The organism is Marinobacter goseongensis (genome assembly GCF_023156235.1).
GTDB classification, from domain to species: domain Bacteria; phylum Pseudomonadota; class Gammaproteobacteria; order Pseudomonadales; family Oleiphilaceae; genus Marinobacter; species Marinobacter goseongensis.
Window position 1 is genome coordinate 170,972 of sequence record NZ_JAKZAI010000002.1, and the last position, 113,118, is coordinate 284,089.

Annotated in this window: 100 protein-coding genes, 1 tRNA gene and 1 pseudogene (1 of these 102 running past the window's edge); 49 read left to right on the top strand and 53 right to left on the bottom strand. The window is 57.9% G+C overall.

The window, feature by feature from the left end; translation table 11 throughout:
• The 4 genes in view from gmtZ to MLC70_RS01430 are tightly spaced (each overlapping or abutting the next) and all read left to right on the top strand, a layout consistent with a single transcriptional unit that may run on beyond the window.
• A protein-coding gene (gene gmtZ, locus MLC70_RS01415) for a gamma-mobile-trio integrase GmtZ (protein WP_248181179.1) crosses the window boundary here: on the top strand, positions 1–2,038 show its 3' portion. The gene continues 1,262 nt to the left of window position 1, outside the view; 2,038 of the gene's 3,300 nt are visible here — the last part of the coding sequence; its start codon lies beyond the left edge, outside the window; its stop codon occupies positions 2,036–2,038.
• Positions 2,031–2,666 (top strand): gamma-mobile-trio protein GmtX, encoded by a 636-nt coding sequence (gene gmtX, locus MLC70_RS01420; protein ID WP_092032534.1) that lies wholly within the window; start codon positions 2,031–2,033, stop codon positions 2,664–2,666. Before gmtZ ends, gmtX begins: the two co-directional genes overlap by 8 nt.
• Complete coding sequence (locus tag MLC70_RS01425) at positions 2,659–3,099, top strand: VPA1267 family protein (protein ID WP_092032536.1); 441 nt, start codon at positions 2,659–2,661, stop codon at positions 3,097–3,099. Before gmtX ends, MLC70_RS01425 begins: the two co-directional genes overlap by 8 nt.
• Positions 3,092–5,269, top strand: a complete 2,178-nt coding sequence (locus MLC70_RS01430) for an AAA family ATPase (protein WP_092032539.1) — start codon at positions 3,092–3,094, stop codon at positions 5,267–5,269. Before MLC70_RS01425 ends, MLC70_RS01430 begins: the two co-directional genes overlap by 8 nt.
• Before the next feature lie 503 nt (positions 5,270–5,772).
• On the opposite strand, the gene MLC70_RS01435 is transcribed toward MLC70_RS01430, so the two are convergent.
• The 3 genes from MLC70_RS01435 to MLC70_RS01445 are packed head-to-tail and all read right to left on the bottom strand — an operon-like array spanning position 5,773 to position 7,662.
• On the bottom strand, positions 5,773–6,480 hold the full coding sequence (locus MLC70_RS01435; protein WP_248181180.1) for a hypothetical protein: 708 nt from the start codon (positions 6,478–6,480) through the stop codon (positions 5,773–5,775).
• 15 nt (positions 6,481–6,495) lie between these two features.
• The gene (locus MLC70_RS01440; protein ID WP_011786636.1) at positions 6,496–7,230 is read right to left on the bottom strand and encodes a HupE/UreJ family protein; all 735 of its coding nucleotides are present in this window, start codon (positions 7,228–7,230) and stop codon (positions 6,496–6,498) included.
• Between the two features lie 48 nt (positions 7,231–7,278).
• Complete coding sequence (locus MLC70_RS01445; RefSeq protein WP_041656491.1) at positions 7,279–7,662, bottom strand: hypothetical protein; 384 nt, start codon at positions 7,660–7,662, stop codon at positions 7,279–7,281.
• Between the two features lie 80 nt (positions 7,663–7,742).
• Here MLC70_RS01445 and MLC70_RS01450 point away from each other — a divergent pair, with 80 nt between their 5' ends.
• Positions 7,743–8,021, top strand: coding sequence for a metal-sensing transcriptional repressor (locus tag MLC70_RS01450; protein ID WP_011786634.1), 279 nt, complete (start codon positions 7,743–7,745; stop codon positions 8,019–8,021).
• A gap of 31 nt (positions 8,022–8,052) precedes the next feature.
• Here MLC70_RS01450 and dmeF read toward each other — a convergent pair whose 3' ends face one another.
• A complete protein-coding gene (gene dmeF, locus MLC70_RS01455) occupies positions 8,053–8,982 on the bottom strand; it encodes a CDF family Co(II)/Ni(II) efflux transporter DmeF (RefSeq protein WP_011786633.1) in 930 nt (309 codons plus the stop codon).
• Between the two features lie 171 nt (positions 8,983–9,153).
• Here dmeF and MLC70_RS01460 point away from each other — a divergent pair, with 171 nt between their 5' ends.
• From MLC70_RS01460 to MLC70_RS01480, 6 genes and pseudogenes are all read left to right on the top strand, one after another.
• The gene (locus tag MLC70_RS01460; RefSeq protein ID WP_248181181.1) at positions 9,154–10,083 is read left to right on the top strand and encodes a chromate resistance protein ChrB domain-containing protein; all 930 of its coding nucleotides are present in this window, start codon (positions 9,154–9,156) and stop codon (positions 10,081–10,083) included.
• A 2-nt stretch (positions 10,084–10,085) separates the two neighbouring features.
• The gene (chrA, locus tag MLC70_RS01465) at positions 10,086–11,537 is read left to right on the top strand and encodes a chromate efflux transporter (RefSeq protein WP_011786631.1); all 1,452 of its coding nucleotides are present in this window, start codon (positions 10,086–10,088) and stop codon (positions 11,535–11,537) included.
• Between the two features lie 406 nt (positions 11,538–11,943).
• Positions 11,944–12,165, top strand: coding sequence for an antitoxin Xre/MbcA/ParS toxin-binding domain-containing protein (locus tag MLC70_RS18725; protein ID WP_427902081.1), 222 nt, complete (start codon positions 11,944–11,946; stop codon positions 12,163–12,165).
• A 283-nt stretch (positions 12,166–12,448) separates the two neighbouring features.
• Positions 12,449–13,234: pseudogene (locus tag MLC70_RS01470) on the top strand (radical SAM protein); the annotation flags it as partial.
• A 15-nt stretch (positions 13,235–13,249) separates the two neighbouring features.
• A complete protein-coding gene (locus MLC70_RS01475; RefSeq protein ID WP_248181182.1) occupies positions 13,250–13,822 on the top strand; it encodes a DUF1285 domain-containing protein in 573 nt (190 codons plus the stop codon).
• Between the two features lie 202 nt (positions 13,823–14,024).
• A complete protein-coding gene (locus MLC70_RS01480; RefSeq protein WP_248181183.1) occupies positions 14,025–14,486 on the top strand; it encodes an FKBP-type peptidyl-prolyl cis-trans isomerase in 462 nt (153 codons plus the stop codon).
• Positions 14,487–14,625: 139 nt separating this feature from the next.
• On the opposite strand, the gene MLC70_RS01485 is transcribed toward MLC70_RS01480, so the two are convergent.
• Entirely contained in the window at positions 14,626–16,278 is a 1,653-nt protein-coding gene (locus MLC70_RS01485; RefSeq protein ID WP_248181184.1) for an electron transfer flavoprotein-ubiquinone oxidoreductase, read from the bottom strand.
• Positions 16,279–16,696: 418 nt separating this feature from the next.
• Between MLC70_RS01485 and MLC70_RS01490 the strand changes: the two genes are divergently transcribed.
• Together MLC70_RS01490 and MLC70_RS01495 are read left to right on the top strand one after the other, a co-directional pair.
• Entirely contained in the window at positions 16,697–17,446 is a 750-nt protein-coding gene (locus MLC70_RS01490; protein ID WP_248181185.1) for an electron transfer flavoprotein subunit beta/FixA family protein, read from the top strand.
• Positions 17,447–18,388, top strand: a complete 942-nt coding sequence (locus tag MLC70_RS01495) for an electron transfer flavoprotein subunit alpha/FixB family protein (protein WP_248181186.1) — start codon at positions 17,447–17,449, stop codon at positions 18,386–18,388.
• A gap of 26 nt (positions 18,389–18,414) precedes the next feature.
• On the opposite strand, the gene MLC70_RS01500 is transcribed toward MLC70_RS01495, so the two are convergent.
• The gene (locus MLC70_RS01500) at positions 18,415–18,876 is read right to left on the bottom strand and encodes a hypothetical protein (RefSeq protein ID WP_248181187.1); all 462 of its coding nucleotides are present in this window, start codon (positions 18,874–18,876) and stop codon (positions 18,415–18,417) included.
• 12 nt (positions 18,877–18,888) lie between these two features.
• The gene (locus MLC70_RS01505) at positions 18,889–19,218 is read right to left on the bottom strand and encodes a hypothetical protein (protein ID WP_248181188.1); all 330 of its coding nucleotides are present in this window, start codon (positions 19,216–19,218) and stop codon (positions 18,889–18,891) included.
• Between the two features lie 212 nt (positions 19,219–19,430).
• Between MLC70_RS01505 and MLC70_RS01510 the strand changes: the two genes are divergently transcribed.
• A complete protein-coding gene (locus MLC70_RS01510; protein WP_248181189.1) occupies positions 19,431–19,835 on the top strand; it encodes a hypothetical protein in 405 nt (134 codons plus the stop codon).
• 3 nt (positions 19,836–19,838) lie between these two features.
• Positions 19,839–21,080: a saccharopine dehydrogenase family protein gene (locus tag MLC70_RS01515; protein ID WP_248181190.1), complete on the top strand. Its 1,242-nt coding sequence runs from the start codon at positions 19,839–19,841 to the stop codon at positions 21,078–21,080.
• Here the strand turns inward: MLC70_RS01515 and cydC are convergent.
• The 4 genes from cydC to MLC70_RS01535 are packed head-to-tail and all read right to left on the bottom strand — an operon-like array spanning position 21,077 to position 26,815.
• Positions 21,077–22,693 carry a thiol reductant ABC exporter subunit CydC gene (gene cydC, locus MLC70_RS01520; RefSeq protein WP_248181191.1) on the bottom strand — a complete coding sequence of 539 codons (1,617 nt, stop codon included), beginning with the start codon at positions 22,691–22,693 and terminating at the stop codon, positions 21,077–21,079. The two genes, MLC70_RS01515 and cydC, sit on opposite strands and share 4 nt — an antisense overlap.
• The gene (gene cydD / locus MLC70_RS01525) at positions 22,686–24,365 is read right to left on the bottom strand and encodes a thiol reductant ABC exporter subunit CydD (protein WP_248181192.1); all 1,680 of its coding nucleotides are present in this window, start codon (positions 24,363–24,365) and stop codon (positions 22,686–22,688) included. Before cydD ends, cydC begins: the two co-directional genes overlap by 8 nt.
• The gene (cydB, locus tag MLC70_RS01530) at positions 24,366–25,367 is read right to left on the bottom strand and encodes a cytochrome d ubiquinol oxidase subunit II (protein ID WP_248181193.1); all 1,002 of its coding nucleotides are present in this window, start codon (positions 25,365–25,367) and stop codon (positions 24,366–24,368) included.
• A 2-nt stretch (positions 25,368–25,369) separates the two neighbouring features.
• A complete protein-coding gene (locus tag MLC70_RS01535) occupies positions 25,370–26,815 on the bottom strand; it encodes a cytochrome ubiquinol oxidase subunit I (protein WP_248181194.1) in 1,446 nt (481 codons plus the stop codon).
• Between the two features lie 186 nt (positions 26,816–27,001).
• Here MLC70_RS01535 and MLC70_RS01540 point away from each other — a divergent pair, with 186 nt between their 5' ends.
• Both MLC70_RS01540 and MLC70_RS01545 read left to right on the top strand, forming a co-directional pair.
• Positions 27,002–27,625: a class I SAM-dependent methyltransferase gene (locus MLC70_RS01540; protein WP_248181195.1), complete on the top strand. Its 624-nt coding sequence runs from the start codon at positions 27,002–27,004 to the stop codon at positions 27,623–27,625.
• Positions 27,626–27,698: 73 nt separating this feature from the next.
• A tRNA-Leu gene (locus MLC70_RS01545) sits at positions 27,699–27,785 on the top strand.
• A 9-nt stretch (positions 27,786–27,794) separates the two neighbouring features.
• Here the strand turns inward: MLC70_RS01545 and MLC70_RS01550 are convergent.
• Both MLC70_RS01550 and MLC70_RS01555 read right to left on the bottom strand, forming a co-directional pair.
• Entirely contained in the window at positions 27,795–28,598 is an 804-nt protein-coding gene (locus tag MLC70_RS01550) for an enoyl-CoA hydratase-related protein (RefSeq protein ID WP_248181196.1), read from the bottom strand.
• A 135-nt stretch (positions 28,599–28,733) separates the two neighbouring features.
• Positions 28,734–31,346 (bottom strand): DUF6351 family protein, encoded by a 2,613-nt coding sequence (locus MLC70_RS01555; protein ID WP_248181197.1) that lies wholly within the window; start codon positions 31,344–31,346, stop codon positions 28,734–28,736.
• A gap of 212 nt (positions 31,347–31,558) precedes the next feature.
• Here MLC70_RS01555 and MLC70_RS01560 point away from each other — a divergent pair, with 212 nt between their 5' ends.
• Entirely contained in the window at positions 31,559–32,344 is a 786-nt protein-coding gene (locus tag MLC70_RS01560) for an enoyl-CoA hydratase (RefSeq protein ID WP_248181198.1), read from the top strand.
• Here MLC70_RS01560 and MLC70_RS01565 read toward each other — a convergent pair.
• The 3 genes from MLC70_RS01565 to MLC70_RS01575 are packed head-to-tail and all read right to left on the bottom strand — an operon-like array spanning position 32,341 to position 34,530.
• Complete coding sequence (locus MLC70_RS01565; RefSeq protein ID WP_248181199.1) at positions 32,341–32,799, bottom strand: DUF192 domain-containing protein; 459 nt, start codon at positions 32,797–32,799, stop codon at positions 32,341–32,343. The genes MLC70_RS01560 and MLC70_RS01565 overlap by 4 nt on opposite strands.
• Positions 32,800–32,822: 23 nt before the next feature.
• Complete coding sequence (locus tag MLC70_RS01570; protein ID WP_248181200.1) at positions 32,823–33,584, bottom strand: ABC transporter permease; 762 nt, start codon at positions 33,582–33,584, stop codon at positions 32,823–32,825.
• Positions 33,585–33,609: 25 nt separating this feature from the next.
• A complete protein-coding gene (locus MLC70_RS01575; RefSeq protein ID WP_248181201.1) occupies positions 33,610–34,530 on the bottom strand; it encodes an ABC transporter ATP-binding protein in 921 nt (306 codons plus the stop codon).
• A gap of 122 nt (positions 34,531–34,652) precedes the next feature.
• Here MLC70_RS01575 and MLC70_RS01580 point away from each other — a divergent pair, with 122 nt between their 5' ends.
• Positions 34,653–35,129: a hypothetical protein gene (locus tag MLC70_RS01580; protein ID WP_248181202.1), complete on the top strand. Its 477-nt coding sequence runs from the start codon at positions 34,653–34,655 to the stop codon at positions 35,127–35,129.
• Between the two features lie 61 nt (positions 35,130–35,190).
• Positions 35,191–35,496, top strand: a complete 306-nt coding sequence (locus MLC70_RS01585; RefSeq protein WP_248181203.1) for a hypothetical protein — start codon at positions 35,191–35,193, stop codon at positions 35,494–35,496.
• Here MLC70_RS01585 and MLC70_RS01590 read toward each other — a convergent pair.
• From MLC70_RS01590 to MLC70_RS01605, 4 genes are all read right to left on the bottom strand, one after another.
• Positions 35,489–36,064: a hypothetical protein gene (locus tag MLC70_RS01590; protein ID WP_248181204.1), complete on the bottom strand. Its 576-nt coding sequence runs from the start codon at positions 36,062–36,064 to the stop codon at positions 35,489–35,491. The two genes, MLC70_RS01585 and MLC70_RS01590, sit on opposite strands and share 8 nt — an antisense overlap.
• Before the next feature lie 148 nt (positions 36,065–36,212).
• Positions 36,213–37,679 carry a PhnE/PtxC family ABC transporter permease gene (locus MLC70_RS01595; protein ID WP_248181205.1) on the bottom strand — a complete coding sequence of 489 codons (1,467 nt, stop codon included), beginning with the start codon at positions 37,677–37,679 and terminating at the stop codon, positions 36,213–36,215.
• Positions 37,680–37,697: 18 nt separating this feature from the next.
• On the bottom strand, positions 37,698–38,348 hold the full coding sequence (locus MLC70_RS01600; protein WP_248181206.1) for an ATP-binding cassette domain-containing protein: 651 nt from the start codon (positions 38,346–38,348) through the stop codon (positions 37,698–37,700).
• Positions 38,348–39,214 carry a putative selenate ABC transporter substrate-binding protein gene (locus MLC70_RS01605; RefSeq protein WP_427902080.1) on the bottom strand — a complete coding sequence of 289 codons (867 nt, stop codon included), beginning with the start codon at positions 39,212–39,214 and terminating at the stop codon, positions 38,348–38,350. The genes MLC70_RS01600 and MLC70_RS01605 overlap by 1 nt, the downstream gene beginning before the upstream one ends.
• A gap of 168 nt (positions 39,215–39,382) precedes the next feature.
• Here MLC70_RS01605 and senB point away from each other — a divergent pair, with 168 nt between their 5' ends.
• Positions 39,383–40,387 (top strand): selenoneine biosynthesis selenosugar synthase SenB, encoded by a 1,005-nt coding sequence (senB, locus tag MLC70_RS01610; RefSeq protein WP_248181208.1) that lies wholly within the window; start codon positions 39,383–39,385, stop codon positions 40,385–40,387.
• On the opposite strand, the gene selD is transcribed toward senB, so the two are convergent.
• From selD to MLC70_RS01635, 5 genes are all read right to left on the bottom strand, one after another.
• Entirely contained in the window at positions 40,371–42,647 is a 2,277-nt protein-coding gene (selD, locus tag MLC70_RS01615) for a selenide, water dikinase SelD (RefSeq protein ID WP_248181209.1), read from the bottom strand. The two genes, senB and selD, sit on opposite strands and share 17 nt — an antisense overlap.
• Positions 42,647–43,306 carry a helix-hairpin-helix domain-containing protein gene (locus MLC70_RS01620; RefSeq protein ID WP_248181210.1) on the bottom strand — a complete coding sequence of 220 codons (660 nt, stop codon included), beginning with the start codon at positions 43,304–43,306 and terminating at the stop codon, positions 42,647–42,649. Before MLC70_RS01620 ends, selD begins: the two co-directional genes overlap by 1 nt.
• Before the next feature lie 45 nt (positions 43,307–43,351).
• Complete coding sequence (locus MLC70_RS01625) at positions 43,352–43,750, bottom strand: hypothetical protein (protein ID WP_248181212.1); 399 nt, start codon at positions 43,748–43,750, stop codon at positions 43,352–43,354.
• A gap of 191 nt (positions 43,751–43,941) precedes the next feature.
• A complete protein-coding gene (locus MLC70_RS01630; RefSeq protein WP_248181214.1) occupies positions 43,942–45,462 on the bottom strand; it encodes a bifunctional GNAT family N-acetyltransferase/carbon-nitrogen hydrolase family protein in 1,521 nt (506 codons plus the stop codon).
• A 173-nt stretch (positions 45,463–45,635) separates the two neighbouring features.
• Positions 45,636–46,589, bottom strand: coding sequence for a hypothetical protein (locus MLC70_RS01635; protein ID WP_248181216.1), 954 nt, complete (start codon positions 46,587–46,589; stop codon positions 45,636–45,638).
• A 192-nt stretch (positions 46,590–46,781) separates the two neighbouring features.
• Here MLC70_RS01635 and MLC70_RS01640 point away from each other — a divergent pair, with 192 nt between their 5' ends.
• Entirely contained in the window at positions 46,782–47,333 is a 552-nt protein-coding gene (locus MLC70_RS01640; RefSeq protein WP_248181217.1) for a PaaI family thioesterase, read from the top strand.
• Here the strand turns inward: MLC70_RS01640 and recQ are convergent.
• The gene (gene recQ, locus MLC70_RS01645) at positions 47,320–49,215 is read right to left on the bottom strand and encodes a DNA helicase RecQ (RefSeq protein WP_248181219.1); all 1,896 of its coding nucleotides are present in this window, start codon (positions 49,213–49,215) and stop codon (positions 47,320–47,322) included. The genes MLC70_RS01640 and recQ overlap by 14 nt on opposite strands.
• Positions 49,216–49,357: 142 nt before the next feature.
• Here recQ and MLC70_RS01650 point away from each other — a divergent pair, with 142 nt between their 5' ends.
• Positions 49,358–50,560: a 1-acyl-sn-glycerol-3-phosphate acyltransferase gene (locus MLC70_RS01650; protein ID WP_248181220.1), complete on the top strand. Its 1,203-nt coding sequence runs from the start codon at positions 49,358–49,360 to the stop codon at positions 50,558–50,560.
• 3 nt (positions 50,561–50,563) lie between these two features.
• A complete protein-coding gene (locus tag MLC70_RS01655) occupies positions 50,564–51,229 on the top strand; it encodes an alpha/beta hydrolase (RefSeq protein ID WP_282448233.1) in 666 nt (221 codons plus the stop codon).
• A gap of 17 nt (positions 51,230–51,246) precedes the next feature.
• Here MLC70_RS01655 and glgP (MLC70_RS01660) read toward each other — a convergent pair whose 3' ends face one another.
• The 3 genes from glgP (MLC70_RS01660) to glgB are packed head-to-tail and all read right to left on the bottom strand — an operon-like array spanning position 51,247 to position 57,196.
• Positions 51,247–53,817 (bottom strand): alpha-glucan family phosphorylase, encoded by a 2,571-nt coding sequence (gene glgP / locus MLC70_RS01660; RefSeq protein WP_248181223.1) that lies wholly within the window; start codon positions 53,815–53,817, stop codon positions 51,247–51,249.
• A 29-nt stretch (positions 53,818–53,846) separates the two neighbouring features.
• A complete protein-coding gene (glgA, locus tag MLC70_RS01665) occupies positions 53,847–55,313 on the bottom strand; it encodes a glycogen synthase GlgA (RefSeq protein ID WP_248181225.1) in 1,467 nt (488 codons plus the stop codon).
• The gene (glgB, locus tag MLC70_RS01670; protein ID WP_248181227.1) at positions 55,310–57,196 is read right to left on the bottom strand and encodes a 1,4-alpha-glucan branching protein GlgB; all 1,887 of its coding nucleotides are present in this window, start codon (positions 57,194–57,196) and stop codon (positions 55,310–55,312) included. The genes glgA and glgB overlap by 4 nt, the downstream gene beginning before the upstream one ends.
• 209 nt (positions 57,197–57,405) lie before the next feature.
• Between glgB and glgC the strand changes: the two genes are divergently transcribed.
• The 6 genes from glgC to glgP (MLC70_RS01700) all read left to right on the top strand — a co-directional run bounded on the left by glgC (position 57,406) and on the right by glgP (MLC70_RS01700) (position 65,723).
• Positions 57,406–58,671 (top strand): glucose-1-phosphate adenylyltransferase, encoded by a 1,266-nt coding sequence (gene glgC / locus MLC70_RS01675; protein ID WP_248181228.1) that lies wholly within the window; start codon positions 57,406–57,408, stop codon positions 58,669–58,671.
• Complete coding sequence (locus tag MLC70_RS01680) at positions 58,661–60,388, top strand: glycoside hydrolase family 57 protein (RefSeq protein WP_248181229.1); 1,728 nt, start codon at positions 58,661–58,663, stop codon at positions 60,386–60,388. Before glgC ends, MLC70_RS01680 begins: the two co-directional genes overlap by 11 nt.
• Entirely contained in the window at positions 60,385–61,878 is a 1,494-nt protein-coding gene (gene malQ / locus MLC70_RS01685; protein WP_282448234.1) for a 4-alpha-glucanotransferase, read from the top strand. Before MLC70_RS01680 ends, malQ begins: the two co-directional genes overlap by 4 nt.
• A gap of 131 nt (positions 61,879–62,009) precedes the next feature.
• The gene (locus MLC70_RS01690; RefSeq protein ID WP_248181231.1) at positions 62,010–62,375 is read left to right on the top strand and encodes a PilZ domain-containing protein; all 366 of its coding nucleotides are present in this window, start codon (positions 62,010–62,012) and stop codon (positions 62,373–62,375) included.
• A 32-nt stretch (positions 62,376–62,407) separates the two neighbouring features.
• Positions 62,408–63,178 carry an SDR family NAD(P)-dependent oxidoreductase gene (locus MLC70_RS01695; RefSeq protein ID WP_248181232.1) on the top strand — a complete coding sequence of 257 codons (771 nt, stop codon included), beginning with the start codon at positions 62,408–62,410 and terminating at the stop codon, positions 63,176–63,178.
• A gap of 22 nt (positions 63,179–63,200) precedes the next feature.
• Complete coding sequence (gene glgP / locus MLC70_RS01700; protein ID WP_248181233.1) at positions 63,201–65,723, top strand: alpha-glucan family phosphorylase; 2,523 nt, start codon at positions 63,201–63,203, stop codon at positions 65,721–65,723.
• A 5-nt stretch (positions 65,724–65,728) separates the two neighbouring features.
• Here the strand turns inward: glgP (MLC70_RS01700) and MLC70_RS01705 are convergent, their stop codons facing one another.
• Positions 65,729–67,144, bottom strand: coding sequence for a TrkH family potassium uptake protein (locus MLC70_RS01705; protein ID WP_248181302.1), 1,416 nt, complete (start codon positions 67,142–67,144; stop codon positions 65,729–65,731).
• A 254-nt stretch (positions 67,145–67,398) separates the two neighbouring features.
• Here MLC70_RS01705 and MLC70_RS01710 point away from each other — a divergent pair, with 254 nt between their 5' ends.
• The 4 genes from MLC70_RS01710 (at position 67,399) to MLC70_RS01725 (ending at position 69,851) form a co-directional block, all read left to right on the top strand.
• Complete coding sequence (locus tag MLC70_RS01710) at positions 67,399–67,947, top strand: porin family protein (protein ID WP_248181235.1); 549 nt, start codon at positions 67,399–67,401, stop codon at positions 67,945–67,947.
• 66 nt (positions 67,948–68,013) lie between these two features.
• A complete protein-coding gene (locus MLC70_RS01715) occupies positions 68,014–68,586 on the top strand; it encodes an acyl carrier protein phosphodiesterase (protein WP_248181236.1) in 573 nt (190 codons plus the stop codon).
• On the top strand, positions 68,586–69,191 hold the full coding sequence (locus MLC70_RS01720; RefSeq protein WP_248181238.1) for an ATP-dependent zinc protease family protein: 606 nt from the start codon (positions 68,586–68,588) through the stop codon (positions 69,189–69,191). The genes MLC70_RS01715 and MLC70_RS01720 overlap by 1 nt, the downstream gene beginning before the upstream one ends.
• Before the next feature lie 120 nt (positions 69,192–69,311).
• Positions 69,312–69,851: a hypothetical protein gene (locus tag MLC70_RS01725; protein WP_248181239.1), complete on the top strand. Its 540-nt coding sequence runs from the start codon at positions 69,312–69,314 to the stop codon at positions 69,849–69,851.
• Between the two features lie 169 nt (positions 69,852–70,020).
• Here the strand turns inward: MLC70_RS01725 and MLC70_RS01730 are convergent, their stop codons facing one another.
• Both MLC70_RS01730 and MLC70_RS01735 read right to left on the bottom strand, forming a co-directional pair.
• Positions 70,021–71,727, bottom strand: coding sequence for a protein adenylyltransferase SelO (locus tag MLC70_RS01730; protein WP_282448235.1), 1,707 nt, complete (start codon positions 71,725–71,727; stop codon positions 70,021–70,023).
• Positions 71,705–72,115, bottom strand: a complete 411-nt coding sequence (locus MLC70_RS01735) for an ACT domain-containing protein (protein WP_248181240.1) — start codon at positions 72,113–72,115, stop codon at positions 71,705–71,707. The genes MLC70_RS01730 and MLC70_RS01735 overlap by 23 nt, the downstream gene beginning before the upstream one ends.
• A gap of 476 nt (positions 72,116–72,591) precedes the next feature.
• Here MLC70_RS01735 and MLC70_RS01740 point away from each other — a divergent pair, with 476 nt between their 5' ends.
• Entirely contained in the window at positions 72,592–73,794 is a 1,203-nt protein-coding gene (locus MLC70_RS01740; protein WP_248181241.1) for an alginate export family protein, read from the top strand.
• A 13-nt stretch (positions 73,795–73,807) separates the two neighbouring features.
• Here the strand turns inward: MLC70_RS01740 and MLC70_RS01745 are convergent, their stop codons facing one another.
• Together MLC70_RS01745 and MLC70_RS01750 are read right to left on the bottom strand one after the other, a co-directional pair.
• Positions 73,808–75,274, bottom strand: coding sequence for a malate:quinone oxidoreductase (locus MLC70_RS01745; RefSeq protein WP_248181242.1), 1,467 nt, complete (start codon positions 75,272–75,274; stop codon positions 73,808–73,810).
• Between the two features lie 124 nt (positions 75,275–75,398).
• Positions 75,399–77,324: a methyl-accepting chemotaxis protein gene (locus MLC70_RS01750; protein ID WP_248181243.1), complete on the bottom strand. Its 1,926-nt coding sequence runs from the start codon at positions 77,322–77,324 to the stop codon at positions 75,399–75,401.
• A 156-nt stretch (positions 77,325–77,480) separates the two neighbouring features.
• On the opposite strand from MLC70_RS01750, the gene MLC70_RS01755 reads away from it, so the two are divergent.
• Positions 77,481–78,977, top strand: a complete 1,497-nt coding sequence (locus MLC70_RS01755) for an FAD-binding domain-containing protein (RefSeq protein WP_248181244.1) — start codon at positions 77,481–77,483, stop codon at positions 78,975–78,977.
• A 60-nt stretch (positions 78,978–79,037) separates the two neighbouring features.
• Here the strand turns inward: MLC70_RS01755 and MLC70_RS01760 are convergent, their stop codons facing one another.
• Positions 79,038–79,406 (bottom strand): hypothetical protein, encoded by a 369-nt coding sequence (locus MLC70_RS01760; protein ID WP_248181246.1) that lies wholly within the window; start codon positions 79,404–79,406, stop codon positions 79,038–79,040.
• A 204-nt stretch (positions 79,407–79,610) separates the two neighbouring features.
• Here MLC70_RS01760 and MLC70_RS01765 point away from each other — a divergent pair, with 204 nt between their 5' ends.
• Positions 79,611–80,429 (top strand): peptidoglycan-binding domain-containing protein, encoded by an 819-nt coding sequence (locus MLC70_RS01765; RefSeq protein WP_248181247.1) that lies wholly within the window; start codon positions 79,611–79,613, stop codon positions 80,427–80,429.
• A gap of 323 nt (positions 80,430–80,752) precedes the next feature.
• On the opposite strand, the gene MLC70_RS01770 is transcribed toward MLC70_RS01765, so the two are convergent.
• Positions 80,753–81,007: an HP1242/YdcH family protein gene (locus MLC70_RS01770; protein ID WP_248181248.1), complete on the bottom strand. Its 255-nt coding sequence runs from the start codon at positions 81,005–81,007 to the stop codon at positions 80,753–80,755.
• A 170-nt stretch (positions 81,008–81,177) separates the two neighbouring features.
• Between MLC70_RS01770 and MLC70_RS01775 the strand changes: the two genes are divergently transcribed.
• The 4 genes from MLC70_RS01775 to MLC70_RS01790 all read left to right on the top strand — a co-directional run bounded on the left by MLC70_RS01775 (position 81,178) and on the right by MLC70_RS01790 (position 85,591).
• Complete coding sequence (locus MLC70_RS01775; protein ID WP_248181304.1) at positions 81,178–82,146, top strand: beta-ketoacyl-ACP synthase III; 969 nt, start codon at positions 81,178–81,180, stop codon at positions 82,144–82,146.
• 106 nt (positions 82,147–82,252) lie between these two features.
• Entirely contained in the window at positions 82,253–83,740 is a 1,488-nt protein-coding gene (locus tag MLC70_RS01780) for a flavin-containing monooxygenase (RefSeq protein ID WP_248181249.1), read from the top strand.
• A gap of 100 nt (positions 83,741–83,840) precedes the next feature.
• The gene (locus MLC70_RS01785) at positions 83,841–84,515 is read left to right on the top strand and encodes a FadR/GntR family transcriptional regulator (protein WP_248181250.1); all 675 of its coding nucleotides are present in this window, start codon (positions 83,841–83,843) and stop codon (positions 84,513–84,515) included.
• Between the two features lie 2 nt (positions 84,516–84,517).
• Positions 84,518–85,591 carry a bile acid:sodium symporter family protein gene (locus MLC70_RS01790; RefSeq protein WP_248181252.1) on the top strand — a complete coding sequence of 358 codons (1,074 nt, stop codon included), beginning with the start codon at positions 84,518–84,520 and terminating at the stop codon, positions 85,589–85,591.
• Here the strand turns inward: MLC70_RS01790 and MLC70_RS01795 are convergent.
• On the bottom strand, positions 85,493–86,143 hold the full coding sequence (locus tag MLC70_RS01795; RefSeq protein ID WP_248181253.1) for a J domain-containing protein: 651 nt from the start codon (positions 86,141–86,143) through the stop codon (positions 85,493–85,495). The genes MLC70_RS01790 and MLC70_RS01795 overlap by 99 nt on opposite strands.
• Positions 86,144–86,275: 132 nt before the next feature.
• Here MLC70_RS01795 and MLC70_RS01800 point away from each other — a divergent pair, with 132 nt between their 5' ends.
• The 3 genes from MLC70_RS01800 to MLC70_RS01810 all read left to right on the top strand — a co-directional run bounded on the left by MLC70_RS01800 (position 86,276) and on the right by MLC70_RS01810 (position 91,401).
• Positions 86,276–88,459, top strand: coding sequence for a TonB-dependent receptor plug domain-containing protein (locus tag MLC70_RS01800; protein ID WP_248181255.1), 2,184 nt, complete (start codon positions 86,276–86,278; stop codon positions 88,457–88,459).
• A 79-nt stretch (positions 88,460–88,538) separates the two neighbouring features.
• On the top strand, positions 88,539–89,471 hold the full coding sequence (locus MLC70_RS01805; RefSeq protein ID WP_248181257.1) for an ABC transporter substrate-binding protein: 933 nt from the start codon (positions 88,539–88,541) through the stop codon (positions 89,469–89,471).
• Positions 89,464–91,401, top strand: coding sequence for an ATP-binding protein (locus MLC70_RS01810; protein ID WP_248181258.1), 1,938 nt, complete (start codon positions 89,464–89,466; stop codon positions 91,399–91,401). Before MLC70_RS01805 ends, MLC70_RS01810 begins: the two co-directional genes overlap by 8 nt.
• 18 nt (positions 91,402–91,419) lie before the next feature.
• On the opposite strand, the gene gorA is transcribed toward MLC70_RS01810, so the two are convergent.
• The 11 genes from gorA to gspE form a co-directional block, all read right to left on the bottom strand.
• Positions 91,420–92,781 carry a glutathione-disulfide reductase gene (gene gorA / locus MLC70_RS01815; RefSeq protein ID WP_248181259.1) on the bottom strand — a complete coding sequence of 454 codons (1,362 nt, stop codon included), beginning with the start codon at positions 92,779–92,781 and terminating at the stop codon, positions 91,420–91,422.
• Between the two features lie 30 nt (positions 92,782–92,811).
• Positions 92,812–93,477, bottom strand: coding sequence for a GNAT family N-acetyltransferase (locus tag MLC70_RS01820; RefSeq protein ID WP_248181260.1), 666 nt, complete (start codon positions 93,475–93,477; stop codon positions 92,812–92,814).
• Positions 93,478–93,532: 55 nt separating this feature from the next.
• Complete coding sequence (gene gspM / locus MLC70_RS01825; protein WP_248181262.1) at positions 93,533–94,060, bottom strand: type II secretion system protein GspM; 528 nt, start codon at positions 94,058–94,060, stop codon at positions 93,533–93,535.
• A 4-nt stretch (positions 94,061–94,064) separates the two neighbouring features.
• Positions 94,065–95,369 (bottom strand): type II secretion system protein GspL, encoded by a 1,305-nt coding sequence (gspL, locus tag MLC70_RS01830; RefSeq protein WP_248181264.1) that lies wholly within the window; start codon positions 95,367–95,369, stop codon positions 94,065–94,067.
• 2 nt (positions 95,370–95,371) lie between these two features.
• On the bottom strand, positions 95,372–96,376 hold the full coding sequence (gene gspK, locus MLC70_RS01835; protein ID WP_248181266.1) for a type II secretion system minor pseudopilin GspK: 1,005 nt from the start codon (positions 96,374–96,376) through the stop codon (positions 95,372–95,374).
• A complete protein-coding gene (gene gspJ / locus MLC70_RS01840) occupies positions 96,373–97,101 on the bottom strand; it encodes a type II secretion system minor pseudopilin GspJ (RefSeq protein ID WP_248181268.1) in 729 nt (242 codons plus the stop codon). Before gspJ ends, gspK begins: the two co-directional genes overlap by 4 nt.
• Positions 97,101–97,475, bottom strand: a complete 375-nt coding sequence (gspI, locus tag MLC70_RS01845; protein ID WP_248181269.1) for a type II secretion system minor pseudopilin GspI — start codon at positions 97,473–97,475, stop codon at positions 97,101–97,103. Before gspI ends, gspJ begins: the two co-directional genes overlap by 1 nt.
• Entirely contained in the window at positions 97,472–98,002 is a 531-nt protein-coding gene (gene gspH, locus MLC70_RS01850; RefSeq protein WP_248181270.1) for a type II secretion system minor pseudopilin GspH, read from the bottom strand. Before gspH ends, gspI begins: the two co-directional genes overlap by 4 nt.
• Before the next feature lie 6 nt (positions 98,003–98,008).
• The gene (gene gspG, locus MLC70_RS01855) at positions 98,009–98,473 is read right to left on the bottom strand and encodes a type II secretion system major pseudopilin GspG (RefSeq protein ID WP_248181271.1); all 465 of its coding nucleotides are present in this window, start codon (positions 98,471–98,473) and stop codon (positions 98,009–98,011) included.
• A 65-nt stretch (positions 98,474–98,538) separates the two neighbouring features.
• Positions 98,539–99,753, bottom strand: coding sequence for a type II secretion system inner membrane protein GspF (gene gspF, locus MLC70_RS01860; RefSeq protein ID WP_248181273.1), 1,215 nt, complete (start codon positions 99,751–99,753; stop codon positions 98,539–98,541).
• Positions 99,754–99,757: 4 nt separating this feature from the next.
• Positions 99,758–101,266 carry a type II secretion system ATPase GspE gene (gene gspE, locus MLC70_RS01865; protein ID WP_248181275.1) on the bottom strand — a complete coding sequence of 503 codons (1,509 nt, stop codon included), beginning with the start codon at positions 101,264–101,266 and terminating at the stop codon, positions 99,758–99,760.
• A 193-nt stretch (positions 101,267–101,459) separates the two neighbouring features.
• Between gspE and MLC70_RS01870 the strand changes: the two genes are divergently transcribed.
• The 4 genes from MLC70_RS01870 to MLC70_RS01885 all read left to right on the top strand — a co-directional run bounded on the left by MLC70_RS01870 (position 101,460) and on the right by MLC70_RS01885 (position 104,023).
• On the top strand, positions 101,460–102,119 hold the full coding sequence (locus MLC70_RS01870) for a type II secretion system protein N (RefSeq protein ID WP_248181277.1): 660 nt from the start codon (positions 101,460–101,462) through the stop codon (positions 102,117–102,119).
• A gap of 8 nt (positions 102,120–102,127) precedes the next feature.
• A complete protein-coding gene (locus MLC70_RS01875; RefSeq protein ID WP_248181279.1) occupies positions 102,128–102,784 on the top strand; it encodes a transglutaminase-like cysteine peptidase in 657 nt (218 codons plus the stop codon).
• 82 nt (positions 102,785–102,866) lie between these two features.
• The gene (locus MLC70_RS01880; RefSeq protein WP_248181280.1) at positions 102,867–103,232 is read left to right on the top strand and encodes an MbcA/ParS/Xre antitoxin family protein; all 366 of its coding nucleotides are present in this window, start codon (positions 102,867–102,869) and stop codon (positions 103,230–103,232) included.
• Positions 103,229–104,023, top strand: coding sequence for an RES family NAD+ phosphorylase (locus tag MLC70_RS01885; RefSeq protein ID WP_248181284.1), 795 nt, complete (start codon positions 103,229–103,231; stop codon positions 104,021–104,023). The genes MLC70_RS01880 and MLC70_RS01885 overlap by 4 nt, the downstream gene beginning before the upstream one ends.
• Before the next feature lie 24 nt (positions 104,024–104,047).
• Here the strand turns inward: MLC70_RS01885 and fdhF are convergent, their stop codons facing one another.
• The 4 genes from fdhF to istA form a co-directional block, all read right to left on the bottom strand.
• Positions 104,048–106,915, bottom strand: a complete 2,868-nt coding sequence (gene fdhF / locus MLC70_RS01890) for a formate dehydrogenase subunit alpha (protein WP_248181285.1) — start codon at positions 106,913–106,915, stop codon at positions 104,048–104,050.
• An 8-nt stretch (positions 106,916–106,923) separates the two neighbouring features.
• Entirely contained in the window at positions 106,924–108,639 is a 1,716-nt protein-coding gene (locus tag MLC70_RS01895; protein ID WP_248181287.1) for an NADH-ubiquinone oxidoreductase-F iron-sulfur binding region domain-containing protein, read from the bottom strand.
• A gap of 628 nt (positions 108,640–109,267) precedes the next feature.
• Positions 109,268–110,023, bottom strand: coding sequence for an IS21-like element ISSpu5 family helper ATPase IstB (istB, locus tag MLC70_RS01900; RefSeq protein ID WP_008170042.1), 756 nt, complete (start codon positions 110,021–110,023; stop codon positions 109,268–109,270).
• Positions 110,024–110,034: 11 nt separating this feature from the next.
• The gene (gene istA / locus MLC70_RS01905; RefSeq protein WP_011784409.1) at positions 110,035–111,576 is read right to left on the bottom strand and encodes an IS21-like element ISSpu5 family transposase; all 1,542 of its coding nucleotides are present in this window, start codon (positions 111,574–111,576) and stop codon (positions 110,035–110,037) included.
• Positions 111,577–111,844: 268 nt separating this feature from the next.
• Between istA and MLC70_RS01910 the strand changes: the two genes are divergently transcribed.
• Complete coding sequence (locus MLC70_RS01910; RefSeq protein WP_248181289.1) at positions 111,845–112,192, top strand: helix-turn-helix domain-containing protein; 348 nt, start codon at positions 111,845–111,847, stop codon at positions 112,190–112,192.
• A 286-nt stretch (positions 112,193–112,478) separates the two neighbouring features.
• Here the strand turns inward: MLC70_RS01910 and MLC70_RS01915 are convergent, their stop codons facing one another.
• Positions 112,479–112,946, bottom strand: coding sequence for a hypothetical protein (locus MLC70_RS01915; RefSeq protein WP_041343552.1), 468 nt, complete (start codon positions 112,944–112,946; stop codon positions 112,479–112,481).
• Positions 112,947–113,118: the final 172 nt, after the last annotated feature.

A 113,118-nucleotide genomic window follows, 5' to 3' on the forward strand; every position in this document is an offset into this window, starting at 1 on the left:
GGATCAGTTTCCCAGCTACCGACGGAGCGAGTCCAACAAACCGCCGCTGCCCTTGGACGCAATTCTGCGAGCCAAAGGGCATCTGATTCCGCCTGACGCAACATCGTTCCGAGACCTCTACTCGCTGCACCCGTTTTTAGAAGATTGTTGGTTTGAGGTTGATCCAGAACTGATCGATGAGAATGACCCAAACTGCATTTATCGAACCGTGACCAAGGACAGAAAAAAGCAGGATGGTGAGCGGTATTTTGAGGAAGCTTACGAACTTTGGTCGCCGGTCAAAATTGTGGCGAATTACGTGCTGTTATCCATGCCCCTTCGAGGCCAACAGATATGTTGGCTGGACAGCGGTGAGGGAGATGAGTTTATTCCAGTTTTGCGTGAGGGGAAGGTTTGCTGGGTCAAAAATATCAGCCACCTTGCCACTCCGAAGCGCAATCAGGGCTTCCTGAGAAGGGGTGAGGAAGGCGAGCTGAGCTCTTACATCACAACGAATAAAACCGGAAAAAAACTCGGTGGCTACAACATTCCCTTCATGCCAGATGGCTTAGCTTACTGGATCATTCAACTGCGGGACTGGCAATCAAAATACAACCCCATCGATGAGCTGACGCCTTGGACCAAGATCAAACTTCGGCACCCGACCAACAAGGACATTCTCAAGAGACGGGGTAAACAAGCGTTTCTTTTCCGCGACCCTGCCTCATTGGCTTGCGAAGAAAAAGTGTCGCCGATGTTCACAACAACCACCTTCGCGCGCACCTTGCCGGCCCTGCTTTTCCATAGCCAGAGCCCCGGTGAGGATCTGGCTGAGCGAATTCAAAAAAAGAACAGCGTGGACTACAAAAGCCAGTTCACCCCCCACGCCTTACGGGTCAGTCTGATTACGGCTTATATTGTCGATGGGCGAATGTCCATCGCCGTGATCTCGAAGTTGGTTGGCCATGCGTCACTCGTAATGACGATTTACTACACGAAAGTTGGCCATAGCATGATGCGAAAGGAATTGGCTGCTGCCGAGAAACGGGCGCTCGAACAAAGTCTGGACCGCTACCAGGACCTCATCATTCAGAAGAAGATCGATGAGGCTAGATCAGAACTCATCGCCACAGATCGAACCACTCTGGATCAGTGTTTGAATTCAAACTGGCCAGCCGCCGCCTTTCAATTGATGAGTATCGGAATTTGTCCCGTGGGCGGGGCCAAGTGTGACCAAGGTGGTGAGCCGTTGGTCGAGCGGAAACAAGAGGCCTTTTACGCGCCGGTTCCCAGCGGCTATCTGGGAACAAGAAATTGCCCACGATGCCGGTTCTTCATCACGGGCCCAGCTTTCCTTGGTGGCTTATCGGCCATCGTCAACGAAATTATTCTCGAAATTAACGTCATCCGTAAGGAATACCACGAGCTTGAGGAACAAAGGCAAGCGTTCGATGATGAACGCTACGATGCTGAGAGTGCAGGCAAGATGTTTGGGAACGAAAGAAAACTCAAAAAAGTCACTGCTGCTTATGAAGAAAAAGCCAGAAAACTCGACATGCTGGCGTGCGATCTTCAGCACTTATATCGGCTCATCACTCAATCTACGGAACTCTTAAACAAAACTGAGACGGATAAACAGCAATTGATTGTCAGTGAAAACTACGTGGAAATGGATATGCATCTGGACGAGCAGCAAAGCGATTTCAGGCTATTGGCTGAAGTGTGTGCGAACGCCGAAATCTACGAAAGCGCAAGTGCGTCCAGGGCACAGCCTTTGCTCACTCAGATGTTAGATAAACTTGCTGACACCAATGGGATCGCTCCGGCGATGTTCAGGCTAACCGATGACCAACAGCTACGCGCTGCCAACCAGGTTGTTCAATTGCTCATGAAGCAAACAGGGAATGACTGGCACCTTGCTGACAGCTTGGTGAACGGTCAAATCTCGCTAGAAGACCTTGCTGAACCGTTGAAATTCGGCGACATACGCAAAGAGATCGAATCGGTCATGAACGGGTCTCTGAAATTCCCGCTAGGAATCGAGATCTGCGATGAGTGATCCAAACGAAGTCTACGAGGCGGTTCTGAGCCAACTAAAAAGCGCTCGCTCGAGAAAATCTCTGGAAGCGCTGCATGAAGTCTGTCAGGAGCATCATAGTTCGGGTGCCGTTGATTTTAGAATCGCAACGATTGCCAAGCTTGGCGCGAATCGTGGGGTTCCAAGTACTCAAACGATTCGGAATAAAACAGGCGAACCGTATCGAGCTGTGATTGATGCATGGCGGGTCCTTGGCGATGAGAAGAAAAAAGAGGTCAAGGGTCGAATTACTCCGTCTGGAAAGTACGACTGGGTGAATGAGCTCGGAAACGCAACTCATCGTTACCTTGTCCTCGACCTGATTGCCCAGGTACGCCACCTGAAAGCCGAAAACAAAGGGTTTGCGTCGATTAAAAAGCTGGAAATTGATTGCCGTTCCGGTTCGGAAGCTGCGGTTGAATCGCAACTTCCAAATTTCCTGAGTCATGAGTTGGACGCACTGAAGGAAGCAATTTCTGATGAGTTCCTGATGCGGCAGGGTTGGGTTCGAGGGGAACGTGGAAGTATCAAGGACCAAAACGGCAAGGTGATCTTCCGTAATGGCTTCGTTGACGTCATTGAAAAAGTGCTGAGTTTAAAGCATGTCTAATGGACAAGAGAAAGCTCGCCAGAACCTCGTTGGCTTCCAACGCTGGGCGGCCACGCAAACGGACGAGGATTTTGAGCAAATCGTTCACCGGGGCCAGTTAAACCGTGGCGAGGTAGCGAAAGCCATTGGCATCGGCAAAAGCGCTCTGCGTCAGAATCCAGCCATCAAGGAGGCCCTGGAAACGTTAGAGCAAGGTCTACGTGAGCGGGGTGTGCTGCCACCACTCACTCAGGAGGCTTCGGTTCAGAGGTCTCAACCCAAACGCTATGATCCCACGGTCAACCAGAAAGCTTTGGAGTCCCGGCGTCTCTCGGCACTGGAGCAGGAAAACATCGAGCTGAAAGCTCGTGTGGCAACCCTCGAAGCCAAGCTCAAGCGTTATGGCGAGCTATCGGAGGTCCTAACCGAGTTCGGGGTAGCGCCCGATGCATGAAGACTATTTCCGTGTTACCAGCTGCCAACACAGTGGCTCAAAGTATACGATCTTCACAGGCGTACCTCTCAAAGCCGACAGTTACATAATCAATTCGGGCAAGTACATTGTCAGCATCCGATGCGAAAACCAGTCTCTACCGATCCAGCCGTCGGTGGGGCAGCAGTGGCGGGTTCGCGGCCAGCGGGCCCTTGAGGCCGTCCAGGCGGGCGGTTATGAGCTTCAGCAGCATCTGTATAACGATCCGGCTGAGATGGAATGCACGCTGCCGGAAACGGGTGAAGCGCTCATTCGCTTCATCGCTACCGAGAAAGACTTCACTGGAATTGGTGAGTCGAAAGCTCGCGCCCTCTGGGAAGCCTTCGGGAGCGACCTGCACCCGTTGCTCCAATCGGACACGGAAGAGCACAGAGAGCGTCTGAGAGACGTTCTGAGCGACGCCTCAATTGAAGCCCTGCATAACGGCTACGCCAAGTATCGGAATCTCGCACACGCGAACTTGCTCGCTTCACTGGGCATTCCGCTGCGTATTCAGCAGCGTATTCTCAAATATCACGATGAGCGCACTGTCGATATCCTAAAAGCCAATCCCTGGGCTCTGCTGGGCTTTGGGATGCCGTTCGCCGACATCGATGCGATGTCCGAGCAATTGGGCTTTGAGAAATCAGCTCCGGTGAGGCTCGCAGCTGCCCTGGAAAGCGCAATCCGCAGGCAGGTCGAAAAAGGTCACACCTACGCAACGCATCAAGTTTTAAGGCCCGAGATCATAAAGCTTCTGGGCGATAAAGACCTGGTTGCCGAGGTCTTTGCCAATGGCTATCTCAATGGCCAGTTCATTCTCAGGCCGCAGACCGGCACCTATCACCCGACTGCACAGATAATAATGGAATCGGTGGTCGCCAAGCGGCTCAAAACACTGGCAACCATCACGGACGAAGATGAATCCGTTTTCAAAGCACTGACCGAAGCCGCCCGGGAGTTGCCTTACGATCTTACTGAGCATCAACTGGAGGCGGTTGAATCCAGTCTCACCAACGGTGTGTCCTGCATTACGGGCGGTGCCGGTACTGGAAAAACCACGGTGCTTCGGACCGTATTAAAGGCTTACGCCGCACTGGGCTATGAAATACACGCCGTGGCGTTGTCTGGGCGGGCTGCCATGCGACTGCACGAAAGCATCGGTTTTTTCACCATGACGATTGCTCGCATGTTGCGGGAGGAGCCGATCTCACCCTCTCTGGTTCAGCCCAAGCACCTCTTGGTTATCGACGAAAGCAGCATGATCGACCTGCCGACCATGTACCGGATCGTCACGCACCTTGATCCGTCGGTACGTATTATTCTGACGGGCGACCCAAACCAACTGCCGCCCATAGGCTGTGGCAAAGTCCTCTCAGACATAATCGAATCTGGCGCAATTGCCAATGTTGAGCTGAATATCGTGAAGCGTCAGGAAGGCTCAACGGGTATCCCTGAATACTCTGCCACCATCAACCGAGGCGATGTTCCTCCATCGTTATCATTTGGTGCAATCACGTTCCACGAGACGCCTCCGGAGCGTGTAGTCGATAAGTGCAAGACCCTGTATGCCGAATCCGCTCACAATACCCAGATTATCGGTGCAACGAAGGCCCTGGTTGGCGAGTTAAACCTGGAATGTCAACGGCTAATCAATCCAGGCGGCCAGAGGCTGGAGTTCAAGCTGCATGGGGATGATTTCTTTATTGATCTGAGGGTAGGCGACCCGATCCTATTCACTAGGAACAACTATACTGTCGGCATCCAGAACGGATCTCTTGGTGTCCTATCCTCAGCAGACCGCGCTTTTCAAGGCGACCAGGAGACATTTGGTGTCGTAACTCTGGATACCGGAGAGGAGATAGACATCACCGAGGATGTGTTCGACTGCATGGAACTTGGCTATGCGATCACGCTCCACAAGGCTCAGGGTAGCCAGTTCCCAAGAATTATCGTGGTAGTACAGAAGGGCCGCATTTCCGACCGAGCATGGCTTTACACCGCGATTACCCGCGCCGAGGCAGAAATCCATATTGTTGGGCAAGTTAGCGATTTCGAGGTAATAACAAAAGCGGAAAGCCATGCGAATCGGCGAGCGAGTTTTTTGAGAGAACTACTGACAGAGAGGAAAAGGGATTCGGGGGTTGTCTGACAGAGCACTACCCCCTCATCGCCGGTCGCGGCCAATGGGGCCTCAGGCTGTGCCGCATTTCCAGCTTAGCGGATCATCCCTGGTCCTTAAATACCTCTGGTGAATCGCCGCTTGCGGCGAGAAGGCAGAGCCCTGTTCCTGTTCATCAAATTGTGTTCATGAAAGCACTTGAAGCGATCCAAAACGTTTGTTTCTAAACAAAAGCGGACATTTGCAGCTCTCAGCTTCGAATCGGCTTTCGATTCACTTTTGAAGGCTGGTATCGCTTAATCGGATGCACTAACGATAAAGTGGAATAACTATTCCGACCCGGCGATCACCGATGATATGGAAAATTATGAATAACGCGGTATTTCAGTAGCCTAATTAATTGCTGTATGCATGACATTCATGAGCTGATTCATAACCTCTGGTTTTGCTCCATTTCATGAACCTTCGCTTCTTCTCGCAGCCGGCCATTGTCTGACCGGCTCCAAAAAAAATTGCAATTTATGCCTGCGTGATCAAAGCATTTTCTTCAGTTGTCCGTAGTCTCCACCGGTACGAAGGACGAGAGTAATGTCATTGTCATTCCGGTTTCTGAAGAACCAGCCATGGTTGCCGGTAAAAGCGGCTTCCAGTTGGCCTTCGTCTTCCGGTACGCCCCGGCCTTTCTCGTATGAAATTGACTGGCCGCCTCCATCGCCATGGGTATCAAAGTTGATTGGGCCACCCTCGGATACCCAAGAGAAGCGAGCCACAGCACCTTCTTCCATGGTGAGCTTAAACTCAGTACCTTCGCCAGGCGTAAGAACCACTCGCACTTCGTCCTGCCATTGTGTTTCTGCAGGTGCTGGTTCTGATGCTTGTTGTTCTTGCACGGCCGCAGGTTCTGGTTCTGGTTCTGGTTCTGGCTCTGGGGCAGCTTCCTGAGCGGGTTCTTCGGCTTCAGGCTGTACTGCTTCGGTTTCCTGCTGATCGCTTGAGGATTGCACGGCAACCATCTGTGCCTCCTCGTCAGCGGCAGCTTCATCAGCCAGTTGTTCCTTGATTTCGCCCATTTCGGTCAACCCCAGCAATCTGCCGGCACCGGTCGGGTCCAGGGCGTACTCGGCGGGCATGACCACGGTCACCAGCAGAATCAGCGCCACAATAGCTGCGATGATGGTTGATCGAATAAGTTTGGCAGTGCTGGGCAGTTCTTCACGGTTGGGTATATCGGTGTTGTACATAGCAAATCTCCAGAATCAGGCGACAAAGTAACCCGTAAGCTGATAGCCAAAGAGCAGGAAACCTGCACTCATCATGGCAACGTTGGCTGTATAGGCGTGGCGGAAAAAGCCGTCGGTTTTACGCCAGAAGCTGATGGCAATCAGGATCATGGCCAGGGCGATCAACTGTCCGATTTCCACGCCCACGTTGAAGGCGAGGAGGTTCGGAATCAGGCCGTCCGGCGAGATGTCGTATTCGATGATCTTGGTGGACAGGCCGAAACCATGGAAGAACCCGAAAATCAACGTGGCGGCCTTGGTGTTGGGCTGGAAGCCAAACCACCGCTGGTAGGCACCGATGTTGTCCAGTGCCTTATAGACGATGGACAGGCCGATAATCGCATCAATGATGTAGCTGTTGATGCCCACATTGAAGTACACCCCCAGCAGCATTGTGGTGGAATGCCCCAGGGCAAACAGGCTCACGTAGATCGCGATGTGCTTCATTTGGTAAAGGAAGAAAATGACACCCAGCAGGAACAGCAGGTGGTCATAGCCGGTGACCATGTGTTTGGCCCCCAGATAGATGAACGCAATAAGGTTTATCCCGGTAATTTCCTGGATGTAGCCCCTGTCGCCCTGAGCGACTGCGTGGGCAAGCACATCGGTACTCATACCCAGAAAGCCCAGGGTCAGAAATGTCCAGAACAGACGACTGCCTGTGCCCGTTGAGGGCACACCACGGCAACCGCCAAGCAAGCTTGACAACATAAAGACTCCAATTGAATTTGTTTTCTCGGGCCACGTAAGCGGCAAGAATCAAGCGGGAATAGAGGCTTTTGGAGGGCGTTCAAGCCGATAGCGCAAACTGCGGGGAGAACCTCCGGCAAAGGGCACGGGCTGCCGGAGAACGGTCAGGCTTTGGGAAACAAACGGAACCCTGAGCTGGTCCACGGTCTCGTGAGTATGATTGCCAGCATCATGATGCACTGAGGATGTCTCTGGCTCTTCGTCAAAATCGTGGGTGTGTCCATGCGCACCATAACTGCCTGGGTGGCCGTCAGGCTGCGATTCCCAATCGCCTGCCAAGTTGGCCACACCGTGAGAGAATGACTCGCCAATCACCGACAGCGACAGGCCCGCCAATGCGAACAGCATGACGAGCGTCGGAAGCAGTTTTCTTTGATGGAGGGCCGAAATCATCAGTCTCAATGGTCGAGTCGGTGGTTGGATTTCAACGAAGCAAGAGGATACCATCCCCCCACGGGGGATAGGAATTAAACATGATAAATGATCACACGCATCAATCGCATCCGAATATCATCAAACGCCTGAAGCGGGCCAACGGCCATCTTGAAAGCGTGATTGGCATGATGGATCAGGGGAAGCCCTGCCTGGAGCTGGCACAGCAGCTTCACGCTGTGGAAAAGGCCATCCAGCAGGCCAAGCGCGTCTTGGTACAGGACCACATTGAACACTGCCTGGACGATGCCATCGGACCGCTGGAGCCGGAGCAGCAGCGGCGCGTCGACGAGTTCAAAGCAATCGCCCGTTATCTTTGATCTCGTTACTCTCTAATTTGCGTTCTCTCCGTTAATCACAGCGAAGAGGTTCCACCGTCACGTGGACCAGGGACTGGCAGTGTGCCTGAATGCGCTCCTTATAAACTGCGGGCGACTCGGGCTGATGCGAGACGACTGAGACAATAGCGGCATGAATGTTTGGGCCTATTGCCCACACATGCAGATCACTGACTTTGGCATCGTCGTCTTCGACGGCCTCTTTAACAGCGTCCTCCATGTCCTGATGTTGCTCGTCGAGAAGGATTTTTGAGGTGTCTCTTAAAAGTTGCCAGGACCAACGGGTTACCAGAATCGCACCGATAATCCCCATCATCGGGTCCATCCAGTTCCACCCGGCATATTTACCCGCCAGAAGGGCAACAATGGCAAGGACTGACGTCAACGCATCTGCAAGCACATGCAGGTAAGCGGCCCGTCGGTTGTGGTCATGGTGATGATGGTGGTGACCGTGATTATGCCCGTGACTGTGACCATGGTCATGACCTGCATCCCCCAGTATCCACGCTGACACCCCGTTGACCACCAGGCCTATGATGGCCACAAATATGGCCCCATCGAAAGAAATGGGGACGGGCTGGATAAAACGCCCAACACTCTCGATGACCATGTAGAGCGCAAAGACAGCCAGCAGAATGGCTCCGGTAAAGCCGCCCAGCGCATTGACCTTCCCCGTCCCGAAAGAGAATCGGGCGTTGCCTGCGTTTTTCCTGGCGTATGCATAGGCGAAGGCGGCAATACCCAGGGCCACCGCGTGCGACCCCATGTGCAGCCCATCGGCCAGCAAGGCCATCGAGCCATAAACGATCCCGGCCAGGATTTCCCAGACCATCATCGCCAGCGTTAGGCCCACCACGATGAGCGTTCGGATTTCTCCGGGGCGCTTCCGATCCTGGCCAAAGACATGCTTATGTTGCCAATGATCGAGTCGTTCGTGGTGCATCACAGTGTTCCTAGCGTGGCTGATGATTTGGTAAGTCTGGGGTCAAAACCAGCTTTTAACCTATCCCCCGTGGGGGGATATATGAGAATGCTACTGTAGTCAGATGGCCATCACAACCGTTCAGCCATAAAAGTGTTGTGATTGCTACAAACACGTAGTAGATTCTACAGAATGTCATGGCTTCTACTGATTCTGTCACTTCCTACAGAAAATGCGACGGTGCGTATGCGGGCCTGGCGCTCTATTAAGGCATGGGGCGCGGCTTCACTTCGCGACGGCGTCTATTTACTGCCAGCTCACCCCGATCACGTCGAGAAGTTGGAGGCTGTGGCCCATGACGTGCGTGAAGCCGGCGGTGTCGCCCATGTTGTACCCACTGACGGCCCGGATGCTCATGAATTCCCCGCTTTATTCGATCGTGCGGACGACTATGAGGCCTTGCACTCGGACATCGCAGAACTACGGGCAACGCTGCTGCCAGAATCGGCCATGGAGGTTATTAGGGAGACCCGGAAACTGCGTAAGCGCTTCACGCGCGTGTCACAGATTGATTTTTTTCCAGGTGCTGCCCGTGAACGGGTCGATCGGGCGTTGCAGGAACTGGAAACCGACGCAAATCGCGTGCTGTCGCCTGATGAGCCGCTACCTGTTTCAGGCACGGTCGCTCTCCTCAACCGTGCCGACTACCTGGGAAGGGTATGGGCAACTCGTCGCCGACCGTGGGTGGACCGCCTGGCCAGCGCCTGGTTGATTAAGCGATTCATCGATCCGGAAGCGAATTTTCTATGGTTAAGCTCTCCAGCTGATTGCCCTGATCACGCGCTGGGTTTTGATTTCGATGGAGCGGCCTTCACCCATGTAGCTGACAAGGTCACCTTTGAAACGTTGCTGGCGAGCTTTGGCCTGCGCCAGGTGGCACTGCAGCGGATCGCGGAACTGGTGCATTACCTCGATGTTGGCGGCCATCAGCCACCGGCGGCCACTGGAGTTGAATGCGTATTGATGGGCTTTCGCGAGTCTCATCATAACGATGATCAGCTGTTACTGGCTGCCAATCAGGTGTTCGACAGTTTGTACACAAACTATACGAAGAGGAAGTAAGCATGCCGGAGTCGTCCCACTCCACCGATACAGCCCACAGAACCCAACAAGACACCGTGCCATCGGGTGGCGATCGCAACGAGTTTGGTCATGAGATTACGTTTGGGGAAGCGGTGCGCGTCTGGCTAAGGATTGCAATGCTGAGTTTCGGCGGTCCTGCCGGCCAAATCGCCGTCATGCATCGTATTCTGGTGGATGAAAAGCGATGGGTCAGCGAAAGCCGGTTTCTGCACGCCCTGAACTACTGCATGGTACTGCCCGGGCCGGAAGCCCAACAACTGGCTACTTATATCGGCTGGCTGCTGCATGGCGTCAAGGGTGGGCTCGTGGCCGGCGGACTGTTTGTGTTGCCGGGTTTTTTGAGCATCCTGGTGTTGAGCGTGCTTTATGCGGGCTTTCAGGATGCAACCCTGGTGCAGGCGCTTTTCTTCGGGATTAAAGCGGCGGTGTTGGCGATCGTGATTCAGGCCGTCATCCGGATCGGTAAGCGCGCGCTCAAGAATGCCTATATGTACATCTTGGCGGCCCTTGCTTTCATTGCCATCTTTTTGTTCGCTGTCCCGTTCCCGGTAGTGATCCTGACTGCTGCCGTTATTGGCCTGCTGGGGCGGTACATGGACCCGGAACGATTCGTGGTCATCAAGGGACATGACACGCCCGAGGATGGTGAACGGGCGATCGACACCATGATGGATGGCGGTGCCGCACATCATACCAAGGCAACGCGCAAGCGGGCGCTCAAGGTACTCGCGGTCTGGCTACCGCTGTGGTTCACACCGCTAGTTGTATTGGCTGTATCGCTGGGCTTTGACGATGTCTTCACCCAGATAGGGCTTTTCTTCAGCAAGCTGGCCGTCGTCACCTTCGGTGGTGCTTATTCAGTATTGGCTTATATGGCACAGGAGGCCGTACAGAACTATGGCTGGCTTGCGCCAGGGGAAATGCTGGATGGTTTGGGCATGGCAGAGACCACGCCCGGCCCCTTGATTCAGGTAGTACAGTTCGTGGGCTTCATGGGCGCTTTCCGCGACGCAGGCCCCCTCGATCCTTTTACAGCGGGCATTCTTGCATCGATTCTGGCTACCTGGGTGACCTTTGTTCCCTGTTTTCTGTGGATATTCCTGGGCGCACCCTATGTAGAAAGGCTGCGCGGGAACCAGGCGGTGAGTGCTGCGTTATCGGCGGTCACCGCCGCCGTTGTGGGCGTGATGCTGAACCTGGCTATCTGGTTCGCGGTGCATGTCGCTTTCGCCGAAGTAGATACGGTTCGGACCTTTGGCATGCAGTTAATGGTGCCGACATGGGGCAGTATTCAGATCGCCAGTGTGGTGCTTGCACTGGCCGCCTTTATTGCCATGTTACGCTTCAAGGTGGGCATGTTGCCGGTGATCTTAGTCAGTTCGCTACTGGGCATCGCTTATTACCTGTTGTTCGGAGGCACGCCGAGCCTGTGAGCAGCGTGTCAGGCCTCTTTTTAGGAATGTCCACAGTAACGGGGTAGAACCCATTAAGCGCAGGCGCGACGAAGCCCATTTCATTGCGCCTTCGGTTCCATTCCATGGGCGCGCATACTGCAAGCGCTATTCGTCTTACTCGAATGTCCGCTTTGCGACCCAAGCGCAGCCAATTTATGTTGATGTGGAGACTCTTAGCTTACTAGTCTCTCGCTAGTGCCCACAGGCCGCGATATGAGCAACGTAAGACGCCTTCCTTTTGTGGATTGTTCGGTGGAGAATGGACTTTTGATGCCAAGTCGGAGGGATCTGGATGACGGAAAGAAAATCCTACAACTTGGGTGATCTCGTGTCCCAGTGTGACCCAGACGCCCCGATTCCAGACACGCTTCGAGAGTGGGAACGGATGGTGCCGATTGGATTGGAACTGGTCATCACGCGGCACTCAGTCGACGTTGTTCATCAGTCGATACGAATCTTGGAATCTCGGGAACAAGCACTGGAGTGGATCCAGCGCCCGATTCCAGGGCTTGAAGATGAAAGACCTTGCGACCTGCTGGGTACCCCTGACGGTTGTTGCCGGATAGCGTCGGTGCTTCAAAAAATTGAGCATGGTGATTTCAGTTGAGCCTACCCTAGGATTAATGTCTACTCAAAACACGAATATGCGAAATGATAGAGCTCTGTGCAGGAAATCTTGTCAAATATCCCGTCGTAATGTTCGATTTGCGACCACTGGGTGAGCATAAGATCCTTTTTTATCGCCTCTTGCGGCGAGCGGGCTTTGTCCTCAATCTTGGTAGGTAGTCCCAACGAGAGTTTTAGTATTCATGTTTAGTACAGGTACTAATATAGAAAATGAGCATTCACGCACTCACTCACTCGATTGGGATAGTTTTTATAGTTATAGCTGTGAAATGTATACGCAGGAGCAGAAAAAATTTCGGGCCAGGAAGCCTGAGGATGTGCTGGCCGACATCGAGAAAGCCGCACGCACTTTGGGCGGCGTGCGCCGGGTGTTTCTTGCTGACGGTGACGCCATGGTGCTGCCGACCCGACGGTTACTGGAAATTCTCGGCCAGTTAAGAGCGGCGTTCCCGGATCTTCAGCGCGTATCGAGTTATTGCCTGCCGCGGAATCTTGCCCGCAAAACCGTCGGGGAACTTGCCGAGTTGCGTGCTGCTGGCCTGCAGATTTTGTATGTGGGCATGGAATCTGGCGATGACGAGGTTTTGCGCCGCGTCAACAAGGGCGAAACCGCCGAGTCCACCCGCTCTGCGTTGCTCAAAATGCGAGAGGCAGGCATCACCAGTTCGGTGATGGTGCTCAATGGCCTGGGCGGCGAAGCCCTTTCAGAGCAGCACGCGATCAACACCGCGCATTTGTGCAATGAAACCCGTCCGGATTACCTGTCTACGCTGGTGGTCAGCTTTCCGCAGGGAGAGGAGCGTTTCCGGGCCGGCTTCGGTGAAGACTTTGTTCCTCTCAGCCAGGATGGGCTGTTCCGAGAGATTCGTCTGTTTCTTGAGCATCTCGAGCTGGAACGCACCGTCTTCCGCAGTGACCATGCGTCCAATTATCTGGTGCTCAAGGGCACCCTTGGGCGTGACAAGCAGCGTATGCTGGACGACGTGAATATTGCCATCGCCAATCCCGGAGCCGCGGCGCTGCGCCCGGAATGGATGAGAGGCCTGTAAAGAGGACAGTGCAGCATGGAACAGAAACCTGATCACATTGCCAGTCAGATCGAGCAGTCCAAAGACGCAGGCAAGGGCCTGCCACCGCTGGAGAAATGGCACCCGGAGCTGTCCGGCGACATCGACATCCGGATCGCCCGCGACGGTCAGTGGTTGTACAAGGGTGAACCCCTGGCGCGGGAAGCCATCGTGCGGCTGTTCTCAACGATTCTGCGTCGTGAACAGGATGGCGAGTATTATCTGGTTACACCGGTGGAGAAATGGCGAATTGGGGTGGAAGATGCCCCCTTGCTAGCGCACACACTGGAAGCGGAGGGAGAGGGTGAGTCCCAGACTCTGACCCTCACCACCAATGTGGGTGAAACCCTGACCATAGGCGAGCAGCATCCCCTGGTTGTGGGCACCTATCCGGCCGGTGATGAGCCACGGCCTGTGATCACGGTGCGCCATGGCCTGGAGGCGCGGCTGGCTACAAGCGCGTTCTACGATCTCGCGAATCGGGTCGTGGAGCGCAAACTTCCCGGAGATTCTGCGGTTCTCGGCGTCTGGAGCGGTGGAAACTTCTATGAAATCGGGCAGGGTGGTTGAAAAGCCGCGCTGCGCCCCAAATAACTCACGGTAGAAAACGCAGTCCGACACTTGTTAAACTGTGCTTTCGATCTTGTTAACGAGCCTGGCTCTCTAACGAGGCCCGGTGGTCGTCAGTCCCTCTGTGCAGTCTGGCTGTTCACGATTACTTGCGATTGCCCAAATTCAATTAAACAGTCATTGCGACACGCAAGGAGATCACATGGCCCAACCTCGTGTTGTCACCATCCATTACACACTCACTAATGACCAGGGTGAGCAGCTTGACTCGTCCCGTGTAGAAGGTCGTGAGCCGCTGTCTTATCTGGAAGGTGCGCAAAACATTATCGGCGGACTGGAGAGTGCGCTGAACGAAAAGAACGCCGGCGATCAGGCAAAAGTTACTGTCGCGCCGGGTGAAGGCTACGGTGAAGTCAATGAAGAGCTGATCCAGCCCGTTCCCCGTTCTGCATTCGAAGGCGTTGATTCCATCGAGCCGGGCATGCAGTTCCAGGCGCAAACACCGGGCGGCCCGCAGGTTGTTCGTGTGGTTGAAGTTGGCGACGAGACCGTCACCATCGATGCCAACCATCCGCTGGCTGGCCAGACTCTGCACTTCGACGTGGAAGTGGTAGAGGCTCGCGATGCAACTGACGAAGAGCAAGAGCACGGCCACGTGCACTAAGCTTTTCTGAAGCGGTACAAAAAACGGCCCCTCGCGGGCCGTTTTTTTATGAGCGAAAGAATTGCCGGATCAGGCGCAGCGGTGATCCGACCCAAAAAAAACGGCCCGCAAGGGGCCGTTTTTTTACCGGTACCCGAACTTACATGTTCGGGTAGTTGGGGCCACCGCCACCTTCCGGAGTTACCCAGGTAATGTTCTGTGCAGGGTCCTTGATGTCACAGGTCTTGCAGTGAACACAGTTCTGGGCGTTGATCTGGAAGCGGTTACCGCTGCCGTCGTCCTTTTCGACCACTTCGTACACCCCAGCCGGACAGTACCGCTGCGCGGGCTCGTTGTACTTGGGCAAATTGTCCCTGATCGGCAAATCCGGATCGGTCAGCTTCAGGTGAACCGGCTGGTCTTCCTCGTGGTTGGTGTTGGAAATGAACACCGACGAGAGGCGGTCAAAGGTCAGCTTGTTATCCGGCTTCGGGTAGCTGATCTGCTTTGCTTCCGCTGCCGGCTTCAGCGTGGCGTAATCCGGCGTGGTGTCACGGAAGGTGAAGGGCAGGCTGCCGCGCAGGATATTCTGCTCAAAAAAGGCAATGGCGCCGCCGACCACATTGCCGAACTTGTGCATAGCCGGGCCAAAGTTACGCTCGTTGTACAGCTCCTTATACAGCCAGCTGTCCTTGAAGCGGTCACCGAAGCTGGTGATTTCCTCTCCGGTCTTGCCTTCCTTCAGAGCTTCGAACACCGCTTCCGCGCCCAACAGGCCGGACTTCATGGCCGTGTGGGAGCCCTTGATCTTGGAGCTGTTCAGAGTACCGGCATCGCAGCCCAGCAACAGACCGCCCGGGAAGCTCATCTTCGGCAGTGCGTTAAAGCCGCCCTTGGAGATCGCGCGTGCGCCGTAGGACACGCGCTTGCCGCCTTCCAGGTATTTTTTGACCTCAGGGTGCAGTTTAAGGCGCTGGAATTCCTCAAACGGGCTCAGGTTCGGGTTGCTGTAGGAGAGGTCGGTGATCAGACCTACATATACCTGACCGTTCTCCAGGTGATACAGGAAGGAGCCGCCGGTGGAACCGCTTTCACTCAGTGGCCAGCCGGTGGTGTGCACCACCAGGCCCGGCTCATGTTTGGCTGGATCAATGTCCCACAGCTCCTTGATGCCGATCCCGTAGTGCTGGGGGTCTTTGCCTTCATCCAGCTTGAAATCGCTGATCAGGCGCTTGCCGAGGTGGCCGCGGCAGCCTTCGGTAAACAGGGTGTACTTGGCGCGAAGCTCCATGCCCGGCATGTAGCCGTCTTTTTCGCTGCCATCACGGGCCACGCCCATGTCGCCGGTGATGATCCCTTTAACCTGGCCATCCTCAACAATGGTCTCGGATGCGGCAAAGCCCGGGTAGACTTCCACGCCCATGCCTTCCGCCTGCTCGGCGAGCCAGCGGCACAGATTGCCAAGGCTGATGATGTAATTGCCATGGTTGTGCATGTTTTTGGGCACAAAGGCATTGGGAATTTTGGTGGCGTTTTCCTGGTTTTTCAGCAGGAAGATATCGTCACGGGTAACCGGCGTGTTGAGTGGGGCGCCTTTCTCTTTCCAGTCAGGAAAGAGCTCATTGAGCGCGGTAGGCTCGAATACGGTGCCCGCAAGAATGTGCGCGCCGATCTCAGAACCCTTCTCAACCACGCATACGGTGAGTTCCTCGCCAGCTTCCTGTGCCATCTGCATGACACGGCAAGCTGCCGACAGGCCCGCCGGGCCGCCGCCGACGATCAGAACATCAAATTCCATCGATTCGCGTTCCACGTTGGTCTCCTCAAACATCTTTAATGGATATTGTGTGCCCGCAGGCGAAGTATTCTGGGTCGCCATCATACCGGTAAAAGTGCTTATAGACGACTGTTGCAAGCGGAATCACGCCACTTGCCTAAAGAAAAGGATACCGTAATTGAAGAATCAAACAAACGTTTGTTTGAAATTCGGGCTGTCATTTGGCATTGTATGACAGCACTGAAACAATGTGTGTTCTGAGTCGAATTCTAGTATCGTCTCACGGCCATTCCCAGTCAATATCGGGAAGTTGGCTGAAAGGTCTGTCCTGGCGCGTCGTTTGAGGCTATTGATTCTGCTGACCGTTGCCTCCATCATTAGTGCGCACTGAATTTCAGCAGGCTCCGCGCGAGGACTGCAAGTCATAAACCCATCGTAGAAGAACGAGGAATCTATGAAGGTTCTGGTCGCTGTAAAACGAGTAATCGACTACAACGTAAAGGTGCGCGTCAAGCCGGATAACACCGGTGTTGATCTCGCCAACGTCAAGATGGCAATGAACCCGTTCTGCGAAATCGCTGTTGAAGAAGCGGTTCGTCTGAAAGAAAAGGGCGTTGCCAGCGAAATCGTGGTGGTATCCATTGGCCCGAAGGCCGCCCAGGAGCAAATCCGTACTGCTCTGGCTCTGGGTGCTGACCGTGGTATCCACATCGAAACAGACGAAGAGGTTCAGTCTCTCGAAGCGGCCAAGCTGCTGAAGTCTGTGGTTGAGAAAGAAGAGCCCAAGCTCGTCATTCTCGGCAAACAGTCCATTGATTCCGACAACAACCAGACTGGCCAGATGCTGGCCGCGCTGACCGGTATGGGGCAGGGCACGTTCGCATCCGAAGTTGTTGTTGATGGCGAAAAGGTCAATGTTACCCGTGAAGTGGACGGCGGCCTGATGACCGTTGCCCTCAACCTCCCGGCCGTTGTTACCACAGACCTTCGTCTGAACGAGCCACGCTACGCCTCTCTGCCGAACATCATGAAGGCGAAGAAGAAGCCGCTTGAATCTGTCAGCCCGGCTGATCTGGGTGTTGAACTGGCATCGCGTCTGACCACCCTGAAAGTAGAAGCTCCGGCTTCCCGTCAGGCTGGTGTTAAGGTAGCTGACGTAGCTGAGCTGGTCGATAAACTGAAGAACGAAGCGAAGGTGATCTAAATGAGCATCCTTGTAATTGCTGAACATGACAACAGCAGCCTGAAGCAGGCTACCCTGAACGTTGTAGCGGCTGCCAAGGCCATCGGCGGCGACATCGACGTACTGGTTGCCGGCGAGAACTGTGGTGCGGTTGCTGAAGCTGCGGCGAAAGCTGAAGGTGTGAGCAAGGTTCTGGTTGCCGACAACGCCGTTTACGGTCATTTCCTGGGTGAAAACCTGGGTGAGCTGGTCGCCGAGCTGGGCAAAGGCTACAGCCACATCCTGGCAGCCGCCGGTACCACGGGTAAGGACTTCATGCCCCGCGTTGCGGCCCTGCTGGACGTGGCCCAGGTTTCTGACATCATGCGTGTGGAATCCGAAGACACCTTCGTGCGTCCGATCTACGCAGGTAATGCGATCGCCACTGTGAAAGCGAACGACGCCATCAAGGTTATTACGGTTCGCCCGACAGGCTTTGATCCGGTTGCTGCTGAAGGCGGTTCTGCTTCTGTAGAGCAGATTGACGTAGTAAAAGACGCCGGCCTGTCCAGCTTTGTTGGTGAGCAGAAGGCCGTGTCTGATCGTCCTGACCTGGCCAGCGCCGGTATCGTTATCTCCGGTGGCCGTGGTATGCAGAACGGTGAAAACTTCAAGATGCTGGAGCAGGTGGCTGATTTGCTGGGTGCCGCTGTTGGTGCATCCCGTGCAGCGGTTGACGCCGGCTTCGTGCCGAACGACATGCAGGTGGGACAGACGGGTAAAATCGTTGCGCCTCAGCTGTACGTGGCGGTTGGTATCTCCGGTGCCATCCAGCACTTGGCGGGCATGTCTGACTCCAAAGTGATCGTTGCGATCAACAAGGACGAAGAAGCACCGATCTTCCAGGTTTCAGATTACGGCCTGGTAGCCGACCTGTTCGAGGCGGTTCCGCAGTTCGAAGAAGAGTTGAAGAAGGTTATCTAACTTTCGGAAACCCTTGAAAAAGGCACCTACGGGTGCCTTTTTTTGTGGCTCTTTGACACAATGCGTTTCTCGGCTTTGCTGATGATCAGCGTGTCCGCAAGGATATGCAGCGCGCGGTTGGTTGTGCGTACCCCGCGATAGATCTGCCGGCTGGTCTGGTCGTGGGTTTCTCGGGCCTTCAGGGCACTTTTGCGGAATTCATCGTCGCGGGAAAAGTGATCGATCAGGCCGAATGTCGTGGCGGAAATCGCTTTGTGTACCCGCTCCACCGCGGACGCGCCACTGGTGACCGTCTCTTCCAGCAGTTTCGCCCGGTTCCTGACTTCCAGCAGGTCCATGCGGCTTTTCTGGATGGCGCTGTTTGCGGCCATACGATGGGCATTCACCACTCGTACACCGCGACGGCTGTCCAGCAGCTGCCAATAGGTGAAGGCCATTCCGCCTGCCGAGGCGGCGAGCAGGGTGGCAGAGGTCATCAGAAGAATCATGGGCGGCCTCGTTTAGCGGTATTCAATGTGCATTTGCACGTCAATGTCCCGGTCATCCAGTTCCTGCTCAAGCTCTTTCATCACCTCCTGGTATACCATTTTCCGGACCATCACCGGCAGGTGATCGGCCAGAACCCGGGCGGAGCGGGACTCGCGCTTGGCAAGAGCAATCGGATCGGTCACCTTGAGCGTAAGAACGAGCTCCGGTTCCCGGTCGGGGTCGGTAATGTCATCCGTTTCCATCATCTGGGCGATGAGTTTTCGTTGCTCCAGAACCTGCCAGGCAAGGAAGGCGCTGAATGCAGCCAGTATCAGGCTCACTAGAAAGAGTAATGTCGCCAAGGTTAACCTCCGGGAAGCATGTTTCTTTTGCTACTCTGGCAGCAGTGTGCCGGAACCTGTGTGACAAACGATTGGCCGTGTCGACGGTATTGTCCAGGTATGCAGGAAATCAGATCGGGTCCTCAAAACGCTGAGCCACGGTTGCGGTTTCCAGTGGGTGCAAGCATTATCAACAAGTTAAAAGATAGTACAAACACAACAGAGGATAATACATGGTTTGGTTAAAAGCGTTTGTCAGCGGTTTTCTAGCGACACTGATCTTTCACCAGGGCCTCTTTGGTCTATTCTATCTTGCTGGCGTGGTACCCGCGGCGCCGTTCAATATGGCCCCTGTTCCGCCTCTTGGGGTTCCGGCGGTTCTGTCACTGGCGTTTTTCGGCGGACTCTGGGGAATCTTACTGTGGGCCATTCTTGGCCGGCTCAGGGGTGTGAGCTACTGGCTGGGGCACGTGATTGTTGGCGCGGTCGGCCCGACTGCGGTTGCGATGCTGGTGGTTTTTCCAGCCAAGGATCTTGATGTCTCCGCCCAGACCTGGGTTGGCGGGCTGATCCTTAACGGGTTCTGGGGCCTGGGTGTTGCGCTTTTCATGCTGTTTCTCCAACGGAAGAAGGGATGATCAATGACTGAATCCAAGGAAACCGCCTACGATGTCGTGGTGTTCGGCGCCACAAGCTTCGTTGGCCAGATTCTCACCCGTTATCTGGTTGAGACCTACGGGGTCGGGAAATCGGTCAAGTGGGCCATTGCCGGCCGCTCCGAGAGCAAACTGAGCACACTCAAATCCGAACTGGGTGACGGCGGCAAAAACCTGCCCGTGATCCTGGCCGATGCGTCGGATCTTTCTGCGTTGCAGACCATGTGTGAGCAGACTCGTGTGATTATTTCCACTGTCGGCCCTTACGCGCTGTATGGCGAGCCATTGGTCCAGGCATGCGTGCGCGCGGGCACTGATTACTGCGACCTGACCGGCGAAGTGCAGTGGATCCGAAAAATGGTTGAGCGTTATGAGGAGGAAGCGAAGGCCTCCGGAGCTCGCATTGTGCACTGCTGCGGTTTTGACTCCATTCCCTCCGACATGGGCGTGTGGTTCCTGCAGAACAAGGCGGAGGAAACCTTCGGGGCACCCTGCCGGGACGTTCGCATGCGGGTGAAAGTAGCCAAGGGCGAATTCTCCGGTGGTACTGTGGCCTCGATGATGAACGTCGCCAAGGAAGCCGCGGCTGACCCGAAGCTGCGCAAGGAACTGGCGAACCCGTTCTCCATCTGCCCACCGGAGCACCGTTCCAAAACCCGCCAGCCCAGCCTGAAAGGTGCGGAGTTCGACACGACCTTCAACGCCTGGCTGGCGCCGTTTGTGATGGGTGCCATCAACACCCGTGTGGTGCACCGCTCCAACGCCTTGCAGAACGCCCGCTACGGCAGCGAATTCACCTACGACGAAGCAATGATGACCGGGCAGGGCGCGAAAGGACGCCTGACCGCTTATGGCATCACCGGTGCGCTAGCGGCGTTCTTTACCGCGTCGGCTCTGAAGCCCACCCGCTGGCTGGTGGAAAAATTCGTGCCCAAGCCGGGTGAGGGGCCAAGTCCGGAAGCGCAGAAAAACGGCTTCTATGACCTGCGTTTCGTAGGCCGCACCGAAGACGGCAAAACTATCATCACCAAAGTGACGGGGGATCAGGACCCGGGGTACGGCTCTACCGGCAAAATGCTGGGCGAAGCGGGTATGTGCCTGGCGTTCGATATCCCGGCAGACCAGCCCGGTGGTTTCTGGACCCCGGCCTCGTTGCTCGATGGCAAGTTGATGGAGCGGCTGACCAGCAAAGCCGGCCTGACCTTCGAGGTCGTGGAAACACGCTAACCGGTCAGGTAAATCACGCGGTCGGTGCCCGGCAGGGCATCCGGCCCGTGAGCGAGACTGATCACCGTTCGACCTTCCAGATAGACATCCATTCGCTTCGAAATCCTGCTGCGCGTCTCCGAATCCAGTCCGGTGAACGGCTCATCCAGTATCACCATCGCCGCCCGGTTCAACAACACGCGCGCCAGGGCTACACGCCTCGCTTCGCCGCCCGACAGGCGGTTGCCATCGCTGCCCAGCCAGGTATCCAGTTGATCCGGCTCCGCGGCAAATCGATCCGCCAACTCCACCATCTCCAGCATACGCCAGAGTTCCGTGTCGCTGGCCTCAGGCGCACCCAAGAGCAGGTTGGCCCTAAGGGTGTCCTCAAACAGCACAGTTCTCTGGGTCAGGTACACTCCGGGCAGGCAAGACAGCGATCCTTGAGCGGGCGCCAGAAGGCCCGCGATGGTGTCTGCCAGTGAGGATTTGCCGCTGCCGGAATGCCCAAGGATACCGAGGCGTTCACCGGCTTTGAGCTCCAGCTCAAAATGCGTCAGTAGCATCGCGTGTCCGGGATGTTTCACCGCCAGATTCTTTGCGTGAAGCGCGACACCGGTGCGGGAGGGCGGCTGCGCGGGCGGATCGCCGTCGGCGCTGCCAGCGCAATCCCGATTCAGCCGGTTGGCAGAGGCTTCAGTCGCCCCCAGTCGGCCGAATGCGTCGGGTAACATGGCATAGACTTCACCGAGTCCCAGCAGCGCGATGGGCAATAACACCAACACAGGGCCGGACACCTCATCAGCGTGGTACAGCCCGAGGCCCAGCCAGAGGCTGATCACTGCGGTCAGGTTGACCAGAAAATGGGTGCCTGCCAGATGCCAGCCTGTGCGGGTGTCTGTTCGCGTTTGCGCGGAGGTCACCTGGTACGCCTGTCGCATCAGCCAGGCGCCATGCTTTCCGGTTCGCCCTGCGGCAGTCAGTTCGGCAAAACCCTCCAGATGCTCAATGACAGCCGTGCGCAGGGATTCCTGCCGATCGCTCTGGCGGTATGCAAGTTCTCTGGTGCGGAGATACACGCCGCCGGAGGAAACGACAAACGCGGCGACCAGAAGCCCGGCCACGATGAAGGCGGTGGCGAGGTCGAAAAGAATTGCTGTTAATACCAACATCAGCACCGTGACCAGGCCGGCAAGTGCCGTTGGGGCAATCAGGCGCAGGTAGAGTGTGTCCAGGGCGTCAACGTCGTTGGTCAATCTGGACAACCACTGAGCCCCGGTCAGCTCGTTGCGAAGCCGACGGCTGGATGCAGCGAGCCTGCGGAACAGGGCCACGCGGATATCGGTCAGCAACCGCAGCACGGTATCGTGGTTGTACACCCGCTCAAGGTAACGGGACACGGTACGCGACACGGCAAAAAAGCGGATCGCACCGCCTGGCACGTACAGATTGATGCTCGCCGCCATGCCCGCCGCGAGCAGCAGTCCGGTTAATGCGGTTTCGGTGATGAACCAGCCGGAAACCGCCAGTAACGCGATACCGGAAAGCAGAGTGGCCAGAATCAGCATCCCACCCAGCAACAGGCGCCAAGGACGTTTGAGGATGAGCCTCAGCCAGGGTCTCAGCTCACGCATCGCGAACCCCTCCGCCGGATACTACCAAGACGCGATCCGCCAGGGTGAGCAAGGCCTGATGGTGAGTGGCAAATATCAGGGTTTTACCGGCTATAGCCAATTTGTGGAGTGCTTCCAGAACAAAGATCTCGCTGTCGCTGTCAAGACCGGCGGTGGGCTCATCCAGCAGCAACAGGCCATAATCCGCCAGAAATAGCCGCGCCAGGCTCAGCCGCCGTGCCTGCCCACCGGACAGCCCCTGGCCGTCTTCCGATACCTGGCTATAAATGCCCTCGGGGCGGCTGTCCAGCAAGGGCCCAAGCCCGACGTTGCGAAGTGCAGTGGCAATGGCCACGTCAGAGGCCTCCGGTGTTGTCAGCCTCAGGTTATCGGCCCAGGTTCCTTGCACCAGGAAACCCTTCTGGCCAAGCCAGCCAAAACGAAAACTGCCGGGCATTTCGCCGAATACCCGAACCGTGCCGTGGTCAGGCGCCATAAAGCCGGCCAGTAGATGAAGCAGCGTCGATTTGCCCCCGCCGGATGGGCCGGTGAGGGCAACCACGTCACCTTTGCGAATCTGCAACGAGAGATTTCGCAGCACATACGGTTGATCACCAAAAACCACGGACACAGACGCCAGTGAGACAGTGGCGGGATCTGCCTGATCGCCCCCGGTCTCAACCGCCCGCGGCACGCAGTGGTTATCCACTGGCGATTCCAGGCGCTGCAGTATTTCGGCGCCGGCGCCCAGCGCAGCTGCCCGGTCGTGATAATGCTGAGACAGGGTGCGTAAAGGCTGAAAGAACTCCGGTGCCAGCAGCAGGATCAGCAGCCCGGAAAACAATGTCAGCTCCGGAGCGGGTCCGAATGAGATGTAGCCCAGCAGGCCGAATCCGATGTAGATGGCGATCACAGCAATAGCCACCGAGGCAAAAAACTCCAGTACCGCCGAGGAAAGAAAAGCCACCCGCAATGTCTTCAGGGTGATTCTGCGGTAGTGGTCCGAGCGCTGCTGAATCAGTTCTGCCGCCCCGGCAGTCTGGCCGAAAAGTTGCAGGGTGGTAAGGCCGCGCACCTTGTCGAGAAACTGCCCCGAAAGCCGGCTGATGGTTTCAAAGTGCTGTTGGTTGAGCTTTTCCGCTCCCATACCCACCAGCGCCATGAACAGAGGGATCAGGGGGGCGGACAACAGCAGGAAGGCGCCGGCCAGCCAGTCCAGCCAGAACACGATTGCCAGAATCAGCAACGGAACGATCACCGATAACGCCATCTGCGGAAGAAAGCGGGCAAAATATCCGTGGAGGGCTTCGACGTGATCGATCCATTCCCGGGCCAGGGTCCCAGCCGATGACTGCCCCAGCGCCACCGGTCCGGTCGCCCGCCAATGCCGATTCAGGGTGCGGCGGGCGTCCTGCTGCACTCGTTCACTGCAGCGAGCCGCGAGGCGGGTCTGGAACCCCTGTGCCAGTGCCCGAAGGGCCAGGACACCCACCAGCCCCACAAACAGCCCGGTGAGGTCGCCCACGGTGACGCCTTCGACCACACCCTGATGGACAATCCTCGCCAGCAGCACCATTTGCACAATGGTGGCGATACCAGCAACGGTACCCGCGGCAACGGTGCCTTGAATCCAGCGCCGGTTGCCGCGGGCCAGCCCGGAGAGCCATGCCCGAACCGCCTGCGGCTCCGCCACTTAGTGGTAACCCTCGCCGGCGCGCACCTTGCCGCGGAATACCCAGTAGGTCCATGCGGTATATGCCAGCACGATGGGAATGACAAACAACAGCCCCAGCAGCAGGAACAACTGCGATTCATAGGCGGAAGCGGCATCCCACAAGGTGTAATCCGGCGGTACCACGTAAGGCCAGCGGCTGACCACAAGACCGAAGTAGGTGAAAATGAACAGGCCCATGGTCGCCACGAACGGCATGCCTTCGAAGCGATTGCGCACAGAGCGGTAAATCTGGAAGGCACACAGCAGTGTCAGCGCGGGCAGTATCCAGATTACCGTCAGATTGGAGAACCAGCGCTCCCTGACCATGTCATCCACGAACGGCGTCCATACGCTGATGATGCTGAACACCACCAGCACAGCTGCCAGCAAGGGCAGCGCCAGTTTGTAGGCCCAGTCCTGCAGGCGTCCTTCGGTTTTCATGATCAGCCAGGTGGTGCCGAGCAGGGAATAGCCGGCGAGCATGCCGAAACCGGTCAACACCGTGAACGGCGTCAGCCAGTCCAGCGGCCCCCCCACATACACGCGATTGGCGGTTTCCATGCCCTGAATGTACGCGCCCACCACCGCGCCCTGGGCAAATGCGGCAACGGTTGAGCCCCCGGCAAACGCCCAGTTCCACAGGTATCGGGAGGTGTTGGCCTTGAAGCGGAACTCGAAGGCCACGCCGCGGAAGATCAACCCGGCAAGCAGCAGGAAGACCCCGATGTACAGCGCAGGGAGAAAGATGGAGTACACCAGCGGGAAGGCGGCCAGCAGGCCGGCGCCACTGAGCACCAGCCAGGTTTCGTTGCCGTCCCACACCGGTGCGACCGTGTTCATCATGGTGTCGCGGTCTTCCTCAGACGGAGCGAACGGGAACAGGATACCCACACCCAGATCGAATCCGTCCATCAGCACATACATGATGATGCCGAAACCGATGATGAAGGCCCAGATCAGGGGCAGATCGAACAGTTCCATAATCAGTGACCTCCCTGGTTCACGGGCTTGGCAGTGCCGACCATGTCGTCATCGGCGTGTTGAATCTCGAAGGGCACGTGAGTGGCCGACAGAGGGCGCTTGGGCCGTTCCACCTCATGCTCGTCGTCATCGTGGGTGTCTTCAAGCCCCACATAGAGCACCCGCATCAGGTAATACACCCCGGCAGAAAACACCAGCCCGTACACCACGATATAGCCAATCAGTGAGAACAGCGCCATGCCGCCTGTCAGGGACGGCGTGAGCCCTTCTGCATGAGTCATCATGCCGTACACCAGCCATGGCGAGCGACCTGACTCGGTGACAATCCAGCCGGCCAGTACCGCAATGAACGGGGTGATACTCATGAAACGCAGGCCCTGGAGGAACCAGGGAGAGCGCCAGTAACGGCCGCCTTTGCGCAGGATCAGCCCGGCCGCACTGAACGCGATCATCAGCAGCCCCAGGCCCACCATTACGCGGAACGACCAGAACACCAGAGCGACCGGTGGCTGTTCTTCCACTGCTACCTCATTCAGGCCGGGTACTTCACCGTCCCACTCGTGGGTCAGGATCAGGCTGGCCAATCCTGGGATCCCGATCTCGAAATGGTTGGTCTGGTTGGCCTGATCCGGGATCGCGAACAGCAACAATGGCACATTGCGGGAGGTTTCCCAGTTACCTTCCATGGCAGCCACTTTGGCCGGTTGATGCTCCAGGGTATTGAGACCGTGGAAATCCCCCACCACCGCCTGCGTCGGAGCGATGATCAGCAGCAGCCACAGGCACATGGACAGCGCTTTCTTGTTGGCCTCCACCTCGCGACCGCGCAGCAGATACCAGGCGCTTACTCCGGCTACTACAAAGCCGCCCGTCAGGAACGATGCCAGGCCCATGTGCATAAACCGGTAGGGGAACGATGGGTTGAAGATCGCCTCACGCCAGGAGGTAATGAAGAAGGCGCCATCACGGAGCTCAACGCCAGCGGGTGTATGCAACCAGCTGTTGGCCGACAGAATCCAGAACGAGGAAATAAACGTGCCGACCGCCACCATGATGGCGGCAAGCAAATGGACGCCCGGGGGCACCTTGTCGCGCCCGAACAACAACACACCGAGAAAGGCCGCTTCGAGGAAGAAGGCGGTTACCACCTCGTAGCTCAACATGGGCCCGAGGAAGTTCGCCGAGGCCTGGGCGAAGTTGCTCCAGTTGGTGCCAAACTGGAACGACATCACGATGCCGGACACCACCCCCATACCGAACACAACGGCGAAGACCTTGGTCCAGAAGGCAGACAATTTTAACCAGACCGGATTCCCGGTTTTGAAGGCCAGGCCCTCAAGCACCGCAATGTAGGACGCCAGCCCGATGGTAAACACCGGGAAGATGGCATGAAATGACACCACGAACGCGAACTGGATTCGCGATAAGATAAGAGGGTCGAGCTCCATAAGAACCTCCGGTAACTACTCACACGTTACGTAAGCGGACCAGTTAAGCCCGCTTGGCCGCTGCCTTTGGCGCATCTTGTAGAGTTGTTTTTACCGGCAGATGCAGGTCATGCTACTGGAAACACGACCTGAACCGACAGGACAGATTGTCGCACCCATTGATTTATAACAATTATGGCGAATCCAATGAGCTTTTACGAAGATCGAATACTGCCACACATAATAGATCGTGCTTGCTCCATGGGCCAGGTCATGAAGCTGCGCAGCCAGGTGGTTCCCGAGGCGCGGGGCACCGTGCTGGAAGTGGGCATGGGTTCGGCAATCAATCTGGAATTCTACAACCCGGGCGCGGTCGATCTGGTGTACGGGCTGGAACCTTCAGACGGCATGCGCCGCAAAGCCCAGGCGAATCTTCGGCGGTCACCGGTCAAGGTGGAGTGGCTGGACCTGCCCGGCGAGAAAATCCCTCTGGGCGATGAAACCGTCGATACGGTGTTGCTGACGTTCACCCTGTGCACCATCCCGGACTGGCATGCAGCCCTGCACCAGATGAAGCGGGTACTGAAGCCGGGCGGCGTACTGCTGTTTCTGGAACACGGAGAATCCCACGATCACGGCGTCAGAAAATGGCAGCACCGCATTACCCCCGGCTGGAAAAAGCTCGCCGGCGGCTGTCATCTCAACCGACACATTGCGGACCTGATCCGGGAAGCCGGTTTTGACATCGTGGAACTGGAAAATCTCTACGTTCCCCAGACGCCGAAGATCGCCGGCTACATCTACAAGGGCAGGGCGGTGAAACCCGCCTGATCTTAACGGGATTTGGAATTGCGTTAGCCAACACGGCCTTATACAATTCGGCCCCTTAAAACCTGCCCCCGATGCTCCGGTGGTGAAATTGGTAGACACAAGAGACTTAAAATCTCTCGACCGTTAGGTCGTGCCGGTTCGATTCCGGCCCGGAGCACCATTTCAGACACTACTTCTTCGCCATTGCCTCCAACATTCGATTCACCGCCTCCAGATGCTCCGGCTCGTTGTGGCACATGCCCTGAAAGTTCGCGCACACATCCAGAAAATCTTTCAGCTCCATACGGGGTGCCATTTTCATCAGCCGTTTGGTCAGCCGCGTGGCTTTTGGCGGCTGGCTGGCGATGCGGCCGGCCATGGTATTGGCGGTACTCATCAGCTCCGCTGCCGGCACCACCTCAAGAACAATGCCCAGTTCCTTGGCTTCTGCGGCATCGATGATGCGCCCGGTAAGTGTGAGTTCGAAGGCGCGCTGATACCCGATAAGACGTTGCATGAACCAGGCACCGCCGTCGCCGGGGATAATGCCGAGGTTGAGGAACGTTTCGCCGAACTTCGCGTGTTCGGAGGCAATGCGGATATCGGCCATGTTGGCCAGATCAAAGCCTGCGCCGATGGCCGGGCCGTTGACTGCGGCGATGATCGGAACCTCAACCTCTTGCAGCGCCAGGGGAATGCGCTGAATGCCTTTGCGATAACGATCGGCGCATTCGGCGACACCGCCTGCGAAATCGCCACCGCGATTGGCCATGTCGCGGATGTTGCCGCCGGCACTGAACGCGGAGCCCGAGCCGGTCATCACCAGCACCGAGACGTCATCACAGTGGTTTACCCAGTTCGCGGTAGAGACAATGTCGTTAATCAGTTGTGAGCCGGTGAGCGCGTTACGCAGATCATGACGGTTAAAGGTGAGGGTGGCGACGCGGTCTTCGAGCGTGAGCAATGCATCCGTCAGCTTTGGCTTGGAGGGCATGGGCGGGGTTCCTTGGTTTCGGTCATCGCTTATCTTCGCGTGCCGGAAGCCCATGGATCAAGACCCGGTAAGAGGTAAGGCCTGGTGAAATACCGGGGCAGGTGGCTAGCCTAAGGCAAGCCACCTGCCTTTGGATCAAAGATCGGCTCGGGGATTCAGATCCACCGCAAAGGCCGGCGAAGCCCAGCCTGCGACAGTGCCACTGCGGGCGGGCAATGGTTCACCGCCAGTCGTTACAGCGCTCTCATCTCCATACTGCAGCCAGGTCAGTGTCGGCACCGCGCCCACCGGGGGTTTGCTGTAATCACAGACGCCTTCCGGGAAGATTTCCGCGACCTGTTCGGCACACCCTTCGGACGAAAATTCACCGCCCAGAAAGTTGATCGGGTAGTCAGCCGGGTCCACAGGCTTCAACTGGCATTTGTTGGTCAGCGTGGTGATGGCGTCACCGGCGACCGTGCGCGGTGTTCCGAAACGGGTCTGAACCACCAGTTCCTGAGCGGCAACCACCGCATCGGTAATCGGCTGCAGCGGATCGGTGATGGTGTCAGGCAATCCCAGCACCCCGAGGTCCAGACCACAGACCTGACCGGTGGCGGCGTCCAGTATCTGCCCAAGCTCTGCCGGGAACGTGGGAATCTGGTCGGAGCTCAGGCCCTCGATCTGGGGCTCCGGGTAGAGCAGGTTGCCGGTATAGGGCGCCTTCGGGCCTTCGGCGGAGAACGGCGCCGACAGAGACAGGCAGCGGTCTCTCGCCGTAACCGGTTTGTTGGCAAGAACCTTGTCCGACACCGGCGTTGGTTCCCCATCGGCCTCCATACCGGCCAGCCACTGGTCCATCACCAGCAGGGCTTCCGTGGTGAAGATGGTGTCGCCGGCCAGCGGGAAGGCGCCGTACCAGATCACATGATTCTCGGCGTGACCCTGGGTTTCCTGCAATCGTGCCCGTACCTGCCAGGAGTGGAAGGCGTCATGGGCGATGCCGGGATCCGGGCCGCGCAGGTCGATGATCGGCACGTTGGCCAGGTTCTCCGCTGTGTTCACGGCGCCGGTACGGTAAGAATTCTCCAGCGCCTCAGCATCAGCTGCGATGCGGTCGGTCTGGTAGTTGATGTCCACGTTCAGACCGCCAATGTCGCGATTGACCGCCAGGAACTGGTTGCCGGTGATAACCCCGGCCTGCAGTGCCTGGAGACCATACTGGACCCCGACATTGTCCAGCGGGATTCCGGCGAATCCCTGAGACAGCATCTGCTCGTTGGTTGACCACACAGCAGGCTGGCGCGTACCGAACTGATTCACCATGTAGTCAATCAGGCCACAACGCAGGCCGTCCGGGCGGGTGTCCGGGTCGTACACATCGGCTTTGCCAGCGAGTCCCGGGCAGTTCTGCTGGTCCGGATTGGCGGCGGGGAAAAACGCCAGGTCGGAGACAATCGGGTTCACCGGCAAATGGCCGTAAAGGGCTGGCCACTGAACCGCCAGAACCGGCGACGTAAGCAGGCTCTGCACGAGACCGAGGAGGTCGGCGGGGTCTTCGGAAACCTGGTTACCCAGGTACTCATTCAGCAGGTTGTAATCGGCAAACTGGGTCGCAGTGGTCCACACATCCGGGTAGGAGCACTGAACAATCAGCCCCTGATAGACGCCGGGGTAGGCGTTGGCGATGTGTTGTTGCGCAATCGCACCGCCGGAACAGCCGGTTCCGATGGTGTAACGCACCGGCCCGTACTGCTCGACGATGTGCTCTTTTGCCATCACCAGAGATTCTGCGGCGGTCACCAGGTTCACGTTATGGCCGAGGTTGGCCTGAGCGGTAGACAGGGTCACGAATCCGCGGGCGAGCGCGACGGAAATGCTGTCACCCAGCAGGGTTTCTGCGCCTTCCGGCGCTGTGCCGGCAATGTCGCCATTGGGTGGCTGGCCCATGCCGTAACTGACACCGACGTTGCCACCGTGGTGGATCAGGATCTTGCCATTCCACTGCGCCTGAGGCGCCAGTGCGGTCCACTCCTGATCTGGTTGGAACAGTGACATGATTTGATAGCGATCGCGGTTCATCACCCCGGTTTCTACCCGCACGATGTAGGGAACAGACACACCGTCGTCGGTGGTGACCTGAGCAATGTCCTCAGTCGGCGGCGGGTTTTCCGGATCGAAGGGCAGGAAGGCGCCCGGCAAACCCGGAGATTCCGGATCGAAGCTTTGCGCGAACAGATCGAACTGCGATTGCGGCACATACCTGAACTCGAATTCCGCCGGCTGGTTGCATTTATCGTCTACAGCTTGCGCATTGGTACAGGTCCAGGGCTGAACCTGTGGGCCAGAGAAAACCGGGCCACCCTTAGGGTGATTGATAAGGGTTTCACGCAGTACCTCGCCGGCTCCGAGGATCACCTTGAGTTCGTTCTCCCCGAGCTCGAGGCCGGTGATCAGTCCGCGAAGGGCGCCGTTTTCCATGGTCACCATGGCACCGCTGACGTCGCGCTCATTCAACAGCACTCTGGCATTCTCAAGATCCGGCGACACCACCTCAACCAGAGCATCGCCGCCGCTGATCAGGTCCGCACGGTTCGAAAGCACACGAATGGCGCCTTCGCCTGCACGTTCCTCCTGCTCGGATTCCACCGCGCCGTTATTGCCGTTGCCGGGTGAGTCGGATGAACCGCCGCTCGAGCCGCAGCCAACAAGAGTGACCGCCAGTGCCAGGGAGAATGCTGATTTGATGAAAATGGGTGATGAGCTCATCGTTACCTCGGTATTGTTATTTTTTATGTGACGCTTTGTAACTGATTGCGTTCATAACACCACAGGTATGACGGCGCGCGCTTTGGCCAGCCGGACATCGGGTCCCGTCAATTTTGTGAACCGGGTCACACCGGTGTGGCCGACGAAAGTCGTCTCGACTTGCCTCAGAGCCCTGTGAATACTGTCGGAAAGTCACCGGTGGCGAGGTCAGGATGACAGCAGAAAAGCTGGTCAAAGTCGCAACAGAGAATGGAATAACCACAGTCACACTGGACCAGCCAGACAAGCGCAACAGCTTGTCATTGGCGATGTTGCAGGCGTTGTCTGATGTACTGACCAAGCTTGCCGGGGATAACGACACCCGGGTGGTGGTTCTGGCGGCGAGCGGACAGGTATTTTGTGCCGGCCACGATCTGAACGAAGTTCGCGACCAGTTTGGCGACCAGAACCGGCAGAAATGTTTATTCGATCTGTGCAGTCAAGTCATGCAGCAGTTGGTCAACCTGCCCAAGCCCGTCATTGCCAGGGTGGCGGGGGTGGCGACGGCGGCAGGGTGTCAACTGGTGGCCAGTTGCGATCTTGCGGTGGCGGCAGACACCGCACGCTTTGCCACGCCGGGGGTCAACATCGGGCTGTTCTGCTCAACACCGATGGTGGCGTTGTCGCGCAACGTGAATCGCAAACACGCCATGGAAATGCTGCTGACCGGAGAGATGATTGGCGCCTTAAGGGCTGAGCAGATCGGCCTGATCAACAAGGTGGTGGATGAGCAGGCGCTGGATGACACGGTTTACCGTATGGCCGGGGTGATTGCAGGCAAGTCGAGCCACACTCTGAAAGTGGGTAAAGCCGCGTTTTACCAACAACTGGAACTGAACCTGACCGACGCCTATGACTATACCGCTCAGGTAATGACCGATAACCTCGCTGCAGCGGACGCACAGGAGGGGATCCGTGCGTTTCTGGACAAACGGAACCCGGAATGGAGCGACTGTTAGCCCGCTGCCTGACACCGGGCAGCGTTCAGCTCCAGGCGATCGCCGACGCCGATGTCATGCCGTTCGAAGAAGCCTTCGTTCATCTCCAGAGCCAGTGAAAATGACACTCCGGCAGGGTATGACGGGCACTCGCTGCCGCGTTTGGACGGGCAGGGTGTCATGCGCCGGATAGCGCCTATCACACCTTCCTCATTGAGGTAGGCGATGTCCAGCGGGATCAGTGTTTGGTGCATCCAGAAGCCATAGTCGGGATCACGCGGGCGTTGGTAAATGAACAGCATGCCGCTGTCGGGCGGCAATGACGTCCGGCCCATCAGCCCTTTGCTGCGCTGCTTCGGGGTTCTCGCCAGCTCCACCGACACGGGAATTCGCCAATCGCCGGTGATCAGGCAGGCGTCGGCCATTGGCAGGCGTTCCGGCTCCGCCGTGGCGCAACCGGCTATCAGAACCAGCATTCCGACAGCCGTCAGCGATCGAATCATGACCGCAACCGGTACCCGGTGCGGAAGATCCACCAGATGGTGACCATACAGGCGGTGAGGAACATCAACGTCATGCCGGCACTGATGCCTACATGCACGTCGGCCACGCCGTAGAACGCCCAGCGGAAACCACTGATCAGATACACCACCGGGTTGAACAGGCTGATGGTCTGCCAGACCTCGGGCAGCATGTCGATGGAATAAAAAGTGCCACCGAGGAATACCAGCGGCGTGACGATCATCATCGGAACGATCTGGAGTTTTTCGAAGCCGTCGGCCCAGATCCCGATGATGAAACCGAACAGACTGAACGTCACGGACGTGAGCACCAGGAACGAAAACATCCAGAACGGGTGGAGCACGTCGTAGTCCACGAACAACCTCGCCGTTGCCAGGATAATCAGCCCGAGGATGACGGATTTCGTGGCGGCCGCACCGACATAGCCAATCACTACCTCCACGTAAGACACCGGGGCAGACAGCACCTCGTAGATGGTGCCGGAAAACTTTGGCATGTAAATACCGAAAGAGGCGTTGGAGATGCTCTGCATCAGCAGTGACAGCATGACCAGACCCGGGATGATGTATGCCCCGTAACTGATGTTGTCGATATCGCCCATGCGGCTGCCAATCGCCGACCCGAACACCACAAAGTAGAGGCAGGTAGAAATCACCGGCGATGCCACGCTCTGCATCAGCGTGCGGCCCATGCGGGCCATTTCGAAACGGTAGATCGCGCGGATACCGTAGTAGTTCATGCATGTGCTCCCGTAAGTCGGCGGTTTATTCGTGGACCAGGCCGACGAAGATCTCTTCGAGCGAACTTTCCCGTGTTCTCAGATCGCGGTATTCGATTCCAATGTCGCCCAGGGTTCGCAGCAGGCGCGCAACACCGGCCTGCTCCTGCTGGGAATCGAACGTGTAGATGAGCTCATAGCCGTCGTCAGACAGCTCTACTGGTTCCAGAACCAGTTCACCGGGCACCTTGCTCAGTGGCTGTTGTAACTGCAGCCGCAGCTCCTTCTTGCCAAGCTTGCTCATCAGCCGGTCTTTGTCTTCCACCAGGATGATCTCACCCTGGCGAATGACTCCGATGCGATCGGCCATTTCCTCGGCCTCTTCAATGTAGTGTGTGGTGAGAATGATCGTCACGCCGTCTTCCCGCAGCTTTCGTACCATCTCCCACATGTCGCGGCGCAGTTCAACGTCAACGCCGGCGGTCGGTTCGTCGAGAAACAGGATGCGCGGCTCGTGAGACAGCGCCTTGGCGATCATCACCCGGCGTTTCATGCCACCGGAAAGAGCCATGATGCGGTTGTTGCGTTTATCCCACAGCGAGAGATCTTTGAGCACTTTTTCGATATGAGCGGGGTTGGCCGGCTTGCCGAACAGGCCGCGGCTGAAAGACACCGCATTCCACACGGTCTCGAACGAGTCGGTGTTCAGCTCCTGCGGCACCAACCCGATGGTTTCCCGGGCCTTGCGATACTCCTTCACGATATCGTGGCCGGCGGCTTTCACTTCACCGCTGGATTTGTTGACGATGCCGCAAATGATGCTTATCAGCGTGGTTTTACCCGCGCCATTGGGGCCCAGAAGCGCAAAAATTTCACCCCGGGTGATGTCCAGGTTGATATCTTTAAGGGCCTGAAAACCATCGGCGTACACTTTATTGAGGTGCTTAACGGAAATGTCCGGCTGCACTGGCGTATCCTGTGGGTGGTGAATCGAGGGGCGGTATTTTCTCACGATGCGCAGTGGTTTAGAAACCTTTGCCTTCCTGTCGTGAATGTCGATAATGCCAGCTTTACATACGGAGAAAGGACTTGTTGAGAGCAATCGCAGTGGTTGTGCTGATCAGCGGATTGATCGCACTTGCGGTATTGGGCCCTAATTGGCTGATGTCGACAGAACATGAAGATGCCTTGTCCACCCTGATGTGCGATCTGGATACCGGCCCCTGCCAGTGGAAGATGAATGGCAGCTTGTGGGTAGCAGAGCTCGAGCGCGGCCGCGTCGGCGACCAGGGGCAGGAGTACCGCCTGCAGGTGCACACCAGCGCCAACCCTGACCGCTTGCTGGCAGTGCTGAGGGGCGAATCCATGTATCTGGGTGAGTATCCGGTGCCGCTGGACAACACCGGCGTTGACGGCGGCATTGACGCTTGGGAAGCAACGTTCACCGCGCCGTTCTGCACCACCGAGCCTGAGATGACCTGGCGCATCGATCTGCAACAGGGCAATCAGCCAATGTCGGATCTGCCGGTAAAAATGGTGTTTCGGGCAGAAGGCCGCACGAACTGAGTCGGCGGCCTGCCTGACCGACACCGAGAAAAAGAAACAACAAACTTCCAGGGACGAACCGATGGACTATGGCGACAGCGTTCAGAAAGTACTTCTGAGAAAAATCCGTAAAACCGAGCAGGATCTGCTTCAGTTGAAGCTGGATTATTGCCGATTCATCTTCGGGTTGACTCACCGGGCCACGGTGCTGGTTGATGGTCAACGCTACCTGGTGCGCTCCGTCGACGTCGACAGCATGGTCACGTTGGAGGATGGCGGCTTTGGTAAACCTGCGGTCGCGGGTGTGCCAGCAGAGGCCGAGAACACCTCGGAACCGATTAATCTCGGCGCCGACTGGACGCTGGCCCAGAGCCCAGCGGTCAAATAAACGCGTTTTGAACGATGGCGTTGTAGACGCTGCTGGGTGGTGGCACGAAGCGATGGGATCGCCAGTGCTCTGCGGCGTCCATACCGTGGCGGAAACATGCCAGCCAGGCGTTGTTACGGGTGAGGGTGGCCAGTGTTTGCAACGCCTCGGGCTGCAGAACCGGGGTCTTGCGGCTGGCAATCTGTGCCACCAGACTGTACAGGGTGTCCGTGTGCCTCAATGACCTTTCGCACAAGGCACAGGCCGCACCATTCAGCCAGGCCACGGCAAACTGGCTGACTTCCGGCGGTGCCGTCTGCCAGTCCAGTCCCTGCTCCCGACAATCCCGCTCCTGTAAGCCGATCAGAATATGCAGCTGCGTGAGCAAGTCGGTGCGGTCTATGGCTGCCCGCATGGGCGTAGGCCTCGGGGCCGCGAAGGGCATGGTGGCCGTCGCGGCGGTCGGCACGTCGCAGGTTGCTGACAACGATAACGGCTCGTGACGCGCCAACGTGGCCACCCTAAAGGCAAGCACGATCACCAGCGCCCCCAGACTCAGTTCCGTTAGCAATACCAGCCCATCAATCATGAAATGCGATGCCCTGAATGTTGATTTCGTTATCCAAGTGTAACGGACTGTAACCAGCGGTGAAGCTACTTCCGTCCCAAAACGGCGAATAGCGCTGAACCGAACACCGGAACTGTGACTTAACAAGCAGCGGCGTTGAGGTGGCCGTTCAGCAGGTGGGCATGGTTTGCAGGGCGAGTTTGCGGCGAATATATCGCCCGAGGATATCAATGCCGATATTGAGCAGGGCGGTGATCAGGATCAGCACCATGGCGCGATCAAATCGGATCTGCTGGATCGCGCTGTCTACGTAAAAGCCCAGGGTGTATATCCCCAGAATCCCTAGAATCGCGGTCTCCCGCATGATGATTTCCCAGCGATAGAACAGGAACGCGAGGAATGACCGGTAAACCCGGGGCACCAGTTCCCAGCTGTACCGGTTGAAGCCGTTGGGTGCATCCGGTCGCAGCTGCAGGGTGTTGGTCTGCCGGCCAATCAGATGGCCGATAATGCCCCCGTTATGGAGGGCGAGGGCAACGGCGGCTGGCAGCATCGACGGCCCCCAGAGTTGCAACAGTATGTACGCAAGAATGTATTCGGGAGTGGAGCGTGCGATCACCAGAAACACATGCCCGGAGGTGCGCCTCACAGGGCCGCCGAAGTGATTCGATATCAGCGGGAAGGCAAGCAACGCCAGAATGCCGGTAGCCACCAGCGCAATCTGTGTAAGCAACAGAGTATTCCAGATCCCGGGCAGGGCCTCGTTCAGCATCAGGTCGTTGAACCAGGCACCGAGATCAGCCAGCCCTTCGCCGTTGCGTATCGGTGCCGGAATGATGTCCTCGGTAAAGAATCGTTCCACGTTACCCCAGACAATCGGCATCCCTTCACCCAGAAAGAACGGCGCGCTGAGCACGTACACCGGCAGCAGCTTCGGTTTCACCCACAGTGGAATGGTGGCGATCAGCACATAGAACATAATGAGCATGGCCCCGGCTTCGGAGTAGAGCCCCTGTGAGAAGGACGTCTCCAGATAGAAGCCCAGCGTGGGCAGACCCACGAATCCGAGGATGGCACTTGAGCGCAATCCGCACTCCAGGCGATAGGCGGTGTAGGTACGCATCTGTACCCAGCAGTCGGGAATGCGGGCGTACAGGAACGCAGACACTACACCGGTTCCGGGTGGTAGTAGCCGGCCGGGAACGGGATCGGACTCTTCCAGTATTTCAGAGTAAACCTTGGCAAAAATGCCCGCGTAGGGAATGGCAATGGCCAGCACCCCGGTCAGCGGATGAAAACCAAAGAACTGCAGGAAAATCAGCGCCCAGAACAATTCATGAATGGCACGTATAAAGGCGCAGAACACGCGCACCGGGTAAAACCGATAGACCAGCGACAACAGAAAGCCACAGGCGGCACCCAGTGCCACACCCACAAATGCAAACGCGACGGTTCTGAGCAGCGCAGTGGCCAGGCCCTCGGTACTGAAAAAGTCGGGGGTGGCCACGCCCAGAAAAAATTGCCCCAGATCCCGCCATGGGTTGACGGTGGTGATGGCAATGTCAGCGAAAAACAGCGCGGCAACGGCGATGGCCAGAAAGAGCAGGCTGATTTTTGCAGTGGGTGAGAGATACATAGGGTCGCGCGTCGCCTGTCAGTAGAGCGGCATAATGTCGGCGGCGGTCAGCCTGTCGCTGGCTTCATCAAGGGCAATCTGGCCGTCCTGAATGCCGACAACGCGGGTGGAATAGGTCAGCGCCATATCCACATCGTGCATCGCGATGACGCTGGTGGTGAACCGTCGGCTCAGTGCTTTCATGACCAGGTGCGCCATGGGAGCATCGAGGGCAGATATGGGCTCATCGGCCAACAACAAGTTCGACTGCCGGTAGATCGCCCGGGCAATCGCCACGCGCTGGCGCTGGCCGCCGGACAACGACGCCGTCGGGGTCCAGAACTTGTCGGCCATGGCCAGTTCCGTCAGCAGCTGACGCACGCCGTCTCTGTCTTTGCGAAACGGTCTGACCAGGGTCACCGTGTTGTACCAGGCGGAGTGTGAGTCCAGTTGGCCCATGAACACGTTATGGAACACGGGCAATGCGTTCACCAGCCCGAGATCCTGGGGCACCAGCGACGCGTGTCCGTCGACTCGCTGGTGGATCAGCTTGATCAAGGTCGACTTACCGGCGCCGCTTCTGCCCACCAGCGCAACGCGTTCGCCGTCCTTCACATGGAGAGAGAGCGGGCCAATGACCCGCTCTCCACCAAAGGAGGCCGTGAGCCCCGCAAACTCAAATCCTGACATCAATCGAGGATTCCGATTTGCTCCGCAACGGTACGGATGGGCTCGTAGTTCTCGTTAGAGGTCGGGATGAAGCCGCTGCGCGGGAAGCTTTCCAGCAATGCAGGGTCGTCCATGGCCAGTAACGCTTCGCGCACTTTGTCCATGAAGCCGTCACCGTAGCGCTCGTCGATATCGCCACGGATGGTCCATTGGTAGTTGGGGTAGGCCGGTGTTTTCCAGATGACTTTCACATCGTCGGTATTGATGTTGCCGTCTTCCAGTTCTTTCTCCCAAACGGCGTAGTTGATCGCACCCACTTCATAGGTACCGGCTTCCACCAGCCGCAAGGTGCGGGTGTGGTTGCCGCTGAAGCCCACGCGGGAAAACACATCTTCCGGCGCTTCGTTAAAGATGGTGCGGATGTGATATTCCGGAATCAGGCGGCCGGACGTGGAGCCCTTGGAGCCGAAGGTGAAGGTCTTGCCGCGAACTTCTTCTGGCAGGGTTTCGGATCGTTCAAGACCGGTGCTCTTGTGGGCAATGAAGTAGTTGAAGAAGGCCTGGTCTTCCACGCCCTGGGCGATAGCCTGAGATCCAGGTACCAGCTCCCGTGCCTGGACGCCGGAAAGGCCGCCGAACCATGCCAGTTGGACCTGGTTATTGCGAAACGCGGATATCGCCGCGGCGTAGGACTTCACCGGGATGTACTTGACCTCGACATCCAGTTCCTGCTGCAGGTAATCGGCAATACCGCGGAAGCGCTCAACCAGTTTACTTTCATCCTCATCAGGGATGGCGGTGAATACGAACGTTTGGGCGGAAGCTGCAAAGGGAATTAACACGATCAGGCTGGAAAGCATCAATTTCCGTATAAAGCTCATGGCCATTTTTATTTCCTTACGAACGGTGGATTTTTCAGGGTGTTACTCGAGTGAATGAGGATACCTTGATTTACCCCAGGCATGAACAGCTATACGATTTCCAGCTGGAATCAGCTCAGCCCGTGAGAGTGGAAAACGTTAATCATGCAATTGGCATGAACCAAAAGGCTTGTTATGGACATCCAGATACTGACACCAGCACCGCCAGGGTCGAGGGCGGGGAACCGTGCGACGGCAGAGCGTTGGCAACGATTGCTCGAGCAGGCCGGTCATCGGGTTCGGGTGCACACCGAGTTGTCATCCCAGCCGTGCGACTGCTTTATTGCGCTGCACGCCTGGCGCAGCCATGAAGCCATCGAGGTTTTCCACCAGGCCCGTCCTCAGGTACCGTTGATTGCCGTACTGACAGGGACCGACATCTACTACCACCAACATCAATACCCCGATGACACTCTTCGCTCAATGGCGCTGGCAGACGCTCTGGTCGGACTGCATCACCGTGTGGCTGAGGACATTCCGGAGGCGTTCCGGAGCAAGTTGGTGACCGTGTTGCAGTCAGCGGATCGGATTCCAGCCGCGGAACCGGAGCAAGGCCGGGCCGCCACAGGTGCCGACGCGTTCGAGGTGTGTGTGATCGGACATCTGCGGGACGAGAAAGACCCACTCAGAGCGGCGCTGGCATGCCATCATCTGCCCGCCGAATCACGCATACGCGTCACCAACGCGGGCAAAGCCCACAACCAGGAATGGCGCGTTAAAGCGGAACTGGAGCAGGCCCATAACCCCCGCTTTCAATGGGTCGGTGAGCTCAATAAGGCAGACACCCAGGCGTTGATGGCACGCTCCCGCGTGATGGTCATCAGCTCTGTTATGGAAGGTGGTGCCAATGTGGTTTCGGAAGCCTGCCGGGCCGGGCTGCCGATTCTGGCATCCGACATTTCCGGTAATCGGGGCATACTGGGTGACGACTACCCGGGGTATTTCCGGGTCGGGGATGAGCGACACCTCGCCGAACGCCTGATGCGAGCGGACACCGATGCGGGCTACCTGGCAAGCTTGCAGGCGCTGGTGTCGGACAAGGCGTCCCAATTTGTTCCAGAAGCGGAGCAGGGCGCCTTGCTGCTGGCGATAGAACAGGCCACCGCCAACAGCAAAGCAAGGCTCAATCCCGAAGGGTGATGGGCTCGATGGGCCCGCTTTCGTCCTGAGGCAGAACGCGACCGATGATCGCTGTGTGCGGGTAGCCCAATGCCTTGAGCTCGCGCACGCAATCTTCCGCAGCGTTCGCCGGAACACTGGCCAGCAGACCACCTGCGGTCTGGGGATCAAAGATCAGTGGATAACGGGGGTGTTTAACCCAGCGCTCCTGATCTCGAATACCCCGACGAAGACGGATGTTAGCCGGCTGCAGCGAGCTGAGTATTCCCGCAGTTGCGGTCTCCTCCGCGCCCGGCAGAACCGGAATGGCAGAAAGGTCAAGTTCTGCGTCAACACCCGACGGGCGGGTCATCTCCACGAGGTGACCCAGCAACCCGAACCCGGTAACGTCGGTGCATGCCTTTGATCCATGCCTGTGCAGGCATTGCGCTGCGCGCAGGTTGGACTGAATCATGGACGCCAGTGCCGCATCGATCCAGCGGCCTTTGGCGGCCAGTCGGGCGTGAGCCGCAAACAGGGTTCCGGTTCCGATAGGCTTGGTGAGAATCAGTACGTCACCGGCCTTAAGCCCGCCTTTGCTCATGACATCGTCAGGATTGATCAGGCCATTCACAGCAAAACCGAGGGCCAGTTCCTTGCCTTCACCGGTATGCCCGCCCACCAACGCGCAACCGGCCTCGTTGAGTACCTGTACGGCACCAGACATCATCTGGAAAACCACGTCCTCAACTTTGGATTCTATGCCATAAGGCACCGTGGCAACGGCGGTTGCGCTCTGTGCTTCTGCACCCATGGCAAAGACGTCACCGAGGCTGTGGTTGGCAGCCACCTGACCAAACACGTAGGGGTCATCAATGAAGGCGCGGAAAAAGTCCACGGTGTGCACCACCGCCTTGCCCGGCGGCACTCGCAACACAGCGGCGTCGTCCGGTGCGTGCAGGCCAACGAGTATGTCATCCCGCTCGATCGGCCGCAGTTCACTCAGCGCTCGCGACAACACCGTACTGCCTACTTTAGCGCCGCACCCGCCACACCGCATGGCCACCGCCGAAATCGCCTGAGAGGCCTCTTCAGGGCTTTGTGCGGCGGCGGTATCCGGTAGCGCCGTGTTTTCCTCCATCGGGGGCAGATCGCTGAATTTTGCCATGAACCGTTGGTCGATCCAGTTTTTCCAGCGCCACACCCAGGTGCCGGCAACTGAGAAGTCGCCACGGGAGGCCACCGCAAACTGATCGCCGGTACTGATCAGGGCAAGCCATTTTTTCTGGGGATTGAATGCCTTGGCGGAGCGGCCGGTGGCCATCCGTTTCAGGTTGTCCGCCAGCGGCGGTCCCTGACGCACCGCAAATACGCCAGCCTTCTCCCGGGGATGGTTGATAACGTTGGCAATATCACCGGCGGCGAAGATGGCATCGTCGTTTTCCGCCTGCAGTGTGTCCCTCACACGGATAAACCCGCCGTCATCCAACGCAAGCCCGGTGTCAGCCAGCCATGCCGGACCGCCCGCACGGGTTACCCAAAGCACCTCATCCACATCAAAGCGTTCGCCGGCTTCAGTTCGGAGCCGACCGGCTTCCACCTCGGCAACCGCCGAACCGAGATGCAGTTTTACGCCTCGGCTGCTGAGTGTTTCCTGGAACACCGCACGAACCTTGTCATTGTGCGTCGGCAGAATCTGCGACGCCGCGTCAAACAGGTGGAAGTGCAAGTGATCGGGATCCATGCCCCGCTGCTTGAGTTCATTCCGCAGACGGAACTGCATGGCGAGGGTGAGCTCGACACCACCAGCACCGGCACCTACCACGGCCACCGTCATCGGGCCCTGGTGGTTTTCGATCCGCGTCAGCAGTGCAAGCCAGCGGTTGTTGAAACCGGTAATGGGTTTCACGGGTACGGCGTGCTCTGCGGCTCCGGTGACGTCCGCAACCCGCGGAGATGAGCCGATGTTCACCGACAGCAGATCGTAAGGCACGTCGGGCCGATTACGGCACAGAACCCGTTTGCGGTTCCGATCAATTCCGACCGCTTCATCACGGTAGAAACGTGCACCGGCGTATTCTGCCAGGCGACTGAGATCAATGTGCACGTCATCGTAGGAGTAGTGGCCAGCCACGTACCCCGGCAACATGCCGGAGTAGGGGGTGTGAGTGTCGCGGCAGATCAGCGTCAGCCGCACACCCGGAACAGGGTTCATGGCGAACCGTTTCAGAACCCCAACGTGGCTATGCCCGCCGCCAATCAGGACGATGTCCCGTAATACAGGCTGCTCAGGCGTTCGCATTAAAGTGCTTTCTTGGCTTCGTCAGACAGCGTTGCAAAACCCTTCATTTTTGCGAAGGCCTGCAGCTTTTCCTTGTCGGCAGCGGATGGGTTGGCAATCTGATCAATCGACGTGATTCCGGCTTCCTGCATTTTAGTGGCAGTGGCCGGCCCGATACCTTTCACCCGGGTCAGGTCACTCTTGTTTGCTGGCTTGGCCGCTTTGGCTGCCGGCTTGGCCGGAGTTTTCCTCGCAGGCGCCTTTTTGGCCGTCTTTGTGCCGGTTTTTGCCGGACTCTTGGCCGCTGCAGTCTTGGCCGCCGCTTTGACCTTGGGTTTCGTCTCGGCCAGTTTCGCAGAGGCGGCATCGCTGGCCGCTTTCAGTTCTTTTTTCGCGTCTTTACCGGCAATGCCCAGACGCTCCAGAACGTTGTTCTGCAGTTCCTGAAACTCGCTCATGCGGCGCTCGAACTCATCGTTAAACCGCTTCATTTCACGGTCGCGCAGCTCATCCACTTCCTTGAGAAGCTTGCGAACCGGTTCCTGAACCTGGTTCTGCAGGTTGTCGAATTGCTTAAGAGCGTCGTTGATCAGGCTTTCAATCTGTGAGGACGTCTTCTCGAATTCCTTGTTCACTTTTTTAACAATTTTATCCACGCTTGGCTTGGCTTTCTTGCCCATGAAGAGTATCTCCTTGCGGTTTGTTCAGAGTAAGGGAGTGCTGGATCAGGCCGTTTGCTGTAAGCCGGAGGCCGAACCGGGGGAACGCCGTGATTTCAGAGATTTCTTTTTATTGACCACCTCGCGAATGCGACGCAGCTTCTCCGCCAGGGGAGAGTTCCCCGCATCAGTGAATTCAAAGAAATCAATGGAGTAAAAGAAGTTGCTGCAGTGTTTTCTGCGCTCTGTGACCAATCCGGACACACCTTCTGCCTGTATGTTCTCGAAGGGCATGTCCATGATCAGATCAATGATGACGGTGTCGCCGGGATTGAACACCTTGTCGGTTTTCATCACACAGCCGAAGTTATCGAACTCGAACAGCCTGGCTTCCACGGTTTCCCTGCGAAAGAGTCCCCGTTTGATGCGAAAGCGTGCGATCAGGTCTGGTAATGCTTCGTTCATGAAAAAATCTCGAGCTCTTCTGTGATCCCGGAAGACCCGGGTGGCAGTGAAACCGCGAATGATTGATTAAACAATAGCCACACTTCCTGACTTTGGCAACGACGCAGACTCGATTTCACAACAAGGTCAGCGCCATACAATGAAACGCTCAGGCAACTCATCAACTGCCACAGGCCTCATGCCAGGCCAACTTACCGGGTTTTGATCTCATACATGTCGGTACGCCGATCCTTCAGGTTGGTCACGGACCCCTCGTTGCGTACCAGCTTCAACTTCTCCAGATCCATGTCGGAAAACATGATCATTTCTGTGTTCGGGGTGGTCTCTGCCATCACCGCATCGTGGGGGAAGGCGAAGTCCGAGGGTGAAAATACGGAAGACTGGGCATACTGGACGTCCAGATTTTCTACCTTTGGCAGGTTGCCGACACTGCCGGTGATCACCACATAGCACTCGTTCTCGATGGCACGGGCCTGACCACAATGGCGAACCCGCAGATACCCGTTCTTGGTGTCGGTCCAGAATGGCACGCAGATGATGTCGACTTCCTGGCTTGCCGCAATGCGCCCAAGCTCCGGGAATTCGATGTCGTAACAGATCATGATAGCCACCCGACCGGCGTCTGTATCAAACACCTGGAACTTGTCACCCCCTTCTATGACCCAGTCTCTGCGCTCGTGGGGGGTGATGTGGATTTTCCGTTGTTCATCCACCCGGCCGTCCCGATGGCAGAGGTATGACACGTTGTAGACCCGGTCATTCTCCAGCAGCGGCATAGAGCCGGTAATGATGTTGATGTTGTAGCTCACCGCCATCTCCGACATCTCGTTGCGGAATTGCTCGGTAAAGCCGGCCAGGAACCGGATGGCCCGGGTCTGGTCCATCTGGTCGGTCAGGCCCATCAGCGGCGCATTGAAAAATTCCGGGAACAGCGCAAAGTCGCTCTTGTAGTCAGAGAGGGCGTCGACAAAGTATTCCACCTGCTTCAACACTTCGTCCACAGAGGTGAATTCCCGCATCTGCCACTGCACCGCGCCCAGGCGCACCTGGGTTTTCTTGGTACTCAGCACCGACGTAGGCGGAGTGTACAGAATGTTTCGCCATTCCAGCAGGGTAGCGTAGCCCAGCGACTTCTCATCTTCCGGCAAATACTTGTGCATCAGGCGGGTGACCTGGAAGTCGTTGGAGAGCTGAAACGTCAGGATTGGGTCGTAGATTTCCTTGCGGTCGACACGCTGGATGTACTCAGCCGGCGAGTACTGCTCGGAATACTTGTGGAAATTGGGAATGCGGCCGCCGGCAAGGATCGCGCGCAGGTTCATGGAACGGCACAGTTCCTTGCGGGCCTCGTAAAGCCGCCGGCCCAGACGGTAGCCCCGGTACTCCGGGTGAATGAATACATCAAGACCGTACAGAGAATCTCCCTTCGCGTTGTGCCAGATTTTCTCGTTGCGCAGAATCAGATCGTCGTAGGTGTGGGGGTTGCTGAAGCGCTCGTACTTGACGCAAACGGTCAGCGCTACAGCGATCAGTTCACCGGAATCCTCGATGCAGATCTGGCCGTCGGGAAACTGCTCCACCAGCGCTTTGATGGTGTCTCTCGGCCAGGCACCACCGATATCGTCGTAAATGCGATCCATCAGCTGTTGAAGCTGGTCGTAATCATCCAGGGTAAGATTGCGGAGATTAAGGTGCAGCTCTTCATGGGCCATAACAGGGAGGCTCCCGGCAAAAGAATGAGAAGTTCACGCCCGATACAGAGGTATCAGGGTCAGCGATCTGTCCGATTTTAACAGATGGCACTAAAGACTTCGCATAAAGGACGGAAAGACTTACATAACTTCCTTGATTATCCTGCTCATGCACCAGAGCCTGTCACGCGGCATCAGCGGCTGAATACTTCCAGCCGCCGGCGGAGGTTGCTGAGAGTCTGGCGGCCGATGGTGCGGGATTCCTCGCTCAGGAAGGGGTTGCGCAGCACCACAACGTTGCGCTGGTCCAGGGCGAGTTCCTCAAGTGGCTTACCGTAGTACGTTCTCAGGAAGTGGCCGAAGCTGCCGTCCACAATGGCCCGCTCCATGCCAAGCTGAACCCGGTGAGCTGTCAGGTAGTCGTCCGGTGCGGTAAAGAAATAGGAAGGCATAGGGTAGGCGAGCAGGAGGGTAGGCTCGATCACCAGATCGGGGTCGTCCTCGATCGCGAGATCGAACGTGACCTCACTGACGCCGCGGGCAAAGCAGTCGAAGCGATCATTCCGTAACATCCGGAACAGAATCTCATAGCGGGTATGTGTAACGACCGGAATGTCATTGACTTCCAGAATGTCGGTGTCCGGCCAGTGCAGACCCTGCCCAATGCGGATGCCCCGGTCCCGTATGTCCTCCACGGATTTCACACCATCGAACAGGGGTAGGGAATGAGGGCGTACAACGCATACCCGGAATCCCAGGAGGCCGCCATCAATGGGGATCGGGATTGCCAGTAACGCCGACTCCCGCTCCCGACTGCTGGCCACGTTGGCAATGTCGATCAGCTTGCTGCGGGATTCTGCCATCTCGCGCAGCACGCGCCCCTGACCCATCTCAACACTACGTACGACGCGGAAGTCGCCGTATTCCGGTGTCTTGGCAAGCGCAAGCTGAAGCAGTGCCAGAATGGCCGGGCTGTCAAAGTTTCGGTACCAGAGTTTGTATTCCCGCACCGGTGGGGGCTGGTACTTGTCTGCAGCAGACACAGCCGCGGCGACGGGCTCCAACAGAAAAAAAGACAACGCCAGCACCAGTGCAACGCGCACGGCGGGTTTTCTCCAGCACCGAGGACTGTCGGAATAGCTGGCCATGCTTGGCTTTTCTCCCTGCTTCCGGATTGCGGGATCGTCGTTTTCACGCAGTTTAGAACATAATTCGCAGATGTAACTGTGCCTAATTCTAAAAAACTGTAAAAGACGCTTGCGAAACCCGGAACCGGCCTGCAATCATTCCATCACTCGCCGCAATGGCCTCTATCCCCGCACTTAACGGAATACAGCATCATGGCATTCATTGACAGCCTTATAGGCGCTACCGGACAGTGGGTATCCAGCAGTGATCCCAGGGCACCGATCACCAATCCCGTTGCATGGCTGAAGAAAACCAGCGGCTACGCGGCGGTAAACCGGATTATTGGTCTGGCCATCCCATTTGCGCCGCGAAACGGGTTCAGTGTTGAGGAGGTTCGCCCCGGGTTCGTCAAGGCACGAATTCGGCTAAAGGGAAACAAAAACCACTTTGGTAGCCTGTACGCGGGCGCCTATTTCCTGGTGGCGGAAATTCCCGGAGGCGTGCTGACGTTATTCGATCTTGGGCCGGCATACACGCCGATTCTGAAAGAGATGACCCTGCAATTCCTGCATCCTGCAAACTCGGATGTCACCGTGACCTTCGAGCTGGATTCAGACACCGTGAGGGCGATCAAGGCCGAAGCCGATGAAACCGGCCGTGCCGCATTTGCCCTCGAGGGCATGCTGTATGACAACGAAGGCAATCACGTGGCCACGTCCATTGCCCAGTATCGGGTTCGCAAGAAGGGCTTCACGCCTCGCTGAGATCGCCCAGCGTCTGCAGAAAAATCTCGCCGTATTTTTCCAGTTTTGCGGTGCCCACGCCGTTCACTTCAGCCAGTTCTGAGAGCGTAGTGGGCCGCCGTTCGAGCATGTCAAACAGGGTGGTGTCGTGGAAAATCACGTAGGGCGGCACGCCCTGTTTGTCCGCCAGTGCCTTGCGACAGGCTCGCAGGGCTTCCCATCCGGCCTGGTCGGTAATCTGGTCACTGATCTTCGCCTTCGCACTGCCGGAGCCCGAGCGCCCTGAGGACTTCACCGGTACCGGGTCCTTACGAAGCTGGATGGGTTGCTCACCCTTGAGCAGGGGGCGGCACTGCTCGGTGAGTTGCAAAGAGCCGTAGCCCTCCGGGTCCGCCCGCAAGTAGCCGTTGGCCACCAGTTGGCGAAAGACCGATTTCCAGTCATTGGCGGACAGTTCCGTGCCGATACCAAAGGTGGACACCTTGTCGTGGCCGAACTGGCGTACGCGCTCGTTGTCGGAGCCTCGCAGGACATCGATCAGGTAGGTCACGCCATAGCGTTGCCCGGTTCTGAATACGCAAGACAGGGCCTTCTGCACCGCCACGGTGCCATCCCAGGTATCCGGCGGCACGAGACAGGTGTCGCAGTTGCCGCAGGGCTCATCCAGAGTGTCGCCAAAGTACCGGAGCAGCACCTGCCGCCGACAGCTGGTCACTTCACACAATCCGAGCATGGCATCCAGCTTCTGGCGTTCAACCCGTTTGAACTGATCGTTCCCCATGGACCCTTCGAGCATCTGGCGCAGCTTGATAACATCCTGCAGCCCGTAGACCATCCAGGCTGTGGAGGGCTTGCCGTCCCGACCGGCCCGGCCGGTCTCCTGGTAATAGGCCTCAAGGCTTTTCGGCAGGTCCAGGTGCGCCACGAACCGCACGTCGGGCTTGTCGATACCCATGCCGAAGGCAATGGTGGCCACTACGATGACTCCGTCTTCCCGCAGAAAACGTTCCTGATTCCGCGCCCGCTCAGGCGCATTCAGGCCGGCGTGGTAGGGCAGAGCGGTGTAGCCTTTGTCCGACAACATGCGCGCGGTTGCGTCTACCTTGTTCCGGGACATACAGTACACAATGCCACAGTCATCATCATGTTCTGCTTTAATAAAGTCCAGCAACTGCTTGTTTGCATTTGTTTTCGGGGATATCCGATATTGAATGTTCGGGCGATCGAACCCGCTGACAAAGTGGCGGGCCTCGGTGAGTGATAAACGCTCGGCAATCTCCTGTCGGGTGCGTTCATCGGCGGTTGCGGTCAAGGCAATCCGCGGCACCGTGGGGAACTCCCGCGCCAACAGGCTCAGCTCCAGATAATCTGAGCGGAAATCGTGGCCCCACTGAGAGACACAGTGGGCTTCGTCAATGGCAAACAGGGAAATGGACGCATCGTGCAACAGATCCCGGGTGCGCGGCTGGATAAGACGTTCCGGCGCGCAGTACAGCAGGTCGAGCTCGCCGGTCATCAGCGCGTTTTCGGTGTCGCGGGCCTGGGCGTAATCCATGGTGGAGTTCAGAAACGCGGCGCGAACGCCGAGCTCGTTCAGGGCGGCAACCTGATCCTGCATCAGCGCGATCAGCGGGGATATCACCACCGCCGTACCCGGACGGACCAGCGCGGGCACCTGATAGCAAAGGGATTTACCACCGCCAGTGGGCATCAGTACCAGGGCATCGCCGCCACTGACCACTTCACGAATGATGTCGCCCTGCAGCGGGCGGAACGTTTCATAGCCGAACACCTCGTGCAGAACCTGCTCGGGGTCTTTGAGGGAGAGGGTCGGGCGTTCTGTGCTGAGCTGATCGAAGTCCATGGATTGCCAGTGCCGGGATGCGGAAAGGGTCGCTGCCATACAATGCGAAGTGCGAAATGATACCAGATTCGCCAGCTCAGTTGAGGCAAATGCCGTGGATAAACGCTACAATATCGCGATTTTCAGGGTCATCGCCCCCGAAGTTCAGCCCTTGACTGACACCGAAAACAACAGGAACTCCATGCAGGAATTTGACGCCATCCGTCCCTATTCGGACGAAGAAACCGGCTCTGCCATCCAGCGCCTGGTGAATGATCCGGAATTTCTCGACATGATTGCCCGTTTCAAATCCCCCGCTTTGGCCCGTTGGGCGCCGGCGCTGGTGAGGGTCTGGATCAAGCGTTGGCTGGTCAGCAATTTCGGGCATCTGCAGCGGGTGGATGATCTGCAGTCCAAGGTGTCCGGTCACGTCAGCGAACTGGTGGATCATACCACCACCCGGGTGACTCAAAGCGGGCTGGAAAATCTCGACAAGCACAGTGCCCACCTGTTCATCTCCAATCACCGCGACATCGTGTTCGATCCCATGGTGGTGAACTACCTGCTTTATGCCAATGGGTTCAACACCACCCGCATTGCGATTGGCGACAACCTGTTGGCGAATCGGGTGTTTGCCGAGATGATGCGGCTGAACAAGAGTTTCGTGGTGCGCCGCAACATGACCAGCCCACGGGAAATGCGTGACGCTTACATCATGCTGTCCGGATTCATCAATCACAGCATTGATACCAATCACAGCATCTGGATAGCCCAGCGGGAGGGGCGCGCCAAAGACGGCCTCGACGTTACCGATCCGGCTATCATCAAGATGTTCTACATGAGTAAGAAGAAAAGCGGCCTGGATTTCGCGGAAGCCATGAATCGCCTCCACATTGTGCCGGTCTCCATCGCTTACGAGTACGACCCCTGTGACGTCGACAAGGCGAAGGAGCTGGAAACCCGCGCCCGCACCGGCAGCTACACCAAGGCGCCGGGAGAGGACACTAAACAGATCATGAAGGGGCTGACAGGATTCAAGGGCCACGTGCACGTGCACTTCGGTGCCCCGATCGCCGATTCGCCGGGTAACGCCAGGGATCTGGCTGCCCGCATAGACCGGGAAATGCACGCCAACTACCACCTGCATGCGTCCAATCTGGTGGCTCACCGGCAACGGGGCATTCATCCCCAGGCCCACACCACGCCAGATACCGTGACCGATGCGGTGGTTACCGCGGAAGCCTGGTCACCGGCGGAATTTGAGGCCGCGGAGTCCGAGATGGAGCGCCGGCTCGAGCACTGCGAACCGACCATCCGGCCGTATCTGCTGGACATGTATGCCAACCCGGTGGTCACTGCGCTGCAGGCCAGTGAGCCAGCAGCCGATCACCAAACTGACGATTGAGGTATGTTTGTGCCGGAACTGAAGTACATCGAACTGGAAACCAATCCGAACCCCACCGCTGCCGTGATCTGGCTGCACGGGCTGGGCGCCAGCGGTCATGATTTCGAGCCGGTGGTTCCCGAACTGGGCCTGCCCGCCGACGCGGCTGTCCGGTTCCTGTTCCCCCATGCCCCGGAGCTGCCGATTACCATCAACGGCGGCATGATCATGCCCGGCTGGTATGACATCAAGGGCATGAACATTGACCGGGTAGTGGATACAGCACAGCTGAAAGTGTCTGCCGCCGCCGTCGCCCGGATGATCGACCGTGAGATCGAACGGGGTATCCCGGCGGCGAACATTGTGATTGCCGGGTTCTCCCAGGGTGGCGCCGTGGCCTACGAACTGGGCCTGAGTTATCCCCAGCGTCTGGCCGGAATCCTCGCTCTGTCTACCTATTTTGCAACCGCAAAAACGGTGGAGCCATCAAAGGCGAACGCCGGCCTGCCCATCAATGTTTACCATGGTACGTTTGATCCGGTTGTTCCGGAATCCCTGGGGCGCCGAAGTGTGCAGCAACTGGAAGCAATGGGATTCCAGCCACGCTACGAAACCTTCCCGATGGAGCACAGTGTCTGCCTTGAAGAGATCCAGGACATCGGCCGCTTTATCGAGCAGCACGCACTCTGACGACACGCACCTCGGGCTCACAACCAGACCATGGCCCCCATCTCCAGCGGGTGGGTCAACCCCTGGTGGTAGGGGTAAACGCGGATGCGCAGTGATTGCAGTCCAGGATAGGGGGGCAGAATCCGCGTTGAGAATACCGTTGCCCCTCCGGTGTCCGCGTCGGTATTAGTCGCTGTGTTGTGCTGAAGCAGGAACCGATCCGGGCCCGGGCAGTCGTGGGTGCCGGTGCATTCCGCCGTCACCAGACACTCTACCCGCACATCCTCCGGCCACAGACCATTGAGCTGAACATTGACCGACAGCGAGATTTCTTCATCGTGGAGACAGGTTGCGGCGACACACTGGTTGACCGACAGGGACACCCCGGCCCAGTCCTGTCGGACCCGCTGCTTCCATTCCGCCAGTTCGATGGCCAACCGGCTGCTGTCTGCGGCCAGCTTTATGCCTTGCATTGTGGCAGGCCGGTAATACCGCTCGACGTAGTCCATCACCATTCGCTGGCTGTTGAACCTTGGCGTAATGGTCTTCATGGACGCTTTTGATCGCTGGACCCAGCCTTTGGAATAGCCCTGGGAGGCGCGGTTGTAATAGAGCGGCACAATCTCGAACTCAATCAGATCCAGCAGGTCACGGGCTTCCTCCTGATTGCGAAATTCCAGGTCAAGTTCCGTGCTGCGGGGGTTGATTGCCCAACCATTCTTGCCGTTATAGCCCTCGCCCCACCAGCCATCCAGCACACTCAGGTTGAGGGCGCCGTTCAGCGCGGCTTTCTCACCGGAGGTGCCGCTCGCTTCCTTGGGGTATTCCGGCGTATTCAGCCACACATCCACGCCACTGAGCAGTCGTCGGGCCATCGCCTGGTCGTAATCTTCCAGCAGGATGACGTGCCCCATCAGCGCCGGTTGCATCGACAGGTCGTGGATCACACGAATCAGCTGTTGCCCGGGTTTGTCCTTGGGATGCGCCTTGCCGGCGAACACCAGCACCACCGGGCGTTCAGGGTCAGTAAGCAGACGTTCCAGACGGTCGAGATCCGAAAAAATCAGCGTGGCGCGCTTGTACGTGGCAAAGCGGCGGGCGAACCCGATCACCATGGTGTCTTTTTCCGGCGACACCAATTGACGCGTCATGCGTTCGGTTACCGAGTGACCAGTGCCGTTGCGCCGATGCTGGCGCTTGAGACAGCGAACAATGTAATCACCCATCTGCTGCTTGAGCGCCTTGTGCACGCTCCAGTAATGGTAATCGGGGATCCGGTCGATGAACTCCCAGAACTCCGTATTCCGCAACTCGCTTTTCCAGGTCGGGGCCTGGATATCGAACAGGCTGGACCATTCCGGTGCCAGGAACGTCGGCACATGCACACCGTTGGTGATGAAGCCCATGGGGTTCTCTCTAGCCGGCACCTGGGGCCAGATGTCACCCTCCATACCAGACGCAACCCCGCCATGAATCCGGCTGACCCCGTTATGAAACCGGGACCCACGTAAGCCCAGACTGGTCATGTTGAAGGAGTCGCCGGAGGATTTGGAGCCCAACTGGAAAACCGACTCGAACTCCAGGCCCGTCTCGGCGAGGTAAGCAGCGAGATGATGCTGAACCAGTGCGCGGGGAAAAATATCGTGGCCCGCCGGCACCGGCGTGTGAGTCGTAAACAGTGTGGCGCCGGCATTGAGCTCCAGCGCCGCTTCAAAGGACAGGCCGTCAGCCATGGCCTGGCGGCAACGCTCGAGGATCAGAAAAGCGGCGTGCCCCTCGTTAATGTGCCAGACCGTGGGGCAGAGGCCGAGAGCGCTCAGCACCCGAGCTCCGCCAATACCCAGCACCATCTCCTGGCTGATGCGGGTGGTTTCATCACCACCGTACAGCTGCAGGGTCAGTTCCCGGTCACCAACCGTATTTTCCTCAACGTGGGTGTCCAGCAGATATAGCCGGATATGGCCGACCCGGGCTTCCCAGACCCTGGCGTGAACAAGGCGGCCCGGGAAGGGCACGGATACCCGCAGCGGCTCACCTTCCTGTTCGACCAGTGATATGGGCAGTTCGTGGCTGTAATGGGACTGGTAGCGAGCAATCTGCTGCCCTTGGGCATCGATGGTCTGGATAAAATAGCCTTGCTGATACAACAGGCCTACCGCCACGAACGGCAGCCCCAGGTCACTGGCGGCCTTGCAATGGTCACCGGCGAGAATCCCCAACCCTCCGGAGTAGATCGGAAAGCTCTCGTGAAAGCCGAATTCAGCGCAGAAATACGCCACCAGCGCGGTGTCAGGATCCAGGCGGGTGGTTACCTCCGGCCCGGGTTCGGCGTCCAGATAAGCATCGTAACTGCTCAGTATGCGGCGATACTCGGAGAGAAAGGCGCGATCTTCGGCCGCTTCTTCCAGGCGGTTCTGCGCAACCCGCCGCAGAAACAGCTTCGGGTTGTGCGCCACTTTCTGCCACAACCGCAGGTCAATCCGCGCAAACAGGCTTCGAACACCGTGATCCCAGCTGCAGAAAAGATCGTTGGCCAGCTCGTCCAGGCGGGTGAGTGCCTCAGGGATGGTAGGCCGGGCTTCCAGTTTGAATTCAGTGGCGTTGTGCATGATTGTCGCCTCCCACAGGGGCTGCCCCGTTAGTCATCATCCGTGCTCTGGCGGGCGGCCAGAGCCTGGCGGTAGATGTTGGTGTATTCCCAGGCGCGGGTCTGCCAGGAATAGTCACCGGCCATACCGTTGCGTTGCAGCTTGCGCCAGGTTTTCGGATCCCGGAAAGCGTCCAGCGCCCGGTCGATTGCCGCACACAGGGCCGGGGGTTCCGGTTTGCTGAAGGTAAATCCGTTCGCCTGATCGGCGCTCGCGGTTTGCGGGTCGAACACCGTATCAGCCAATCCGCCCACCCGGTGTACCACAGGTACGGTGCCGTAGCGCATGCTGTACATCTGGTTGAGCCCGCAAGGCTCGAACCGTGACGGCATGATGAAAAGGTCGATGCCGGCAGTGATGCGGTGGGCCAGGGTTTCGTCAAAGCCGAGTGTCACCGACAGCTGTCCGGGATGGTGTTCGGCCAGATCGAGCGCAGCCTGTTCGTAGTCACGCATACCCGAGCCCAGAATTACGCACTGGCAACCGCTGTGCAGTAACTCCGGCAGAACGGCCAGCAACAGATCGATGCCTTTTTGCTCCACCATCCGCCCGATAAAACCCAGTATCGGGCCCTCGAAGTTGGTGTCGAGACCGACCTGCCGCTGCAGATCCCGTCGGCATAGCCGCTTGTTTCCCAGAGACCGGGCACTGTAATGATGGTCCAGGAGCGGGTCGGTTTGCGGATCCCAGTGGCGGGTATCGATCCCGTTGAGAATGCCGGTGAGGGCCGGATGCCGGTAGCGGAGCAGCCCATCCAGGCCGCAGCCCAGCTCCGGTTGGCAGATTTCCCGGGCGTATCCGGGGCTGACCGTGGTCAGGAGGTCGCTGAACACCAGCCCGCCCTTGAGAAAGGACAGTTGGTCGTGAAATTCCAGCCGATCGAAACGCCAGAGCGCGTCTGGTAACTCCAGGGCCCGGAAGACGCCGTGGGAGAAGAGCCCCTGGTACGCCAGGTTGTGGATGGTGAACACCGTTGCCGGTCGCTGGCGAGTGTTACTCAGAAACACGGGGACCAGCCCGCTCTGCCAGTCGTTGCAGTGCACCAGGTCCGGCACCCAGTCAAGGCCAGCCTGGCCAAGCGCCATCCGCGCTGAGACCCGGGCGAACAGACAGTAACGCTGGGCGTTATCCGCCCAATCCTGGCCTTCGGCGTTCTGGTAGGGGCTACCCGGGCGGTTAAACAGAGGCTGGCAATCCACCAGCCACAACACGACAGCGGTGCCGGGTAACCGTGTCTGCCAGAGTGTCACATCGTAGCTCTCGACATTCAGCTGCGCCCTCCGGCAAGCACCGCTGGCAACGGCCACCGCCATTGCTTCGGGGTAGCCGGGGAGAACTATCTGCACGTCGTGATCCATCGTGCACAGGGCTTCCGGCAAACTAGCAGACACGTCCGCGAGCCCGCCGGTCTTGATCACCGGGTGCACCTCACTGGTCACAAAAAGCACCCTGGTCACAATGGCTGCTCCAACACCACCGCACCCAGCGGGGGCAGGGTGAGCGCGATGGACTGGGCCTGTCCCATCCAGGGCTGTGAGTCCGCGGTGAGCGGCAACGGATTCCCCAGATTGCTGCCGCCGTAGTATACGGAATCAGAGTTCAGTCGCTCAGTCCAGACACCGGAGCTGGGCACGCCAACCCGGTAATGGTATCGGGGCAACGGTGTAAAATTAATGATGACGATGACCCGTTGTGCCTCTGCCTGCCTGAGGAAGCTGATCACTGACTGGGTGGAATCGTGACAGTCGATCCAGGCAAAGCCATCGGGTCGGTAATTGGCCCGGTGCAGGGCCGGCTGTTCTTTCAGCAGGTAGTTAAGATCCCGCACCAGCTGTTGCAGGCCCAGGTGCTCGTCCTGCTCAAGCAGTGACCAGTCCAGCTCCCGTTTTTCGCTCCATTCCCGGCGCTGGCCGAACTCACCGCCCATGAACAGCAACTTCGCGCCAGGGTAGGTAAACAGATAAGTGAGCAACAGCCGCAGGTTGGCCCTTTGCTGCCAGTCATCTCCGGGCATCTTGTTCAGCAGGCTGGCTTTCTCGTGCACAACCTCATCGTGCGACAGGGGCAGCAGAAAGCTCTCACTGAACGCGTACAACACGCCGAACGTGAGCTTGTCGTGGTGGTATTGCCGGAATACCGGATCCTGGCTGAGATAATCCAGGGTGTCGTGCATCCATCCCATGTTCCATTTCAGGCAAAATCCCAGCCCACCCACCGATTCCGGTCGCGTGACCTGGGGCCACGAGGTGGACTCCTCAGCCATGATCATGGTGCCGGGGTAGCGCTCGCGGCAGATCTGGTTCAGTTCCCGCAGGAATTCGATCGCCTCGAGATTTTCGTGGCCACCGTGGATGTTCGGCAGCCAGTCGCCCTCGTCGCGGGAGTAGTTCAGATATAACATCGACGCCACCGCATCCACCCGCAGACCGTCAATGTGAAAGGTGTCCAGCCAGAACAGCGCACTGCCAATCAGAAAGTTGCGCACTTCATGGCGGGCGTAGTTGTAGATCAGGGTGCCCCAGTCCTGGTGCTCGCCCTGGCGGGGGTCCTCATGTTCGTACAGAGCGGAACCGTCAAACCGCGCCAGGGCGTGGGTATCCTTGGGAAAATGGCCGGGCACCCAATCGAGCAACACCCCGAGGTGGTTGCGGTGGCAGCAGTCCACGAAATAGCGAAAATCGTCCGGTGTGCCGAACCGGCTTGTGGGCGCATAGTACCCGGTTGTCTGATAGCCCCAGGATTCATCAAGGGGGTGCTCGGTAATCGGCAACAACTCGATGTGGGTGAAGCCCATGTCCCGCACGTAGGGCACCAGCTGGTCGGCCAGTTCGCGGTAATTCAGCCAGCGCCCTGACCCGTGAAGCCGCCAGGAGCCGGCGTGTACTTCGTAGATCGAGAGTGGCTGATCCCGCCAGTTCCAGCAGTTGCGATGGGCCAGCCAATCACCATCGCCCCAGCTGAAACGACTACGCTGAGTCACCACCGCTGCCGTCGCCGGCCGGGGTTCGAAGGCTTGACCGTAGGGGTCGGTCTTGATCAGTTGTTCACCGTCGCCGATGGTAATGGCGTATTTGTAGAGGGCACCTGCAGCCAGCTGCGGCCGGAAACACTCCCAGACACCACTGTCCTGGCGCTTATGCAACGGGTCAGCGCCTGGCTGCCAGCCGTTAAAATCACCGATCACACTGACGGCTTGCGCAGCGGGCGCCCAGACTGCAAACCGCACGCCTTCGTCACCACCGTAGCGGCAAAGGTGAGCGCCCAGCACGTTATAGATGTGCCAATGCTTTCCCTGTCCGAAAAGGTGCAGGTCGAATTCGCTGAGGCTTGGGCTTTCCATAGTCCGAAGAGCTTCCCGACGTGTTCTGTTTCTGGTTCCGATCCATTGGACGCCAATCAGGCTGATCAAATAATGATCAGCGACAAGTTTTCGTCATGTTGTCGATGCTAACCTTTCAGCCATGATTGATACGTCAAAATATAGTCTATTATTCCTTCAGGGGCAGACGAGGGAAGCCGAAGACCGACAGGGTAGTCAGGGAAGCCGCCATGCAAACCGCCAAACGTTTTGTCAGCCGACTCACACGCCAGACCCTCGCACTGGTGCTGGCTGGAGGTCGGGGATCACGTCTGTACGACCTCACCAAATGGCGCGCGAAACCCGCCGTCCCATTCGGTGGCAAGTTCCGCATCATCGATTTTCCATTATCTAACTGTATCAACTCCGGTATCGGTCAGGTCGGGGTGATTACCCAGTACAAATCCCACTCCCTGATGCGCCACATCCAACGCGGCTGGGGCTTTCTGCGCGGAGAACTTGGCGAGTTTGTGGAACTGCTGCCGGCGCAGCAGCGCATCGAGACCTCCTGGTACGAGGGCACAGCGGACGCCGTGTTGCAGAATCTGGACATCATTCGCAGCCACGCGCCCGAGTATGTACTGATCCTCGCCGGGGACCACGTCTACAAGATGGACTACGGCACCATGCTGGCCTATCACGTGGAGAACGACGCCGACGTCACCGTGGGCTGTATCGAAGTGCCGCTGGAGGACGCGTCGGCATTCGGTGTGATGTCGGTGAATGATGAGCTGCGGATCACCGAGTTTGTCGAGAAGCCAGAGCAACCCAAACCGATGCCGAACCAGCCGGAGAGGGCATTGGCATCCATGGGTATCTATGTGTTCAGCACACGGGTTCTGTTTGATGAATTGCTCAGGGATCATCAGCTTGCCACAGACTCTTCACATGATTTCGGCAAAGACATCATTCCCTCCATCATTGCCCGCCTGCGGGTGATGGCATTTCCTTTCCGCAACCCGGTACAAGACAAGCCGGCCTATTGGCGAGACGTGGGCACCATCGATTCCCTGTGGCAGGCCAACCTGGAACTGATCGGTATCAGCCCGGAGCTGAACCTCTATGATCCGGACTGGCCCATCTGGACCTACCAGGAACAGCTGCCGCCGGCAAAGTTCATTTTTGACGATGACAACCGCCGGGGCATGGCAGTAGATTCCATGTTGGCCGGAGGCTGCATCGTCTCCGGCGCGTTAGTCCGGCATTCCCTGCTGTTCTCGCAGGTGCGGGTACATTCGTTCACCACGGTATCGGATGCGGTGATTTTTCCCGATGTGGATATCGGCCGCCACTGCGAAATCCACCGCGCCATTATTGACCGTGGATGTCGTATTACGGAGGGCACCACCATCGGCGTCGATCCCGACAAGGACCGGGAACGGTTCTACGTGTCACCCAAGGGCGTGGTGCTCGTCACCCCCGAGATGCTCGGGCAGGATTACCCCCATGGCCTCTGACCGCCGCACGCCCGTGGTCTTTTGCTGGCACATGCATCAGCCGGGCTACCGGGATCAGAAAACCGGTACCTTCCTGTTTCCCTGGGTGTACCTGCATGCCCTGAAAGACTACAGCGATATGGCCGCCCACCTGGAGGCGCACCCGGGTGCCCGAGCTGTGGTGAACTTTGCCCCGATCCTGCTGGAGCAGATTGAAATCTACCTGGTGGATATTGAACGCTGGCGCCACTGTGCCGGCGAGATCGGTGATCCGCTGTTGGCGGCACTGGTAGCTGGCGAACTGCCGGAACCCGGCGCGCCGGGGTTCCTCGACATCATGGAAAAATGTTTGCGGGCCAACTCTGAGCGCATCATTCAGCGCTTTCCAGCCTTTGCCCGCCTGTCACAGCTCGCCGACTTCTACCGTTCCCGGCCGGAAATGCAGCGATACATCGCCCCGGCGTTCCTGTCCGATCTGCTGGTATGGTATCACCTGGGCTGGATGGGCGAGATCATCCGCCGCCGCAATGCCTGCGTGCAGTCGCTGCAGGAGAAGGCTCAGGGTTTCAGTGCCGATGACCGCATCGCTCTGCTGAACGTGATCTTCGACACCCTCGCCGGCATTGGTCCTCGCTACCGCCACCTGGCCCAGACTGGCCAGGTGGAGCTGTCCGTCAGCCCCTACAGTCACACCATGGTGCCGTTACTGATTGATCTTGGTAGCGCCCGGGAAGCCATGCCGGAGATCCCGCTGCCCGCCCATAGCGGTTATCCGGAAGGTATGGCCCGCGCCCGGTGGCAATTTCAGCAAGCACGGGAGGTGTTCCAACGCTTTTTCGGAATGGAGCCGACCGGATGCTGGTCGTCGGAAGGGGGCCTCAGCCAGCAGACACTCCAGCAACTCGCGCAAGCTGGCTTCCGGTGGACGGCAAGCGGTGATTCCGTACTCCACAACAGCCTGCGTTCGGCGGGAGCGGCCGGGCAGGGAATCAAGAACCCGTCCATTCATCAGGCCTACCGGTTCGGCGATGCGGACATCACCGTTTTTTTCCGGGATGACGGCCTGTCTGACCTGATCGGGTTTACCTACGCAGACTGGCACGCCTCGGATGCTGTCGCGGATCTCACCTCTCATATGGAAACCATTGCGTCCCACGGCACTGATCTCGGGCCTCAGGTGATTTCGGTAATTATGGATGGGGAAAATGCGTGGGAATACTATCCGGAGAATGCCTTTCACTTTCTCGATGAACTGTACGAGGTTCTCGAGAGCCATCCCCGCTTGCAGCTGACGACCTACCGGGAGCTGCTTGAGCAGGGCGATCTATCGCCGGTCAGCCTACCCACGGTCGTCGCCGGCAGCTGGATTTACGGCACCTTCTCAACCTGGATCGGAGACCCGGACAAGAACCGCGCCTGGGATCTGCTTTGTGAGGCCAAGCAGCATTTTGATCGCGCCGTGGATAACGGCGCGCTGACGACGGAACAAAAAGCGGCCGCCACGCAACAGCTGGCAATTTGCGAAGGCTCAGACTGGTTCTGGTGGTTTGGTGATTACAACCCGGCCCAGGTGGTCAGTGATTTCGAACACCTGTACCGGCGGCACCTCGTGAACCTGTACGAACTGATTGGCTACCCGGCACCCCCTTCGGTGTTCCAGAAACTGAGCCAGGGCAGTGGCGCTCCCGCCCGCGGCGGCGCGATGCGCCCGGGCCATGATGCGGACACCGGCGCATGACCTCCGGCCGCCAATTATCGGAGGTTCTGAACCACCGGCGCGCAGGCGTGTTGCTTCATCCAACCTGTTTGCCCTCCCGGCACGGACTGCTCGGCCAGAGCGCGCGCCGATTTCTGGACTTCATGGCAGAGGCCGGCCTGACCGTTTGGCAAACCCTGCCTCTGGGACCGACTCACGCGGATCTGTCGCCCTATCAGTCGTTATCCGCCCACGCCGGCAATCAGGAGTTCATTGATCTTGAGGAACTGGTAGCGGCGGGCCTGGTCCGCCAGGATGAGCTGGGTTCGGAAAACAACAGCGCGCAGCGAAAATCTGTTCTGGCGCTGGCAAGTGACCGCTTCTTCAACGATTCAGAGGCGCGACCCGAGGCATCGGGCAGGGATGAATTTACCGCGTTCTGCGCTGCTAACGCGCAGTGGCTGGATGACTACTGTCTGTTCTGCGCCATTCGTGAGGTCTATCCCGACCAGAGCTGGCTGGGCTGGCCCAGTGAGCTGAGAAACCGGGAGCCCGGGGCATTGGCCCGTTTTACGGAAACTCACTGGGAATCACTGCGACGACTGCGATTCGAGCAGTTCCTGTTCGACACTCAATGGCATCGGCTTCGGGATTATGCCAGCGAGCGGGGCATTCTGCTGTTCGGAGACATCCCCATCTTCGTGGCACACGATAGCGCCGATGTGTGGGCCGAACCATACCTGTTCAAGCTGGACAAGAATGGCCAGCCACAATGTGTGGCCGGCGTGCCACCGGATTATTTCTCGCCGGAAGGCCAGCACTGGGGCAACCCGGTCTATGACTGGGACGCGATGGCAAAGAACGACTATGCATGGTGGTTGTCGCGTCTGGACACCCAGAGGCGTTTCTTCGATCTGATCCGCATCGACCATTTCCGGGGACTGCACGCGTATTGGGAAATCCCGGCCGACCAGCCGGCACCGAAGAACGGTTATTGGGTGGAGGGCCCGGGCACACGATTCCTTGAGGCCTGCTTCGGGCGTTTTCCCGATTTACCCCTGGTGGCCGAAAATCTGGGCATCATCAGCGACGAGGTGGAGGCACTGCGTCATTCCTTTCGCTTGCCAGGCATGACCGTGATTCAGTTCGGATTTGACGGCAGCGCCGGCAATCCCCACCTGACCCACAACCAGCGGCGACGGGATCTGGTGTATTCCGGCACCCACGACAACGACACCACCCTGGGTTGGTACCTGAGCCTCGACAACCACACCCGCGGATATGTTGATCATTACCTCGGAAACTCTGCGGACCCGATGCCATGGCCGGTAATCCGGGCGGGCTTCCAGTCAGTCTGCCAACTGGCCATGTTTCCGATGCAAGACTTGCTGGGTCTGGACGGAAGCAGCCGCTTCAATACGCCGGGCACGACCTCAGGAAACTGGATCTGGACACTGGATTGGAGTCTTTGTGCAGACGGGTTAGCTGACCGTATTCACGAATTGGCAAGACTTTACGGGCGTCTTCCCTAGGCTTGCATGGGAGACGAATTGCAGGTGGTTAATAGTTGACCTGAATCAACAGCGGTTTTCCCGTATAGGGTCTATTATTTGATCAATAATGACCCAACTCGGGTGTTCGATCAGCGAATAGGGGAGGCCCCATGGAACACAGGCTCAGCAAGCGCATATTGGGAAAGCTCGGGCTTCTGGTTTACAAGCGCGGCTTGCCGGTCGCGACGGGACAGATCCGCGACGCCAGCAAACGCGGGCTATTCATTGCCACCGATTACACCGATGTTCAACTGAATCAGACAGTTGAGCTGGAATTCAGATTTCCGGACCGGAAAGAAAATGCTTTCCGTCGCATAAAGGCGCACGTGGTCCGCAAATGCGACAACGGGCTCGGGGTGGATTTCGAGGGAATGGATAACGATGGGTTCACCATCACCGCCTTGTTGTCCTGGCTCCACAAGCACAATCACATCGTCAGCCACTTTCCACCAATACGGCACAACTCCTATCACTGAGCACTGCAATTTCTGCAACAGGGAAGATCATCATGGAACGACTCAAGGACAAGGTGGCCATCGTAACCGGTGGCGCACTGGGCATTGGTAAAGCAGCGGTGACGAGAATGGCGGAGGAGGGCGCCGCTGTGGCCATTTTTGACTGCAAAGATACGGAAGGCGAAGCGCTGGCAGTGGATCTGGTCGAACGTGGCCTGAAAGCCCATTACTGGCACTGTGACGTGGGATTCGAAGCCTCGGTGCAAAGCGCTACCGGCAGCGTAAAAGGGCACTTCGGTCGAATTGACGTGCTGGTCAATAACGCCGGAATTGCCGGCGCAAACAAGCCAACCCATGAGTTGACGGAACAGGAATGGGACGAGGTGCAGCGGGTGAACGTGAAAGGCGTGTTCTTCTGCACCAAGCACGTGATTCCTTATCTGAAAACCGCGGGTAAGGGCAGTATCATCAACCTGTCATCCATTTATGGCCTGGTCAGCGCGCCGGACATACCCCCCTATCACGCTTCCAAAGGCGCGGTGCGCCTGATGACCAAAACCGATGCGTTGATCTATGCCCCGGATCAGATCCGCGTGAATTCAATTCATCCCGGCTTCATCTGGACGCCGTTGGTGGAGGAGCATCTGAAAACCACAGGTGCCGATCCCGAGGAAGCCCGCAAAGCGACAGCCGCATTGCACCCCATTGGTCACATGGGTGAGCCTGACGACATTGCCTGGGCCATTGTGTATCTCGCGTCGGATGAGTCGAAATTTGTCACCGGATCCGAGCTGGTGGTTGATGGTGGTTACACCGCGCACTGATTGACAGACGGATAACGCGCCCATGCCAGCCTCCGCCGGGCTTTACCTTCACCGCAAACTGCCGGGTGAACTGACCGGGCTTGCCGAGCTCGCGCTGGATCTGCGCTGGACCTGGCACCACGGCAGCGACGTGCTCTGGCGTTCCATCGATCAGGAATGCTGGGACGCCACCCATAACGCCTGGCTGGTTCTCAACAGCGTGTCTGGCAGGCAGCTTGACCACCTGGCTGAAGACCCCACGTTCAGCGAACTGCTGTCTCACCAGCTTGCAGCCTACGATGCGTTCTGCCAGTCCCCCACCTGGTTCGGAGACACCTGGCCGGATGCGCTGGCCGGGCAGGTAGCCTATTTCTGTATGGAATACGGACTGGCCGAGTGTTTGCCACTGTATTCCGGTGGGCTTGGAATACTGGCAGGAGATACACTGAAAGCAGCCAGTGATCTGGGCATTCCGGTGATTGCCGTGGGCCTGCTGTATCAGCAGGGGTACTTTCGCCAGGAAGTGAGCGCCGACGGCGAGCAACTGGAGTTCTACCCCTACAACGATCCCACCATGCTGCCATTGATGCCGCTGAGAGACGATCAGGAAGAGTGGGTGCGCATTGCGGTGGATTTACCCGGCCGGTCGGTACGCCTGAGGGTGTGGATTGGCCGTATCGGTCGCTGCCGTCTTTTGCTTCTCGACAGCAACGACCCCCGCAACGAACCGAAAGACCGCGGCATTACCAGCGAACTCTACAGCGGTGATCCGGAAAAACGATTGCAACAGGAACTGGTGCTGGGTATCGGCGGCTGGCGACTGTTGCAACACATGGGCATTCAACCGTCGGTGGTTCATATCAACGAAGGGCACTGTGCGTTCGCGTTGGTGGAGCGAATCCGGGCCCTGAGCAGCAGGGCCAACCTGAGTTTCGACGCCGCGCGCGCGGCAACCCGCGCCAGCAATCTGTTTACCACCCACACCTCTGTTGCCTCCGGCTTCGATCTGTTTCCCGCCAGATTGATTCGTCAGTATCTGACCGATTATCTGCAAGACATGGGGCTGGACGTCACCACCTTTCTGCAATTGGGCCAGAGGGAAGGGCGCCACGATGACGAGTTCAATATGAGTTACCTGGCCGTTCGCCTGAGCGGCCGCATCAACGGCGTTAGCCGCATCCACCGAGAGGTGTCCCGCCATATATTCAGCGACCTGTTTCCCCGCTGGCCGCTGAAAGACATCCCGGTGGAGTACGTGACCAACGGTGTGCATACCCCCAGTTGGGATTCGCCGGAAGCCGATGCCCTCTGGACGACCGCCTGCGGTAAAAACCGCTGGTGCGGGAATCTGGAGCAGACCCGGGTGCCATTTGGCACTATTTCCGATGACAGTCTCTGGGCGATGCGCACTCACCAGCGTCACCGGTTGATCCGGTTCCTGAGGGCACGGCTGCACAGCCAGCATTGTGAGCACGGGAACGGCTCGAATGTGGAAGCTGCCTGCGGTCTCCTGCTGGATACCGACGCCCTGACACTGGGCTTTGCCCGCCGCTTCACCGACTACAAACGACCAGACCTGTTGCTGACTGACGAGCCACGTCTGCTGAAACTGCTGCATGACCGCGACCGGCCGCTGCAGATCGCGCTGGCCGGCAAGGCTCACCCCAACGACACCCGTGGCAAAGCCATCATCAAACGCTGGAAACAGTTCATTAAACGTCATGATGTGCAGGGCCGCGTGGTGTTCATCGACGACTACGACATTGGCGTGGCCACTGAGCTCATACAGGGCGTGGACGTGTGGCTGAACACCCCGAGGCATCCCTGGGAAGCCTGCGGCACCAGCGGTATGAAAGTGCTGGTCAATGGTGGGCTGAACCTGTCGCAGTTTGACGGCTGGTGGGCGGAAGCCTGGCGACCGGAGGTGGGCTGGGCCATTCGCGAGGACGCCACTTTCAGCCAACTGAGCAGCTCTGCCGAACACGACGAGGAAGACGCCGCAGAGCTGTTCACCCTGCTGGAGCAGGAAGTTGTGCCCCGCTTTTACGATTGCGATCCCAGTGGACTGCCCAAACATTGGTTGGCGATGATTCGTGCGAGCATGGAGACACTGACGCCCCTGTACTCAGCAAACCGCATGTTGCGGGAGTACACCGAGCGCTTCTACCTCCCGATGGCCGCAAAAAGCCACGAACGCCTTCCTGAGATTGCCGAGGAACTGGTGCAACAACAGAGATTGCTACAGGAACACTGGCCGTTACTACGGTTCGGGACCCTGGAGGTCAGCGAGCAGGCTGATGGCATGGACGTTAGCCTGAACGTTTACCTGAATGGGCTTGATCCGGCCCTGGTGAAGGTGGAGCTGGTGGCGGAAGCCTGGGAGAAGGGCGGCCGTGCGGTGATCGGGATGCGCCGGGAAGCCGCTTTGAGTGGCTCAACGCGAAGCTATGTGTTTCGCTGCCGAGCGCCGGCTCGCCCCCTTGAGCATTACACCCCGCGACTGGTGATGGCAGAGCGGCGGCTCAACCTGCCGCTGGAAGACCCGCACATTCTGTGGCGCTCGTAACCGGTTCAGCTGCGCCAGAACGCCGGGGACAGCACGATGACCACGCTGAGTATCTCCAGACGCCCCATCAGCATACCCACAGCAAGAATCCATTTGGCGGCGTCCGGCAACGACTGGAAGGTCCCCGCAGGCCCGATAATGGCTCCCAGACCCGGGCCTACATTGGTCAGCGCCGTCAGTGCGCCCGACAGGCTGGTGATGAAGTCCAGCTGAAGTGCGGCCAGAGCTACGGTAATGACCAGCAGACACAGCAGGAAAATGAAGGTATAGGCGATCATCGAGGAAATGATCTCATCACTGACCGCACGCCCGTTGTAGTTACGGGTCAGCACCGCACGTGGGTGCAGCAGGCGCATTAACTGCTCCCGAAGCACAATGAGCGAGAGCTGGAATCGGAAAATCTTCATGCCACCGGCGGTGGAGCCGGAACAACCGCCTACGAACATCAGGAAGAAAAACAGCACGAAGGCCAAGGGTCCCCAGGCAGAATAATCTTCAGAGGCATACCCTGTGGTGGTGACCACCGAAGTCACGTTGAACAGGGTGGACACGTATCCGTGAAAGGGGTCGAAATCGCCGGTGGACACGTACCAGCGATACAGTGTCAGCATGGCCGGAATCACCAGCAGAATGGTCAGGAACAACCGGACCTGCTGGTCCCGGAACAACACACCATGCTGGCCATGCATTTCCCGCACAAAAAGGAAAAACGGCAGGCTGCCAATCATCATGAATAGACTGCCCTGAAGCAGGATCAGATCAGAGTCAAACTTGCCCATTGAGGCGTCCGATGTGGAGAAGCCGCCAGTCGCAATACTCGTAAGGCCGTGGTTGAAGGCATCAAACAGCGTCATTCCCGAGAGCCAATAAGTCACCACAGCAACGATGGAAAAAACGATATAGACCACCAACAGCCCGCGACTCAGGGTTTTCATACGCGGCAGAGCCTTGTCCGTCCATTCTGAGGACTCCGTTGCGAAAAGTCGCATGCCACCGACGCGCAGAAACGGAAGCACCGCTACGAACATGCCGATAATGCCGATACCGCCAATCCACTGCAGAATTGAGCGCCACAGCAGCAAGTCCCGATCCATGGAATCCAACCCTGTCAGCACCGTCGCACCGGTGGTTGTGATGCCAGAAGTGCCCTCGAACACGGCGTCAACCAGCGATATGCCGGTGTCACTCAGATAAAAGGGAAGAGCACCGAGCAGGGCGATGACGAACCAGCTGGAAACCGTCAGCACAAACATGAAACGCGGCTTCAGATCTCGCGGTTGGCGGTAAGTCGCCAGAATACCGAGGATTCCGAGTGCACACACAATAGCAGCCGATTCTGTGAATGCCTCCGCGTTGGGAGCCACAGAACCTGCAAGAAGAAACACCGGTAACGTCATGAATATGCTCAGGAGCACAAACATCACGCTGATGATAAAAATGACAGGATTCAGATTTCTCAAGGGAGCTCGAACCGGCTGATAAGAGAGTCGGCGTCAGAATACATGCGGCCCGGAGCTTACGCAAGACGCCGAACCACAGCTTGCTGCGGGTTGCCGGGACATTAAATCGATGTAAATATCGGGTAAATGACGAACTCTGCGCTGGATTAAATCGTTGTGGTGGTGCAATTTCAACGCAACCCATCATTGATGATCAGAAAGGAGTAAAGATAGCGATGACAACTACACGTTCACTGGTCTTTGGTCTTGTTTCCCTCGCCGGCGCTGTCGCAGCCACTCCGACTATGGCGCAGGACATGTATAAGTCAGGCGGCACCGGTCTTTACGGCGGTCTTAACTACACCTTCTTCAACCTCGACGAAGGCTCCGCAGACGCCGACTTCGGCGCTCTGTCAGGGAAGATTGGTGGCCTGGTCTCGCCATATTTCGGACTTGAGGCCCGTGCCGGGTTTGGCGTAGACGATGACACCGTTGGGGGTATCGACTTCTCGGTTGATAACTTTTTCGGGGGCTACGCCACCCTGAACCTTGCCAACGAGTCTCCGGCAACGCCGTACGTTATTCTCGGGTTTACCCGTATTGAACTTGAGGCTGAAGGTCCCTTCGGCAGTGTGACCGATGATGACTCCGATCTGTCGTACGGCCTGGGTGTGAATATTGAGATGGCACCTCAGTTATCCGGCAACCTCGAATACATGCGTTATTATGACAAGGACGGCACCACCATAGACGGCCTCGGCCTCGGCGCAACCTTCCACTTCTGACCGGAGAAACCGTCGGCCATGGCGGGGCAGGGACCCTGCCGTGGCGGATTGCACTCGGGGACTCTCTTGAACCATCTGGCCCACCTCTTCCTGTCACCAGACGCTCCGCTGATCCGAATCGGAAGCCTGATGGGGGATTTCGCCCGTGGCATCGATGTTGACGGATTGCCGCCCCAAGTCAGGCAGGGCATCCGACACCACCGGGCGGTAGACGCCTTCACCGACACCCACCCTCAGGTGCTTGCCAGCAAACGCCTGTTCTCCTCGCAACGTCGCCGTTTTGCCGGCGTTGCCCTCGACATGCTCTATGATCACTACCTGTTAAGACACTGGCAACAGTTCAGTAATCTGGACACCGGTATCTTTATCGCTGGCATGTATCGCGAGTTCCGCGAACATGAGCACCTGATGCCTGACAACATGCGCCGGGTGACCCGGAGAATGGCCGAAAACGACTGGTTCAACGCCTACGCTGATCTCGATAATCTGGGTTATGCGCTGAATCGCGTGGCCGGACGTATCCGTTTCAGGCACCGGTTTTTCGACATCATCCAGGAAATCGAAGAGCACGACCGGGAGCTGGAACAACGCTTCCTGTCATTTTTCCCAGACCTGATCACCTTCGCAGGAGAGAATTAATGAAGTTAATTGCAGGACTCACCCTGGCAACAGTCTTGAGCTCAGCAATGCCGATCATGGCCGAAGAGAACAGGAAAGCCGAACGTCCCCCGGAATCTCTGGGGTTTGTGGAATGGGTTGTGTTGCAGGACACCGGGCTGAGATTGAAAGCACGCCTGGACACCGGCGCCAAAACCTCTTCACTGCATGCGGTCAATGTGGAGTCATTTGAAAAAGGTGATGAAAAGTGGGTGAGCTTTCAGGTGCCCCTTGCGGATCACCGCGACCAGGAGAGTGGCGAGAAAGGCGTGAAGCCTGACGACGTAACGCTTGAGTTTGAGCGGCCGGTGGAGCGCACTGTCCTTATCAAACGTAAAGGCGCCGAATCCCAGCGACGCTACGTTGTGCGCATGGAATTCTGCATTGCCGGGAGCACCCACGAAACCGAGTTTTCTTTGACGGACCGGGGCCGGTTTTCGTATCCGGCGTTGCTGGGCCGCCGATTCATGAGCGATGACAACATCCTGGTTACGTCTGCAGACGCCTTCCTGGCTGAGAAGGAGTGCGAGCATCAGACCCTTGACCAGATCGCCGAAAGCGCCAATAACGCCACGCCGGTCAAGTGAATTCAGGCCAGGCGACTCATGTCGCTTGCTGCACTGGCCAGGAAACCTTGCGGTTTTGTTCCGGACTCTCCTAAACTGCGGTAGCCAAGCCGCCAAAGGCTACACACAAAAGAGGTCAACATGTCTGCCGCAGGTTTCCGCTTACTGCCATTGAGCATTGCAGCCGTGATCACCACGGGCTGTGCGAGTTTCTCATCAACCCCGTCTCTGTCAGACGACCCCTGTGCCGACCTCCAGTCAATCATCGCTGACTACCCGAATCGATACGCCGACCTTCGTGGCAGCCGCTCCGACTTCAATACCGTAACACTATACCGCGCCAAGAAAGACATCGTGAAAGGGCATTGCGAGATCTGGGAGTGGGCCGGTGGCGATACGGCGTATGTCTGTTCACTGAACGCACCGAACAACGAGATCGCGGAGCATCGATACGAGCAAACCGTGGAGTACGTTGGCGGCTGCCTGGGTGACAACTGGCAACCGGAAATCGCCAACCGGACCCGTGACGGTGAAGCCGCAGGGGTAGTGACACGCTACCGTAACCCTGACGCGGGTGATCTTGTCATTTCAGTTCATAACGTGTCCGTCAGCGGAACGGGGCGCGCAGCACGATCCAACTATGTGTTCATCGGGACTGCCGGGCGGTCGAGCCAGCTCTAATCCACTTGGGTCGGTTTTTTCATCGAAGAGTTAGAGTGGGGGTTATCGGGGATGCCACTGTAACGTGGCATTTGCGGCAGCTGCCGAGTCGTATGTCTTGAGTTCCAAATATCCTATTTAACATAATATACATTATGCGCAGTTCTGTGAGGGCTTTAGACCGGCCTCATCACGACGAACAGCTGTAGTGCGACGACCCGCCCATGTCAAAGAGCTCCGGGGGCTTTGACCTGTAGTATTTCTTCTTAATGTCCTCCGATTGCTCATCGTAAGGCTGCGTCATCACATTCTGCAGTTCTCGCAGTAATGCGTAGTCACCCGAGGCCGCTTGCTGATAGGCCGGCACAACGAACCACTCCCTCAGGCTGAACTTCGGGTTAGCAAGCTTCATCTGATTGGAAAGCGCCTCACGAGAGCCAGGTCGCGTGCGCGACTGCCAATTTGAGAGCCATGCCGCCCAGCGCTTGCCCAGACCTTCGGGGTCCGAAGCATGGGTCATGCCCTCGTAGAAGCTCTTCCTGAGTGGCTCAACGTTATCTGGTAAGTGCGAGAGTTCCCGGAAGAACATGGTGTAATCCACACGCGTTTGCATCATCAGCGTTGCCAACTCGCGGAACAAATCCGCATCGAACGCATCAAGCCCGAGCTTGGCCGCCCACATTTTCTCCATCTGCGCCTGCATCACCTGAGGGAATTCACTCTCAATATCCTCCAGCTGCCGCAGACACTCCGGGTGCTCTACCACTAATGGCCGGAGCGCCGAACAAAACGAGTGGAAGTTGCGTTCGGCCGCGGCTGGTTGATTGAGGAATGCATAATGATGACCTCCACCCGTCCAGGGTTGGTAGTGCGGATCAAACACATCGCAGAATCCGAAGGGCCCATAATCGAGCGTAAAACCACCCGCCGCGCAGTTGTCGCTGTTGAAATTTCCCTGGCAGTAGCCAACCCGGATCCAGTTCGCCACCAGCGACGTCAGCCGACTGCGGAACTCACGTGCCAGCAGCACCACTTTCTCGGCGGTAGTCAGTGACGGATCGATAACGCCACCGTACTCACGATCGATCAGGTGCAGGACAATCTTCTCGAGCTCCTCCATCGCCTGCGGATGTTCCAGCTTGCGGGCACGACGACCAAAGAGCTCAAGCTGCCCTACCCGGATGAACGACGGTGCCACACGCGTAGAAATGGCAACGGGATCGGAGACAAGGATATCGGGATCTATTGAGCGTGAGCCCTCTGAATACCATGGACGCCTGACGGTTTCGGTTTTCGACACATACAGGCTCAGAGACCTTGAGGTGGGCACACCGAGCGCGTGCATGTGCTCCTGAGCCAGGAACTCTCTGACACTGGACCGCAGAACGGCCCGTCCGTCTCCACCCCGGCAATAGGGTGTGCGCCCTGCCCCTTTCAACTGCATTTCCCAACGTTGCCCGTTGGCGACCGCCTCCAACACCGAAATAGCGCGACCGTCGCCGTAACCATTGCCGGTCTGGAACGGGCATTGCCGGTAAAATTCGTTGCCGTAGATGGACAGTGCGTAGCCGCACGCCCACCCGACGTTGCGCAGGGGCTCCGGAAGCCGGGACAAGTCACCGGAGAACATACGGACGAAGTCGCTGGACCGCGCCATGGCGTCGGCGAAACCCAGTTCGCGAAACAGATGTGTCCCGTGCGCGACGTATTCTGGGTTTCCGATGGGCGTGGGATTGACCGGCACATAGTGCCCCGAGAAGACCTGTCGTGGCTCGTGGTCAGCTCCGTCAGCTTTTCCCTCAGGATCGCGGTTGAGCGTGTCCACGAGGGAATAGTCTGCCAAGGTTGCGAGATCGTCGAGGGTCGCGACCGTGTTAACCGTTGGGTTTGCTAGCAAGATCCTTCAATGCCTCCATGGCCTCATCAGTTCGATCGCTGGGCACGAAAATATGGTCGTGATAAAACCCCGCAATGACGTTGGTGGTAATGCCTCGCTCGGCAAGCAGGCTGGTCACCACGGAGGTCAGCCCCAGGGCTTCAAGACTGGAGTGGCCCTCGAGCGTGATGCGGCGGAAAATTCTGTAGTAATCAAGGCCCTCGGCTTTGGCCTGTTCCAGCGGAATCACGAGGGTCAGGCCCTCCAGTTCGGCGATGCTGACAATCGGCTTCAGCTTATCCAGCTCTCCGTACTGTGCCCGTGGCACTGTGCAGTAGACGTAAGTTGTCGAATCCAGTCTTGGCGAGAGCTGTGTGATCAAATCCTGAAGAAACTGCGTTCGGTTCATCGCTAACTACCCTTTTAGCCGAATGGTGTTACGGAAAGCATACAGCAAATCAAACTAACTCTTCATGCCCACAATACCAAGCAGCCGATGGCTCGACGGATACAGTCTCTTCGACAATGATCCTTAACGGTGCACAGGTGAGCGGGTGAACCGACTTCGTGTGCTCAACCGGCGCATCAATGCCTGAGCGACCGCTACCCGCCTAATCGCATATCTCATCATATTCAGTAGGTTAGGAACAGAATCAATAGATTGGCGCGAAAACTGCTGTCACCTAACTGCCGTTGAAGGAAACCCTTTTTACGGCGAACTGGTCATACAGAGCAAAGGCGCTCATCGATTGGAGTAACGTCCGATCGATGGGCGTTTTTTTATGCCTATAAGAAAAATCAGACCCCGGCACAGCGCGGATAGGTCTTTACCGCTCGGCGACCACAATTTCATCCCAAAGACCTTATGGACAACGAGGAATAATCATGAAAAAGCACTCTGTGTGGCTGCTGGGCGGCACTCTCCTGCTGTCAACGACCGTTACGGCGGAGGATCAGAACTTTCACGATGCACTGAGCAGTGGCATCGTTTCCGGTGATATTCGTCTGCGTTATGAGTCTGTCGAGCAGGATAACGCGCTCAAAGACGCCGACGCACTCACCGTTCGGACCCGCCTGGGTTACAAAACCGGCGCCTATCACGGTCTCTCAGGACTTTTGGAGTTTGAGGACTCACGAACCGTTGCCGGACTGGATGATTACAACAATACCCTGGGAAAAAACCCCGACTATTCAGTTATCGCAGACCCTGAAACAACGGAAGTGGATCAGGCCTATCTCCAGTACACCCGGCATGATGTAACCGCCAAACTCGGTCGCCAGGTCATCACATTCGACAACCAACGCTTCGTGGGGCACGTTGGGTGGAGGCAGGATCGACAAACGTTTGATGCACTGCGTCTGAGCTACGCCCCAGCCTCGGACCTTAGCGTGGATTACGCCTTCCTGAATCAACGCAATCGCATTTTTGCGGAGTCGGGCGACCTGAACAGCAAGGATCATTTGCTGAATCTGGGCTACCAGACCCCTCTGGGCAAACTGAGCGGCTATGCGTATTTGCTGGAAGTGGATGAAGGTGCGGATAACTCCCTGGACACCTACGGCCTGCGCTACGCCGGAAAATACGGTGTGAGCGACGTCGACCTGATTTACGCGCTGGAATACGCCACCCAGGAATCGGAAGCTGCCGCTAGCGATTTTGATGCAGATTACTACAAGGTTGAAGCCGGCGTTGGCATTCAGGGTGTTACCGTTGCCCTGGCCTATGAAGTTCTAGGTTCAGACGATGGCGCCTACGGGTTCTCCACACCTCTGGCCACCCTGCACGCCCACAACGGCTGGGCTGACCAGTTTCTCGCTACACCGGTTGTGGGGCTGCAGGATGCCTCACTGACGGTCAGCGGACCACTCGCCGGGGGAAAATGGGCGATGGCCTATCACGATTACAGCGCTGACGAGTCGTCAGCGGCGGTTGACGACCTTGGTGATGAATGGAACCTGGCCTACAACCGCAGTTTTGCGACGCATTACGCCGCCGGCATCAAATACGCCACCTACGCCGCCGGCGACAGCGCGGCGGGTAAAGTGGATACCGACAAGTTGTGGCTCACCCTGGGCGCAACCTTCTGACACTTTCGGGGGGTCAGGTGTTGCGCTTGGTCCCCTCGATTCCAAGACGCTGGTTGACCGAATCACGAATCTCCCGATACCGATCCGGGTTCTGCGCCAGCGTTTCAAGATCGTCCTCCGGGAAGATCTCTTTTCTCTTTGCCTGTGCGACGTCTGAAGCGCACACCGCCGGCAACATCTGTTCAAGGCACCGCAGCATGACCTCCGGCGACACCGAGGCGCCCGGCGACGCCCCCAGCAATGTGCCGTAGGTTTTGTCGGTAGAAACGAGGATTTCCGTACCCATCTGGAGGTCCCCGTCTTTGATAATTTGTACACGCTGGCCGGCCTCGATCGGCGCCCAGTCGAACTTTGTGCTCAATCCGGGGGCGAAGTTCTCCAGCTCATCAAACATGCTCTGTTTGCCTTTGAACGTCTCTGACACCAGATACTTGACCAGGGGGAAATGCTCCAGCGCCACGTTCACCATGCCCGGAATATCGTGTAACCGGATCGAGCGTACGTAATCCAGCACACCGCGACCTCTCTCGAGAACCGGCTTGAACGACGCGAAAGGCCCGAAAAGCAGGTAATGCTTGCCATCCACCACCCGCAGGTCCAGATGCGGCACCGACATGGGAGGCGCGCCCACTTTCGCTTTGCCATAGGTTTTCGCGCGGTAATCCGCCGCCTGTTCTTCGCTGATCGGGGCCTGCAGGAAACGGCCACCCACCGGGAAACCGGCAAACCGGTTGCGGAAGGGCAAATGGCTTTTCTTCAGCAGCGGAAATGCACCACCGCCGGCACCCACGAAGAGCAAATCCGCCCGGTGCTGAACCGCAACTCCGCCGCTTTCGGCCTCAACAACCCAGCGCCCCGTCGGGCTTCGGTGAACACGTTTTACGTGTGTGTTGTACTCGAAAACGACCCCCAGGTCTTTCTCGGCATGGGCCGCCATCTGTTCAGTGAGCGCCCCGAAATTCACATCGGTGCCGGTCTCGATGACCGTTGCGGCCATTTTTTCGTGGCGGGGGCGATCCTGCATCGTGAAGGGAATCCAGGATTTGATCTGGTCAAAGTCCTCGGAGTACTGCATATGCTCGAAAAAATGGTGCGCCGACATTTCCTTGAAGCGCAATCGCAGTTCTTCGATAGCGGATTCGGACACAATGGTGCAGTGCTTGGTTTGATTGATGAACGTTTTCGGGTCCTTGATGGCCCCCTTCGCCAGCAAGTACGTCCAGAACTGCTTGGCGACATTGAACTGGGCGTGAATCTTCAGCGCTTTCTCGACCGAAATGACTTCCTCATCCACCGGCGTGTAATTCAGCTCGCAGTTCGCTTCATGCCCGGTGCCTGCGTTATTGAAAGCCCACGAGTTCCCCGCTCCGGCGCTGCCCAGTCGCTCAAGGATGGTGATGTCCAGTTGGGGGGCCATTTCTTTTGCCAATATGGCAAATGTGGTGCCCATGATCCCCGCGCCGATGATGGTTACATTCATAAAAAATGCCCGCCAGTGTCTGATCTTCTGAAGTGACTTGATGCCAATATGAGTCTGTAAGGTACCACGCAGGCGGCCTGCGCGGAAAATACCCCGATGCGGGCAATCGGGGTAGCACGGTCGTTCAGGTTCTGTAGTGGTCGAGTTGCACCTTTAACTGTTCGACCACGGATCTCACGTTTTCTGCCGCCTTGTTGGTTGATGCTGCGTTTTCATCGCTGACAGCCGCCATCTGCCGAATCGTTTCCAACCTCTGGTTGATGTCCTCTGACACCTGGCTCTGCTGCTCTGCCGCACTGGCCATCTCAATATTGGTGTCGCGAATCGAACGGACACTCTCACGCAACTCGTTGATGGCCATTCCGGTCTCGCGAATGGTGCCGCTGGCCTCCTCAGCGAGCCTGCTGCCATCGTTGATGACAGCCGTTACGCTTTGGACCCCTTCCTGCAGAAACTGAATCTGATCCTGGATTTCCTTGACCGAATCCTGAGTCCGGCTTGCCAGTTTGCGCACCTCCTCTGAAACCACCGCAAACCCGCGGCCATGCTCGCCCGCTCTGGCGGCCTCGATCGCCGCATTCAACGCCAGCAGATTAGTCTGCTCGGAAATGTTCTCGATCACCGACAAAATACTGCCAATGCTGTCGGACGCATTCTTGAGTGACGTACTGGAGTTCACTGAGCGCTCGCGGTTGGCAAGCTGTTTGGCGATGGTCTGGGTGGTCTGTTCGATCAGCGATTGTCCGTTCTCGGCCGCATCGTCTGCGGCTTTCGCCAGCTCCTCGGCCCGGGAGGCGCTTTCGGCAACACTCTGGGCCGTTGCACTCATCTCGTTCATCGCGGCCGCCACCTGCTCTGTTTGCGTGGTCTGACGGACCACCACCGACTCTGATTCGGAAGCGATGGTTTTGAGATTGGCGGACGACTCCGACAAGGTGGCCGTGGACGCCTTGGTATCCGAAATCGTGCTTTGCAGCCGATTCATCAGCTTGTCAAAGCCATTGGCCATGGTGCCGAGTTCGTTGGCACTGGTGGAATTGAAACGGGCGGTGAGATCCCCCTCCCCTTCAGCGATGTCGTTGATGGCATCATTCATTTTCCGCAGCGGCTCGGCGATGACAAATTGAATCAACAGCGCAAGACATACGATCATGACAACGCCCGCCACCGTAATCAGGAACACCGCTCGCAGGCCTTGTGCCCAGACCATATCCGACACTTCATTGTTGGCGTAACCGGTAACGACACCGTAGCCCCAGGGTTCGAATTCGGTCTTTTCGAGCTGCCAGTCTTCGGGTTTGTTCTCCAGGATCTCCGCGATCTGGTCCGTCTCATACACATCAGAGTGCATGCGCAGTCTGCCCTGATCGTCCACCAGTCCTACGAAGCCGTTGTCCAGCAGGCGCGCGGAGGCGATGGCACTGCTCAGCTCCGACAAGTCCGCGGAATAGCCCACATACCAGATTCCCACCACCTCATTGGCCCGGTTCCGCATGGGCCGATACGCGGTCAGATACGGGTTGCCGAGAATCTCGACCTGCCCGAAGTAGTCCTCACCACGCAAAATGGCCTTACCGGCGGCACCATTGAGGTTGAGCTTGGTGCCGGTGGCCCGTGAGCCATCCTGTTTTTTAACATTGGTCGACACGCGAACAAAGTCCGACCCATCTTTCACGAACAATGTGGCGGTTCCCCCCATGATGGCGGTAACGCCATCCACAAGATCGTAGTTGTTGTTGATCAGTGTATTACCCAGGAACAGCGCCGGTGTCACGGTGCCGGCGACCGGTTCGCTGCCGTCAATCCGGGGCGACCCGAGCTGCGCGCCGCGCTCGGTTATCAGGTTCAGCGAGCTTTTCACCCGTTCCGCCATCAGCTGGTCGGTAATGCCCAGAATTCTCAGCACATCATTTTTCATTTCGTTTTTCTGGTCGACAACGTCCGTCTTGATGACGGTTCGTGTTTCCCACGCAATGAAGGCGCTGGCGATCATCATGATCATAACGAGCAGGATTGAAACCGCAGTAATGAAAAGATTTCGAATAGTCACATCGTATCCCCAGGGGTGGTGGAATGATCGTACTGAGGTTATCGGCACAATCCGGAATACATGAAGGAAATGATTGCAAAATAATCGACGGGTTCAGTTGAGGGCATGAACTAAAACGGGCCCCCTCCGTACACTTGGAATACCGGGAGCAATCGCATGCAAATTTTCTGGCTCAAACGCAATCTTCGATTGCGAGATTCAGAACCCTTTTTTCTGAGTATGAAGGCGTCCCGATCTCACGGGAGGGTGCTACCGCTCTATATTCACGAGCCCGGCCTGATTGCCCAGCCGGATGTGTCCCGTCAACACCAGATGTTCATCTCTGAAACGCTGGCAGAGCTTTCTGAAGAACTTGAAGCTCTGGGTGGCCAGTTGTTGCAAGCCATTGGCGAAACGGTATCCGTACTGGAGAGAATTCACCGGTGCAGTCCAATCACTCGAATCTGGACACACCGCGAAACCACCCAGAATGCTCAATACCAGCGGGACAGCGCAGCCCGGGCCTGGTGCCGGGAAAACGCGGTTGAAATGATGGAGGTCGAGCAAAATGGGGTTGCCCGCGGCAACCAGGCGCCCTGCCCGTTTGCCGAGTACTTTTCGCGCTCCATCCAGATGTCTCTGAAAGACCCCACAGGGGCGGATCTTTCACAACGATTTGCTCCTTTACCGTTTGCAACCTGCAACATCAACGACATTCCCCTGGCCATGGGCGCCGACAAGCCCGGGCGACAGCGCGGAGGGCGCCGGGCCGCTCAGAATATTCTCAGTCAGTTTTTCAATGTCCGGAATCTGAGCCGGTATCCAGCCCGAATCTCCAGCCCCAACACGGCTTGGGACGGGTGTTCACGGCTATCGACCTACCTTGCCTATGGCATCGTGTCGGATCGGGAGATCTTTCAGGCGGTGGATGGCGTCATCTCCGTCGGTCACAGCAATCTGACGGCACCGGAGTTTGGTCGTCTGCAGGATCGGGCCCGATTTTTCCTTGAGCGCCTGAATTGGCGAAGGCAATACCTTCAGGTTTTCGAGTCTCACCCCCACGTGGAAACCCGATGCATGCTGCCTCAGTTTGACGGCGTCCGCGAAGCGGAATTCGATGAGGGCCTTTTCCAGGCCTGGTCAACCGGCCTTACCGGCATACCCTTTATCGACGCCGCTATACGGTGCTTGCGTGAATGTGGCTGGATCAATATGCGGCTCAGAGCAACACTGGTGTCCTTCGCGACGATGAATTTATGGCTCCCAACCCGCCGGGTCGCACAGTTTCTCGCCACCGAGTTCCTCGATTATGAGCCGGGTGTTCACCATGTCATTCACCAGATTGTCTCCGGCACCTCAGATTTCCAGGCGCTGATGGTCTATGACCCCATGAAACAGGCTCTCGATCATGACCCTCAGGGGCAGTTTATTCGTCGCTGGGTGCCGGAACTCTGCGAGTTGAACGACGGAGAAATCCACGACGTTTCCAGGACAGCGGGCTGCCATTCGCAGAAAGCGGATGACGTCGGACTTGGTCCCTATCCGGCACCGGTGGTCGACTGCAAGTTGACCGCGAAATCCGCCAAGAGTCGGATTCATGCCCTCAAAAACGGCTTTCCAGACCCGGGTCCCGTCGGAACCGAGACGCACTCAAGGCAAATGGGATTGCTTTGAACACAGCGAGATAAAGTGTTCAGTCTAAACAACACGATTTTTAGCTCCGACCATAACTGGTTATTCCGTCTGACCCACACTGCTGCAATGTGCCCGGAACTCGAGTTTACTGATCCGATCATCCCGGTCGACATCGGACACTTGCAGCATTCTAAGCCCCAACTCAAAGTCTGAAGCAGGCGGGCGTCCGGTTGCTGTTTCAGGCACCCCCTCACACTTGAGGTTTTCACCAACGCCGCATTGACGCAGATAGATCAGCTCGGTCTGGTCAATGAATCTGTTGTCGTTGCGATCAGCGCAGTCGAACTGTCCCTGAGCACCCGATGACAAAGTCCGTGCACTCGACGCGTCCGTTGACTGACTTGTGGAGCAGCCTGTCATGCTTACGGTCAGTCCAATTAAAAACACACCGGGAAAAGCTTTTCTCATAACCGACTCCAAAAACGGCCAATGGCCTTATCACCGAATATCAGATTTAGCACTGATTGCTCCCGAAAAGAAAGACTTCGCGCAAATGGCCAGGTAAATCCAGGGATGATAACTGTGTCAAAGGACCCGGCATCAATTGGTGATATTTTCACCGTTCACGTTACAGCATGTAAATGAACTGAATCGCCACGGAGGGATCTGGCCATGCAACGCTCACGGTTTTACCGAGTTTGTCGGATGCACATACCGGCGGCTCTGGTCTGCGCTGCTGCACACTGGACACCAGCAGCGATGGCCAGTGGCCCGCTGGAGACCATCTTCTCGGCAGAGAATGCCCTCTACGGTGCCGGATATGACATTGGGCGAGCGGACGGATGGATAGACGACACCCTGCGCCGTGCCATACGCCAGTATCAGGCCGACACAGACGAGCTGACCGTGTCCGGCAACCTCGACACCCCAACGCTTGATGCTCTGGGAATTCGCGCCCCCTCGCCGCGGGTAATTGCCAGCAACGCGGTCTCGCGACAGGCTCAGGCGCTGGCCGCGCTAAGGCTGCAGAGTCCCGAGCCGTCCCGGCCCGCAGCGCAACCGGTTGCTCGGTCTGAACCGGCGCCGGAGCGCGCCCCGGAACCCGCGCCACAATCAACACCGGAACCTGCCCCGGAACCGGTTGCGGCGGCACAGCCGACAACAGCTCCGCCGAAAGCCACGGCACCCCGCGCAGAGCCCGCGCTAGAAACAGTGCCCGCAGAGAAACCCGTAGTCGCAGAAACTGACATCAGGAAAAAAGAACAAAATGAGGAGGAACAATTTGTTGTGAGCACAACCTCGACAGAGCTTGAAGTGGCTGACGCCGAGGTTCCGGAGAGTGTCGAGACTGAGAATGCCGAGACGGAGAGCACTGAGGCGGCAGGTCCCGCGCCCACGAAAACGCACAGTGACCAGCAACAGCCCCGTGTCCAGAGCGGTGGTGGCTTCTTCAGTTCGTTATTCGACTTTCTGTTTGGCTGGCTGGTGTAAGGAAAGCGCCGTTCCGGTGGCTCAGCAGAATTTCCAGAACGGCGTTTTCAAACGGGTTTCCACCACTTCCGGCGGGTAGCCCACGTCTTGCAACAGGCGCGGGTCCATGGTCATGACCAGGTGAAGAAAGTTACGCTTCATTCTCCACCCCTTGTACAACGAAGCCGCTTTTTTCATCGCGCTTATCCACACTCAGGTAATCGAAAGGGAAAACCGTCTCCGGTTTAAGATAGTTACCTATATTATTGATAAACGTCGTGCCCACAAATACTTGGAAACCACTACTCCGCTGTTACTTTACTCGGAAATAAGTGTTTTTTTGCTTAACCGGACACGCCCGACTGGCGAGTCAGCGCCTGATAGATATCGTCTTTCAGTTGCGCCCTTTTCTGTTTCATTCGGTGGAGTTTGTCGTCTCCGATGGGCGAATCTCTGAGCTCCAAACCTACGATTTCCTGATCCAGAGATGAATACTGCTTTAACTGCTCCTGAAATTTCACATCTTTAGCTTTAAGTTCGTCGATAAGCCCACTGTACTGCGGGAATTCTGCGTGAAGCTCGTGTTTGGAAATACCCATGTGCCGGTCTCCTCTCTGCCGAATGTCAGAGGCCTGACATCGCCCCTCTGTTCATCATAGATCAGCCTGCCGCATTACGCGGGTCTTTGACAAATCGCTAATAACGACCAGGAGTCCATGGGTATAGCATGGTCAGACGTCAAATCCGATACGCCCTGGGATACTCACGCATGACCTTTGCACGCATTACCGGCACCGGCTCCTATCTGCCAGACAATGTCGTTACCAACAAAGACCTTGAAAAAATGGTGGATACCTCGGATGAGTGGATTCGGGAGCGCAGCGGCATCGAGCAACGGCACATTGCGCTGGATAACCAGAGCACCGTCGATCTCGCCGAGCAGGCGGCACGTAACGCCATAAACGCCGCGGGCATCGATGCGCAGGAGATCGATCTGATCGTGTTCGCCACCTCGACCCCAGACAAGATCTTCCCCAGTTCAGCCTGCATTCTCCAGGCCCGTCTTGGCATCCATGGGTGCCCTGCCTTCGACATTCAGGCTGTGTGCAGCGGCTTTGTCTACGCGCTGTCCGTGGCGGACAAGTTCATCAAAACCGGTAGCAGTAAAAAAGCCCTGGTGATTGGCGCCGAAGTATTCTCACGCATCATCGACTGGCAAGATCGCGGCACCTGCGTGCTGTTTGGTGATGGTGCCGGCGCGGTGGTGCTGGAGGCCAGTGAAGAAACCGGCATACTTTCGACCCACATTCACGCTGACGGCCGCTACGAGAAACTCTTGCATGTGCCCTGCGGTGTTGGCAGCAACTACGCACAGGTTAAAGCCGGCCTGGGCTTTGTCGAGATGAAAGGCAGTGAGGTGTTCAAGGTGGCGGTGAACACACTGGGTAAGATCGTGGATGAGACACTGGCTGCCAATCAGATGAAAAAATCCGACATTGACTGGCTTGTGCCCCACCAGGCCAATCTGCGAATCATCGCCGCCACCGCCAAAAAGCTGAACATGTCCATGGAACAGGTGGTGGTCACGGTCAACAAGCACGGCAACACCTCTGCGGCCTCAATCCCCCTCGCCCTGGATGCGGCGGTGCGTGATGGTCGCATCCAGAAGAACGAAGTGGTGCTGCTGGAAGCCTTCGGTGGTGGCTTCACCTGGGGCTCCGCTCTGCTCCGCTATTGATCGTTCTGACTATCCGGTTTGCACACATTAGCCATCCCTGAAGTCTGCCTGGCACTATATACTCACTGAATTCAATGCAGTGATAACAACAAACAGGATTCAGGCGATGACAAACAAGGCAACCGGACGCAAACCCTCGGTGATTATCATCGGTACCGGCTTTGGCGGTCTGTGCATGGCCATCCAGCTTAAGAAAGCCGGCTACCATGATTTCATCCTGCTTGAGAAAGCGGGCAATGTGGGCGGTACCTGGCGGGACAACACCTACCCGGGCGCCGCCTGCGATGTGCAGTCGCATTTCTATTCCTACTCCTTTGAGCCAAAGCACGACTGGTCACGCAAATTCGGTCTGCAGGAAGAAATTCTTGGATATATGGAGCGTTGCGTCGAAAAGTACGCGCTGGCGTCCCACATCCGCTTCCATCATGAAGTTACCGGTGCCGAGTTCGACGAGGCCGGCAACCAATGGACCGTGGCCATCCGGGATGGCGAGCCACTGATCGCCGATGTGGTTGTGACCGCCACCGGCCAGCTGAATCAACCCGCCTACCCGTCCATCAAAGGCATGGACGATTTCACGGGCATACTTTTTCATTCGGCGCGTTGGGATCACAGCGTGGACCTTACCGGCAAGACAGTGGCGGTGATCGGTACCGGCGCCAGCGCCATCCAGTTTGTTCCGGAGATCACTAAAAAGGTGCAATCTCTGAGCCTCTTTCAGCGCTCTGCTGCCTGGGTACTGCCTAAGCCGGACAGACCGTTCAAGGCGTGGGAACAAGCCCTGTTCAAATCCGTGCCCGCCTGGGACCGGGTGTACCGCTATCTGATCTACTGGAAAAACGAGAGCCGCGGGCTGGCATTCACCAAATTCAGTGGTTTGCTGGAGTTGTTCGCCCGCCAGGCCCGGAATGAAGCCCGTAAGCAGGTTACCGACCCTGAAAAACTCAAGCACATCATTCCGGATTACCAGATCGGCTGTAAGCGCATCCTGATCTCAAACGACTGGTACCCTGCCATCAATCAGCCTCACGTGGATCTGGTCACGGAGTCCATCGATCGTATCGATGAAAACGGTGTGGTCACCAAAGACGGCAAGCACCATGACGTGGATGCCATTATTCTGGGCACCGGGTTCGCGGCGTCCGAATTCCTTGCGCCCATGACGATTACCGGTCGCCAGGGTGTCACCCTGAACGAAGCCTGGGCGGAAGGCGCCGAGGCGTACAAGGGCATCTCGGTGAACGGCTTCCCCAATCTGTTCATTCTGTATGGTCCGAACACCAACCTGGCTCATAACTCCATTGTGTACATGCTGGAATCACAGGTGCGCTATGTCATGGGATGCCTGGAGGCGCTGGAGAAATACCCGGGCGCGGCCATGGATGTGCTGCCCGAGCGCCAGAAAGCCTTCAGCAGTGCCATTCAGTCGGGCCTCGAGGGCAGTGTCTGGGCCTCCGGCTGCTCGTCCTGGTACCTGGATGAAAACGGGAAAAATACGGTTAACTGGCCCGGATTCACCTTCAACTACCATCTTTCGACACGGCGTGTGGATACCAACGACTATCAGTTTCTGAGCCCTGCCCAGGCGACCTGAGCACACATCGGCTTACCTCCAACTCCCCGCCGTCGGCCGGGAGTTGAGTTTTATGTATATTCGTAGGATGATTGGGTCATCCGTTAGCAGGATGATAAACATGACACTTTCACCGATCAAGAAGGGCTCTCTCGTGGAAACCGCGATTGCCAGCCTGCGCACCGCTATCGAGCAGGGCCAGTGGCCCATGGGTACCCGCCTGCCGGTCGAAGCCGAGCTATCATCAGCCCTTGGCGTCAGCCGTAACACGGTGCGGGAAGCTGTACGGGTATTGGTGCACGTCGGCATGCTTGAGACCCGCCAGGGTGACGGCACCTATGTAAGAGCCACACGGGATGCCGGGGAAACTCTCCGGCGCATCGCACGATCACATCTGGGCGACCAGCTTGAAGTGCGCATCATGCTGGAAACCGAGGCCTCCCGATTGGCAGCACGGCGCCGGACAGATGAAGATCTGATACTCATGGCCCTGGCACTGGATGCCCGCGCCAAAGCCGGCACGGACGTTCTCGCCCGCATTCGTCATGATCAGGCTTTTCACCGGGCCCTGGTGGCCGCTGCCCACAACCCTGCCCTCACCGAGCTGTATGACTATTTCTCGCCCGGGGTGTCCAGCACCATAGAATGCACCGAAACAGAACCCGACTTGCCGGAACCCTCTCAGGAGGATCATGAATTGCTGCTGGCTGCGATTCGTCGCCGGGATGAGGAGCGCGCTCAAACTCTGGCCAAGGCTCTGCTTAAACCCAGCCTTGATGCGCTGGGCAGAGACTGACGATGAAGTTCCGGATAGACACATTCACGCTGCTTTTGTTGGGCGCCATTGTGCTCGCGTCGTTTCTGCCGGTACGGGGTAACGCAGCGGATTGGCTCGCAACCCTCGGCACGGTGGCCGTTGCGCTTTTGTTTTTCCTGCACGGGGCGGCTCTGTCCCGACAACAAATCGTGGCAGGCGCAACCCATTGGCGGCTGCACATTCTGATTACCCTGCTGACCTTTGTGTTCTTTCCACTCGCGGTATTGCCCATCAACGGCATCAGTGACTTTGCGCCGCAGTGGATGCCGGAAGATCTCGGCTTGGGGTTCCTGTACCTGGGCGTGCTGCCGTCTGCGGTATCGTCTTCCATTGCCTACACCGCCATGGCTCGCGGCAATGTGCCCGCCGCGATCTGCAGCGCCGCCGCATCCAATGTTTTCGGGATGATGCTGACGCCGTTTCTGCTGCTGCTTTTGGTCAGCACCTCCGGCAGCGGCAATTTTTCAATCGCCGAGGCGCTCAAGGACATTGTGCTGCAATTGTTACTGCCCTTTGCCGCAGGTCATGCGATGCGCCCGTGGCTTGGCGGCTTCCTGGGGAGAAATGAGGGGTTGATGGCGCGGTACGATCAGTGTGTTATCTGGATCATTGTCTATTCTGCGTTCTCACACTCGGTGGAAAGCGGTCTGTGGCAGAACCTGCCAATACCGGCCATTGTGCTGGCGGTCGTGCTCTGTTGCCTGCTGCTGGGCCTGTTCATGCTGATGGCACGCTTTCTGGTCAGGCGCTTTGGCTTTAGCCTGGAAGACGAAGCCGCCGTGGTGTTTTGCGGTTCCAAGAAGAGTCTGGCCTCGGGCCTTCCGATGGCCAAGGTGTTGTTCTCCGGCCATCCCGGCTTCGGCATGATCGTGTTGCCGATCATGTGTTACAACCAGATCCAGGTCATTGTGGGAGCCATTCTGGCCCAGAAATACCGGGAAAAGATCGAGGCGGCGTCAGCCGCCGCCCATACCGCCGAACAGCATGGCCAGAATGGCCAATCCGACAATCCAGCCAATCACCGCCGGCCAGAAGTTGACCATTTGCGGCGGTAACTCCTCTGCAGCCTCCTGCTCCCGGGCTGGCGCCTCCTGATCGTCCTCGCTGGTGATGGGGTTGGTGGCTTCCGTGAGGCTGTGCCATTCAAACCAGCCACCGAGGAACTGAACCACTGGTGGTGGAAAGGTGCCGTTTTCCGCCATGGGCCGGACCCGTGACTCCAGACTATGGCCTATCTCACGGCGCAAATTTGGTTGATCTGCGGGTGGCTCCCCCAGAATGGCTTTCCAGATTTGTGGGTCGCGGCTGCGATTGCTGTCGTTCAGCAGTGCATTGATCTGAATCACCACCTCTCGGACTACCTGTTGTTCACTGGCATTGAGCGGGGTGTCGTCAACCACCGGTGCCGCTTCCGCTATCGCTGCCCCGGGTTCGCTCACGACTTGTTCAGGCCGTGGCTGAGGCTCCCGGCCCAGCGCTTCGCGATACGCTTCCGCAAGCCGCTCAGCCTCCTCACCGGTGGCGAATTTACTCTGCTGTTCATAAGCCGCCTCGATCTGGCGCGGGTCGCGGGTCGGCTCAATGCCCAATATTTCCCAACAAGTCATGTGGTGGTAACTCTTGTGACGGAGATCAATTACAAATTTGAGAGACAAATGCAGTGTGGTCACCTAGGATACAGATAAAGTGTGCCAACACGTCAACAAAACCCTCATTTACACCATTATAAAACGACAGTCATGCCCGTTACGAACCCTGTTGCCAATTCTTCATTTCACTGTTTCCGGCGTTCCGGGCTGTCTGTTCCTTTCGCTCTGATGGTCGCGACGGCCACTTTACTGCCCGCGCCGGCACAGGCCGACAGCGATGCGCCGACTCCAGACTTTTCCGGCCTTGGTTCCGTGGAACCACCCCTGCCGGAGGTGCTGACCACCACCCGCCTCCGCCAGCCGAAATCCAGGGTGCCTGGCACAACCACAATTATCGAGGGCGACCTGATTCGGGATCTCGGTGTCATGAACCTGGTTGAGGTGTTCCGCCTGGTGCCCGGCATGACCGTGGCGGAAGTCGGCAGCAACAATCCTGTCACCAGTTACCATGGCACCGTCCATTACGAGCAACGGCGCCTGCAGATTCAGGTAGACGGCCGCACCTCCTACCGTGCCAGCCTGTCCGACACCGACTGGCACACCATGCCGGTGCCACTGGAGCTGATCGAGCGTATTGAAGTCAGCCGCGGGCCCAACTCCGCAGCTCACGGTATCAATGCGTTTCTCGGTACGATTAATATCATTACCCGCTCACCGGACGACACGGCCGGCGTGCAACTGGGTGCAGCATCCGGTTCGCGGGGTTACCTGCGCGCTTTCGGTTCTGTAGGCGAAGCCAGTGCACCCTACAGTTGGCGACTGGCCTATGAAAAGCGCCAGTCTGACGGGTTCGATAAACAGATCGATGGTGGTGAGTTTTACCCATTTAACGATGGCCACAACATTAACACCTTCAGTTACGACGGCATTGCCCGGCTATCGGATCAGATCAGCCTGGACCTGCGCGGTGGGGTTGTGGATGGCATAAATGAAGAAGACCTGCGCAAAAACGGCAAACTCGGCGCCACCGACAATCCGGATATCATGGTTGACGACTACTACCTTCAGACACGCCTCAATGTAACCACCTCGACAAATCATTTTTTCCACTTTCAGGTGAGCTTTCAGAACTACCAGCGCCGGCAACGTTGGCCCATCTGTATCTCGGGGCCCCAAATCGACAGCCTCCTCGAAGGCAACCCTCCGGATTTTGATTTCGAGCCGGGAGACTGCAGCGCTGGCGATGACCCAGCCCCGCTCATCGCCGATCTGAACGAAGACATCGAAGAGTCCCGGCTTGAGTTTGAGATTCAGGACACTCTGTATTTCAACCCTAACCTCAAACTGGTTTCCGGCCTTGGCTATCGCAGGGACACGTTTCGTTCAGAAACCTTCTTTAACGGTCGCGGAAACAATTACCAGTCCCGGGCGTTCGGCAACGTGGAGTATTCTCCCTTCCAGTGGCTGACACTGAACGCCGGCGGTAACTGGGAAACCACGACCACCACGGACGAAGGCTACTTTTCCCCGCGGGTGGCGGCTAACTTCATCATCAACAACAATCAGGCCATACGGTTTGTTTATTCAGAGGCCGTTCGCACGCCGGATGCCTTCGAACAGACCCCCGACTGGTCATACCGGCCACGCAACGTGCAGGCACCTTATAAATTCCTGGAAGGTGTTCGCTTCCGTGTCGAGGACCTGGTCGATCCAACCACCTCCACCTTCGGCATCGACCTTGACGAAGAGCGCATTATTTCACGTGAAATCAGTTATTTCGGGCAGTTTTACATGGACAGTGCGCTACTGTCCCTTGAGCTTCGGTATTTCAACGATCAGTTACGGGACATGATCAGCGGGGTTATCAACGAGGTAGACTGGTTCATCGCCAACAACGTTGGGCTCGACCAGGAAGGCTTTGAGATGGAAACGTCTGTTGATTATGCCGGGACGAAACTCAGAGCCACCTACGCCTACCTTGACCAGAACGGCTGGTATACCGGTGACCCCGATGCATTGGATGCGGGGGATCAGGATTACGTGGTCGAGCTGCTCGGCCGACTGTCCGTACGACATTCTGGCAGCTTTTCGTGGATTCAGCAGCTGCCGTTTGACCTTACCTCGGCGGCCACCTTCTACTGGGCCGATGAATTCCGGCGCGCCCAGTTCGAACGGGCGGATTTCCGGATCGCACGGCGAATATATGCGCCAAAGTATAGTTACGAACTGGCTGTGACCATGCAACACTACCTCAATCGGGATCAGGATCTGAGTCCCGACAATATCATCAGCGATCACAACCAGTTTTTTGTCGAAGCAGGGGTCCGCTTCTGAACCTGTCTATGGAAAGCTCTGAACCCGGGACGGTATGAGACAAGAGAAGCAATCAAAACGTGACTCGACGAGCGGTGTAATGCCGTTCGGAGCGCGCTTTTGCTTGGTGATCTGGGCGTTTCTGGCGCTCTGCCCTTCTGTATTCGCTCAGGAGGCGCCGCAGACCGTGGCGTATCTGGCAGGCAGCGAGAGAAACTCCGCCCTGACCAGCCACATGATGAATCTGCTGACGGACGCACTGGGGGACGACGCAGAGATCCGCCGTTTCCAACCCGGCCAGACATCCCAGAGCGACGGAAGCGTGATTATCACCCTGGGCCCCGAGGCTTTTACGCTGGTTCGACAGGAAAGCCGCACTGCGCCGATCCTGGCACTGCTGGTGGATGAGCCTTTTATCGCCGGCTATGCCGAGCGATCGGCGGGTGACATTGGCGCCGTTCTCTATAATTCTCCGCTCATTCGCCAGGCCATGGCCGGAAAAGTGATCCTGCCCCACGCAACCCGTGTGGCCATGCTGGCAACACCGGAAAGCGTTGAACTTTATGAAGCACTCACTCCCCGGCTGCCGGAACTTGGCATGGAGGGACGCGTGTTCATCGTCAGTGATAACGATGATCTGATCCCCGCCCTCGTTCGCGCTCTCGAGTATGGCGACTTCCTGCTCGCGGCAACCGACAGCACAATCTACAACCCCCGAACCATAAAGCACATTCTGTTAACCACCTACCGGCGCAGCAGAATAGTGATTGGCCCCAGCCAGGCCTATGTAAAAGCAGGCTCGCTGGCGTCCACGTATGTACCGCTCCGGACCACTGCAGAGTCCGCGGCACAACAGTTGGCTGTGTTTCATCAGACCGGCCGTTTTCCGCCGCCGGTATACCCGGACGAGTTTCAGCTGGAGATCAACGATCAGGTGGCCCGTTCCCTGAACATCCCATTGCCACCGCGGGAAGAATTGCGTGCCACCATTGCATCCCGGCTCTCCAATTCGACGGAGGGAGCCCATGAGTAAGTCAGCACCGCTGGTCAGAAAGCTCATGCTGCTGGGCGCATTACCCGCCGTCGTGATGTTTGTTGTATTGATGGTGTTTTTCACTTCGGCCCGCCTGGAGGATGCCCGCAAGGATCTTGCTGACAGTAGCCAGATGCTCGCGGACAGTCTCGCGCCGGCGGTGGAATACGCCGTGGTGTCCGGAAACTCGGTCGCATTGGAGCAAATCCTGTCGCAATCCCTGCGGCGCAGCCGCGCACAATGGATCCGGGTGTCCGATGTCATGGGCGACGAAGTCGGATTCGTAACCAGCACCCCCAGCCAGGTAATCACCAGCGACGACACCTTCGATATCTTCGAATCCGAGATTCTTCAACAACCGCTGGATTTGGGCGCGAGCAGGCAAACTGAATGGTTCGAGCCGGATTACGGATTCGGCGGCGGTGCGCTTCGGGTAGGCACCGTTCAGGTGGGTGTGAGTAAAGAGCATCTGGCAGCACGGCGCAGCGACATTCTCTGGACATCGCTGGCGGTGGGCCTTGCCCTACTACTGTTCACCATGCTGATCGTCAATCAGACCCTGTCGGGCATACTCTCGCCGATCCGTGGCCTCTCCACCCGGGTAAAGCTGCTGATCGACCGCAACTACGACCCGGTGGAAGTGAGCCAGAATCACAACACCCTGGAAATCCGGGAACTCGAAGAGAACCTGAATGCCCTGGCAAAGCATCTCAACAACCTCAAGAAATCCCGGGCACAGACACTCGCCGCCTCAGAGAAAGCGAGAACCCGGGCCGAAGCGGCGAATCAGGCAAAGTCCGAATTTCTGGCCGCTATGAGTCACGAGTTGCGCACGCCGCTCAACGGAGTACTCGGGATGATCGAACTGGTCAATGAGGAGCCCCTGACACCACGGCAGATTGAATACCTGCAAACCGCCCGGCAATCCACAGAAGACCTTCTTACTGTCATCAGTGACATTCTGGATTATTCACGCATTGATCGTGGCCACCTGCCCCTTGATAACCGGGAATTCGACGTTCGCCAGCTCATCACCAACTGTACCGCCAGTTACAAGCTGATGGCCGAGCAGCAGGGCCTGGCGCTGACACTGGGGTTCAACGGTGAGTGGCCGGACAAATCCTTTGTGGTGGGCGACGCTCCCCGGCTACGACAGATCCTTGCGGGCCTGATCGACAATGCGATCAAATTCACCGGCGCGGGATACATCAATATTCAGGCCGGTTGGTTTGCGCTGGAAGACAACTGCATGGTGCTGAACTGTTCGGTCAGCGATTCCGGGTCTGGCATTCCGGTGGAACGGCTGAGCGATATCTTTAATTCCTTCGAGCAGTTGGACAGCGGCGACAACCGGGGGCACGACGGCACCGGTATGGGGTTGTCACTGGTGCAGCGTCTGGTGGAACTGATGGGTGGCCATGTGCAGGTCGAAACCGATCTTGGCAAAGGCTCATCGTTCCGCTTTGAATTGCCTTTTGAACTCAGCAACACCGCGCCTGCAGTTCGACCTGTGCCACGGGAAAATGCCGGCCCGGCACATGACAGTGCAACGTCCAGAGCGTTGGTGGTGGAGGACAATCCGGTTAACCAGCGTGTTGCGACGGCTCTGCTTACCCGCCTGGGTTTCGAAACCGACGCAGCCAACAATGGCAAGGAGGCACTGGATCTGGTGCGCACCAATCACGCAGGCTACGACGTCATCCTGATGGATTGCCAGATGCCCGTAATGGACGGCTACGAAACGACGCGATGCATTCGGGAGTGGGAACAGAGTAACGGCCAGGGCGGAACCCCCATCATCGCATTGACCGCCGACGCCCTGCCCGGCACCGAGGCCAGCTGCCACGACGCCGGGATGAACGACTACCTGGCCAAACCCGTGCGCAAGGAGTGTTTGCGGGAAGTTCTCAGCCGCTGGATCAAACTCTGACCCTGCGGCCGAGACCGGTCAGGCGACCGGCTCACGCATGGTGACGAACTCTTCAGCAGAGGTGGGATGGATGCCAAGCGTGCTGTCGAACTGCGCCTTGGTAGCACCGGCCTTCAGCGCCACGGCCAGGCCCTGCGTAATTTCACCGGCGTCCGGCCCCACCATGTGTGCACCAAGAACGCGATCGCTCTGGGCATCCACCACCAGTTTCATCAGACACCGCTCATCGCGACCACTGAGGGTGTGTTTCATGGGCCGGAATTCGGAGCGGTAAACACTGACCTGGTGACCCGCTTTCCTCGCCTCGGCCTCAGTCAGGCCAACGGTCCCGATGTTGGGCTGGCAGAACACCGCAGTGGGGATACAGCGGTAGTCCATTTCACCGTTGCCATCTCCGAACAGCCGGCGGGACAGCACCATGCCCTGGGCGAGCGCCACAGGGGTCAGCTGCGGTGTGCCGATAACATCCCCCAACGCGGTGATGGAAGGCACCGCTGTCTGGAAATGCTCATCCACCACCACGTGGCCGGATTCACTGATCTGCACACCCAGTTTCTCCAGCCCCAAACCATCGATCAGCGCACGGCGACCGGTGGCGGCCATGACCAGCCCGGTTTTCAATCGGCTGCCATCGTTCAGGATCACGTCGTAATGAGCGCCGTCACTTTCCACCGCCTCGATCGTCACGCCAAATCGCAGGTCCACGCCTTTCTTGCGCATTTCCTGCGCAGTAAATTCGCGAATATCGTCGTCAAAGCCGCGAAGGAACATGTCGCCCCGGTACAGCAGCGTGGTCTGCACGCCCAGGCCGGCCAGAATGCCGGCAAATTCCACCGCAATGTAACCGCCGCCCCAGACCACCGCTTCCCGTGGCAGCTGCGGCAGGTAGAACATCTCATTGGAGGTGAGGATGCACTCTTTCCCCGGCACCTCAGGAATCACCGGCCAGCTGCCCGTGGCGACCGTAATGTGCCTGGCGGTGTAGCGGTCGTCACCGACCACAACCGTGTTGGCGTCGGCCAGGGTTGCGGAGCCTTGAATGACCGTTACCCCGGCGTTTTCCAGCATACGGCCGTAGATGCCGTTGAGCCGCTCGATCTCGGTGTTCTTATTGGCAACCAGGGTCGGCCAGTCGAACTTCACCTGATCACGGGGGAACGACCAGCCGTAACCTGCGGCATCCTCCAGATCCTCGCTGACATGGGCACCGTAAACGAACAGCTTTTTGGGTACGCAACCAACGTTGACACAGGTACCGCCAAGGTACCGGGATTCCACAACGGCCACCCGAGCGCCACGCTGGGCGGACATCCGGGCAAGACGAACGCCTCCGGAACCGGCACCGATGATGATCAGATCGTAATCCTGGTGGTCAGACACAGAGTCTCCTGAATAAAGCAAGTGATGACTTCAACCGGGTGCAGCCTTGCTTTCAGCAGGCGTCACTTCCCGGAACAACACGTGGTCCTCGAAATCTCCTAGCCGGATCCTGCCCAGGCTGCGGAATCCCTCGGACTCATAAAACGGCAGGTACCGACTGTTGCCGGTATCCAGAACCAGGCCACTGCCGCGGGGATTTTCCGCACACAGACGCTCCACGGTGGAGAGCAACAGGCGGCCATAACCCAGGTTCTGATACTTCGGGTTTACTCCCATCAACGGCAACTGGTGTGCCAGAGGCTGTGGTAACAGCTGCTTGATCTTTTCGTGATAATCCAGATACCGGCGGGTACTGGCGAATCCGGCTGTTAGTACCATACGGATGCGCCAGCTGATCTGATCAGCAAGGTTCAACCGCAGCTCCGGTTCACCGATAAACGCCACGGCAACCAGCGTGTCATCAACCATTACGCCGACCGATTCCTGGTTCAGATCAATATACAGGTCGACGAGCTCGCGAATGGTTGCCCTCACCCGCTGCTCGTATCCGGCGCGGCGATGATCGAACAGGTATTGGAACGTCGGTTCGTGGAGATAGGCATGAAAGAGAATGGAGCGCGCTTCATTTCGGGCGTCTTCGTCAAGACGGACCACCACGGGTTCTGATTTCTTGTTGTTATCTTTATTGCCACTCATCCGGTTTGCTCCTGTTAACTCACCTTGGACTGCCCTGCTCGCCCGGATTCGCCGGTCAGATTGTCAGGGTCAGCCGAACCGACACGATCCCCGGTTCATCCTGTTTATCCATCGCCGCCTGATCGATCACCACACCATGATCTCCGTTGAGGCCCTCCAGCCACGCTGCCACCTCGGCAAACGGGACGTCTTCAAGCCATACCCGTATCGCATCGGATCCGCTGGGCTCGAAGCGCTGCAGGGACAGTCCTGACTCCCCGGCGCTGCGGGTAACCAGCGCCATCAGCGCGCGGCCATCCTCAGGCGCGTTGGCCGCGGGACTGCTGCTGCCGTCGCTGGCAGCCAGGCGATCCAGCGCAGACTTGTTGGACTGCATCCAGGCCAACAACTCCTCCCCATTTTCCCTGGCACTCAATGCCTGGTCATGGAAGCCAGCCACCGGGCGCCAGATGGCGAAGTAAAGCAAGCCAAGAAAGACCGCAATGGCCAGTACCGTCAGGGCCTGCTGGTCCCGGCGTGGCAATTGATCGTATTGCGCAATCAGTTTTTCGACGGCAGGCTGCTCTTTCAGTTTGGCAATCATAAGGTCAGCCCCCCGAGACTGTCAGGCGCCCGCGGGCACCGCTGGATTCATTCACCACCGAGCCGATCTGTGCCTCCAGTCCCTGCTTCGACAGTCCGCTGCGCAAAGCACTCATGCGATCGTAACTGTCGGCACGAAGATCCACCACCAGCTCACCACGGGAGCGACTGTAATTGATGGAATTGAAGGTGAGTGACTGATTCTGGGGCACTCTGGTGTACTGGTCTCCGGTATATTTCATCAGCGTGACAAAGTCCGCACTGGGACCGCCGGAACCGATGGTGCGTAATTGCCCCTCGATCACCCGACGCACGTTCCCCGCATGGGTACGGGTGTCATCGGGGAACGCGTTACGGTAGATGGCCATTGCCTGTTCACGAGTCTCGTCAGCGTGTTGCTGATGGTAATAACCCATGCCGATCTCAACCCCGAGTTGAATCACGAACCATACCGACGCCACCGCAATCAGCGGCCTCCACGCCAGCAATGGACTGGACTTGCCGCTCTTCAGCCCATAACTGCCCTGGCACAGATTAATCGGCTGGGAGAGATGATGGTGATGGGCGTGCGCCAGTAATTCCAGCGGCATCAGTTCGATGGTTTCGAGCCGAACCGTCAGGCGCCCGGCACTCCGCAGTTCACTGATGGCCGATTGCTGTTGTTCCAGCTCGACCTCGGTGCCGTAGATGGTGACCGGCACTTCCGCCACTACGTCTTCGGAGGGTGGCATCGCCAGCGTATGGCCGAACATGCCAAGATTCCGCGACTGAATACTCAACCATTCCCCGCGATCACTGATCAGCATGGCGTTGTCGCCATCCAGGCAGATTGACCAGCCGCCCCCGGTGACGGGCAGCAGTGCCGCATCGGGATAGATCGCATACAGACGGGAATGATCCCAGCCACTGAACAGGTCTATCCAGCCCGACATTCTCCCGCGATCAATAGCCGCTACGCGATAACCCTGATCACCATGGCCGCCGAGCGCGAGGTGAACGTTGTCAATGTCCTGAGCAATCTGCTCTTCCACCGCATAGGGCAAAGCCTGTTGGATAAAACGCGTCTGCTTTGCGGGAATGTCTGCCAGGCAAAACAATGCCTCGTCTCCCGGTATCAGGCCATTGAGCAAAACGTTGTCGAGGTCGTTCTGACTCAGTGTCTGCTCGATCACCGAGCGTGTATCGCCGGTGCCACGGGCCTGAGAATCACCACTGGCATCGTGGAGGACCCAATTATACAGCTGCGCGTCCGGGCTTTGGTCCGGGTCCGCGAAGGGCGGCAGTGGCCTGACATAAAGACGGTAAGACATGTCTATCCTTCTGAGATGGTGAAAGGCTCTTTGGTGATGCGGTTCTTCTGTCCGGTATCTCTGTGAACCGTTTGCACTTCCCCTTCGGAATTCCGGAAAACCGTACTGACCAGGTTCGCCACGCGGTCATCGTAGGTAATTCGTGAAACGACTTCAAAAAAACGGGTTTGTAATCCCAGCCCACTGGCTTTGAGGCCGAGACCGGAGAATTCGGGTAACGCCAGAAAACCCTGAATGTTTTCGAACCGCTCTTCCTTTCTTTTTTCAAGAATAGACTCTGCCTGAGCCAGTGTCAGCTCCTCATGCAGAGAGCGAATAACCGGAGCGGATGCCGTATTCACATTAATGCCCAAACCACTCACCGGCAGTGTTGCCACGTGGGGCCGGAGCTGCCGGTAGATTTCTTCGGTCATGCCTTCCAGCAACCGCAATTCGGACACACTGACAAAAGGCTGGTTCGCGGCGCGGAACGCCGGCTCCGCCACCAGGTACTGACCGTCTTCGGCACCAAAGGCGCTGATGGTCTGATCGTCCGGATCAATCCAGTCAATCAATGTATCCACCGACAATCCGGAAATATCCAGTGCAACCAACAAGCGGGTCAGCCGATCCCGGGTCAACGGGTCAACCTGACCGTTGGACGAAACCAGATCGTTGAGATTGATTCGTCCGCCGAGGTCGTCAATCTGTACTTCGGCAACGCCGTTGTCGTCCAGCGGAAGGATGGCGGCGTTGGCGGCCCAGAACTCGTCGAGACTGTCGACCATGACATTATCTTCCTTGTCCGCTTCATAGTCCCGCACCAGAATCTGCCGTGCGAAAGCCTCCGCACCGAGCGCGACACTCAGGCCCTGCTGCTGTGCCAGATAGTGGCCGGCCCGGAAAACCCGAACGCTCTGTTGCTGGGTCATACCCGTGGCCAGCATCACGACCAATGCCATGGCCAGCAACACCATGATCAATGCCACACCCTGCTGACGCTTGAAGAAGGCTGCCTGACGCATCATTGCGTGCCCCCCTCTGCAGACTGGCCTTCATCCTCTTCCTGCTCATCCGTATCAGTTTGGGCACCGGCTTCGTTGGCGGCGTTCACCATGCCCTGAGCGACACTGCCGTCAAAATCGGCGATCGCAAAGGTGCGCACCATTTCCCCGAACCGCTCATGCTCCAGTGTCACTTCGATCCCGACCGGCATCGGGATGTCGGGGCGCGCACCCTGGGTGAGATTGGCCATGGCCTCTTCTGTCGGCCAGCCGTCGCTCCAGCTGCGTTCGTTATCAAGGAAACGGATTTCGAAGGCGGTTACATCGGCCAGCACGAGCACATCCTCGCTGTTGTCTTCCTGGCCCCGATCAACGGTACGCCACTGCCTGCGCCGGAGTTCCTCACCGGTATACTCCCAGGCCGCCCTTTGCAAGGAGCTACGGCGGGTTCCCAGTGGGTTTCGCCAGCCCTGGCGCGTCAGCACCAGGTCAAACTCATCCTCGCGACTGGTCAGGGCGGGCTGATAGTCACCGAACATATCCCGTGCCGGCCGATTCACCAGCTGAGTGAGATCACGCTCCAGCAGCAGCATGGTCCGTTGCAGCTGATCGAACGCATCGCCGGCCTCGTTTACCCGATCCCGGGACAATATCACGCCATTGAGCACCTGCCAGACACCCAGGCCGATCACCGCGGTGATGGCAACCGCAATCAGCACCTCCATCAGTGTAAAACCCTTCTGGCTCATCAGCTCTCTCCGATGAAGGCAGACAGGGTGTGCACCGGAAGCGGGTCACTGCCATTATCGCGGAATCGGGCTACTGTGACTTCTACACGCCGCATGGTGGGTTCTTCGGTGGCGAGTACTGCGGTCGTGACCTGCCAGCGGAACGGGCCATAATCGAGATCGCTCGAATTTTCGGAGATACCGGGCAACGCTTCGCTGAGGCGGAGTTCGTTGATTCGATTGTCGGCAATCCAGCCGGCAAACGTCTTGTCGCGGATACGCTCGAAACTGGCAATGTACTGACTGCCCACTTCAGCGGCAGCGGTGGCGATCAATCCGAACACCAACAGTGCAACCAGTACTTCTATAAGGGTGAATCCACGCTGACGGTTCATTCGTCCTCCCCGTCACCACCGGGTTTGCGCCATTCCAGGGCCGAGAGGCCGTCAGACGCCAGCACGTGCATATAGGAACTGTCAGCGCCTATGGTGAATTCCACTTCGAAAGGTGTGGTTTCCCCGCTGGAGAAAAACACGATATCCGGACGAAGCCGGTCTTCCTCGGACGCCAGGCGGGGCGTATTGCTCTCGATATATTCCGTCAGCACCAGCCATTCCGGGTAATTGCGCTCACGAAACATCTGCTCAGTGGTCTCGGTCCATTCGTTGGCGCGCTCGTCGAGGATGACAAAGCGGTATCCGTCTTCTTCCAGTAGCAGCCCCAGTTCGATGTTGTTCAGCACCGCCTGCTCGGACGCTGTCTGCATCAGCAGATAGGTTTCCCGCACATGGTTCTGCAACTCTCGCTGCTGAGACCCGCCCCCGAGATTCAGCACCGCCAGTGCGGCAAGAAGTCCCACCACAACCAGCACGACCAGAATCTCGATGAGCGTAAAGCCCGAGGCGGGTGCCCGTCTAACCACAGTTCATCAATCCCTGGCTTTCCAGACACTGATATCAGCGGCGTCGCCGTCACCGCCATCCAGGCCGTCGGATCCGAAAGAGTAGAGATCATAAGGGCCTTCCCTGCCAGGGCTGATGTATTGATATTCGCTCCCCCAGGGATCTTCCGGAACGCTCTTGAGGTAGCCGTCCGGGTTCCAGTTTTTTGGCTCAGGGCTGCCACTGGGCTGTGTCACCAGCGCCCGCAGCCCTTGCTGCGTGGACGGATAATGACTGTTATCAAGACGATACAGATCCAGTGCGTTGGCAATGTTGCTCAGCTGGGTTTCTGCAACCGTCACTTTGGCTTGATCACTGCGCCCCATGATGTTGGGAGCAACGATTGCTACCAGAAGACCGAGAATGACCATCACCACCATGATTTCGATGAGGGTGAAGCCGTTCTGTGGGCGCCGACCATGCGCCAGTGGTCGATTGACTTGAGGTTTCATTACTGTGCTCGTCATTTGAGGGGCTCTCTTTCCATTTTCCGTTGTCTTGGGGATTCGGCGTCGGATCAGCCGACCAGATTACTCATATTGAGAATCGGCAGCATGATGGCCAGTACAATGATCAGTACCACCACACCCATAAACAGCAACATCATTGGCTCGAACAAACCGACGATGGCGGCAATTTTCGATTGCAGGGTGTTTTCCTGCATCCGTGCAGTGCGCTCCAGCATACTGTCCAGTTCGCCGCTGGCCTCGCCACTGGCAATCATGTGCAACATCATCGGCGGAAAATAGCCGGTCTGGTCGAGCGAGCGGTGCAGTGAGCCGCCCTCGCTGACTTTCCGAGCAGCGTCCCGCAACTCCTGCCGGAGATAGTCGTTCGACAGCACCTCCCCGGCTATGCGCATGGCATCCACCAGAGGCACACCACTGGTGGTGAGGATGCTGAGCGTACTGGCGTAACGGGCGGTGTTCACACCCCGCACCATACCGGCGAACAAGGGCATGTTCAGCAAGCTGCGATGAAATTTCAGTTTGAATGCGGGCTTACGCAAAGCAACGCGAAACGCAACAACCCCCAACACGATCAATATAAGAAGATAGACACCATAATTGCCCAGAAATTCCGACACTGTCAGCATCGCCACGGTGAGTCCCGGCAGATCCTGACCCTGCCGGACAAACACTTCGATAATGTCGGGCACCACATAGGTGAGCAGGAACACCACGATAGCGATCGCCACCACACTCAGAATGATGGGGTATATGGCAGCGAGCTGGATTTTCTGTCGCGCCTCCTGACGGGCCTCGGTGTAATCCGCCAGCCGGTTGAGCACCAGATCAAGGTGCCCCGCGTGCTCACCGGCGGCCACGGTCGACCGGTACAGCCGCGGAAACGCGCGCGGAAACTCACCAAGACTGTCGGCCAGACTGTAACCTTCCATGACTTTGGCCCGGATCGCAATCAGCATGCCGCGGATGCGCGGTTTGGAGGACTGCTGCGCCGCGGCCGACATCGCCTGCTCAATGGGAATGCCGGACTGAATCAGAGTGGCCAGTTGGCGGGTAACCAGCGCAAGGTCGGCGGCCGCCAGCGAGCCGCGGCTGCTTAACGGGTTGCGGCTGCGGGCCTGTTTTTCGGCGGCAGGCTCTACCGCCAGAGGAGTCAGGCCCCGCTCTCGAAGCTGCTGACGGACCGCTCTGGGGGCGTCTGCCTCTAGCACACCGTGCTTCTGTTTGCCTCGGGCGTCCAGCGCCTTGTACTCGAATGCCGGCATGAAATTATTGGCTCCGGTGGGTTACGCGAAGAACTTCTTCTACCGTCGTTACGCCATCCAGAATCTTTTTGACACCGTCAGCGTGAATGCTGGGGCCCGACCGGCGCGCTTCTCGCTCCAGATCCAGCTCCCCTGCCCGTTTGTGGATCAGCGCACTGATCTCATCGGTAATCTCCACCACCTCATAAATACCAATACGCCCCCGGTACCCAAGCTGGTTGCAGTGCTCACATCCGGTGGCGCGGAAAATCATCGGTGGGTTGTCACTCTCAAGCTGGAGGAAATCGCAATGCTCCTGGGTGGGCACGTAAGGCTCCCGGCATTCTTTGCACAACACCCTGACCAGACGCTGAGCCACGATTCCCACCAGACTCGAAGAGATCAGGAATGGCTCAATGCCCATATCCATCAATCGGGTTATGGCACCAACCGCCGTGTTGGTGTGTAACGTGGAAAGTACCAGGTGGCCAGTCAAGCTGGCCTGAACAGCGATTTCAGCAGTTTCCAGATCGCGGATCTCACCAATCATCACCACATCGGGATCCTGGCGCAGAATTGCCCGCAGGCCCCTAGCGAACGTCATATCCACCTTGGTGTTGACCTGGGTTTGCCCGATGCCCGGCAAATCGTATTCAATGGGGTCTTCCACGGTGAGGATATTGCGGCTGCGATCATTGATCTCCAGCAACGATGCATACAACGTTGTGGACTTACCGGAGCCGGTCGGACCGGTGACCAGCATGATGCCATACGGGCGATGGATCAGCTTGCGCAACACCGTGAGATCGCGACCCTCCATGCCGAGCGATTCAAGGTGGATATTGCCGGCCTGTTTGTCCAGCAGTCGCAGCACCACCCGCTCGCCGCTTGAGGACGGCATGGTCGACACACGGATGTCTACTTCACGCCCGGCAACCCGCAGCGCAATCCGGCCATCCTGAGGCAGACGCTTCTCGGCAATATCCAGCTTTGCCATGACCTTGATACGCGACACCAACAATGGTGCCAGCGCCCGCTTCGGTTGCACCACTTCCCTCAGCACGCCGTCCACGCGGAACCGCACCACCAGGCGTTTCTCGTAGGTTTCGATGTGAACGTCCGACGCGTTGGTTTTCACCGCTTCGGTGAGGATGGCGTTGATCAGCCGGATGATCGGGGCGTCGTCTTCCTGTTCCAGCAGATCCTCGGTTTCGGGCACAGAATCCGCGAGCGACGCCAGGTCCATGTCATCACCTATCCCCTCCACCATCTGCATGGCTTCGGCGGAATCGTTCTGATACGCCGCGTTCAGCGCGGCATCGAAACGTTCCGGATCAATTCTGGAAAAACGCGCACGACCGCCGCTGATCCGGTTCGCCTCTGCCAGAGCGGAATGCCCCGCGCCCGGGCGCACCAGAATGACCGCCTCACCCTGATCGTCCCGGGTAAGAATCACACCGTTGCGCTTGGCAAAGGCGAAGGGAAGACGGCCCAGCGGAGCATCCTGCGGCTGAAGTTCGTGATCTGTGTTCAAGGTCGTCCTCGTTTTTGTTGCCAGGTGCGGAAAGTTTGTCTCCGTAAACCCTTTTTATTCAATTGATTCCGAAAGGCTACCATAGGATATGGAACCGCTGAATAACTCTATACACTATACTGCCATTTAAGCCTTTCAGTCTGATAACCTGTGGACTTTTTACAGGGTCGTAAATACACAGCCGGGACACCCCATGCCTTTGAACAATACCCGCCTTCCCCTGCTTCTTGCTGTCATTGTTGCAGCAGCCATGATTGGCCTGACGTCATGGCAAGCATATCGTTTCTGGCAGTCTGAAAACCAACGGGAGCGTCAGCAACTCGCCGAATCGGCCAGTAGCACCGCCGTCGCTGATAAAGACACTACGCCGGAGGTGAAACTGGCCTCACTTGACCTGTTCGGGGTTGCGGGTGAGAGTGCAACGCCCACGGAACTGAATACGGAAAACCTTCCCGAGACCAATCTTCGCCTGTTCCTGCGCGGCGTGCTTGCCGCCGAGGGTGAGTTTCCGGGCAGCGCGCTGATCGAAGATGATAAAAGCACTACCGAAGCGTACCTGGTCGGTGATGAGCTGCCGGGCAACGCCAAACTCCGTTCAGTTCATGCCAACCGGGTGATCATTGAACGCGGTGGCAAACTCGAGAACCTGTATTTCCCGGAGGGCGATGATCGCAGCGGCCTGAGCGTCGCCACCAGTAACGATATGGAATCCCCGGATGATGGTTCGTCCGCAGCACCGTCCGCCAGTCCCTCACCCGGCAATGCGAGCCCGACCAGCGACGACCAGCGCCGGGAAGAAATACGCCGCCGCCTTGAACAACTCCGCGAACGCCTGCGGAACAACAACAGCTGATACCCCTCATGGAGACAGCAGCCCTTCCAATTCGCCGCTGTCGTCTCCTGCTTCCCTTGCTGCTACTCGTCTCCACCGTGGCCGCCTTCGAAATAGGCGAGCAACTGATGGACTATGTCCGCAAGGAATTCGGAAGCGAAGCGTACAGCCGTCTGGATAACTGGCAGAACCTTCACCGACTGGCTGCCAGAGCCCCGGTTGAGCGGCAACTTCGGTTGGTTAACACATTTTTCAACCGCGTACGTTTTGTGAATGACATCGAGCATTGGGGTCAGGAAGACTATTGGGCCACGCCAGTCGAATTGCTTACCACCAACGGTGGGGACTGCGAGGACTTTTCCATCGCCAAGTACCTGACCCTGAAATCCATGGGTGTACCGGATGAGCAGCTACGCATTGTCTACGTCAAGGCCCTGGAGCTGAACCAGGCGCACATGGTGCTGGCCTGGTACCCGGAACCCGATGCGGACCCGCTGATCCTCGATAACCTGATCAATGAGATCAAGCCCGCATCGCAGCGTCCGGATCTGGAGCCGGTATACAGTTTCAATGGCGGTGGTCTGTGGCTCAACCGCTCGGGCGGACAGCAGCAGCGAATCGGAGAAGCCGAAAAACTCGAGCACTGGCAGGACGTCAACCGGCGACTGATTAACGCCTTGCGCTAGCGCTCCCCGGCACTGGAGAGATTGTCGTTTTTTCAACAGTTTTTGCTATACTGTGAAAAAGCAACACAACGTCGGAGGTGTTATGACTGTCGCATCCAACACCAGACCACAGATCAACGATCGGGCTCTGCTCGGGAAAGCCCTGGTGAACGCCGGCAAAGCCCTCGGTCTTACTCAGGCCGAGGTGGCTGATATCGTGGGTCGCAACCGCTCCGGCCTGCTGCGCGACGGCATCGACCCCTCCAGCAAAGCCGGCGAGCTGGCGCTGCTGCTGATTCGCCTCTATCGCAGTGTGTATGCGCTGATGGGCGGCGACCAGAGCGCCATGAAGCACTGGCTGGCTACGGAAAACCGGTACTTCGATGAGGTACCACGGGACATGATTCGCACCGCAGAGGGGTTGGTGCGGGTTCTTCATTATCTGGATGCGATGCGGGGCAAGATTTGAACCTGACGGACCGCATCCATGGCGAGCTCTCGGCGCTGCAGGGCAAGATTTACCGCGTGGTGGAATCCCAGGAAGAGATTGCAACCACACAGCTGGTCGACAGCACATCGGAACAGATACGTCTGGAGGAAATGCTTGAGCTCAGCAAGCCCCGCCGACCGGAAGGCACCGATGGGCTTCACTACCTGCTGGCAACCCCGTTCCGGTATCCACCACTGAAGTACGGCTCTCGCTATGGGCGCCCTTTCGAGAAAAGCCTGTTTTACGGCGCCATGAGCGTCAACACCGCGCTGGCGGAGTCGGCGTTCTATCGGTTCGTGTTCATCAATGACATGGCCACGCCCTACCCCAAACCTCTGAAAACCCAGCACGCCCTGTTTGCCACCCGAATGCGCACCGATAGAGGCCTTCGCCTGCAGGACAGAGCCTGGGAGGATCTCCATGAGGCCCTCACCGATCCGGGCAGTTACGATGCCTGCCAGAGCCTGGGGACACAGATGCGGGAAACCGGGGTTGAGGCCTTTCAGTTTCTGTCTGCCCGCGCCCGCCAGGCAGGCCTTTACCGGCTGCCGTACGGATCGTCCCATGGTCTGGATGGGGTGAATGCAGGCCTGTTCACACCCCGCGCCCTCAAAGACAGCAAGCCCCTGACACGCTGCCGCCTGATCATTATCGCCGACAGTACAACGGTATCTATGAGCCTGACCAACGAAGACGGGCAGAAATCCGCATCGGAATTCCGGCAGGAGACGTTTCTGGTAGATGGCGTATTGCCCCACCCGGCGAGTTGAGACGGCAGACCGGTAACGGTTGTGTCAGCCCGGCCTCACAGGGCTCAACCGGCACGCTGCGTATTTGAACTCGGGAATCTTACCGTCTGGATCCAGTGCCGGGTTGGTCAGCAGGTTGGCCGCCGCCTCTACGAAGGCAAAGGGTACAAACACCATGCCCTCGGGCATGGTCTGATCGGCCCGCGCGGTCAGGGTAATGCTGCCGCGCCGGGTGGCAATATGGATTAGATCACCGGATGCGATGCCCAGGCGCGCCAGCTCCTCCGATGCCAGAAAAGCCGCCGCTTCGGGCTCCCGCTCATCCAGCACCTTGCTGCGACGGCTCATGGCGCCGGTGTGCCAGTGCTCAAGGAGCCGTCCGGTCGTAAAAACAACGGGATAGGCCGCATCCACCGGCTCGTCCGGCGGCAACGGCCGGGTTGGTGAAAATCTGGCCCGCCCTCCGGCCCGGGGAAACTCATCCGAGAACACCACATCATGGCCCGGCGCGTCGTCGGCGAAACAGGGATAGGTCACCGACCCCTCCCGCTCCAGGCGATCCCAGGAGATGTGGTCCAGTGAGTGCATGCCCCGTTTCATCTCAGCAAACACCTGTTCGGGGCCGGCGTACTGCCAATCCAGCCCGAAACGCCGGGCAATCTCCTGAATAATCCACCAGTCGGGCTTTGCGGCCCCTGGCGGCGGCACCGCGGCGCGGCCCATCTGCACCTGCCGGTTGGTGTTGGTAACGGTGCCGGACTTTTCCGACCAGGCCGCAGCAGGCAGGATGACGTCAGCATACTGGGCGGTTTCCGTGACGAACAGGTCCTGCACCACCAGGTGCTCAAGGGCAGCAAGTGCGGCCCGGGCATGGGTCAGATCCGGGTCGGACATCGCAGGGTTTTCCCCCAGGATGTACATACCCTTGATGGTCCCGGCAGCGATGGCCCCCATGATCTCCACGACGGTGAGGCCCGGCTCGGGGTCAAGTCTGGTCTCCCAGAGTTCCTCGAAAGCGGCTCGCAGCTGCGCGTCTCCCACCGGCTGGTAGTCTGGCAGCACCATGGGGATCAGGCCGGCGTCGGAGGCTCCCTGCACGTTATTCTGGCCCCGCAGCGGGTGCAAGCCAGTGCCGGGACGGCCTGTGTGGCCGCACGCCAGCGCCAGGGAAATCAGGCAGCGGGCGTTGTCGGTGCCATGCACGTGCTGGGAAATCCCCATGCCCCAGAAGATCATCGCCTTTTCGGCGCCTGCGTAGGCACGGGCCACCTCGCGAATCATCTCGGGTGCCACCCCGCATTGAGAGCTCATCAATTCAGGCGTCATCTCCGCGACACTGGCCGCCAGCGCCTCAAAGCCTTCGGTATGGGCTTCGATGTAGCGTCGGTCAAAGAGCGCTTCACTGACAATGACGTGGAGCATGGCGTTAAGGAGCGCCACGTCGCCGCCGGGTGAAAAGCGCAGGCTACGCCAGGCGTAGGCGTCCAGCGCCTGGCCCCGGGGGTCGAGAATGATCAGCCGGGTGCCGTTGCGCGCCGCCTGTTTGAAATAGGTGGCCGCCACCGGATGGTTCACGGCCGGGTTGCAGCCAATCAGGATCACCACGTCGGCCGCCAGTGCCTGCATGAACGAGGCGGTTACGGCGCCCGAGCCCAGACACTCCATCAGCGCCGCCACGGAACTGGCGTGGCAAAGCCGCGTACAGTGGTCAACGTTGTTGGAACCGAAACCCGCACGCACGAGCTTCTGGAACAGCCAGGCCTCCTCATTCGAACATTTGGCGCTGCCGAAGCCGGCGAGCGCGCTCGGACCGTGTTGTGCTTTAAGTTGAGTTAGCCCCATTGCCGCCACCTCCAGCGCTTCCTCCCAGCCCGCCTCGCGGAAGTGAGTCAATGGATGGGTCGGGTCAAAATCGGGATCCAGGCCTTTGCGCACGCCCTCCCGGCGGATCAACGGCCGGGTCAGTCGCGCCGGGTGCGCAGGATAATCGAAGCCAAACCGCGCTTTGACGCAGAGCCTACCCTGGTTTGACGGTCCGTTCTTACCCTCCACGAACAGGATACGTGCACGTGGCTCACCTGATCGGGACGGCTCGTCTTTAACGTGATAGGTCAACTGGCAGCCCACCCCACAGTAGGGGCAAACAGAGTCAACGGTGCGGTCCGCCGTCGCGGAGTCACCGCGACCCCGGGCATCCACCAGGGTGGCGGGCATCAGCGCGCCTGTCGGGCAGGCCTGAACACATTCGCCGCAGGCAACGCAGGTGCTGTCGCCCATGGGATCATCGAAATCAAACACCACCTTGGAGGCGGCGCCCCGGTGTGCCAGACCAATAACGTCATTGCCCTGAACCTCGCGGCAGGCGCGCTCACACAAGCCGCAGGTGATGCAGGCGTCCAGGTTGACGGTCATCGCCGGGTGCGTGGCATCATGGCCTCCGGCGTGGCCCAGCGCATCTGCTCTTGGCACAACATGATGAACGGTGGCCGCGTTGCGCTCTGCCCTGGCCGGCAGGCGCCGCCGCACTGCGCCGGCATCGATCGCCAGCTGATCCGCCAGATGCCACAGGTCGCTGGCGCGGTCCGGACTGTTCTCGCGTTCAGGCTGGCCCGCCAGCAGCAATGCCAGAACGCCTCTGCGGGCCTCCTGGGCACGGGCGGATCCGGCACTGCGCACAACCATGCCGGGAACTGCTTCGCGGACGCAGCTTGCAGCGAGCACTCGCTCCCCCTCCACTTCGACCATGCAGGCCCGGCAATTGCCATCCGCCCGGTACCCGGGCGTGTCCTTGAAGCATAGATGAGGAATGGTCTCACCGGCGCGTTTCGCCACCTGCCACAGGGTTTCACCGGGGTGGGCCTGAACCTCGGTGCCATCCAGTGTCAAACTGAAGCTTGTGCTGGCATTGCTCATGGCGACCCCTACCCTTTGGCAATCAGGTTGCGACTGGAGAGTTCGCTGCGGAAGTCACGCAGCAGGCTCAGCACCGGGTTCGGTGCGGCCTGCCCCAGCCCGCAGATGGAGGCATCCGCCATCACACGGGCTAACTGCTGCAGCGTCTCCTCATCCCAAGTGTCACGTTCAAGCAGCGTCAGCATTTTCTCGGTGCCGACACGGCAGGGGGTGCATTGCCCGCAGGACTCATCGGCGAAAAAGCCCAGAAGGTTGGCAGCCACGGCGGGTAAATCATCCTGATCGGACAGGACGATTACCGCGGCTGAGCCGATAAAACAGCCGTGTTCCTGCAGAGTGTCAAAATCGAGGGGGATGTCTGCTTTGCTCGCGGGGAGAATCCCGCCAGAGGCCCCGCCGGGCAGATAAGCCAACAAGCGGTGCCCTTCGAGCATACCGCCACAATACTCCTCAATCAGTTCTGCGAGGCTGATGCCTGCCGGCGCAAGGTGCACGCCGGGGCGAACGACCCGCCCGGAAACCGAGAAGCTGCGCAGACCGCGCCGCCCACGGCGTCCCTGGCTGGCAAACCACTCGGCACCTTCGGCATGAATGCGCGGAATCCAGTAGACGGTCTCGACGTTATTGACCAGGGTGGGCCGACCGAACAACCCTTTCTGGGCAACAAAAGGTGGGCGAAGGCGAGGTTTGCCGGGTTTGCCCTCCAGAGATTCGATCAGCGCTGACTCCTCACCGCAAATGTAGGCGCCCGCCCCCCGGCGAAGGATTACGAAGCCGGCCTCGATGATACCGGTCGCCACCAGTTCGAAAATAGCCTCGGTCAGCACCCTGTGGAGGCCGGGGTACTCATCACGCAGGTAAATATAGAGGGCCTGCGCTTCGACCGCCCAGGCACTGACCAGAGCGCCCTCAAGGAATCCATGGGGTGCCTGCTCCAGATAAAAACGATCCTTGAAGGTGCCCGGTTCGCCCTCGTCAGCGTTGATCACCATATAGCGCGGCCCGGGTTCGGCCCGCACTGCCTGCCATTTGCGGAAGGTCGGAAAGCCCGCACCACCGAGGCCACGCAGGCCGGCGCGCTCCAGTTCGCTGGCGAGCGCTGCAACACTCACTGTGCCCTCGCGGCATTCCGTGAGCAGCCGATAACCACCGGCCAGACGGTAATCCGCAAGGCCTTGCCAGGCGATCAGCCGTGGCTGAACCTGCCTCTGCTTCAGGGCAGCACCCACGGTGCGGACGTCGGCATTGCACACATGGTGATGCCCGACAGCAACCACCGGCGCAGTATCGCAGCGCCCCATGCAGGGTGCTCGTACAACCCTGACCTGCGCAGGATCTGCCCCCTTCGCCAGCGCCTCGTGCAGTGCAGATGCGCCCACCAGACGGCAGGAAGGTGAGTCGCACACTCGCAGGGTCAACGCAGGGGGTGGCGTCTGATCATCGTGAACAACATCGAAATGGGCGTAGAAGGTCGCTGTTTCGTAGACAGCGGCCATGGGCAGATTCATATAGGCCGCCAGGGCCCTTAGCCTGGGTACGGAGAGGTAACCACAGGTATCCTGAATGGCATGCAGGTATTCGATCAAATGCTCGCGGTGGCGCAATGTGGCATCGACACGCTCGTCGCCGAGCAGGTCGCGCAACTCCGCCAGTAGAACGGGCTCAAGTTGGCGCCCGCGCGGAGAAGGCCGCCGGGGTTTGACCATCGGTTCGTCTGTGTTCATTGTTGTTGACCAGGCCCCGAAGTGCGTAAGACAGCCTTGTTGGCTGACCTGACGCTTTGCACATCATTGAAGCATAGCAGGGGGGGCATCACCAGACGAACGGAAACGGGTACGGGCCGCAAACAGACCTGGCCTGAAGCGTTGGGGATATTTGGGATCAGAAAAATAATGGAGGCGCGGGTCGGAATCGAACCGGCGTTAACGGAGTTGCAGGACGAACTTTCTGAACCCATTTTCTTATTTAAATACATGCACTTAAAGAACCTTCCTGCCAAATAATCTGCGCTCATTCGAGCATTGCAAAGTCTCTTCAAATCAATAAGTTATATTTTCATTTTTTGGGTGATTTTCCGCTCACCACCTCCGTCGGCTCGATAAGATCTTCTATCCATCAGGTAGTCCCCGCCCTTTAACACATCACAAACATTTTGCGTGCAGAACGCTGCTAGTTTTGTGCAGGCGTGTTGTCAGTGCCCCAATTTGCAGACCGTTATCTTAGTCCCTGCACGGTTGGGACGTTTAATTGCGTAAACCGCTGAAGGTTGCCACCCATTCCACGTGAAGCCTGCCACCCGGACCGGAGCAAGGCTGCCACCCATCGGAGCGTAGCGACGCGGGGTTTCTCTTCTTACTCCGAAGTCTCAGTGCCCGTCAACTTTGCCTGCTGTTTTCGCATGGATTCGCCCCGCAGATTGATCTTGTAGGCGTTGTGTACGAGCCGGTCCAGGATGGCATCTGCCAGAGTGGCGTCACCGATGATGCCGTGCCATTCCTCGATGGGTAATTGGCTAGTGGCGATGGTGGAGCGCCGGCCATGTCGGTCTTCCAGCACCTCCAGCAAGTCCCGCCGGTTCTCCGCGCTCAGCTTCATCAGCCCCCAGTCATCCAGGATCAGCACGTCGACCTTGGCCAGGCTGGTCAGGAGCTTTGAGTATTGGCCATCGCCCTTGGCGATGGTCAGCTCTCGTAGCAGCCGGGTCAGGCGGACGTACTGGGCGGTGTAACCCTCCCGGCAGGCCTTGTGTGCCAGAGCACAGGCCAACCAGGTTTTCCCGACGCCAGTCGGGCCGGTGATGAGCACGTTCAGGTGTTCCTTCACCCACTGGCAGCTGGCCAGACTCTGGACAAGCCCTTTATCCAGGCCCCGTGAGTTCCGGTAATCAATGTCTTCGAGGATGGCGGCGTGTCGCAGCTTGGCCCGGCGCAGGCGGCTGCTCATGCGTCGGTTGTCCCGTTCCGTCATTTCCCGGTCGACTAGCAGGCCAAGGCGCTCCTCGAAGCTCAGGTCGGTAATGTCGGGGGTGGCCGATTGATCCGCCAGGGCGGCGGCCATGCCGGTCAGTTTGAGGGCGTGGAGCTTATCCAGCGTGGGATGTTTCAGCATGTCAGGTTCCTTCAGTGGTAGTAGGCGGGGCCACGGATGTTGTCGTGTGTGTCGGGTAAGGCCAGTTCTTGTTGCTCTTCCAGGGGCTGCTCATCCAGGCGATGCTTGAGGATGGATTCGATGCTCTTGTATCGGCAGCTGCCCAGCATCAGGGCGCGTTGGCAGGCACGTTCTAATCGTGCCTCGCCGTAGCTCTGGCCCAGCCGGAGAATGCCCAGACAGGACCGATAGGCCTGTTGCGGATGCTTTCTTGCCCCCAGCGCGGTACGGATAAGCTTTTCAGTTGCCGGTCCAGTCTTGGCTGCCCAGGCGGTCAGTCGCTCTGGGGTCCACTCGCCGGCTTGGCGATGGGACTCCGGCATGTGAGCGGCGATGGTGCTATGCCGACCCTTCTGATCCGAACGCCGGTGGCTGGCGATCCGGTTGCCCCGGTGGAAGCATTCGATGGTGTTGTGGGTGATCCGGACCTCCACCTCTTTCTTGATCAGGGTGTAGGGCACCGAGTAGTAGTGCCCATCGATGGCCACGTGGTAGTCGATGTGTACCCGGGCTTTTTTCCACTCGGCGTAGACATACGGCTCGGCGGGTAGCGGTTGTAGAACCGGCTGGTCCAGCTGTTTGAAGTGATCAAGCCGGCACCCGGGCAACTTGCGGAAGGGGCGGCTATTGAGCTTCTCCAACAGCTCACGGATGGTGGCGTTGAGCTGCCCCAGGGAGAAGTGCTGACGATGGCGCAGGGCCGCCAGGATCCAGCGCTCAACGATCAATACGCCACCTTCCACCTTGGCCTTGTCACGGGGCTTGCGAACCCGTGTAGGGACAACGGCCACGCCATAATGGCCAGCCATATCCTGATAGGTCGGATTGAGGTCCGGCTCGTAGCGATGGGCCTTGCTGACGCCGGAACGGAGGTTATCCGGAACCACCAGTTCCGGCACGCCGCCCAGGAACTCGAAGGCTCGGATGTGGGAGCCGATCCAGTCCGGCAGGGTCTGGCTCCAGGTGGCCTCGGCGTAGGTGTAATTGGACGCACCCATCACCGCCACAAAGACTTGCGCCTCATGGATCTCCCCGGTGGTGCGGTCAATGACGGGCACCGTGTGCCCAGCATAGTCCACGAACAGCTTTTCACCGGCTCGGTGGTCCTGACGCATCACCAGATCCAGCTTGCCCTGCCAGGCCCGGTAGTGCTCGCAGAACCAGCTGTACTGGTAGCCATCCGGATTGGCTTCCCGGTACTCCTGCCAGAGCAGGAACAGGGTGACGTTCTTGCCCCGGAGTTCATCGTGGATTCGCTTCCAATCCGGAATGCCTCGGGCCTGTGCCGGCAGATCCGGTGGTGGCGGGAACAGCCGTTGCTCCAGCTGGGCTTCACTCAGATCCTCTGGCAGCGGCCAGCCAAGCTCCGCCTCAGCAGCACGCCGCAGATACTCGCTCACAGTGGGGCGACTGATGCCGCAGGCTGCGGCAACCTGCCGGTTACTCAGCCCTCGCTCCCACTTGAGGCGAAGGACTTCTTTGATTTTACGCATGGATAACCTCTTCGCTGGCATCTGACCCTCTCCGGATGAAAAGGAGCAGAGTACCGTTAGTTATCCCGCGCCGGACGTTTTGATGGGGAAATCAGGCAGCCTGCCAAGGTGGCAGCTTTGCCGTGGAATCAGTGGCAGCTTTCGCGTGGAATGGGTGGCAGGCTTCGTCTGGAATCAGTGGCAACCTTGGTCTGGAATACGCATTTAATTCCACCTTCCTAGCGAAAACGGCTCAATTGCTTTCGAAGCAGTTGGACCATTACCTGAAACTTTTGGAGTTACACCGCTGATGGCTATTAAAAAAGGCGAACTGACCTCACACTACGCATGCATTCCGAACGCGACATTGCAGGATCCTCGACTAACGCCAGAAGCACTGGGAGTCCTGGTGTTTCTTTTATCCTTGCCCGAAGACTGGATTATCAGAGCCGCCCAAATTAGGCGTAAATTTAATATCGGGAAATTCGTTCAACAAAGAGTTTTTCGGGAGTTGGAGCGGGCCGGATATCTGGTAAAAGAGAAGGAAAAAGACAAGGCTCGGACTAAAGACGGTCGCTGGACCTGCCGGATTACAATTTTTCAAACCTCCCAAAAACCACTGACGGACGAAGACGGACAATCTTGGGATAGCAAGTAAGGACTGGTAACAGAAAAGGCTTGGATGTCCTCCGCCTATTGGTATATCAAACGGCGCTAGGTACCTTTGACCTGCGCCCGTTACAAATGGAAGAAAAAGGGGTGTACGGAAAGGTCGCAAAGCGAACATTCGAAGTGGTGCCCAGAGCGCCATCTTCCAGCCGTAAAAGGCCAGGGATTTCGTTGAGACCGAAACCCAGCTACTGCGCCGTTTTCACAAACTTCAGCCTATCAAACTCGCCAGTTACTACGCGTCTGTTAAGTAAAAGTATTTGAAGGCTTCTCGATCACTCTACCTTTAGATTTTGCTGGTATTGCAGCATTTGCTCCATCATCAGCTGCATTTGATCCATGCGCTCCTGCATCATCTGAATTTGTTGCTCGTTAGACAGACTACCACCATTCTTTGATTTACCGCCGCCGTTCATCATGTGCTGACCTCCCATCATGCCGTTTTGTCCACGCATCATGCCGGGGCCCATCATACCGTGATGCATAAAACCCATTTGCTCTTGCATCGCCTCCCTGTGTTCTCGCATCAATCGTTGCCGTTCTTGCGGTGAAGCTTCATCAGGAATGCGTTGCATCAGCTGGTTCATGTGAGACCAGTTCTGGTGCATCTGTTGCATTTGCTCCTGATCCATCATCATGCCAGGACCATGCCCTTGCCATGAGCCTTGATCACCATGCGCTAGCACGAATGCAGGAAAAACCAACAACGCAGCGGTTGCTGTAAGTCCTTTAAATGAAATCATAAAGTTTACCCTCGAAATAAAATTAGACGTCCACACCATCGCACTTATCATTGTAGATCTTTATCCAGACAAACGCCGATTTTGACGACTACTAGTGTAATCCCCCCAGAAAATAATCGAGGTTTTGAGTAGAGACTTTTACAATGATCGCAGAAGGAGCGACAGATGAAGA

Excerpts from the sequence above, each read along its gene's own strand:
- gspF (WP_248181273.1), bottom strand. The coding sequence starts at position 99,753 with ATGCCGGCATTCGAGTACAAGGCGCTGGACGCCCGAGGCAAACAGAAG.
- senB (WP_248181208.1), top strand. The coding sequence starts at position 39,383 with ATGGACATCCAGATACTGACACCAGCACCGCCAGGGTCGAGGGCGGGG.
- MLC70_RS01515 (WP_248181190.1), top strand. The coding sequence starts at position 19,839 with ATGACTGAATCCAAGGAAACCGCCTACGATGTCGTGGTGTTCGGCGCC.
- MLC70_RS01570 (WP_248181200.1), bottom strand. The coding sequence starts at position 33,584 with ATGAACTACTACGGTATCCGCGCGATCTACCGTTTCGAAATGGCCCGC.
- MLC70_RS01475 (WP_248181182.1), top strand. The coding sequence starts at position 13,250 with ATGGAACAGAAACCTGATCACATTGCCAGTCAGATCGAGCAGTCCAAA.
- MLC70_RS01640 (WP_248181217.1), top strand. The coding sequence starts at position 46,782 with ATGGCATTCATTGACAGCCTTATAGGCGCTACCGGACAGTGGGTATCC.
- MLC70_RS01560 (WP_248181198.1), top strand. The coding sequence starts at position 31,559 with ATGACAGCAGAAAAGCTGGTCAAAGTCGCAACAGAGAATGGAATAACC.
- MLC70_RS01725 (WP_248181239.1), top strand. The coding sequence starts at position 69,312 with ATGTCTGCCGCAGGTTTCCGCTTACTGCCATTGAGCATTGCAGCCGTG.
- gspG (WP_248181271.1), bottom strand. The coding sequence starts at position 98,473 with ATGAAACCTCAAGTCAATCGACCACTGGCGCATGGTCGGCGCCCACAG.
- gspJ (WP_248181268.1), bottom strand. The coding sequence starts at position 97,101 with ATGAGCCAGAAGGGTTTTACACTGATGGAGGTGCTGATTGCGGTTGCC.
- gspK (WP_248181266.1), bottom strand. The coding sequence starts at position 96,376 with ATGATGCGTCAGGCAGCCTTCTTCAAGCGTCAGCAGGGTGTGGCATTG.
- MLC70_RS01540 (WP_248181195.1), top strand. The coding sequence starts at position 27,002 with ATGAGCTTTTACGAAGATCGAATACTGCCACACATAATAGATCGTGCT.
- MLC70_RS01430 (WP_092032539.1), top strand. The coding sequence starts at position 3,092 with ATGCATGAAGACTATTTCCGTGTTACCAGCTGCCAACACAGTGGCTCA.
- MLC70_RS01800 (WP_248181255.1), top strand. The coding sequence starts at position 86,276 with ATGCCCGTTACGAACCCTGTTGCCAATTCTTCATTTCACTGTTTCCGG.
- MLC70_RS01480 (WP_248181183.1), top strand. The coding sequence starts at position 14,025 with ATGGCCCAACCTCGTGTTGTCACCATCCATTACACACTCACTAATGAC.
- MLC70_RS01820 (WP_248181260.1), bottom strand. The coding sequence starts at position 93,477 with ATGAGTGGCAATAAAGATAACAACAAGAAATCAGAACCCGTGGTGGTC.
- MLC70_RS01510 (WP_248181189.1), top strand. The coding sequence starts at position 19,431 with ATGGTTTGGTTAAAAGCGTTTGTCAGCGGTTTTCTAGCGACACTGATC.
- MLC70_RS01595 (WP_248181205.1), bottom strand. The coding sequence starts at position 37,679 with ATGTATCTCTCACCCACTGCAAAAATCAGCCTGCTCTTTCTGGCCATC.
- MLC70_RS01695 (WP_248181232.1), top strand. The coding sequence starts at position 62,408 with ATGGAACGACTCAAGGACAAGGTGGCCATCGTAACCGGTGGCGCACTG.
- istA (WP_011784409.1), bottom strand. The coding sequence starts at position 111,576 with ATGCCAGCGAAGAGGTTATCCATGCGTAAAATCAAAGAAGTCCTTCGC.
- MLC70_RS01450 (WP_011786634.1), top strand. The coding sequence starts at position 7,743 with ATGATAAATGATCACACGCATCAATCGCATCCGAATATCATCAAACGC.
- fdhF (WP_248181285.1), bottom strand. The coding sequence starts at position 106,915 with ATGAGCAATGCCAGCACAAGCTTCAGTTTGACACTGGATGGCACCGAG.
- MLC70_RS01805 (WP_248181257.1), top strand. The coding sequence starts at position 88,539 with ATGCCGTTCGGAGCGCGCTTTTGCTTGGTGATCTGGGCGTTTCTGGCG.
- MLC70_RS01915 (WP_041343552.1), bottom strand. The coding sequence starts at position 112,946 with ATGATTTCATTTAAAGGACTTACAGCAACCGCTGCGTTGTTGGTTTTT.
- MLC70_RS01870 (WP_248181277.1), top strand. The coding sequence starts at position 101,460 with ATGCCTTTGAACAATACCCGCCTTCCCCTGCTTCTTGCTGTCATTGTT.
- malQ (WP_282448234.1), top strand. The coding sequence starts at position 60,385 with ATGACCTCCGGCCGCCAATTATCGGAGGTTCTGAACCACCGGCGCGCA.
- MLC70_RS01435 (WP_248181180.1), bottom strand. The coding sequence starts at position 6,480 with ATGTACAACACCGATATACCCAACCGTGAAGAACTGCCCAGCACTGCC.
- MLC70_RS01785 (WP_248181250.1), top strand. The coding sequence starts at position 83,841 with ATGACACTTTCACCGATCAAGAAGGGCTCTCTCGTGGAAACCGCGATT.
- MLC70_RS01810 (WP_248181258.1), top strand. The coding sequence starts at position 89,464 with ATGAGTAAGTCAGCACCGCTGGTCAGAAAGCTCATGCTGCTGGGCGCA.
- MLC70_RS01585 (WP_248181203.1), top strand. The coding sequence starts at position 35,191 with ATGGACTATGGCGACAGCGTTCAGAAAGTACTTCTGAGAAAAATCCGT.
- MLC70_RS01740 (WP_248181241.1), top strand. The coding sequence starts at position 72,592 with ATGAAAAAGCACTCTGTGTGGCTGCTGGGCGGCACTCTCCTGCTGTCA.
- MLC70_RS01720 (WP_248181238.1), top strand. The coding sequence starts at position 68,586 with ATGAAGTTAATTGCAGGACTCACCCTGGCAACAGTCTTGAGCTCAGCA.
- MLC70_RS01780 (WP_248181249.1), top strand. The coding sequence starts at position 82,253 with ATGACAAACAAGGCAACCGGACGCAAACCCTCGGTGATTATCATCGGT.
- MLC70_RS01490 (WP_248181185.1), top strand. The coding sequence starts at position 16,697 with ATGAAGGTTCTGGTCGCTGTAAAACGAGTAATCGACTACAACGTAAAG.
- gmtX (WP_092032534.1), top strand. The coding sequence starts at position 2,031 with ATGAGTGATCCAAACGAAGTCTACGAGGCGGTTCTGAGCCAACTAAAA.
- glgP (WP_248181223.1), bottom strand. The coding sequence starts at position 53,817 with ATGCACAACGCCACTGAATTCAAACTGGAAGCCCGGCCTACCATCCCT.
- MLC70_RS01440 (WP_011786636.1), bottom strand. The coding sequence starts at position 7,230 with ATGTTGTCAAGCTTGCTTGGCGGTTGCCGTGGTGTGCCCTCAACGGGC.
- istB (WP_008170042.1), bottom strand. The coding sequence starts at position 110,023 with ATGCTGAAACATCCCACGCTGGATAAGCTCCACGCCCTCAAACTGACC.
- MLC70_RS01760 (WP_248181246.1), bottom strand. The coding sequence starts at position 79,406 with ATGAGAAAAGCTTTTCCCGGTGTGTTTTTAATTGGACTGACCGTAAGC.
- MLC70_RS01495 (WP_248181186.1), top strand. The coding sequence starts at position 17,447 with ATGAGCATCCTTGTAATTGCTGAACATGACAACAGCAGCCTGAAGCAG.
- MLC70_RS01770 (WP_248181248.1), bottom strand. The coding sequence starts at position 81,007 with ATGGGTATTTCCAAACACGAGCTTCACGCAGAATTCCCGCAGTACAGT.
- MLC70_RS01680 (WP_248181229.1), top strand. The coding sequence starts at position 58,661 with ATGGCCTCTGACCGCCGCACGCCCGTGGTCTTTTGCTGGCACATGCAT.
- MLC70_RS01600 (WP_248181206.1), bottom strand. The coding sequence starts at position 38,348 with ATGTCAGGATTTGAGTTTGCGGGGCTCACGGCCTCCTTTGGTGGAGAG.
- MLC70_RS18725 (WP_427902081.1), top strand. The coding sequence starts at position 11,944 with ATGGTGCCGATTGGATTGGAACTGGTCATCACGCGGCACTCAGTCGAC.
- MLC70_RS01635 (WP_248181216.1), bottom strand. The coding sequence starts at position 46,589 with ATGGCCAGCTATTCCGACAGTCCTCGGTGCTGGAGAAAACCCGCCGTG.
- MLC70_RS01655 (WP_282448233.1), top strand. The coding sequence starts at position 50,564 with ATGTTTGTGCCGGAACTGAAGTACATCGAACTGGAAACCAATCCGAAC.
- MLC70_RS01910 (WP_248181289.1), top strand. The coding sequence starts at position 111,845 with ATGGCTATTAAAAAAGGCGAACTGACCTCACACTACGCATGCATTCCG.
- MLC70_RS01565 (WP_248181199.1), bottom strand. The coding sequence starts at position 32,799 with ATGCTGGTTCTGATAGCCGGTTGCGCCACGGCGGAGCCGGAACGCCTG.
- MLC70_RS01500 (WP_248181187.1), bottom strand. The coding sequence starts at position 18,876 with ATGATTCTTCTGATGACCTCTGCCACCCTGCTCGCCGCCTCGGCAGGC.
- MLC70_RS01735 (WP_248181240.1), bottom strand. The coding sequence starts at position 72,115 with ATGAACCGAACGCAGTTTCTTCAGGATTTGATCACACAGCTCTCGCCA.
- MLC70_RS01425 (WP_092032536.1), top strand. The coding sequence starts at position 2,659 with ATGTCTAATGGACAAGAGAAAGCTCGCCAGAACCTCGTTGGCTTCCAA.
- MLC70_RS01795 (WP_248181253.1), bottom strand. The coding sequence starts at position 86,143 with ATGACTTGTTGGGAAATATTGGGCATTGAGCCGACCCGCGACCCGCGC.
- MLC70_RS01630 (WP_248181214.1), bottom strand. The coding sequence starts at position 45,462 with ATGGCCCATGAAGAGCTGCACCTTAATCTCCGCAATCTTACCCTGGAT.
- recQ (WP_248181219.1), bottom strand. The coding sequence starts at position 49,215 with ATGGCAGCGACCCTTTCCGCATCCCGGCACTGGCAATCCATGGACTTC.
- MLC70_RS01460 (WP_248181181.1), top strand. The coding sequence starts at position 9,154 with ATGTCATGGCTTCTACTGATTCTGTCACTTCCTACAGAAAATGCGACG.
- MLC70_RS01445 (WP_041656491.1), bottom strand. The coding sequence starts at position 7,662 with ATGATTTCGGCCCTCCATCAAAGAAAACTGCTTCCGACGCTCGTCATG.
- MLC70_RS01745 (WP_248181242.1), bottom strand. The coding sequence starts at position 75,274 with ATGAATGTAACCATCATCGGCGCGGGGATCATGGGCACCACATTTGCC.
- cydC (WP_248181191.1), bottom strand. The coding sequence starts at position 22,693 with ATGCGTGAGCTGAGACCCTGGCTGAGGCTCATCCTCAAACGTCCTTGG.
- MLC70_RS01880 (WP_248181280.1), top strand. The coding sequence starts at position 102,867 with ATGACTGTCGCATCCAACACCAGACCACAGATCAACGATCGGGCTCTG.
- MLC70_RS01550 (WP_248181196.1), bottom strand. The coding sequence starts at position 28,598 with ATGCCCTCCAAGCCAAAGCTGACGGATGCATTGCTCACGCTCGAAGAC.
- MLC70_RS01755 (WP_248181244.1), top strand. The coding sequence starts at position 77,481 with ATGCAAATTTTCTGGCTCAAACGCAATCTTCGATTGCGAGATTCAGAA.
- MLC70_RS01625 (WP_248181212.1), bottom strand. The coding sequence starts at position 43,750 with ATGAACGAAGCATTACCAGACCTGATCGCACGCTTTCGCATCAAACGG.
- dmeF (WP_011786633.1), bottom strand. The coding sequence starts at position 8,982 with ATGCACCACGAACGACTCGATCATTGGCAACATAAGCATGTCTTTGGC.
- cydB (WP_248181193.1), bottom strand. The coding sequence starts at position 25,367 with ATGGAACTGTTCGATCTGCCCCTGATCTGGGCCTTCATCATCGGTTTC.
- MLC70_RS01895 (WP_248181287.1), bottom strand. The coding sequence starts at position 108,639 with ATGAACACAGACGAACCGATGGTCAAACCCCGGCGGCCTTCTCCGCGC.
- selD (WP_248181209.1), bottom strand. The coding sequence starts at position 42,647 with ATGCGAACGCCTGAGCAGCCTGTATTACGGGACATCGTCCTGATTGGC.
- MLC70_RS01650 (WP_248181220.1), top strand. The coding sequence starts at position 49,358 with ATGCAGGAATTTGACGCCATCCGTCCCTATTCGGACGAAGAAACCGGC.
- MLC70_RS01620 (WP_248181210.1), bottom strand. The coding sequence starts at position 43,306 with ATGGGCAAGAAAGCCAAGCCAAGCGTGGATAAAATTGTTAAAAAAGTG.
- glgP (WP_248181233.1), top strand. The coding sequence starts at position 63,201 with ATGCCAGCCTCCGCCGGGCTTTACCTTCACCGCAAACTGCCGGGTGAA.
- MLC70_RS01690 (WP_248181231.1), top strand. The coding sequence starts at position 62,010 with ATGGAACACAGGCTCAGCAAGCGCATATTGGGAAAGCTCGGGCTTCTG.
- glgC (WP_248181228.1), top strand. The coding sequence starts at position 57,406 with ATGCAAACCGCCAAACGTTTTGTCAGCCGACTCACACGCCAGACCCTC.
- MLC70_RS01605 (WP_427902080.1), bottom strand. The coding sequence starts at position 39,214 with ATGGCCATGAGCTTTATACGGAAATTGATGCTTTCCAGCCTGATCGTG.
- gspM (WP_248181262.1), bottom strand. The coding sequence starts at position 94,060 with ATGATTGCCAAACTGAAAGAGCAGCCTGCCGTCGAAAAACTGATTGCG.
- MLC70_RS01535 (WP_248181194.1), bottom strand. The coding sequence starts at position 26,815 with ATGGAGCTCGACCCTCTTATCTTATCGCGAATCCAGTTCGCGTTCGTG.
- chrA (WP_011786631.1), top strand. The coding sequence starts at position 10,086 with ATGCCGGAGTCGTCCCACTCCACCGATACAGCCCACAGAACCCAACAA.
- gspI (WP_248181269.1), bottom strand. The coding sequence starts at position 97,475 with ATGAACCGTCAGCGTGGATTCACCCTTATAGAAGTACTGGTTGCACTG.
- MLC70_RS01765 (WP_248181247.1), top strand. The coding sequence starts at position 79,611 with ATGCAACGCTCACGGTTTTACCGAGTTTGTCGGATGCACATACCGGCG.
- MLC70_RS01705 (WP_248181302.1), bottom strand. The coding sequence starts at position 67,144 with ATGTTTGTGCTCCTGAGCATATTCATGACGTTACCGGTGTTTCTTCTT.
- gspL (WP_248181264.1), bottom strand. The coding sequence starts at position 95,369 with ATGTCTTACCGTCTTTATGTCAGGCCACTGCCGCCCTTCGCGGACCCG.
- MLC70_RS01590 (WP_248181204.1), bottom strand. The coding sequence starts at position 36,064 with ATGATTGATGGGCTGGTATTGCTAACGGAACTGAGTCTGGGGGCGCTG.
- MLC70_RS01555 (WP_248181197.1), bottom strand. The coding sequence starts at position 31,346 with ATGAGCTCATCACCCATTTTCATCAAATCAGCATTCTCCCTGGCACTG.
- MLC70_RS01875 (WP_248181279.1), top strand. The coding sequence starts at position 102,128 with ATGGAGACAGCAGCCCTTCCAATTCGCCGCTGTCGTCTCCTGCTTCCC.
- MLC70_RS01790 (WP_248181252.1), top strand. The coding sequence starts at position 84,518 with ATGAAGTTCCGGATAGACACATTCACGCTGCTTTTGTTGGGCGCCATT.
- glgB (WP_248181227.1), bottom strand. The coding sequence starts at position 57,196 with ATGGAAAGCCCAAGCCTCAGCGAATTCGACCTGCACCTTTTCGGACAG.
- MLC70_RS01775 (WP_248181304.1), top strand. The coding sequence starts at position 81,178 with ATGACCTTTGCACGCATTACCGGCACCGGCTCCTATCTGCCAGACAAT.
- MLC70_RS01710 (WP_248181235.1), top strand. The coding sequence starts at position 67,399 with ATGACAACTACACGTTCACTGGTCTTTGGTCTTGTTTCCCTCGCCGGC.